Annotated in this window: 106 protein-coding genes and 2 pseudogenes (1 of these 108 cut by a window edge); 53 read left to right on the forward strand and 55 right to left on the reverse strand. The window is 64.2% G+C overall.

Annotated elements, in window-relative coordinates; translation table 11 throughout:
- From RX329_RS05255 to RX329_RS05285, 7 genes are all read right to left on the reverse strand, one after another.
- A protein-coding gene (locus RX329_RS05255) for a glycosyltransferase (RefSeq protein WP_085361226.1) crosses the window boundary here: on the reverse strand, positions 1–60 show its beginning. 1,884 nt of this gene lie to the left of the window's left edge; only the first 60 of its 1,944 coding nucleotides appear in the window; it begins with the start codon at positions 58–60; the stop codon falls past the left edge of the window.
- Entirely contained in the window at positions 57–1,439 is a 1,383-nt protein-coding gene (locus RX329_RS05260; RefSeq protein WP_143273909.1) for an HlyD family efflux transporter periplasmic adaptor subunit, read from the reverse strand. The genes RX329_RS05255 and RX329_RS05260 overlap by 4 nt, the downstream gene beginning before the upstream one ends.
- 157 nt (positions 1,440–1,596) lie before the next feature.
- The gene (locus tag RX329_RS05265; RefSeq protein ID WP_085361227.1) at positions 1,597–3,588 is read right to left on the reverse strand and encodes a putative bifunctional diguanylate cyclase/phosphodiesterase; all 1,992 of its coding nucleotides are present in this window, start codon (positions 3,586–3,588) and stop codon (positions 1,597–1,599) included.
- A 5-nt stretch (positions 3,589–3,593) separates the two neighbouring features.
- Positions 3,594–4,556 carry a TRAP transporter substrate-binding protein DctP gene (gene dctP / locus RX329_RS05270; RefSeq protein WP_018453361.1) on the reverse strand — a complete coding sequence of 321 codons (963 nt, stop codon included), beginning with the start codon at positions 4,554–4,556 and terminating at the stop codon, positions 3,594–3,596.
- A gap of 290 nt (positions 4,557–4,846) precedes the next feature.
- Complete coding sequence (locus tag RX329_RS05275; RefSeq protein WP_085361229.1) at positions 4,847–5,776, reverse strand: alpha/beta hydrolase; 930 nt, start codon at positions 5,774–5,776, stop codon at positions 4,847–4,849.
- A gap of 134 nt (positions 5,777–5,910) precedes the next feature.
- Positions 5,911–6,405: a hypothetical protein gene (locus RX329_RS05280; protein WP_085361230.1), complete on the reverse strand. Its 495-nt coding sequence runs from the start codon at positions 6,403–6,405 to the stop codon at positions 5,911–5,913.
- Positions 6,406–6,635: 230 nt separating this feature from the next.
- Complete coding sequence (locus RX329_RS05285; protein WP_085361231.1) at positions 6,636–7,205, reverse strand: alpha-ketoglutarate-dependent dioxygenase AlkB; 570 nt, start codon at positions 7,203–7,205, stop codon at positions 6,636–6,638.
- Between the two features lie 79 nt (positions 7,206–7,284).
- Between RX329_RS05285 and RX329_RS05290 the strand changes: the two genes are divergently transcribed.
- Positions 7,285–7,425: a hypothetical protein gene (locus tag RX329_RS05290; protein WP_007597071.1), complete on the forward strand. Its 141-nt coding sequence runs from the start codon at positions 7,285–7,287 to the stop codon at positions 7,423–7,425.
- 139 nt (positions 7,426–7,564) lie between these two features.
- Here RX329_RS05290 and RX329_RS05295 read toward each other — a convergent pair whose 3' ends face one another.
- From RX329_RS05295 to RX329_RS05305, 3 genes are all read right to left on the reverse strand, one after another.
- Positions 7,565–9,184 carry an ABC transporter substrate-binding protein gene (locus RX329_RS05295; RefSeq protein ID WP_085361232.1) on the reverse strand — a complete coding sequence of 540 codons (1,620 nt, stop codon included), beginning with the start codon at positions 9,182–9,184 and terminating at the stop codon, positions 7,565–7,567.
- A gap of 95 nt (positions 9,185–9,279) precedes the next feature.
- Positions 9,280–10,734 carry a dihydropyrimidinase gene (hydA, locus tag RX329_RS05300; protein ID WP_085361233.1) on the reverse strand — a complete coding sequence of 485 codons (1,455 nt, stop codon included), beginning with the start codon at positions 10,732–10,734 and terminating at the stop codon, positions 9,280–9,282.
- 112 nt (positions 10,735–10,846) lie between these two features.
- The gene (locus RX329_RS05305; RefSeq protein WP_026232519.1) at positions 10,847–11,455 is read right to left on the reverse strand and encodes a TetR/AcrR family transcriptional regulator; all 609 of its coding nucleotides are present in this window, start codon (positions 11,453–11,455) and stop codon (positions 10,847–10,849) included.
- 103 nt (positions 11,456–11,558) lie between these two features.
- Here RX329_RS05305 and RX329_RS05310 point away from each other — a divergent pair, with 103 nt between their 5' ends.
- The 6 genes from RX329_RS05310 (at position 11,559) to RX329_RS05335 (ending at position 15,694) form a co-directional block, all read left to right on the forward strand.
- Entirely contained in the window at positions 11,559–12,254 is a 696-nt protein-coding gene (locus tag RX329_RS05310; protein WP_018453369.1) for a PspA/IM30 family protein, read from the forward strand.
- A 39-nt stretch (positions 12,255–12,293) separates the two neighbouring features.
- Complete coding sequence (locus RX329_RS05315; RefSeq protein ID WP_085361234.1) at positions 12,294–12,569, forward strand: YiaA/YiaB family inner membrane protein; 276 nt, start codon at positions 12,294–12,296, stop codon at positions 12,567–12,569.
- A gap of 228 nt (positions 12,570–12,797) precedes the next feature.
- Positions 12,798–13,862 carry an amidohydrolase family protein gene (locus RX329_RS05320; protein WP_018453370.1) on the forward strand — a complete coding sequence of 355 codons (1,065 nt, stop codon included), beginning with the start codon at positions 12,798–12,800 and terminating at the stop codon, positions 13,860–13,862.
- A 13-nt stretch (positions 13,863–13,875) separates the two neighbouring features.
- Complete coding sequence (locus RX329_RS05325) at positions 13,876–14,988, forward strand: amidohydrolase family protein (RefSeq protein ID WP_085385450.1); 1,113 nt, start codon at positions 13,876–13,878, stop codon at positions 14,986–14,988.
- Between the two features lie 14 nt (positions 14,989–15,002).
- Positions 15,003–15,416: a Rieske (2Fe-2S) protein gene (locus RX329_RS05330; protein WP_027565497.1), complete on the forward strand. Its 414-nt coding sequence runs from the start codon at positions 15,003–15,005 to the stop codon at positions 15,414–15,416.
- A 71-nt stretch (positions 15,417–15,487) separates the two neighbouring features.
- On the forward strand, positions 15,488–15,694 hold the full coding sequence (locus RX329_RS05335) for a hypothetical protein (RefSeq protein WP_007615092.1): 207 nt from the start codon (positions 15,488–15,490) through the stop codon (positions 15,692–15,694).
- A gap of 164 nt (positions 15,695–15,858) precedes the next feature.
- On the opposite strand, the gene RX329_RS05340 is transcribed toward RX329_RS05335, so the two are convergent.
- Entirely contained in the window at positions 15,859–16,704 is an 846-nt protein-coding gene (locus RX329_RS05340) for an SDR family NAD(P)-dependent oxidoreductase (RefSeq protein ID WP_085361235.1), read from the reverse strand.
- A 194-nt stretch (positions 16,705–16,898) separates the two neighbouring features.
- Here RX329_RS05340 and RX329_RS05345 point away from each other — a divergent pair, with 194 nt between their 5' ends.
- The 4 genes from RX329_RS05345 (at position 16,899) to RX329_RS05360 (ending at position 22,129) form a co-directional block, all read left to right on the forward strand.
- Positions 16,899–18,395, forward strand: coding sequence for an aldehyde dehydrogenase family protein (locus tag RX329_RS05345; protein WP_085361236.1), 1,497 nt, complete (start codon positions 16,899–16,901; stop codon positions 18,393–18,395).
- A 119-nt stretch (positions 18,396–18,514) separates the two neighbouring features.
- A complete protein-coding gene (locus RX329_RS05350) occupies positions 18,515–19,642 on the forward strand; it encodes an alkene reductase (RefSeq protein WP_026232520.1) in 1,128 nt (375 codons plus the stop codon).
- Positions 19,643–19,858: 216 nt separating this feature from the next.
- Complete coding sequence (locus RX329_RS05355) at positions 19,859–20,362, forward strand: GFA family protein (protein ID WP_085361237.1); 504 nt, start codon at positions 19,859–19,861, stop codon at positions 20,360–20,362.
- A gap of 105 nt (positions 20,363–20,467) precedes the next feature.
- Positions 20,468–22,129, forward strand: coding sequence for a thiamine pyrophosphate-binding protein (locus RX329_RS05360; RefSeq protein ID WP_018453377.1), 1,662 nt, complete (start codon positions 20,468–20,470; stop codon positions 22,127–22,129).
- A 61-nt stretch (positions 22,130–22,190) separates the two neighbouring features.
- On the opposite strand, the gene RX329_RS05365 is transcribed toward RX329_RS05360, so the two are convergent.
- Together RX329_RS05365 and RX329_RS05370 are read right to left on the reverse strand one after the other, a co-directional pair.
- Positions 22,191–23,369 carry an IS481 family transposase gene (locus RX329_RS05365; RefSeq protein WP_317244478.1) on the reverse strand — a complete coding sequence of 393 codons (1,179 nt, stop codon included), beginning with the start codon at positions 23,367–23,369 and terminating at the stop codon, positions 22,191–22,193.
- A 195-nt stretch (positions 23,370–23,564) separates the two neighbouring features.
- Complete coding sequence (locus RX329_RS05370; RefSeq protein WP_085361238.1) at positions 23,565–24,944, reverse strand: LLM class flavin-dependent oxidoreductase; 1,380 nt, start codon at positions 24,942–24,944, stop codon at positions 23,565–23,567.
- A gap of 241 nt (positions 24,945–25,185) precedes the next feature.
- Here RX329_RS05370 and RX329_RS05375 point away from each other — a divergent pair, with 241 nt between their 5' ends.
- The 6 genes from RX329_RS05375 (at position 25,186) to RX329_RS05400 (ending at position 30,877) form a co-directional block, all read left to right on the forward strand.
- Positions 25,186–26,607 carry a M20 family metallopeptidase gene (locus RX329_RS05375; RefSeq protein WP_085350151.1) on the forward strand — a complete coding sequence of 474 codons (1,422 nt, stop codon included), beginning with the start codon at positions 25,186–25,188 and terminating at the stop codon, positions 26,605–26,607.
- Positions 26,608–26,698: 91 nt separating this feature from the next.
- Complete coding sequence (locus tag RX329_RS05380) at positions 26,699–27,610, forward strand: amino acid ABC transporter substrate-binding protein (RefSeq protein ID WP_026232521.1); 912 nt, start codon at positions 26,699–26,701, stop codon at positions 27,608–27,610.
- Positions 27,611–27,725: 115 nt separating this feature from the next.
- The gene (locus tag RX329_RS05385; protein WP_026232522.1) at positions 27,726–28,457 is read left to right on the forward strand and encodes an amino acid ABC transporter permease; all 732 of its coding nucleotides are present in this window, start codon (positions 27,726–27,728) and stop codon (positions 28,455–28,457) included.
- 4 nt (positions 28,458–28,461) lie between these two features.
- Positions 28,462–29,154, forward strand: coding sequence for an amino acid ABC transporter permease (locus tag RX329_RS05390; RefSeq protein WP_018453382.1), 693 nt, complete (start codon positions 28,462–28,464; stop codon positions 29,152–29,154).
- Between the two features lie 8 nt (positions 29,155–29,162).
- A complete protein-coding gene (locus RX329_RS05395; RefSeq protein WP_018453383.1) occupies positions 29,163–29,894 on the forward strand; it encodes an amino acid ABC transporter ATP-binding protein in 732 nt (243 codons plus the stop codon).
- A gap of 122 nt (positions 29,895–30,016) precedes the next feature.
- Positions 30,017–30,877, forward strand: coding sequence for a D-amino-acid transaminase (locus tag RX329_RS05400; RefSeq protein ID WP_085350150.1), 861 nt, complete (start codon positions 30,017–30,019; stop codon positions 30,875–30,877).
- Positions 30,878–31,033: 156 nt separating this feature from the next.
- Here the strand turns inward: RX329_RS05400 and RX329_RS05405 are convergent, their stop codons facing one another.
- From RX329_RS05405 to RX329_RS05415, 3 genes are all read right to left on the reverse strand, one after another.
- Complete coding sequence (locus tag RX329_RS05405) at positions 31,034–31,495, reverse strand: carboxymuconolactone decarboxylase family protein (RefSeq protein ID WP_085350148.1); 462 nt, start codon at positions 31,493–31,495, stop codon at positions 31,034–31,036.
- Positions 31,496–31,524: 29 nt separating this feature from the next.
- Positions 31,525–33,141: an MDR family MFS transporter gene (locus tag RX329_RS05410; protein ID WP_085361291.1), complete on the reverse strand. Its 1,617-nt coding sequence runs from the start codon at positions 33,139–33,141 to the stop codon at positions 31,525–31,527.
- 114 nt (positions 33,142–33,255) lie between these two features.
- On the reverse strand, positions 33,256–34,437 hold the full coding sequence (locus RX329_RS05415; protein ID WP_085350146.1) for an HlyD family secretion protein: 1,182 nt from the start codon (positions 34,435–34,437) through the stop codon (positions 33,256–33,258).
- A 275-nt stretch (positions 34,438–34,712) separates the two neighbouring features.
- On the opposite strand from RX329_RS05415, the gene RX329_RS05420 reads away from it, so the two are divergent.
- Entirely contained in the window at positions 34,713–35,624 is a 912-nt protein-coding gene (locus RX329_RS05420; protein WP_085350144.1) for a LysR family transcriptional regulator, read from the forward strand.
- On the opposite strand, the gene iaaH is transcribed toward RX329_RS05420, so the two are convergent.
- Together iaaH and RX329_RS05430 are read right to left on the reverse strand one after the other, a co-directional pair.
- Complete coding sequence (iaaH, locus tag RX329_RS05425; protein WP_085361239.1) at positions 35,619–37,043, reverse strand: indoleacetamide hydrolase; 1,425 nt, start codon at positions 37,041–37,043, stop codon at positions 35,619–35,621. The genes RX329_RS05420 and iaaH overlap by 6 nt on opposite strands.
- A 75-nt stretch (positions 37,044–37,118) precedes the next feature.
- Positions 37,119–40,568 carry an indolepyruvate ferredoxin oxidoreductase family protein gene (locus RX329_RS05430; protein ID WP_085350141.1) on the reverse strand — a complete coding sequence of 1,150 codons (3,450 nt, stop codon included), beginning with the start codon at positions 40,566–40,568 and terminating at the stop codon, positions 37,119–37,121.
- Between the two features lie 153 nt (positions 40,569–40,721).
- Here RX329_RS05430 and RX329_RS05435 point away from each other — a divergent pair, with 153 nt between their 5' ends.
- Positions 40,722–41,177: an Lrp/AsnC family transcriptional regulator gene (locus tag RX329_RS05435; protein ID WP_018453391.1), complete on the forward strand. Its 456-nt coding sequence runs from the start codon at positions 40,722–40,724 to the stop codon at positions 41,175–41,177.
- Between the two features lie 10 nt (positions 41,178–41,187).
- Here RX329_RS05435 and RX329_RS05440 read toward each other — a convergent pair whose 3' ends face one another.
- From RX329_RS05440 to RX329_RS05450, 3 genes are all read right to left on the reverse strand, one after another.
- Positions 41,188–42,027, reverse strand: a complete 840-nt coding sequence (locus RX329_RS05440) for an MFS transporter (RefSeq protein ID WP_085350176.1) — start codon at positions 42,025–42,027, stop codon at positions 41,188–41,190.
- A gap of 83 nt (positions 42,028–42,110) precedes the next feature.
- Positions 42,111–42,611, reverse strand: a complete 501-nt coding sequence (locus RX329_RS05445) for a hypothetical protein (RefSeq protein ID WP_085350140.1) — start codon at positions 42,609–42,611, stop codon at positions 42,111–42,113.
- 59 nt (positions 42,612–42,670) lie between these two features.
- Positions 42,671–43,012 (reverse strand): hypothetical protein, encoded by a 342-nt coding sequence (locus RX329_RS05450; protein WP_244561299.1) that lies wholly within the window; start codon positions 43,010–43,012, stop codon positions 42,671–42,673.
- Positions 43,013–43,157: 145 nt separating this feature from the next.
- On the opposite strand from RX329_RS05450, the gene RX329_RS05455 reads away from it, so the two are divergent.
- Positions 43,158–44,078 carry a LysR family transcriptional regulator gene (locus tag RX329_RS05455; RefSeq protein WP_085361242.1) on the forward strand — a complete coding sequence of 307 codons (921 nt, stop codon included), beginning with the start codon at positions 43,158–43,160 and terminating at the stop codon, positions 44,076–44,078.
- Here the strand turns inward: RX329_RS05455 and RX329_RS05460 are convergent, their stop codons facing one another.
- The 4 genes from RX329_RS05460 to RX329_RS05475 all read right to left on the reverse strand — a co-directional run bounded on the left by RX329_RS05460 (position 44,079) and on the right by RX329_RS05475 (position 47,585).
- Positions 44,079–44,864 carry a fumarylacetoacetate hydrolase family protein gene (locus RX329_RS05460; protein ID WP_085350137.1) on the reverse strand — a complete coding sequence of 262 codons (786 nt, stop codon included), beginning with the start codon at positions 44,862–44,864 and terminating at the stop codon, positions 44,079–44,081.
- Between the two features lie 15 nt (positions 44,865–44,879).
- Positions 44,880–46,247, reverse strand: a complete 1,368-nt coding sequence (locus RX329_RS05465) for an LLM class flavin-dependent oxidoreductase (RefSeq protein ID WP_085361243.1) — start codon at positions 46,245–46,247, stop codon at positions 44,880–44,882.
- A gap of 36 nt (positions 46,248–46,283) precedes the next feature.
- Positions 46,284–47,336, reverse strand: a complete 1,053-nt coding sequence (locus RX329_RS05470; RefSeq protein WP_085361244.1) for an Ldh family oxidoreductase — start codon at positions 47,334–47,336, stop codon at positions 46,284–46,286.
- Positions 47,337–47,408: 72 nt separating this feature from the next.
- Positions 47,409–47,585: a hypothetical protein gene (locus tag RX329_RS05475; protein WP_158091731.1), complete on the reverse strand. Its 177-nt coding sequence runs from the start codon at positions 47,583–47,585 to the stop codon at positions 47,409–47,411.
- A gap of 46 nt (positions 47,586–47,631) precedes the next feature.
- Between RX329_RS05475 and RX329_RS41840 the strand changes: the two are divergent.
- Positions 47,632–51,751, forward strand: a pseudogene (locus tag RX329_RS41840) (GAF domain-containing protein).
- On the opposite strand, the gene RX329_RS05490 reads toward RX329_RS41840, so the two are convergent.
- The 4 genes from RX329_RS05490 to RX329_RS05505 all read right to left on the reverse strand — a co-directional run bounded on the left by RX329_RS05490 (position 51,725) and on the right by RX329_RS05505 (position 56,610).
- Positions 51,725–52,066 (reverse strand): hypothetical protein, encoded by a 342-nt coding sequence (locus RX329_RS05490; protein ID WP_085361246.1) that lies wholly within the window; start codon positions 52,064–52,066, stop codon positions 51,725–51,727. The pseudogene RX329_RS41840 and the gene RX329_RS05490 sit on opposite strands and share 27 nt — an antisense overlap.
- 283 nt (positions 52,067–52,349) lie before the next feature.
- Positions 52,350–53,159 (reverse strand): WecB/TagA/CpsF family glycosyltransferase, encoded by an 810-nt coding sequence (locus tag RX329_RS05495; RefSeq protein WP_085361247.1) that lies wholly within the window; start codon positions 53,157–53,159, stop codon positions 52,350–52,352.
- Positions 53,152–55,518, reverse strand: coding sequence for an exopolysaccharide transport family protein (locus RX329_RS05500; protein ID WP_085385443.1), 2,367 nt, complete (start codon positions 55,516–55,518; stop codon positions 53,152–53,154). Before RX329_RS05500 ends, RX329_RS05495 begins: the two co-directional genes overlap by 8 nt.
- Positions 55,519–55,809: 291 nt before the next feature.
- On the reverse strand, positions 55,810–56,610 hold the full coding sequence (locus tag RX329_RS05505; protein WP_085361249.1) for a class I SAM-dependent methyltransferase: 801 nt from the start codon (positions 56,608–56,610) through the stop codon (positions 55,810–55,812).
- 394 nt (positions 56,611–57,004) lie between these two features.
- Here RX329_RS05505 and RX329_RS05510 point away from each other — a divergent pair, with 394 nt between their 5' ends.
- Positions 57,005–58,033 carry a glycosyltransferase family 2 protein gene (locus RX329_RS05510; RefSeq protein ID WP_085361250.1) on the forward strand — a complete coding sequence of 343 codons (1,029 nt, stop codon included), beginning with the start codon at positions 57,005–57,007 and terminating at the stop codon, positions 58,031–58,033.
- Positions 58,034–58,048: 15 nt separating this feature from the next.
- Here the strand turns inward: RX329_RS05510 and RX329_RS05515 are convergent, their stop codons facing one another.
- Positions 58,049–59,035, reverse strand: a complete 987-nt coding sequence (locus tag RX329_RS05515) for a glycosyltransferase (protein ID WP_085361251.1) — start codon at positions 59,033–59,035, stop codon at positions 58,049–58,051.
- Positions 59,036–59,266: 231 nt separating this feature from the next.
- On the opposite strand from RX329_RS05515, the gene RX329_RS05520 reads away from it, so the two are divergent.
- From RX329_RS05520 to RX329_RS05535, 4 genes are all read left to right on the forward strand, one after another.
- Positions 59,267–60,334 carry a glycosyltransferase gene (locus RX329_RS05520; RefSeq protein ID WP_085385442.1) on the forward strand — a complete coding sequence of 356 codons (1,068 nt, stop codon included), beginning with the start codon at positions 59,267–59,269 and terminating at the stop codon, positions 60,332–60,334.
- 41 nt (positions 60,335–60,375) lie between these two features.
- Positions 60,376–61,776 (forward strand): O-antigen ligase family protein, encoded by a 1,401-nt coding sequence (locus RX329_RS05525; protein ID WP_085361253.1) that lies wholly within the window; start codon positions 60,376–60,378, stop codon positions 61,774–61,776.
- Positions 61,777–61,841: 65 nt separating this feature from the next.
- On the forward strand, positions 61,842–62,987 hold the full coding sequence (locus tag RX329_RS05530; RefSeq protein WP_085385441.1) for a GNAT family N-acetyltransferase: 1,146 nt from the start codon (positions 61,842–61,844) through the stop codon (positions 62,985–62,987).
- A gap of 75 nt (positions 62,988–63,062) precedes the next feature.
- Positions 63,063–63,947 (forward strand): protein-L-isoaspartate O-methyltransferase family protein, encoded by an 885-nt coding sequence (locus RX329_RS05535; RefSeq protein WP_085361254.1) that lies wholly within the window; start codon positions 63,063–63,065, stop codon positions 63,945–63,947.
- Positions 63,948–63,950: 3 nt separating this feature from the next.
- Here RX329_RS05535 and RX329_RS05540 read toward each other — a convergent pair whose 3' ends face one another.
- The 4 genes and pseudogenes from RX329_RS05540 to RX329_RS05555 form a co-directional block, all read right to left on the reverse strand.
- Positions 63,951–64,178 (reverse strand): hypothetical protein, encoded by a 228-nt coding sequence (locus tag RX329_RS05540; RefSeq protein ID WP_157642889.1) that lies wholly within the window; start codon positions 64,176–64,178, stop codon positions 63,951–63,953.
- A gap of 31 nt (positions 64,179–64,209) precedes the next feature.
- Entirely contained in the window at positions 64,210–64,809 is a 600-nt protein-coding gene (wrbA, locus tag RX329_RS05545; protein ID WP_027520460.1) for an NAD(P)H:quinone oxidoreductase, read from the reverse strand.
- A gap of 136 nt (positions 64,810–64,945) precedes the next feature.
- A pseudogene (locus RX329_RS05550) lies at positions 64,946–65,643 on the reverse strand (pirin family protein).
- Between the two features lie 36 nt (positions 65,644–65,679).
- Complete coding sequence (locus RX329_RS05555) at positions 65,680–66,432, reverse strand: SDR family NAD(P)-dependent oxidoreductase (protein WP_085361256.1); 753 nt, start codon at positions 66,430–66,432, stop codon at positions 65,680–65,682.
- Positions 66,433–66,549: 117 nt separating this feature from the next.
- Here RX329_RS05555 and RX329_RS05560 point away from each other — a divergent pair, with 117 nt between their 5' ends.
- Complete coding sequence (locus RX329_RS05560; RefSeq protein ID WP_085350126.1) at positions 66,550–67,485, forward strand: LysR family transcriptional regulator; 936 nt, start codon at positions 66,550–66,552, stop codon at positions 67,483–67,485.
- A 114-nt stretch (positions 67,486–67,599) separates the two neighbouring features.
- Here the strand turns inward: RX329_RS05560 and RX329_RS05565 are convergent, their stop codons facing one another.
- Entirely contained in the window at positions 67,600–67,857 is a 258-nt protein-coding gene (locus RX329_RS05565; RefSeq protein ID WP_026232525.1) for a hypothetical protein, read from the reverse strand.
- A 154-nt stretch (positions 67,858–68,011) separates the two neighbouring features.
- Between RX329_RS05565 and RX329_RS05570 the strand changes: the two genes are divergently transcribed.
- Positions 68,012–68,995: a tripartite tricarboxylate transporter substrate binding protein gene (locus tag RX329_RS05570; RefSeq protein WP_085361257.1), complete on the forward strand. Its 984-nt coding sequence runs from the start codon at positions 68,012–68,014 to the stop codon at positions 68,993–68,995.
- 95 nt (positions 68,996–69,090) lie between these two features.
- Positions 69,091–69,447 (forward strand): hypothetical protein, encoded by a 357-nt coding sequence (locus RX329_RS05575; protein WP_085361258.1) that lies wholly within the window; start codon positions 69,091–69,093, stop codon positions 69,445–69,447.
- A gap of 68 nt (positions 69,448–69,515) precedes the next feature.
- On the opposite strand, the gene RX329_RS05580 is transcribed toward RX329_RS05575, so the two are convergent.
- From RX329_RS05580 to RX329_RS05595, 4 genes are all read right to left on the reverse strand, one after another.
- Positions 69,516–70,352, reverse strand: a complete 837-nt coding sequence (locus tag RX329_RS05580) for an adenylate/guanylate cyclase domain-containing protein (RefSeq protein ID WP_085361259.1) — start codon at positions 70,350–70,352, stop codon at positions 69,516–69,518.
- A 55-nt stretch (positions 70,353–70,407) separates the two neighbouring features.
- Entirely contained in the window at positions 70,408–70,875 is a 468-nt protein-coding gene (locus RX329_RS05585) for a YbaK/EbsC family protein (protein ID WP_018453414.1), read from the reverse strand.
- Positions 70,872–71,639 (reverse strand): haloacid dehalogenase type II, encoded by a 768-nt coding sequence (locus tag RX329_RS05590; protein WP_085361260.1) that lies wholly within the window; start codon positions 71,637–71,639, stop codon positions 70,872–70,874. Before RX329_RS05590 ends, RX329_RS05585 begins: the two co-directional genes overlap by 4 nt.
- Positions 71,640–71,733: 94 nt before the next feature.
- Entirely contained in the window at positions 71,734–72,744 is a 1,011-nt protein-coding gene (locus RX329_RS05595) for a zinc-dependent alcohol dehydrogenase family protein (RefSeq protein WP_085361261.1), read from the reverse strand.
- An 84-nt stretch (positions 72,745–72,828) separates the two neighbouring features.
- Here RX329_RS05595 and RX329_RS05600 point away from each other — a divergent pair, with 84 nt between their 5' ends.
- On the forward strand, positions 72,829–73,176 hold the full coding sequence (locus RX329_RS05600) for a MerR family transcriptional regulator (protein ID WP_085361262.1): 348 nt from the start codon (positions 72,829–72,831) through the stop codon (positions 73,174–73,176).
- A gap of 112 nt (positions 73,177–73,288) precedes the next feature.
- Here RX329_RS05600 and RX329_RS05605 read toward each other — a convergent pair whose 3' ends face one another.
- Positions 73,289–74,173, reverse strand: a complete 885-nt coding sequence (locus RX329_RS05605; RefSeq protein ID WP_027565452.1) for an amidohydrolase family protein — start codon at positions 74,171–74,173, stop codon at positions 73,289–73,291.
- A 323-nt stretch (positions 74,174–74,496) separates the two neighbouring features.
- Here RX329_RS05605 and ykgO point away from each other — a divergent pair, with 323 nt between their 5' ends.
- The 3 genes from ykgO to RX329_RS05620 all read left to right on the forward strand — a co-directional run bounded on the left by ykgO (position 74,497) and on the right by RX329_RS05620 (position 75,763).
- Positions 74,497–74,622 carry a type B 50S ribosomal protein L36 gene (gene ykgO / locus RX329_RS05610; protein WP_006611362.1) on the forward strand — a complete coding sequence of 42 codons (126 nt, stop codon included), beginning with the start codon at positions 74,497–74,499 and terminating at the stop codon, positions 74,620–74,622.
- 117 nt (positions 74,623–74,739) lie between these two features.
- Positions 74,740–75,378: a tetratricopeptide repeat protein gene (locus RX329_RS05615; protein ID WP_085361263.1), complete on the forward strand. Its 639-nt coding sequence runs from the start codon at positions 74,740–74,742 to the stop codon at positions 75,376–75,378.
- A 124-nt stretch (positions 75,379–75,502) separates the two neighbouring features.
- On the forward strand, positions 75,503–75,763 hold the full coding sequence (locus tag RX329_RS05620; protein ID WP_085361292.1) for a hypothetical protein: 261 nt from the start codon (positions 75,503–75,505) through the stop codon (positions 75,761–75,763).
- 12 nt (positions 75,764–75,775) lie between these two features.
- Here RX329_RS05620 and RX329_RS05625 read toward each other — a convergent pair whose 3' ends face one another.
- Entirely contained in the window at positions 75,776–75,958 is a 183-nt protein-coding gene (locus RX329_RS05625) for a hypothetical protein (protein ID WP_007596968.1), read from the reverse strand.
- A gap of 325 nt (positions 75,959–76,283) precedes the next feature.
- On the opposite strand from RX329_RS05625, the gene RX329_RS05630 reads away from it, so the two are divergent.
- Positions 76,284–77,240 carry an alpha/beta fold hydrolase gene (locus RX329_RS05630; RefSeq protein WP_018453421.1) on the forward strand — a complete coding sequence of 319 codons (957 nt, stop codon included), beginning with the start codon at positions 76,284–76,286 and terminating at the stop codon, positions 77,238–77,240.
- Between the two features lie 108 nt (positions 77,241–77,348).
- Here the strand turns inward: RX329_RS05630 and cycA are convergent, their stop codons facing one another.
- On the reverse strand, positions 77,349–77,744 hold the full coding sequence (gene cycA, locus RX329_RS05635) for a cytochrome c-550 CycA (RefSeq protein ID WP_018453422.1): 396 nt from the start codon (positions 77,742–77,744) through the stop codon (positions 77,349–77,351).
- 273 nt (positions 77,745–78,017) lie between these two features.
- Between cycA and RX329_RS05640 the strand changes: the two genes are divergently transcribed.
- Positions 78,018–79,511, forward strand: coding sequence for an FAD-linked oxidase C-terminal domain-containing protein (locus RX329_RS05640; RefSeq protein ID WP_085350117.1), 1,494 nt, complete (start codon positions 78,018–78,020; stop codon positions 79,509–79,511).
- 53 nt (positions 79,512–79,564) lie between these two features.
- Here the strand turns inward: RX329_RS05640 and RX329_RS05645 are convergent, their stop codons facing one another.
- Positions 79,565–79,900 carry a putative quinol monooxygenase gene (locus RX329_RS05645; RefSeq protein ID WP_026232528.1) on the reverse strand — a complete coding sequence of 112 codons (336 nt, stop codon included), beginning with the start codon at positions 79,898–79,900 and terminating at the stop codon, positions 79,565–79,567.
- A gap of 214 nt (positions 79,901–80,114) precedes the next feature.
- Here RX329_RS05645 and RX329_RS05650 point away from each other — a divergent pair, with 214 nt between their 5' ends.
- The 4 genes from RX329_RS05650 (at position 80,115) to RX329_RS05665 (ending at position 84,553) form a co-directional block, all read left to right on the forward strand.
- A complete protein-coding gene (locus RX329_RS05650; RefSeq protein ID WP_085361264.1) occupies positions 80,115–81,353 on the forward strand; it encodes an FAD-binding protein in 1,239 nt (412 codons plus the stop codon).
- Entirely contained in the window at positions 81,350–82,672 is a 1,323-nt protein-coding gene (glcF, locus tag RX329_RS05655; protein WP_018453426.1) for a glycolate oxidase subunit GlcF, read from the forward strand. The genes RX329_RS05650 and glcF overlap by 4 nt, the downstream gene beginning before the upstream one ends.
- Positions 82,673–82,771: 99 nt before the next feature.
- Positions 82,772–83,134, forward strand: coding sequence for a histone (locus RX329_RS05660; protein ID WP_085361294.1), 363 nt, complete (start codon positions 82,772–82,774; stop codon positions 83,132–83,134).
- Between the two features lie 414 nt (positions 83,135–83,548).
- A complete protein-coding gene (locus tag RX329_RS05665) occupies positions 83,549–84,553 on the forward strand; it encodes a TorF family putative porin (protein ID WP_026232529.1) in 1,005 nt (334 codons plus the stop codon).
- A gap of 243 nt (positions 84,554–84,796) precedes the next feature.
- Here the strand turns inward: RX329_RS05665 and RX329_RS05670 are convergent, their stop codons facing one another.
- A complete protein-coding gene (locus RX329_RS05670; protein ID WP_085361265.1) occupies positions 84,797–86,560 on the reverse strand; it encodes an ABC transporter ATP-binding protein/permease in 1,764 nt (587 codons plus the stop codon).
- A 313-nt stretch (positions 86,561–86,873) separates the two neighbouring features.
- Here RX329_RS05670 and RX329_RS05675 point away from each other — a divergent pair, with 313 nt between their 5' ends.
- Both RX329_RS05675 and RX329_RS05680 read left to right on the forward strand, forming a co-directional pair.
- The gene (locus tag RX329_RS05675; protein ID WP_085361266.1) at positions 86,874–88,538 is read left to right on the forward strand and encodes an L-lactate permease; all 1,665 of its coding nucleotides are present in this window, start codon (positions 86,874–86,876) and stop codon (positions 88,536–88,538) included.
- 138 nt (positions 88,539–88,676) lie between these two features.
- On the forward strand, positions 88,677–89,075 hold the full coding sequence (locus tag RX329_RS05680) for an META domain-containing protein (protein WP_085385437.1): 399 nt from the start codon (positions 88,677–88,679) through the stop codon (positions 89,073–89,075).
- Positions 89,076–89,262: 187 nt separating this feature from the next.
- Here the strand turns inward: RX329_RS05680 and RX329_RS05685 are convergent, their stop codons facing one another.
- From RX329_RS05685 to groES, 3 genes are all read right to left on the reverse strand, one after another.
- On the reverse strand, positions 89,263–90,474 hold the full coding sequence (locus tag RX329_RS05685; protein ID WP_085361268.1) for a hypothetical protein: 1,212 nt from the start codon (positions 90,472–90,474) through the stop codon (positions 89,263–89,265).
- Between the two features lie 199 nt (positions 90,475–90,673).
- A complete protein-coding gene (groL, locus tag RX329_RS05690; protein ID WP_085350111.1) occupies positions 90,674–92,305 on the reverse strand; it encodes a chaperonin GroEL in 1,632 nt (543 codons plus the stop codon).
- Positions 92,306–92,447: 142 nt separating this feature from the next.
- Positions 92,448–92,744, reverse strand: coding sequence for a co-chaperone GroES (gene groES / locus RX329_RS05695; RefSeq protein ID WP_007596954.1), 297 nt, complete (start codon positions 92,742–92,744; stop codon positions 92,448–92,450).
- A 313-nt stretch (positions 92,745–93,057) separates the two neighbouring features.
- Here groES and RX329_RS05700 point away from each other — a divergent pair, with 313 nt between their 5' ends.
- Both RX329_RS05700 and RX329_RS05705 read left to right on the forward strand, forming a co-directional pair.
- On the forward strand, positions 93,058–93,579 hold the full coding sequence (locus tag RX329_RS05700) for a hypothetical protein (RefSeq protein ID WP_085361269.1): 522 nt from the start codon (positions 93,058–93,060) through the stop codon (positions 93,577–93,579).
- Positions 93,580–93,834: 255 nt separating this feature from the next.
- On the forward strand, positions 93,835–95,013 hold the full coding sequence (locus RX329_RS05705) for an IS481 family transposase (protein ID WP_317244478.1): 1,179 nt from the start codon (positions 93,835–93,837) through the stop codon (positions 95,011–95,013).
- A 90-nt stretch (positions 95,014–95,103) separates the two neighbouring features.
- Here RX329_RS05705 and RX329_RS05710 read toward each other — a convergent pair whose 3' ends face one another.
- Positions 95,104–95,883: a protein phosphatase CheZ gene (locus tag RX329_RS05710; protein WP_018453435.1), complete on the reverse strand. Its 780-nt coding sequence runs from the start codon at positions 95,881–95,883 to the stop codon at positions 95,104–95,106.
- Between the two features lie 314 nt (positions 95,884–96,197).
- Between RX329_RS05710 and RX329_RS05715 the strand changes: the two genes are divergently transcribed.
- Positions 96,198–96,992, forward strand: a complete 795-nt coding sequence (locus tag RX329_RS05715) for a L,D-transpeptidase (RefSeq protein ID WP_085385433.1) — start codon at positions 96,198–96,200, stop codon at positions 96,990–96,992.
- A gap of 71 nt (positions 96,993–97,063) precedes the next feature.
- Here the strand turns inward: RX329_RS05715 and RX329_RS05720 are convergent, their stop codons facing one another.
- The 5 genes from RX329_RS05720 to RX329_RS05740 form a co-directional block, all read right to left on the reverse strand.
- Positions 97,064–97,876 (reverse strand): DUF2076 domain-containing protein, encoded by an 813-nt coding sequence (locus RX329_RS05720; RefSeq protein ID WP_085361270.1) that lies wholly within the window; start codon positions 97,874–97,876, stop codon positions 97,064–97,066.
- Positions 97,877–98,012: 136 nt separating this feature from the next.
- Positions 98,013–98,858: a ChbG/HpnK family deacetylase gene (locus tag RX329_RS05725; RefSeq protein ID WP_018453438.1), complete on the reverse strand. Its 846-nt coding sequence runs from the start codon at positions 98,856–98,858 to the stop codon at positions 98,013–98,015.
- Positions 98,855–99,916, reverse strand: coding sequence for a glycosyltransferase family 2 protein (locus tag RX329_RS05730; protein ID WP_085361271.1), 1,062 nt, complete (start codon positions 99,914–99,916; stop codon positions 98,855–98,857). Before RX329_RS05730 ends, RX329_RS05725 begins: the two co-directional genes overlap by 4 nt.
- Before the next feature lie 100 nt (positions 99,917–100,016).
- Complete coding sequence (gene hisG, locus RX329_RS05735; RefSeq protein WP_018453440.1) at positions 100,017–100,994, reverse strand: ATP phosphoribosyltransferase; 978 nt, start codon at positions 100,992–100,994, stop codon at positions 100,017–100,019.
- 3 nt (positions 100,995–100,997) lie between these two features.
- Positions 100,998–102,149, reverse strand: coding sequence for an ATP phosphoribosyltransferase regulatory subunit (locus RX329_RS05740; protein WP_085361272.1), 1,152 nt, complete (start codon positions 102,147–102,149; stop codon positions 100,998–101,000).
- Between the two features lie 738 nt (positions 102,150–102,887).
- On the opposite strand from RX329_RS05740, the gene RX329_RS05745 reads away from it, so the two are divergent.
- Positions 102,888–103,832, forward strand: a complete 945-nt coding sequence (locus RX329_RS05745; protein ID WP_231190239.1) for a helix-turn-helix domain-containing protein — start codon at positions 102,888–102,890, stop codon at positions 103,830–103,832.
- A 9-nt stretch (positions 103,833–103,841) separates the two neighbouring features.
- On the opposite strand, the gene RX329_RS05750 is transcribed toward RX329_RS05745, so the two are convergent.
- Positions 103,842–104,594, reverse strand: a complete 753-nt coding sequence (locus RX329_RS05750) for a 16S rRNA (uracil(1498)-N(3))-methyltransferase (RefSeq protein ID WP_085361274.1) — start codon at positions 104,592–104,594, stop codon at positions 103,842–103,844.
- Positions 104,595–104,802: 208 nt separating this feature from the next.
- On the opposite strand from RX329_RS05750, the gene RX329_RS05755 reads away from it, so the two are divergent.
- Both RX329_RS05755 and ubiA read left to right on the forward strand, forming a co-directional pair.
- Entirely contained in the window at positions 104,803–105,462 is a 660-nt protein-coding gene (locus tag RX329_RS05755) for a hypothetical protein (protein WP_085350104.1), read from the forward strand.
- A complete protein-coding gene (gene ubiA / locus RX329_RS05760; protein ID WP_085361275.1) occupies positions 105,459–106,391 on the forward strand; it encodes a 4-hydroxybenzoate octaprenyltransferase in 933 nt (310 codons plus the stop codon). The genes RX329_RS05755 and ubiA overlap by 4 nt, the downstream gene beginning before the upstream one ends.
- Here the strand turns inward: ubiA and RX329_RS05765 are convergent.
- A complete protein-coding gene (locus tag RX329_RS05765) occupies positions 106,388–106,906 on the reverse strand; it encodes a DUF6101 family protein (protein WP_085350102.1) in 519 nt (172 codons plus the stop codon). The genes ubiA and RX329_RS05765 overlap by 4 nt on opposite strands.
- A gap of 264 nt (positions 106,907–107,170) precedes the next feature.
- Here RX329_RS05765 and RX329_RS05770 point away from each other — a divergent pair, with 264 nt between their 5' ends.
- From RX329_RS05770 to lpxK, 6 genes are read left to right on the forward strand one after another with little or no spacing between them, the layout of a single operon-like run.
- On the forward strand, positions 107,171–108,574 hold the full coding sequence (locus RX329_RS05770) for a TldD/PmbA family protein (protein ID WP_085385431.1): 1,404 nt from the start codon (positions 107,171–107,173) through the stop codon (positions 108,572–108,574).
- Complete coding sequence (locus tag RX329_RS05775) at positions 108,561–109,379, forward strand: inositol monophosphatase family protein (protein WP_085361276.1); 819 nt, start codon at positions 108,561–108,563, stop codon at positions 109,377–109,379. Before RX329_RS05770 ends, RX329_RS05775 begins: the two co-directional genes overlap by 14 nt.
- A 60-nt stretch (positions 109,380–109,439) precedes the next feature.
- Entirely contained in the window at positions 109,440–109,682 is a 243-nt protein-coding gene (locus tag RX329_RS05780) for a DUF4170 domain-containing protein (RefSeq protein WP_007596929.1), read from the forward strand.
- On the forward strand, positions 109,679–110,392 hold the full coding sequence (locus tag RX329_RS05785; protein ID WP_085361277.1) for a lysophospholipid acyltransferase family protein: 714 nt from the start codon (positions 109,679–109,681) through the stop codon (positions 110,390–110,392). The genes RX329_RS05780 and RX329_RS05785 overlap by 4 nt, the downstream gene beginning before the upstream one ends.
- Positions 110,355–111,701 carry a 3-deoxy-D-manno-octulosonic acid transferase gene (locus RX329_RS05790; protein WP_085361278.1) on the forward strand — a complete coding sequence of 449 codons (1,347 nt, stop codon included), beginning with the start codon at positions 110,355–110,357 and terminating at the stop codon, positions 111,699–111,701. The genes RX329_RS05785 and RX329_RS05790 overlap by 38 nt, the downstream gene beginning before the upstream one ends.
- Complete coding sequence (gene lpxK / locus RX329_RS05795; protein WP_085361279.1) at positions 111,694–112,710, forward strand: tetraacyldisaccharide 4'-kinase; 1,017 nt, start codon at positions 111,694–111,696, stop codon at positions 112,708–112,710. Before RX329_RS05790 ends, lpxK begins: the two co-directional genes overlap by 8 nt.
- The last annotated feature ends 165 nt before the right edge of the window (positions 112,711–112,875 follow it).

Raw genomic sequence — 112,875 nt, forward strand, 5'->3', positions numbered from 1 at the left:
GGGAAGGACGGCAACGCAGAACCCGAGCGCAATAAGGCCCGGTGTCAGCGCGGCGATCATGGCTTTCTCGCAGTGTCTGGCGAGAAGATGACGCGTCCGGTTCGCCCGACTGGACAATCGTTGGAGCCATCGTTGAGGTCGGGGACCGAAATCGTCGCACGATACGGTTCCTTGCTCAGCGCATCGGGATTAATGGCGAGGTTCGCTGCGACCCCTGCGGAGCCGGTGAGATTGACGACGGTGCCAGTCAATTCGGGGCCGCCGGCGCTCGGCCGGAAATGTGCGAGAGATCCCAGTTGCAGCCCGTTATACACGCTCTCAGTGACGTTCGCCGTCACTACGGCGCCGGAACAATCGAGTAGACGAATGAGCGGTTGTCCGGCCCGGACGTCCTCTCCAGGTGCCGTCATGACCTCCCATATTCGGCCGGCGACGGGGAACTTGATGTCCGCCTCGGAGCGGCCGATGTAACGAGATCGCTCTGATTCTATCTCGCCGACGAGCCACGAGATTTGCGCATCGGCGTGCGCTACGTCCGCGGTGAGGCCTTCAGCCCGCTGCCGCATTTCCTCCTCACGCTGCACCGAGCTCGGACGATCGTTGTAGCTGTCGCCGAGGAAAGTGCCCTCGCGCGCGGCGGTGAGCTCGACCTGGGTTGCATCCAGACGGCGTCGCGCGCCGATTTCGGTCTGCTGAGCAATGGTTTGATCCCGCGTCAGGCGCCCAAGCTCGACAGACGAAACGCTGCCCGATTTGATGAGCGATGATGCTCGTTCCACCGCGGCTGCCGCCTCTTCACGACGCGCTGCGGCCGCTTCGATTGATGTTTGGATTTCTGCGATGCGCGCCTCGAGCTGACGAATGCGCCCCGCTGTGAACAGGGCCGCCTGACGCGCCAGATCCTTCTGCCCCGCCTGGGCTGAAGCTATCTTCGAAACGAGGCTCGGCCTTTCGTTTTCGAGGCGAGACATCTGACTGCGCAGGTCATCGAGCCGCACGCGGTCGCCGCGCGGATTGACGACACGGAGGATGAAAGTGCCCTCACCGACGGTGCCTAAATCGCCTGACAGACTGGCCCCGGCTGAAATCTTCCCGTCAATCGGCGACCTCAACGTCACGAGCCTCGAATTGACGACGGCTTCGACGCTTGACGTCTGGAAAAGCGCTCTGAGCGGCAGCCAGCCGAATACTGCGACGATGGCGATGCCCGCCGCGGCCTTCACAAATCGGAGAAGCGTCCGGCTCGGCTTGGATTGCGCTACATCCGCGGCGGCATCGCCGCCGGTTGCGGGGGCATCGGCATTGCCGGGACTGAGACGCGCATCCAACGCGCGTTGCAAACCGTGCGCGTCATGGTTTCCGTCCACCGCGAGAGGTTTTGCGATATCTGGACCGCCGCCGCCTTCGAATGTCGAATCGAAACGCGTTTTGTTTTGCATCATACACCTGAGAGTCAACGCGCAACCTCCGCGCGAGATACGGCCGGCCGAATCCAAATGCGATGTTGGTGTTGCAAAGGCTAACTGAAACATGAGAATTGTCTGCGATAGCGGATCGCCAAGAGTCGCATTGGGCCGATAGAGGCACGGGTCCGTGCTACCGTTCAGCCGATGTGTTGACGAGGTGCAGCTTGGTCGCGGGCGAAGCCCGCGGCATTGCTTTCTCAAACTCCGCGAGAATGCTGGCGCCGAGCTCTGAGGCGGGGATCGGCCGGCCGAAGAAGAAGCCCTGGACCTGATCACCGTTGGCCGCGTCAAGGAAAGCTGCCTGGTTGGCGGTCTCGACGCCTTCGACCGTCACCCGCATGCGCAGTTCCCGTCCGAGCGCGATGATCGCTTTTACTACTGTCCCGACCTGACAATGAGGGCCGTCGAGGCTCTGCATGAAGGCTCGATCGATCTTGATCTTGTCGAACGGAAAGCGCCACAGATAGCTGAGGCTCGAATAGCCAGCCCCGAAATCGTCCATCACGATGGCAACGCCCATCGTCTTGAGCGTCCGGAGCTGAGCCATGATCGTTTCGGTGTTGCCGAGCAGCAGGCTTTCGGTGATCTCCAGTTCGAGCCGGTGCGCCGCGAGTCCGGCGTCTTTTAGTGCGGCGGCGACGATGTCACCGATGTTGCCCGCCACGAACTGCACGGGTGACAGGTTCACTGCAACGGTCAGGTGCGCCGGCCAGGTCGCGGCCGTGCGGCATGCCTCCCGCAACACCCACGCCCCGATCTTGTCGATAAGCCGCAAGTCCTCGGCGACCGGAATGAAGGTCAATGGCGGAATGAGGGTTCCGTCCGCCGCGGGCATCCGGATCAGCGCTTCGAAGCCGGCAAGGCGGCGCTGGGATATTTCGAAGAGCGGCTGGTAATGCAATTCGAAGCGATCATTCAGTACCGCGTCGCGAATCGCCCTCTCGAGCTCGATGCGCGCTTGTAGCTCAGTGTCCATTTCAGGCAGGAAAAACCGGATGCAGTTGCGGCCGGCTGCCTTGGCCGCGTAGAGCGCGAGGTCGGCACTCTTGAGCAACCGCTCGGCGGTGGTGTCTTCCCCCGTCGCCAGCGCCACGCCGATGCTAGCGGTGGTGAGGATCTCGTGCTGCTTGAATTTCACGGTCGCATTTACCGCGGCGGCGAGATGGCTCGCAAACGACTCGGCCTGAGCTTTGCCGGCGATCCCGCTCTGCACGACCACGAATTCGTCGCCGCCGAGCCGCGCCACCACGTCGTCGATCCTGGCCGCGGCGCGAAGACGCTTGGCGATGGACTTGAGCAGAAAATCGCCACCGTCGTGACCAAGCGAATCGTTGACCTCCTTGAAACGGTCGATGTCGATGAAGTGTACGGCAAGGCTGCCGCCCCGCATCGGCAGGCGAGCGATGGCGCTCTCCAGTTTTTCGATCAGCTGCGGGCGATTGGTCAGCCCGGTCAACGCGTCATGATGGGCGAGAAACCGGATGCGCCGGTCAGCGTGCTTCACCTTTGTTTCCCGATACCAGGCAATTGCGGGAATGGAGAAGGCGAGACCTGACAGCAGGCAAAGGAACACGGCCGCGGTCAGGAACGTATTGTGGACATTCTTGCGTTGCTCGGTTTCATCCACGTAGGCCGCAACGACAGCGGTGAGGCGACCGTCGGTCTGGACCGGGACATAGGCGCGGGCGAAGAATGCCGGTCGGTCGGGCGAATTTCCCTCCCTGACGTCGACGATCGGGAGACCGTCAACCGCTGATCGCGCCGCATCGGGGCTATATTCAGACAAGTCGACGAGCGCGATCTTTTCGCGGGTCGAAACGAACTGGGAGTAGCCATTACGGTTGAATATTTCGTAGTGAAAGACCTCGCCGGAATTTCGCGCCGACAGGAAGAACGCCATGCTCGCGGCGGAAGGCTGCTCGCCGCCGGCGATCTGCTCGAGATCGGTGACACTGGCCGCCAGGAACCTCGCCCAGCTACGAGCGGTCGACGTCGCATCTTGACGGAGAAGATGATCGGTCGTGATCTTCAGGGTCGTCCCGGCGCCCAGCAACAGAATGGCAAGCGCGGCGACGATGGTGACGATGTTTCGCTGAGGCCAGATACTGGCGAGTGACGGCATCAGTGCTACCGGGTCGATCGCATTTTCGTGAGCTCGGCCCGAACCGTTTTTAGCAGTTCGGCATTGCGCTCACTTTTCGAAGCCCAATCGTCGGCAACGGCCGCGAACACGGCATTGGCCGCATCGAGGTCCGACGGCGTGGGTATGGTCACCTGGCGTTTGGGATCGGACTTCAGCTCCCCCATAATGCTGTTTTCAACGGCTTCGTAGGTATCCATGAAACGTCCGGCAGACCACGCACCGCTGTATTTGAGGATGGTCGCCTGTGCAGGTTTCGGCAGCCGGTTGAATATTTTCCGGTTCATCAAAACCATCAGCGGTGCGCCGCTGATGCCAAGAAGGTAATGATAGGTCGCAACGCGTTTGATGCCGTAATCGACCAATGGAGATGGTGGTACCAGGGCGCCATCGATGCTGCCGCTGCCGATGGCTTCGGAGATCTTGGTGACCGGCAGAAATACGGGCCGCGCTCCGAGCTTTTCGAGCGCTGCGGCTTCGCCCGGATTGTTGACGCGAATTCTCTTGTCCTTCAGATCATTCAGCGACGTGATCGGAATGTTGCTGTGGATCGTCTCGGGCTCGGTGACATAGGCGCCGATCACCACGTAGTCGTCGTATCCTTGCAGCGCGCCGGCGGCCATAAGCCGGTTGAACACCGCAACGGACTCCCGCATGTTCGTAAACAGGCCGGGCATCTCGATGATTGCATTGTCTGCGAACCGGTTGCGAGTCAGTCCCGTCACGACGTAGGCGATGTCGGCCGTACCATCGAGCACGAGCTGGGGTTGCTCAGCCGGATCCTTTCCAAGCACGCCGCTGAAATAGGTCTCGATTTCGATCTGGCCTCTTGCCTCGGCGTTGACCGCGTCGACGAATGGCTTGACCGCAGCGAGATAACTCGTCGAGCGGTCGGAACTGGGGAAGGCCAATTTGAGCTTGACCGGTTCGGCGGCGGAGGCCGAGATCAACGCAAAAGAGATCACCGCGCATCGTGCAAGCAAAGTAAGCATCGGTTTTCCGATCGTGGCGGCGGCGCGTCGAAACGCCGATTTGCTTGGTCCCTAACGAACCCCCACAGATAGAAATGCTTCAGAGAGCTCTCCTAGATAGCACGCGGCGATCCGGGCGGCGACCAGATCGCGAATCGTAGTTTGAAGCGTGCTAACGCCGGCGAGACAATTGTCTGAGAGCGCGCGGCCGCGAGAGGGGCAACCCAGCTAAAGGTGGACGTTATCAGCGCGCTGCCGGCAACACGCCGCTACGGCAGACCGCGCGCCTCGAGCTGATGCACCAGCAGCAGCGTCGGCTCGGCGAGGCTGTCGCCGGAGCCGTCGAGGCCGAAGGCGCTCGCGATGCCGTCGCGGCTGCGCAGCAGCGCGCTACGCGGGCAATGGCCGGCGCCGCAGAGCGTCTTCTTCAGGGTTTCGCCCTGCGCCGTGATGCCGGCGGAATCATCCGCGGCCCAGGCCAGCACGATCGGGACGTCGACATTGAGGATGCCGGGGAAGACCGAGCGCTTGTTGTACTGGCTGGCGTCGCTGCCGAGATAGGCCTTCTCGCTGTCGCTGGCGTCCTTGCCGGCGCGGTAGATCCCGGACACCAGCACGACCGCCGCGACATCGGCGCGGTCGGTCTGGAGTTCGGGATGGGCCAGCAGGGTGGCGACGTGGAAGGCGCCGGCGCCGTAGCCGACCGCAACGATCTCGCGGGCATCGCCGTTGAATAGGTCGATATTGCCGTGGACCCAGGACAGCGCCGCCGCCACGTCGCTCGCACCCGCCGGCCACGTCGCCGAGGGCGCCAGCCGGTAGTTGACGCGCACGCCGATCATGTCGTTGCGCGCGGCAAAGCACATGGCCTGGTCCTGGATCTGGCGCGACAGCTCCGGCGCGGCGCGGTCGCCAGTGAAAGTGTCGCCGGTCACGAACAGCAGCACCGGCCGCGGCGTATCCGCCTTGGTCGTGGCGGTGGCGACATCGAGCACATTGGCTTCGCTCTCGCCGTAGCGCAGGCCGCGCGAGAAGGTGACCTGCTCGCATAGCCGCGCGGTGCCGCCTGCGGTGGTGTCGCTATCTGTGAGGCCGACCTGGACAAGATCGGACGGCGCAGCCGGCCGCGGCGGCAAGGGGCCGTGCGCGGAGGCTGCCGTCAGGCCCAGAATCAGAAAAAATGCGAGAAAATTCTTCATGTCGGTGGTGGCCCTGCGTGCCCGATATGGGCTCGCGCGTTTGGCCCGTCTTTTCAATTCGCCTTATTAGTTAGTTGGTCATGAGGCGATTTCGCGGCACCCATGGTTCTCTCGGCTCGTCCTCCACGCGTGGTTCAATTCCCCGGCTGGAACGTGCAATCCGCCCCGCTGCCGTCCTTCCGGCGGATGGCATTGGGGTCGATCGTGCAGCTCAGCTTGGTCAGGCTCTCGAAATTCGATCCCGCGGCACCGTCGGCCGGAATGCCGGCCAGAGCTTCGGTGGCGAAGATCTCGTTGGCCGTGGAGCCATTCACCGTCCGGGTCTTCTTGCCGAAGGTGACCTCGCAGTTCCGGACGGTGATGTCGACATTGCCGGCGCGACAGACGATTCGATCGGCGGTCACCATGATCGGCTTCGTGTAGGGAATGTCGCTGTTGGCGGCGAACAGCATCGCCATTGCCTTCTTCTCGGCGCCAGACAGGACCGACGACAGCGGCGCGATCACCCCCGCGAGCGCCAGCGCCGTCGCGCCCGAGACTTTTGCGGGCGTCGCGTCGGAGGCTCCCGCGACGCCGGAGGCGGCTGCGAGGACGAGGGTGCAGGCGAAGATCAATCGACCGGCTTTCATCTTCCCTCCCTGGACCTGCAATCGCGGCTTCCCTCCGGGAAGCGCGCGGAACCAGATTAGCATGTAAATCCGAATTGGAAGGCAAGTTCGCCTCGCCTCGCGCCTTCGCGCGCTACGGCTGTTTTGCTCCGAGGTGTCAAACGGTTACGCCGCGGGGCCGAGCCCCGCGCCAAGACGGCCGTTCTACTGTGCATGGGGTTGTTTTCGCGTTTTTTTGTTTGGCCGACCTGTCAGGCCTGCTTCATCGTCCGGAAGGTGATGGAATAGCGGCGCGCCTCGACCGGCGGGATGCTGTGCTCCCATTGCGACCGCGCCTCGCCGTCCATCATGTAAAGCGAGCGCGGCCGGGCTTCGAGCGTGTGGCGCTCCCATTTGTCGCCGCTACGGCGGCGGAAACGGAATTTGCAGGACGAGCCCAGCGACATGCCGAGGATTTTGTCGAAATGCGGCTTGTCGCGATGCCAGCCGATGCCGACGCCGGCCTCGTATTCGGTGCAGAGCACCTGCCGCACGCTGCCGTCGGCAAGCCCAGCCCATGCCTCGACCTGCCGCGCGACGGGCAGGACCCAGTCCGGGATCGGCTCGACCTCGGCCAGCCGCTGCAGCGAATAGTCATAGCGATAGCCGAAGGACGCCACCCGGCGGTTGCCCTCGAAGGCGCCGAACTGGAAGCGCTGGAGCGGCAATGCTGCGATGCGGCCGATGAGCGCCTGCTCGACGGCGGTCTCGACGAAGTCATCGGCATAGCGAAGGCCGGCGGGCCCTGCGTGCGGATCGGCGAACAAGCCAAGCTGCGTCATTCCTCGCATTTCCGTGATGGAACCTAATGGTGGCTGATGCGACTTACATATGACGCGGAAAGTAACATGCGAGGCCGTCATGGCAGAGAAGCATACCGCCGATCCGGCAGAGATCATGCGGGCGACCGGTCATCCTGAGCTGGAATACGCAGCCGGCTGGACCATCGCCGGTCTGGTCACCATCGGCACCATCGTCGCCGCCTGGGTGTTCGCGATCTAGCCCATTGGAAACTGCAGCTCGAACGCCGCGCCCTGATCGGTCGGCGTGAGCCTGATCGAGCCGCCATGGCTCGCCATCACCGCGCGCGCGATCGCCAGCCCCATCCCGCAGGCGCGGGTTTGCTCACGCCTCTCCGAGCCTAACCCTTCGCGAACTGCCGGTAGTCAGGCTCGCGATGAAACCAGAATTCGTAGCCGGTGATGGCCCTCTGCATCGCGACATCGTGGATCGGCTGATTCACCGGGACGATGGGAACATCGCGCATGCAGAGCGCGATGAAATCCTTCACGGCCTTTTCGTACTCGGCAGCATCCGTGGTGTACCGCGCCTTGTCGATCAGCGCGTCCATTTCCTTGTTCTGGTACGAGGAGATGTTGAAGATCGAGTTGTTGCCGTGGAAATTCCAGTAGAAGTAGTATTCGGGATAATCGAGCCAGCCGCTGAAACGATTCAGCGCGAGCGGCAGCTCCTTCTTGTTCAGCGTAGTGCGCCAGTTCGCGCCGGGAATCTTGTCGATCGCCGCCTTGATTCCGATCTTGGCGAGGCTCTCTTGGATCAGGATCGCGGTCGGCTCGCCGACCGTGGCCGTGCCGGTATCGAGTGACAGCGTCGTCTCCAGCCCTGACTCGAAGCCAGCCTCCTTCATCAGGGCCTTGGCCTTGTCGAGATCGGTGGCGTAAGGAAACGCCTGCGGCCAGACCGGCTTTGAGACGTCTGCTGCTCCGCCATACATGGGAACGGCGCGTCCGAAGAACGCGCTGTTCTGGATCTGCTCATAGGGCATCGCCCAGGCGACGGCTTGGCGCAGCTTCACATTGTCGAACGGCGGCTTTGCCGTGTTGAGCGCCACCGACCAGAGCGCGTTCGGGATCGGCACGCCGGAGACCTTGACCTTGCCCTCCCGAATGATCTGCTCGAAGTCACGCGGCGCGAAGCCGCTGGAGATATCCGCATCGCCCCGTTCCAGCATGGCGCGGCGAGTGCCGGCGGAAGGGACGTCGCGCGCGATCACCCGCTTGAGCTTCGGGAGAGGTCCGCTCTTCCAATCGTCGAAGCGCGCCAGCACGGTCTCGCTGCCCGGCTTCCAGCTTTCGATCGTGTAAGCGCCGCCGCCGGCCTCGTTGTTCCTGAGCCACGCCAGCGCCCACGGGTCTTCCGCCGTCGCGTTCTTTTTTGCGAGCTCCGAGTTGATGATGAAAGGCACGACCACCGCGACGTTGAACAGCAGCATCTTGTCCTTGCGCACATAGTCGATGCGGAAAGTGTGGTCGTCGACCACGATGAACTGCTCGGACTTTTCCAGCGATCCCGCCGACATCTGGAAGGTCGGAAAACCGCCGACCTTCACCGCGCGATCGAACGACCATTTGACGTCTTTCGCCGTGACCGGCGTATCGTCGTGGAATTTCGCGTCCCTTCGCAGCTTGAAAATGCAGGACATGCCGTCGGCCGCAACCTCCCAGCTCTCGGCGAGTTCAGGTGCGAGCTTCTCGCGGTCATAAGACAGCGTACCGTCGGAGAGCGTCTTGGAGGCATAGCTCAGCAGGCGATCGTAGCAATTCCAGGACAGCCCGTTCACGGTCTGGTTGGAGCCGACGCCCTGCATGTCGAGCGAGTTTGGCCCGAGCTCCTGCACCACCAGCAGCGTCTCTGCGCGCCCTTGCGCCGAGGCAAAGCGCGGAGCGAGGGCGGTCATTCCGGCAAGGCCGAGGCCGCCGAGCACGCTGCGGCGGTTTAGGTCGAATGATGATGCGCTCATGGGTGCCTCACTCTTGAGAGATTCGCACCATAAAGAGGCAAGGCGCATGCCATCGGCCGCGCTTCACGGCGTCGCATGCTGCGCGGCCATCAATTCTACGGCGTCACCGCTCCGCGGGGCACGGCGCGTGGGGCGGTCAGCTCCTTCCACGTCGAATTGGCGACATGCACGGGCGAGAACGCCGGGCGCTCGACATAACGGCCGTCGCCGGCCTCGGCGCGCAGATCGCCGTCTTTCCAGACGATTCGGCCGCGCGACAGCGTCGCCGCCGGTCCGCCGGTGCAGGAAAACCCCTCGAACACGTTGTAATCGATCCGGCTCATCTGCCGCTTCGCGCTGATGGTCTTGCTCGCCTTGGGATCCCAAACCACGATATCTGCATCCGAGCCGACGGCGACCGCGCCCTTGCGCGGATAGATGTTGAGGATGCGGGCGATATTCGCCGAGGTGACTGCGACGAATTCTTCCTTCGTCAACCGTCCCGTGGCGACGCCCGCGGTCCACAGCAGGGCGAGGCGATCTTCGAGGCCGCCGGTGCCGTTCGGGATCTTTCTGAAATCGCCGAGCCCGAACCGCTTCTGCTCGGTGGTGAAGGCGCAGTGGTCGGTCGCGACCACCTGCAGCGAGCCGGCTTGCAGACCGGCCCAAAGACTATCCTGATGCGACCTGTCGCGGAACGGCGGCGACATCACGCGCTGCGCGGCATGATCCCAGTCCTTGTTCTGATATTCACCGGCGTCCAGCAACAAGTGCTGGATCAACGGCTCGCCATAGACGCGCTTGCCCGCCGCACGTGCGCGCGCGATCGCCTCATGCGCTTCGCGGCAGCTCGTGTGCACGATGTAGACCGGCGTCCCCGTCATGTCGGCGATCATGATGGCGCGGTTGGTGGCTTCACCCTCCACCTCCGGCGGCCGTGAATAAGCGTGTCCCTCGGGCCCGGTGATGCCGCGCGCGATCAGCGCCTCCTGCATCAGGGCGACGACGTCGCCGTTCTCCGCATGCACGACCGGCATGGCGCCGAGATGGGCGCAGCGGGCGAACGAGTTGTAGAGCTCGTCGTCGTTCACCATCAGCGCGCCTTTGTAGGCCATGAAGTGCTTGAAGGTGTTGATGCCGTAGGTTTTGACCACGGTCTCCATCTCGTCATGGATCTGCTTCGACCACGACGTTACCGCCATGTGGAAGCCGTAGTCGGAAGCGGCCTTCTCGGATTTGTGCCGCCACTCCTGATAGGCCGCGAGCATCGACTGGCCGGGATCGGGCAGACAGAAATCCACCACCATGGTGGTGCCGCCGGCCAGCGCCGCCTTGGTTCCCGATTCGAAATCGTCCGCGGTGACCGTGCCCATGAACGGCATTTCGAGATGGGTGTGCGGATCGATGCCGCCCGGGATGACGTAGGCGCCGCCGGCATCGATGACCTCGCTGCCGGTGGGCGCATCGAGCGATTGCCCGACCGCGACGATGGTCTCGCCGTCGATCAGCACGTCCGCGCGGCGCGAATGATCATGATTGACGACGGTGCCGCCGCGGATGAGGAGGGGCATTGGATGCTCCGGAGAGGAAAGTGGACCTCGCGAAGCTAAGCGCGCGGCACACGACGCGACAGGTGAAATTTTAGTCAGGCACGCCGACAGTTGAGCCGTGCTCTCTCGGCCCCTACGCCGCCCGCGCGATCAGCCCGTCAATCATCGCGCGCACCAGGCCCGCGATTTCCTTCCGGAGCGCCGGCAGCGGCACCGCGACCAGTTTCTGCTCCAGTCCCAGCGCCACCATGCCATGCACCGCCGAGAACAGGCTGCGCGCGGTGATGCCGAGCTCCTCCCGACTGCGTTTTGGAAATAGCGCGGCCAGCGGCTGGTAGACGTGGCGAAACAGCTGCAGCTGGTCGTCGATGGACCAGTCGGGGAGGGGCTTGTCGGCTGCCATGCGGTGCTCGAACAGAGCGCGCCACAGTTCGAGATTCTCCGCGGCGAAATCGCAATAGGCGAGAGCAATGCGGACCAGGGTCTCCTGCGGCGACGGCTCGCGCGCGCTTTCCGCCGCGCTCAGGGCCCGGTCGAGCCGAAGCAAAGTGCGCGAGCCCACGCGTAGGATCAGTTCATCGACATCGGCGACGAGATTGTAGACCGCGCCGTTGGCGCAGCCGATCTCGCGGGCGAGATCGCGGGTCTTTAAACCCGCCAATCCCCTGTCGGCGATCATTCGTTCCGCCGCCAGGATCAAATCGGATCGAAGTTTCTCTCGGCGTTCCAATGGCTTAGTCATCCGCAAACCAAATTCTTGAGCGTCGCTCAAATATTCCTTGAACGATGTTCAAGTTTCTTGCTACAAACCATCCGTGAGCAACGCTCATAACAGGGAGCTTCAGATGTTCAAGACCGTAGTGACACTTTTCCGCGGCAGCGTGGCCGCCGCCAGCGAGGAGCTGGAAGACCGGACGGCCCTTCTGATCCTCGATCAACAGATGCGCGACGCGGCCGCGGCCGTCGAGCGCGGCAAACGGACCCTTGCGCTGGCGATTGCGCAGGACCAGCAGGAAGCTCGCAAGCTCGAGGCGACCGTCGCCCGCATCGCTGATCTCGAGATGCGCGCGGTCGCGGCGCTCGACGGGGACCGCGAGGATCTCGCCAACGATGCTGCCGAAGCCATCGCGGGCCTGGAGGCCGATCGCGATGCGGCGCTGACGGCCCGCGCACTGTTCGCAACCGAAATCGCGCGGCTGAAGCGGCACGTCGCAAGCGCGCAGGCCCGCATCACCGAGCTCGACCGCGGCCGCCGCGTCGCCCGTGCCTCGGAAGCGGTGCGCTCGCTTCGCCGCAGCGGCATCGAGGCGGCACGCCCCTACGAATCCACGCTGCCGGAGGCGGAGAGCACTTTGAGGCGTCTTCGTGAGCGGCAGATGGAAGCCCAGGCCGCCGACGACGCGCTGGTCGAGCTCGATGCGGCCACCGGTCCGCTCGCCACCGCCGAAAAACTCGCCGAGCAGGGTTTTGGCCCCAGGCTCAAGACGACCGCGGACGACGTGCTGGCACGGTTGAAGTCCAAGCGCACGCCGACGGTCTGATCCCAAACCCATCATCATTCGAACCAACAGGAGACCATCATGAACCAGAATGGCCAGCCCCACAGCGGCGCCTGGGTGACTTTCACTTACGTGTCCTTCGCAGCCTCCGCCTTCCTCATCGCCATCGGCATCTTCTTCCTGCCGATCGACCTCTGGATGAAGGGTTATCTCACCATGGGCATCGTCATGTTGATCCAGACTTGCATCACCCTGACCAAGACGGTCCGGGACAACCATGAAAGTAGCCGGATGGTGAACCGCATCGAGGATGCCAGGGCGGAACGTTTACTGATGGAAGTCTCCAAGGCGGCTTGAGAGGCATGACAATACGCGAGGAAGCAGCGGAGTAATTCGCTCCGCTGCCTCGGCGCCGACCCGCATTCCGCCAAACTTCGTATTGCGCCTGCGAAATGCAACCGAGCCATGACGGATCGCGCGGGCGTGCGCTCTTGCGCACCGGCAGCGGCCGGAGCACTCTGCACGAGCGGCACACAAAGAATGCCGCCAAAAAGATGTGCTTACAAGATCTCGGCGAGGAACTTCATGGCGGTGACGCGGATCGACTGCGACATCCACCCGGCGGTTGGTGGCACGCGCACGACGCTGCTGCCCTATCTCAGCGATCACTGGAAAGAGCAGGTCGTGAGCCGCGCCATCGACGGGCTCGATCTCACCTCCTATCCGCCCAGCATGCCGCTGGCGGGCCGCGCCGACTGGCGTCCGGCGAACGGCGCAAAGCCTGGTTCCGATCTTGCGATGGTACAGAAGGGCGCATTCGAGCAGTTGGGTGCCAGCCACGCGATTCTCAACGTGCTCTACGGCGCTCAGGCCGTGTTCGATCCCTACATGGCGGCCGACTTCTGCAGGGCGATCAACGACTGGATCGCGACTGAGTGGCTGTCGCGCGATGCGCGCTTGCGTGCCTCGATCGTGGTGCCGATGCAGGATCCGGATCTGGCGGTCGAGGAGATCGAGCGCCGCGCCGGCGATCACCGCTTCGTCTCGATCCTCGTGCTGGCGCAGGGCGAGACGCTGCTGGGACGCCGGCATTTCTGGCCGGTCTATCGGCTCGCGGAAAAGTACAAGCTGCCGCTCGCGATCCACGCCGGCACGCAATATCGGCAGGCGCCGAGCTCGGCCGGATGGCCGTCGCACCGCTACGAATATTACTTCGTCGAGGCGCAGGCATTTCAGGCGCAGATCCTGAGCCTGATCTATGAGGGCGTGTTCGGCAAGTTTCCGGACCTCAAGGTCGTGCTGATGGAATCCGGCGTGAGCTGGCTCCCGGCTTTCATGTGGCGCGCCAACAAGACCTGGCGCGGCGTGCGCGTCGAGGTGCCCTGGGTCGAGCGCGAGCCGGCAGCGATCATCCGCGACAGTTTTCGTGTCACAATGCAGCCGTTCGACGCGCCGGGCGACGCCAAAAGCGTCGAGGAGATCATCGACCAGATCGGCTCGGACAAGATGTTCCTGTTCGCGTCCGACTATCCGCACTGGCAGTTCGACGGCGACGATCCGATCCCGCCGGACCTGCCGAACAGCATCATCTCGAAGATGTGCGTCGACAACCCGCTGGAGACGTTTCCGCGGCTGTCGCTCGCCAACTAGACCGGAGTTTCGCATGAGTGACGTCATCGACCGCCCACTACGAGAAGACGAAAAGCCTGCCGCTTCGCGGCTGCGCATCGTCGATTGCGACGTTCATCCGAGCCTGCATTCGTTCGACGATCTCAACGAGTTTCTGCCAAAGCGCTGGCAGCAGCATCTGAAGGAATATGGCAGCCATTTGCGCACGCCCTATCTGTTCACCACGCCCTATCCGCGCTCTTCGCCGCTGATCGCGCGGCGCGATGCCTGGCCGCCGACCGGCGGGCCGCCCGGTTCGGATCTCGCCTTCATGCAGAAGCAGCATCTCGATCCGCTCGATGTCGAGTTCGGGATTTTGCAGGTGCTCGATCTCTTCATCTTCTCGCAGCAGAACCTCGAATTCGGCGCCGCGATCCAGCGTGCCATCAACGACTGGCAACTGGCGTTCTGGTCGCATCGCGACCCGCGCCTGAAGGCTTCGATCCTGGTCGGGCAGGACGGCGTCGATCTCGCCATTGCCGAGATCGAACGCTGCGCGAAAATCGGCGAATACGTCCAGATCAACGTCTCGCCGCGCGCCAACGAGCCGTTGGGCCGCCGCCGCTACTGGCCGATCTACGAGCGTGCCCAAGAACTGGACCTGCCGCTCGGCATCCATGTCGGCGGCTATGGCGGGCATGCGCCGACCGGTGGCGGCTGGCCGTCCTATTATGTCGAGGAGCACCAGTCCAACGCGCACACCATTGCGGCGCAGCTTGCCAGCCTCGTGATCGAGGGTGTGCCGGAGCGTTTTCCGAAATTGAAGTTTGTCTTTATCGAGGGCGGCTTCGGCTGGATCCCGTCCGCGGTGTGGCGAATGGACCAGCATTTTGAGCGGTTTCGCAGCGAGGTGCCGCATCTCAAGCGCAAGCCGTCGGAATATGTCCGCGAGCATTTCTGGTTCACGACGCAACCGATCGACGAACCTGACGAAGCCCGGCACCTGCGCTCGTTGATCGAATGGGTCGGCATCGACCGTCTCCTGTTCTCGTCGGACTATCCGCACTGGGATTTCGACGATCCGCGCTTTGCGTTCAAGACGCCACTGACGGAGGCCGAGCGAAGGAAGATCTTCAGCACCAATGCCCGCGCGGTCTACAAGTTCTGAGAAGGTCTGCACGGATGGCCCGTCACATCGTCGCGTCCACCTCGGAGATCCCACCCGGTGGCAACAAGGTCGTCGATGTCGCCGGCCGCGACATTGTCGTGTTCCACGTCAATGGCGAGTTCTTCGCTTTGCTGAACCGCTGCCCGCACGAAGGCGCGCCGCTGGAGAAAGCGGCCTGTGTCGCGCGACTGACCTCGCCCGAGCCCGGCATCTATCAGCGCTCGCGCGTCGGCGAGATGCTGCGCTGTCCCTGGCATGGCTGGGAGTTCGACATGCGCAACGGCCAATCCTGGTTCGACCCGAAGCGCGTCAAGATTAGGTCATATCCGGTCGCGGTGGAGCGAGGCGAGGAACTCCAGAAAGGCCCGTATGTTGCCGAGACCTTTCCGGTGCATGTCGAGGACAGCTACGTGATTGTCGAGGTCTGAGCAGCCGTTTCGGATTGTGATTTCGCCGCAGGTGGGATAAGCCTCGCCCGCATTTATGGCGGAGACGAGCTTTGTCGAAACAATCACTGCGTGAGGAGGCCGAGCGCCTGATCCGCGAATCGATGGAAAAGAAAACCGTCGTCGTCAAGCAGGGCGATACTCGCATCGAGGCCGTCTGTGGTAAATGCGGCGCCCCGAACCGTGTGCAGGCGCCAAAGGGCCAGACCCGCATCAAGTTCGCCTGCAAGAATTGCGGGCATCAGCAAGAGACGCTGTAGGTTTCTTCGCCCTCTCCCTCTGTGGGAGAGGGTGGCTCGCCGCATAGCGGCGAGACGGGCGAGGGGTTTCTCTCTGCGAGAGACACTGCTCCTGAATTTGCGGATGCAACCCCTCATCCGGCGCTTCGCGCCACCTTCTCCCACAAGGGGAGAAGGAAAAACGCCTAATCCCCCTTCACGAATTTCGCGAATGCATCCGCATGGTCCGGGTGCCAGCGTGACAACGGCGGGCGGTTCTCCACGATGTCGCCGGCGGCCCACAGCATGCGCTTTTCATCGAGCGCGCGCGGGACGTCGTTGTCCGGGCACAGAATGTAGAAATCCCCGGCCTCCAGCCGCGCCAACATGAAATTCACGGTCTGCTCGGCCGTCCAGGCGCCGGCCGGCTTCTCTGTGCGGCCCTTCGCGGTAAGGCCCGTAAAGACGAAGCCGGGAATCAGCAGATGCGCGGTGATGCGGCAACCCGCAGTGTTGCGCAGGTCGTGCTGGAGCGCTTCCGTAAAAGCTTTCACGCCTGCCTTGGAGACGTTGTAGGCGGGATCGCCGGGCGGGGTGGTGATGCCCTGCTTCGACCCGGTGTTGATGATGAGCCCCGCCCTGCCGCGCGCGATCATGTTGGGCGCGAAGATGCGCGAGCCGTTGATGATGCCCCACATGTTGACGCCGATGATGCGCTGCCAGTTGTCGGGTTCGCCGAACAGCGTGCTGCCGGGCTGGATGCCCGCATTGTTCATGAGGATGTCGGTGCCGCCGAAGCGCTCGTGGACGGCGCGCTCCAGTTCCATCACGCTCTCGGCCTTGCTGACGTCAATCGCGAAGGTCATCACATGTGCGGCGGACGTGAGGGATGAGAGTCTTGTCGCGGCGTCCGCCAGCCGCGCCTGATCCACATCGGCGATACACACCTTCACGCCGTTTCGCGCGAAGGCTGCGGCGGCGGCGAATCCGATGCCGGACGCGCCACCGGTGATCACGGCAACATTGTCTTTGATGATCGCGGGATGTGGCATGGATCGGTCTCCGGGGAGGGGCTCGGTCGTGCTATAACATGGCACTCGCGCGACCCCGCACAAGTCGGCATGGGAGGTGTTCGTTCCGCGCCGACTCTACGCCTCTACTTTACGCCTGTCCGGCATCGCAGTAGTCTATCGACCAACGATCCCACCCAGATCGAACCAATCAATCATTGACAGGGAGTTCAGCCATGGCTGTGTCGCAGGCTATTCCGATCACGCGCCATCCATTCGCCAACGGATCCTACAAGCAGATGCTGATCGACGGGAAGTGGGTCGATGCTGCCTCAGGCAAGCGCTTCGAGACCCACAACCCCGCGACCGGCGAACTGCTCGCAACAGTGGCCGAGGGCGACAAGGAAGATATCGATCGCGCAGTTGCTGCCGCTCGCCGCGCCTTCGAAGGGCCCTGGAGCAAGGTCAAGCCGTTCGAGCGGCAGAATCTGCTCCTGAAGCTTGCCGACCTCGTCGAGAAGAATTTCGACGAATTGTCGCAGCTCGACACGCTCGACATGGGCGCGCCGCTCAGCCGTACCCGTGCCTATCGCCTGCGCGCCGTCGGCATGCTGCGCTATTATGCCGGCCAGTCCACCGCGATCCATGGCGAGACCATCGAGAACTCGCTGCCCGGCGAAATCTTCTCCTACACGCTGAAGGAGCCGATCGGCGTCGTCGGCGCCATCATTCCCTGGAACGGTCCCTTGACTGCGACGATCTGGAAGATCGGTCCGGCGATCGCGACCGGCTGCACCGTCGTGCTCAAACCGGCCGAAGAAGCGCCGCTGACCTCGCTGCGCATCGCCGAGCTCGCGATGGAAGCGGGCGTTCCGCCCGGCGTCATCAACGTCGTGCCTGGCTATGGCGAGACTGCGGGCGCGGCGCTTGCCGCACACCACGACGTCGACAAGGTTGCCTTCACCGGCTCGCATGTCACGGGCCAGTCGATCATCCGCGCCTCGGCCGGCAACCTCAAGCGCGTCTCGCTCGAGCTCGGCGGCAAGTCGCCGGACATCGTGTTCGCGGATGCCGATCTCGATGCGGCCGTGCCGGGCGCTGCGATGGCGGTGTTCGCCAATTCGGGACAGATCTGCAGCGCCGGCACCCGGCTTTTCGTCGAGCAGTCGATCTATGAGGAGTTCGTCGGCCGCGTGGCCGAGTTCGGCAAGAAACTGCAGGTCGGCAACGGCCTCGATCCCAACACCCAGATCGGACCGCTGGTGTCCGAGCAACAGCTCGAGCGCGTCACCAGCTATCTCGACATCGGCCAAAAGGAAGGCGCGCGGGCGCTTGCCGGCGGTGGCCGCGTCACCGAAGGCGCGCTTGCAAAAGGCTTCTTCGTCTCGCCGACAGTGTTCGCGGGCGTCCAGGACAATATGCGCATCGCGCAGGAGGAGATCTTTGGTCCCGTCATTTCGGCGATCGCGTTCAAGGACATGGACGAGCTGGTCAAGCGCGCCAACGCCACCACGTTCGGTCTCGGCTCGGGCCTGTGGACGCGGGACGTCAGCAAGGCGCATGCGGTCGCGAAGAGGCTCCGTGCCGGTTCGGTGTGGGTGAACTGCTACCAGGCGATGGACCCGGCCGTGCCCTTCGGCGGCTACAAGATGAGCGGCTACGGCCGCGAATCCGGCAAGCAGCACGTCGAGGAATATCTCAACGTGAAGGCGGTGTGGATCAAGACGGCGTAACACTGGTCTTTCCCGCGTTCCGCGGGAGGGAATATCTGCTTTTGCAGGGGCGGCGCCTTCTCTCGGTAGCCGCCCCTCGCTAAATGATGCGCATCCTTCCTTCGCCATTCGAGGCCAGCATGAAATTCGAGGCGTTGTTTCAACCGTTGCAGGTCGGTCCGTACACGCTCGCGCATCGCGTCGCGATGGCGCCGTTGACGCGCATGAGGGCCGAGCGCGAGAGCTTTTCGCCGCGGCCGCTCAACGCCGAATATTACGGCCAGCGCGCCACCCAAGGCGGCCTGCTCATCGCCGAGGCCTCGCCCGTGCTCTCGCACGGCCGCGGTAATCCAGCGACGCCCGGCATCTATTCGGAGACGCAGATCGCGGGCTGGCGCAAGGTGGTCGACGCCGTGCACGCCAAGGGCGGCATCATCTTTCTCCAGCTCTGGCACGTCGGCCGCGTCTCGCATTCCTCCTTCCACGGCGGGGAGCTGCCGGTCTCGGCCTCCGCGATCCCGATCAAGGCCGAAGGCATGAAGGCGATGACTGCCGACGGCAAGATCTCCAACTATGAGACGCCGCGCGCGCTGGACACGGATGAAGTCAAGGGCATCGTCGAAGCCTTCAGGCAGGGTGCGAAGAACGCGCTGGCCGCCGGCTTCGACGGGGTCGAGATCCACGGCGCCAACGGCTATCTGCTCGAGCAATTCCTGCAATCACGCAGCAACCAGCGCACCGATCAATATGGCGGTTCGATCGAGAACCGCGCGCGGCTTCTGCTCGAAGTGACCGAGGCCGCGATCGACGTCTGGGGCGCGGGCCGCGTCGGCGTGCGGCTGTCGCCCCACGGCATCGCCAATGATTCCGGCGAGCCCGATCCGATGCCGCTCTACACGCACGTGGTCAACGCGCTCGACAAGCTCGGTCTTGCCTATCTGCATTTCATCGAACCGCGCTCCAGCGGCTCGGGGCGCGCCGAAGTCAACTGGCAGAACGTGCCGTCGGCGATGCTGCTGTTCCGCCCGCTCTACAGCGGCGTGCTGATGACCGCCGGCGGATTTACCGGCGAGACCGCGAACGCCGCCATTGCGGAGGGGCATGCTGACATCATCGCCTTCGGCCGCATCTTCATCTCCAACCCCGATCTGCCGCTCCGCCTGCAGCACGATTACCCTCTCACGCCGTATAACCGTGCGACGTTTTACGGTGGCGAGGAGAAGGGTTATACGGATTATCCCGCGTACGACGAACTGACGCCGGTCTGACACTGCTGTAGCCCGGATGAGCAAAGCGATATCCGGGGTTCACTCAAGCTCTGGTCTCCCCGGATGTCGCTTCGCTCATCCGGGCTACAGAGTTATTGTGTTGCCCCGACTGACACCACGACTCCGCCATTGCGAGCGCAGCGAAGCAATCCAGACTGCCTCGGCGGAAAGACTCTGAATTGCTTCGCTGCGCTCGCAATGACGAGAGGAGAGACAATGGCCAAAGCCGCAGCCGCCGCAGGTATAGCCACCGGCCAGTGCCTCTGCGGCAGGGTTACCTTCGAGATCGACGTTCCCGCACGCTGGGCCTGGCACGATCACTCCGCCGCCAGCCGTCGCGCCCACGGCGCCGCCTATGCAACCTATGTCGGAAGCTGGAAGAAGCGGTTTCGCATCACCGCAGGTAAGACGGCGCTGACGCGCTACGAGGACAAGGCAACGAAGACCGCGCGCAGCTTCTGCGCGCATTGCGGCACGCCGATCGCATATGAGCGCCCGCGCGGGCCGCATATGGTCAACATCCCCCGTGCGCTGTTTAGGGAACGCACCGGCCGCCAGCCGCTCTATCACGTCGCGATCGAAGAGCTGCAGGAATGGACCTATACCGGCGAGCCGCTGGTGCCGCTGAAAGGCTTTCCCGGTGTGGTCTGGCAGCGCTCGAAAAAAAAGAAGCGGGCGAGCGGCGAGGATCCGTTCGAGTTGGGGCGCGAGGAGATGTAGCGCTGTCCCACGCAACGCAGCCATGACCGCGCTTCCTTGCGCGCCTCCCGCGATTTCGGCCATCATGCTTTTTGCCTTGCGGCAACGTCCGCCTCTGGAGGAAACATGAAGAACAAGATCACCGGCCGCTCCGCCTTTCTCGCGTTGCTCAAGGACGAGGGCATCACGCATCTGTTCGGCAATCCCGGCACCACCGAGCTGCCGATCATGCATGCGCTGAAGGATCACCCTGACCTCGCCTATGTGATGGCGATGCAGGAGAGCCTGGTGGTGGCGATCGCGGATGGCTATAGCCGCGCCTCCGGAAAGCTGGTCGCCTGCAACGTCCATGTCGCGCCCGGCCTCGGCAACGCGATGGGCTCGCTCTACAACGCCCAGTTCACGGGCACGCCGATGATCCTGACCGCGGGCCAGCAGGAGCAGGGCCACGGACTGATGGAGCCGGTGCTGTATGGGCCGCTGGTGCGCATGGCCGAGCCGCTGGTGAAATGGGCGGTCGAGGTGACGCGGCTCGAGGATCTGCCGCGCATCGTGCGCCGCGCCGCAAAAGTCGCAACCACCCCGCCGACCGGGCCGGTGTTCATTTCATTGCCCGGCGATATCCTCAACAGCGAGGCAGGGATCGATCTCGGTCGCTCCACCCGCATTGACGCTCGCACAAGGCCATCGGATGAGGCACTGAAGGCGTTCGCCGCCCGACTGCTCAGGGCCGAGCGTCCCGTGATCGTCACCATGGACGAAGTGGTCAAGAGCGATGCGCTGATGGAGGCCGCCGAACTCGCAGAACTACTCGGCGCGGCTGCCTACCAATCCTCGACGCCCTATGGCTCGCACTTCCTCTCGGAGAGCCCGAGCTTCGTCGGCACGCTGGCACGTGTCCAGAAAGTCGCGCGCGACACGCTTGCGCCCTTCGACCTCTTGATCGCGCTCGGCGGCGATCCCTTGCGGATGTCGGTCTACAGCGAGGTCGACGCGCTGCCGGAGGGCCTTGGCATCGTGCAGATCGGCCTCGGCGATTGGGAGATCGCCAAGAACTACGGGGCTGAGATCGCGCTGAAGGCGGATTTGAAGGAAACGCTGCGCGCGCTGATCCCGGTGTTGAAGGAGATGGGCGGCGCTGCCCTGGCGAGCCGCGCGAAGCAACGGCTGACCGAACTCGCGCCGAGGAACTGGACCGCGCGGCGCACCGCGCTGGTCGAGCAGATCGGCAAGGCCGCGGACCGCAGCCCCATCGATCCGGACTGGCTGGTGCTGCAAATGGTCGAGGCCATGCCCGCTAATGCCATCCTCGTGGACGAAGGCCTCACCTCGAGCCGCCAGATCACGGCCTTGCGTGCGCACCGCGATCGCTTCGGCTATCACGGCCTTGCCTCCGGCGGCATCGGCTGGGGCCTGCCGGCCTCCGTCGGCGCCAGCATCGCCAATCCCGATCGCCCGGTGGTCTGCTTCTCCGGCGACGGCAGCGCGATGTATTCGATCCAGTCGCTGTGGACAGCGGCGCATCACAAGCTGCCGCTCAATGTGGTCATTGCCAACAATGGCGGCTACCGCATCATCAAGCAGCGCCTGCTCGCCTTCCACGGCGACGACAATTACGTCGGCATGGATTTTGTCGATCCGCCGGTGGATTTCGCGGGCGTGGCTAAGGCGCTGGGATGTGAGGCAATCAAAGTCAGCGATCCCCGAGAGTTGAAGGCGACGCTGGCGTCGGCGTTTGGCCGGCCGGGGACGAAACTGATCGAGGTGATGGTGGACGGGAAGCTGTAGGGCAGCGTCACCTGCGGCATTGGTGCCGCCACATTATCAGTCGTGATCACCCGCGAAGTGTTTAGACCGGAGACATAGCTGACGCCTGTTCGGACACATCACTGACAGTTTGGCTGCGCGTCAAGTCGATTGATCCGACCTGCCAACTGGCAAAGAAGATTCCGTAGCGGCCGTCGCGGTCGAGCGGCCTCACGGCCAGCTGCTCGCCGCAGAAGGCTTGAGGGACTTTCCACATTTGCCCTTTGAAGGCGATGTAGCTCCGCGTCGAGGAGACGGTGCGAACGATCTCCCCGGCGTCGTATTGGATCTTCGGCACACGATCCGGCATGGCGCGTAAACTGGGCCGGTAGCGATCGGCGGGAATGCCCATGCCCAAGCTCTCGTGGGGCCGCTCCAGATTGTAGACCGTTCGCCAGCTATCGAGGGCACGCTGGACTTCCGCCAAAGTGCGGAACGTGCGCAGAGCGAACACTTCTGCTTTCAAGCTGCGATGGAAGCGTTCGTTCTTGCCTCGGCCCTGAGGATGACGTGGCCTGGCATGGACCACCCTGACGCCGAGCTTGAGCAGCCATACCTTCAGCGCAGTCCAGCGAACGCCCGAGGTGTCGCCCCAGGGAGAACCGTTGTCGAGGTAGAAGGCCTCCGGCAGCCCATAGCGTCGGAAGGTGTCGGTCAGATGCCTCTGCACATCAGGTCGCTGCTCGTTGGCGCACGCCTTCAAACACAGCGCATAGCGGGAGTGGTCATCGACCATGGTTAGCGGATGGCAACGCCTTCCGTCGGCAAGCGGCATGTGGCCCTTGAAGTCCATCTGCCAGAGTTGATTGGGCGCGTCCCTCTCGAACCGGTGGCCTGAAGGGCTCGGCGCGGCTTTCTCGCTCGGCTTGATCCGTTCGTTCCGGCACAGGATCCGATGCACTGTGGAGGGCACCGGTACGGTCTGGCCGCCGCGCTTCAGGCAATGGGCAATCTTGCGCGCTCCCCAAGCCGGATGCTTGTCACGCACAGCCAGAACCCGCGCCTCGACCTCAGGCACGCTCCGCTTGGGCATGCTCTTGGGCCGGCGCAACTGATCCGCCAGTTCATGATCTCCAGCCTGCCAACGCCGCAGCCATTTGTAGCCCACATCAGGACTGATCCCGAACCGCCGGCACAACTCCCGCCGGTTCGCCCCTTCCTGCAACGCAAGCCGCACAAACTCCCGTCGCTGATCCATCACCGACACCTCGTTCCAGGGCATGGAAGGCCTCCCGAATCGACCATTCCAGCCCAGTTTGAAGTGTCAGCTATGTCTCCGAACACCTGTCAGTGATCTGTCCGGTCTAAACAGAAGGCGGGTGATCCAGTATTCCAGAGGCGGCGGTGATTGAGTCGAGACGTTGCGGCGTACTGGATGCCCCGGTCAAGCCGGGGCATGACAGCGTACCTAGCGGCGCTACCCCTTTCTCCCCACTCTGAACCCTGCCGCCGGATGCGGCGCACCTAGCCGCGCCCGCCCCTCGCCGAACAGCTTCTCGCGTAGCGTGCCCTGCGCGTACTCCGCCTTGTACCGCCCGCGTCGCGTCAGCTCCGGCACCAGCATGTCGGCGATGTCCTCGAAATCGCCGGGCGAGATCGCGAAGGCGACGTTGAGGCCGTCGACATCGGTCGCCTCGAACCACGCCTCGATCTTGTCCGCGACCATTTCCGGCGTGCCGACCACGACGGGACCTGCGCCGCCGACGCCGACATGCTCGATGACGTCGCGCACGGTCCAGACGCGATCGGGATCGGCGCGGGTGACGTTATCGAGTGCGCTGCGGCCGGCATCGTTCTGAACATGGCGCACCTGCTGATCGAGCTCGTAGCCGGAGAAGTCGATTCCGGTCCATCCCGACATCAGCGCCAGCGCGCCTTCCGGGCTGATGTGGCGGCGATAGTCGGCATATTTTTCGTTCGCTTCGGCTTCCGTCCGCCCGAGGATGATCGTCATCATCGAGAACATCAGGATTTCCGCCGGATTGCGGCCGAACGCGGCGGCCTCCTGACGGATCGCCGATACGCGCGGCGCGATCACCTTGGCTGACGGCCCCGACATGAACACGCATTCGGCGTGCCGTGCCGCGAACTGCCGTCCGCGCGGCGAGGTGCCGGCCTGATACAGCACGGGCGTCCGCTGCGGCGACGGTTCGCTCAGGTGGATGGTGTTGTTGATGCGGTAGTTCGCGCCCTCGTGGTTGACGCGACGGACCTTTGTGGGATCGGTGAAGATGCCGCGCGTGCGGTCGCGCAGCACGGCGTCGTCCTCCCAACTCCCTTCCCAGAGCTTGTAGACGACCTCCATATATTCGTCCGCGATCTCGTAGCGGTCGTCGTGCCCGATCTGCTTGTCCTTGCCGGCGCCGCGCGCGGCGCTGTCGAGATAGCCGGTGACGACGTTCCAGCCGATACGCCCCTCGGTGAGATGATCGAGCGTCGACATCCGCCGCGCGAACGGATAGGGCGGCTCGAAGGAGAGATTGCTGGTGACGCCGAAGCCGAGATTCTGCGTCACGGCGGCCATTGCCGACAGCAGCAGCAGCGGATCGTTCGAGGGCGACTGGGCTGCGTTGCGCAAGGCTGCGTCAGGACTGTTGCCGTAGACGTCATAGACGCCGAGCACGTCGGCCAGGAACAGTCCGTCGAAACGGCCGCGCTCCAGCGTTCTGGCAAGATCGATCCAATAGGGCAGGCGGTTATATTCGGCAGTGCGGTCGCGCGGATGGGTCCACAAGCCCGGTGATTGGTGCGCGACGCAATTCATCGCAAATGCATTGAGCCTGATCTGCTTGGCCATGATGGTCCCCCGGCGCCCTGTACCGGGCGCTCTTCGAATGATAGAGCTGCGCCCGAACTTGGCGAAGTTCTTGCATATAGCGCGACGTTGGCAAGGCCAAAATCAGCGGCGCTGCCGCGCTTGGCAAGCCAATCTCAAGAGAGCAAGAACGAAATCCCAAGACTATCGAAGTCCCCGCCACTTTCGGAGGCCTGCCCGTATCGGGTATGCTCCTTCGCCTCGCAACCTAAAAAAGAAAATAATGACCAGAGCCGATGCCATCGCCCGCGCCCGTGACGATTTTCAATCGGGCGCGTTCCTCGCCGAACTCGACCGCCGCGTCGCCTACCAGACCGAGAGCCAGAATCCGAACCGGAGCGTCGAGCTGCGCGCCTATCTGGAACAGGAGATGGTGCCCGCTTTTGCCGCGCTCGATTTCGAAAGCCGGATGATCGAATCTCCCAGCGGCAAGGCGCCGTTCCTGTTCGCCGAACATCACGAAAGTGAGGCGGCGCCGACCGTGCTGATCTACGGCCATGGCGACGTCGTCGACGGGATGGAAGGCGAGTGGCGCGACGGCCGCGATCCCTGGCGCACCACGGTTTCGGGCACGCGTCTCTACGGTCGCGGCACCGCCGACAACAAGGGCCAGCACAGCATCAACATGGCGGCACTCCGCGCGGTGCGCGAGGCCCGCGGCGGCAAGCTCGGCTTCAACGCCAAGTTCATCCTCGAGATGGGCGAGGAGATCGGCTCGCCGGATCTCGGCAAGGTCTGCGATCTCAATCGCGATGCACTCAAGGCCGATCTGTTCGTGGCCTCCGACGGGCCGCGCCTGTCCGCCGACCGTCCGACCCTATTCCTCGGCTGCCGTGGCGGCATCCGCATTCATCTCGATGTGAACGTTCGCGACGGCGGTCATCACTCCGGCAATTGGGGCGGTGTGCTCGCCAACCCCGCGACCATTCTGGTCAACGCGATCTCGACGCTGGTCGACGGCCACGGTCGCCTTCAGCTGGACGCGCTGAAGCCGCCGCGCCTCACCAACCAGATCCGAAGCTATCTTGCGGACGTGCAGGTGGTGCCGACCGAGGACGAGCCGGCGTTGGCCGAGAACTGGGGCGAGGAGGGTCTTTCGGCGGCCGAGCGGCTCTATGCCTGGAACACGCTCGAAGTGCTGGCGATGTCGTCGGGAAACATCGAGAAGCCGGCCAACGCCATTCCCGGCCACGCCAATGCCGTGCTGCAACTGCGCTTCGTGGTCGGCACCAAGGTCGACGGCCTGATCGAAGCCGTCCGTGCGCATCTGGTCGAAAGGGGTTTTCCGATGGTCGAAGTGCGGGCCGCACAGAGCTTCGCGGCATCGCGCACCGATTTCGACAGCCCCTGGATCGCATGGGCGGCGAATTCGGTGAAGGAGACCACCGGCAAAGTGCCGGCGGTGCTGCCGAATTTCGGCGGCTCGCTGCCCAATGACGTGTTTTCCGAGATATTGGGCCTGCCGACGATCTGGGTGCCGCACTCCTATCCCGGCTGCTCCCAGCATGCGCCCAATGAGCACATCCTGCTGCCATTGACCGAAGAGGCCTTGACGGTGATGGCCGGCCTGTTCTGGGATCTCGGGGAATTGCCAAGCCCGCTAACAAGCCCGCTAACGCGCCCGCCCGCCGGCCTGAGCCGTTAACCGGAGCCGCGATCCAGCCAAAAGTCACATTCTATTCCAACCCAATTTGTGCTTGCATCCCGCCGGCATCATCCTGAAAGGGGACCAAAACGTGAAACATTTCCGTAGCATCGGCCTCGCGCTCGCCGCGACCTTCGCCGTCGGCCAGGCCGGGGCCGAGGAGCTGACCGGCACGCTCAAGAACATCAAGGACACCGGCGCCATTACGCTCGGCTTCCGCGACTCCTCGATCCCGTTCTCTTATCTCGACGACAACCAGAAGCCCATCGGCTACGCGATGGACATCTGCTACAAGATCGTCGACGCCGTGAAGAAGGAGCTCAAGCTCGACAAGCTCGAGGTCAAGCTCAATCCGGTGACCTCGGCGACCCGGATCCCGCTGATGGCGAACGGCACCATCGATCTCGAATGCGGCTCGACCACCAACAATGCCGAGCGCCAGAAGCAGGTTGCCTTCACCAACACCCATTATTTGACGGCCAGCCGCTACGTCTTCAAGAAGTCGAGTGGCCTGAAGGCGATTGACGACCTCAAGGGAAAATCGGTGGTTTCCACTGCCGGCACCACCAACATCAAACAGCTCACCGAGGCCAATGTTGCAAAAAGCCTCGGCGCAAACATCATTCCGGCCAAGGACCACGCCGAGGCCTTCCTGATGGTCGAGACCGACCGTGCGGTCGCCTTCGTGATGGATGATATCCTGCTCGCGAGCCTCGTTGCCGGCTCGAAGTCGCCCGATGACTACGTCATCTCCAAGGACGCGTTCTCCAAGCCTGAGCCCTACGGCATCATGCTGCGCAAGGACGACGCGGCCTTCAAGAAGGTCGTCGACGCGGCGACCGCTGCGCTCTACACCTCCGGCGAGGGCCAGAAGATCTACGACAAGTGGTTCACGCAGAAGATCCCGCCGAAGGGCCTCAATCTCAACACGCCGATCTCGGCCGAGCTGAAGAACGAGTTTGCCAAGCCGACGGACTCGCCAAACCCGGACGATTATAAGTAAGCTATAACCTCGATCTTTCGATCGGGATCGTGTCCGGCCATCTTGACTCCAGGATGGCCGGACATTTGCATAGGCGCCAGGACATCGATGACTGGCGCGTTCGCGCGGGGGACACGTGAACTACAACTGGAACTGGGGAATCTTTTTCCAGCCGAACCCGATGGGGACCGGCACCTATCTCGACATGCTGTTGTCGGGCCTGGTGCTGACCCTCAAGACGGGTGCGCTCGCCTGGATCATCGCGCTGATCACCGGATCGATCGTCGGCGTGATGCGCACACTGCCGTCGAAGGGAGCGTACTGGTTCGGCTTTGCCTATGTTGAATTCTTCCGCAACATGCCGCTGCTGGTGCAGCTCTTCCTGTGGTTTTTCGTGCTGCCGGAAGTGTTGCCAAGGTCCGCGGGATTGTGGCTGAAACAACTGCCGAACGCGCCGTTCTGGACGGCCGCGATTGGCATCGGGTTCTTCATGTCGGCGCGCGTCGCCGTGCAGTTGCAGGCCGGCATCGGATCGCTGCCGCGCGGGCAGAAGATGGCGGCGACCGCACTCGGCCTGACGACCCTGCAGGCTTATCGCTACATCCTGCTGCCGATGGCTTTTCGCATCATCCTGCCGCCGCTGACGTCCGAGTTCCTCAACACCATCAAGAACACGGCTGTGGCCATCACCATTGGTTTGCTCGAACTGACCGGCCAGGCGCGCTCGATGCAGGAATTCTCGTTCCAGGTGTTCGAGGCCTTCACCGCTGCGACCATCCTCTATCTCCTCGTCAACGCCGTCGTCGTGACCGCGATGCGCTTCCTCGAGCGCTGGGTCGCGATCCCCGGCTACATCACGGGGAAGTAGCGCCATGTTCAGCAATTTTGATTTCGGGGTCATCATCCGCACGCTGCCCTATCTATTCTATGAGGGCATGACGTTCACGCTGATGCTGACCGGGCTTGCTGCACTCGGCGGCCTCGTCTTCGGCACAGCGATCGCGCTGATGCGGCTGTCCGGCTACAAGGTGCTGGGCCGCATCGCGGGCGTCTATGTCGACTTCATGCGCTCGCTGCCGCTGGTGCTGGTGATCTTCTGGTTCTACTTCCTGGTGCCCTATATCGGGCAATGGGTAACTGGCGCGTCGCGTCCGATCAGTGTCGGCGCGTTCGCGTCCTCGCTCATCACCTTCATCATGTTCGAGGCCGCGTACTTCTCCGAGATCATGCGTGCCGGCATCCAGTCGATCTCGCGCGGCCAGCCGGCCGCAGCCAACGCGCTCGGCCTGACCTACGCCCAGACCATGCGCTACGTCGTGCTGCCGCAGGCCTTCCGCAACATGCTGCCGGTCCTGATCACGCAGACCATCGTGCTGTTCCAGGACACCTCACTGGTCTATGTGCTGTCGATCACCGATTTCCTCGGTGCGGCAAGCAAGGTCGCGCAGCGCGACGGCCGTCTGGTCGAAATGTATCTATTCGCAGCGATCGTCTACTTCACCATCTCCTGTATCGCGTCCTTCGGCGTTCGCCGCCTGCAGGCGCGCATCGCCATCATTCGATAGAGTTTGCCATGATCGAGATCAGCCACGTCGACAAATGGTACAGCCCGGCCTTCCAGGTGCTGACCGACTGCACCACCAGCGTCGCCAAGGGCGAGGTGGTCGTGGTCTGCGGTCCGTCGGGATCAGGCAAGTCGACGCTGATCAAATGCGTCAACGCGCTGGAGCCGTTCCAGAAAGGCGACATCAGCGTCGATGGCACCAAGGTCAACGACCCCAGGACCAATCTGCCCAAGCTGCGCGCGCGGGTCGGCATGGTGTTCCAGCACTTCGAGCTGTTCCCGCATCTGAAGATCATCGACAATCTCTGCCTCGCGCAGCAGAAGGTGCTCGACCGGTCGCGCGACAAGGCGGTGGCGAAAGGCATGCAGCTGCTGGAGCGGGTCGGCCTGAAGGAACAGGCGCAAAAATTTCCCGCGAACCTGTCCGGCGGCCAGCAGCAGCGCGTGGCGATCGCCCGCGCGCTCGCGATGGATCCCATCGTCATGCTGTTCGACGAGCCGACCTCGGCGCTCGACCCCGAAATGGTGAGCGAGGTGCTCGACGTCATGGTAGACCTCGCCCATGAGGGCATGACCATGATGGTCGTGACGCACGAGATGGGCTTTGCCCGCAAGGTCGCCAACCGCGTGATCTTCATGGACCGCGGCGAGATCGTCGAGGACGCCCCGAAGGACGATTTCTTCGGCAAGCCCCGCAGCGACCGCGCGCAGAAGTTCTTGTCGAAGATTCTGTCGCATTGATCCCACTGTCATTCCGCGACGTGCCTCCTGGCGCTGGTCGGGAATGACGGGTTGAGGGTTTCGTGGCACCGACAAATCCCTTATACCAGCGGGTAATCCCTATTCCCGCCAGGAGACCTGCCTTGGATCCGATCGCCTATGTCAACGGCTCATTCGTCCCGCTTTCGGACGCCAAAATTTCGGTCCTCGATCGCGGCTTCCTGTTCGCCGACGGCATCTATGAGGTCTCGGCCGTGCTCGACGGCAAGTTGGTCGACAATGCCTCGCATCTGGCGCGGCTGGAGCGCTCGGTCGGCGAGATCAAGCTGAGGCTCCCGGAGACGGTCGAGCGCATCACCGAGATCCAGCAGGAGCTGATTGCACGCAACAAGGTCGAGAACGGCCTCGTCTATCTCCAGGTCACCCGCGGCGCCGACAAGGGCCGCGACTTCGCCTTCCCCAAGGGCGACGTCAAGTCGAGCCTGGTGATGTTCACGTCGGAGAAGGACATCATCAACGCCGCCTCGGCCAAGACCGGCATCAATGTGATCACCGTGCCCGACATCCGCTGGGAGCGGCGTGACATCAAGAGCGTAGCATTGCTGGCGCAAGTGCTGGCAAAGCAGGCCGCGGCCGAAGCCGGTGCGGGCGAAGCCTGGATGCTGGAAGACGGTTACGTCACCGAAGGCGGTTCGTCTTCAGCGTTCATCCTGACCCAGGACGACGTCATCGTGACCCGCAAGAACTCCAACGCGATCCTGCCGGGCTGCACCCGCAAGGCGGTGGTGGCGCTGGCGGAAGAGCGTCAGCTCCGCGTCGAAGAGCGTTCCTTCACGGTCGCCGAGGCGCTCGCCGCCAAGGAAGCCTTCGCCACCTCGGCGTCGCTGTTCGTCCAGCCGGTGGTTGCGATCGACGGCAAGAAGGTCGGCGACGGCAAGCCCGGCCCGATGGCCATGCGGCTGCGCGAGATCTACGTGGAGTTCGCGAAGGCGACGGCGGTTTAAGCTACCCACCGCCGTCATCGCCCGGCTTGACCGGGCGATCCAGTAGTCCGTGACGGAGTGCTGGACTCGAGAAGCCGCGGCGTACTGGATGCCCCGGTTAAGCCGGGGCGTGACAGGCGAATGTATTGAGGCAGTTTGGCCTCATGCGTCAGCACCTCACGCCACCGACGCCTTCACCTTCACCGGATGAACCGCACGGAACGCGATCGCTAGCCTGTTCCAGGCATTGATGGCGCCGATCAGCATGGTCAGGTTCACCGTCTCCGCATCGGAGAATTGCGCGCGGACCTGCTCGTAGACGTCATCAGGCACGTGCGTCTCGGCGATCAGCGTCACTGATTCCGTCCAGGCCAGCGCGGCGCGCTCGCGGTCGGTGTAGAGCGGCGATTCGCGCCAGGCGTTGAGCAGATAGATGCGCTGCTCGGTCTCGCCGCGCTTGCGGGCGTCCTCGGTGTGCATGTTGATGCAGAAGGCGCAGCCGTTGATCTGCGACGCGCGGATCTTGACGAGCTCGATCAGCGATTTCTCGAGGCCCGTCGACTGGATCTGCTCTTCCAGTGCCATCAGCGCCTTCATCGTGTCGGGTGCGGCCTGGTAGAAATTCATGCGGGGTTTCATGGTCGTTCTCCTTGCTTGCTGGGTCGATGTCAGTGGGCGCCGCCGGCCGAGGCGTGGCCGGCCTTCTTCAGGAAGAGGGTGGCGATCAGCGCGACGATCAGTGCCACGCCGAGCAGATAGAAGGTGTCGCTGAAGGCGAGGATATAGGCCTGCTTCTGCACGATATGGCCGATCGCAACATAGGCGCGATGCAACGCGTCCGCCCGGTCGAGAATGCCGTGATTGACGAAGTATTGGGTGAGCTGTTCCAGCCGCGTCCGCGTCGCCTGCTCGAACAGCGAGACTGACTGCATCAGCACGTTGGAGTGATACTGCTCGCGCTTGGTCAGCAGCGTCTGCAACAGCGCGATGCCGACGGCGCCGCCGAGGTTGCGCATCATGTTGAACAGGCCGGAGGCCGAGCCCGCGTTCTCCGGTTCGATGCCTGAGGTCGCCACCGCAGACAGCGGCGCCATCACCAGCGCCTGGCCGATCGCACGAACCACATTGGGCCAGAGCAATTGATCGGCGGCATAGTTGCCGGTCATGTAGATGTTCATGAAGTTGGAGGCCGCGAACAGGACGAAGCCGGCGCCGATGATGAGCCGCGCATCGAGCTTCTGCATCAAACGCGGCACCAGCGGGATCAGCAAGAGCTGCGGCAGGCCGGTCCAGGCCAGCACCATGCCGATCTGCTCGGCATTATAGCCTTGGATGCGGGCCAGATATTGCGGCAGGATGAACACAGAACCGTAGAGCGCGATTCCCAGCAGGAAATTCGCAAGCATGCCGAAGCCGAAATTGCGGCGGACCAGCAGGCGCAGGTTGAGGAGGGGCTTCGTCACGGTCAGCTCGATGATCAGGAAGGCGGTCAGCGCCACGGCCGCGATGACGGACAGCTTGACGATGAAGGGCGAGCCGAACCAGTCGTCCTTATTGCCTTCCTCGAGCACGGTCTGCAGCGCCGACAGTCCGATCGCCATGGCGATGATGCCGGCCCAGTCGCCGTCGCGCAGTAGTGCCAGCTTCATCGGCTTTGCATCGAGGGCGTACCAGAGCATGCCGACCATGATCCCGCCCGGGATGACATTGACGTAGAAGATGTACTGCCAGCCAAAATTTTCGGTGAGATAGCCGCCGATGGTCGGGCCGATCGCGGGCGCGAACGTCGCCGACAGCGCGAACAGCGCAAGGCCGACCGGCTGCTTTCCGCGCGGCAGCAATGTGATGATGAGCGTGAACGCCATCGGAATCAGCACGCCGCCGGTAAACCCTTGCACCGCCCGCAGCACGATCATCTGCGGCAGGTCTTGCGCCAACGCACAGGCGGCCGACAGAACCAGGAACAGGACCGCGTTGGTGAGCAGATAGATGCGGATCGAGAACACCTGCGCCAGCCAGCCCGACAGCGGGATCACCACGATCTCCGCGATCAGATAAGAGGTCGAGATCCAGCCGCCATCGTCGATGCCGGCGCCGATCGCGCCCTGGATGTCGGCGAGCGAAGCATTGACGATCTGGATGTTCAGCACCGCCATGAAGGCGCCGAGTGTCGCGCCGATCACGGCAATCCAGGTTTTGGTCGAAACCACCGGCGTGGCGGCCGCGGCCGGAGCAGGAATGCTGGTGGCGGAAGTGGCGTTCAGGGCGGGTTGGAGCGTGCTCATGAAGGGCCTCGTCTCGGGTACGGAGACAGGATGCATCAGGCGGATGGCTTCGATCATCGGGAAGCGTGGGAAGGATCATCCGGCAGGACTTGATATTGCTGCCGGAGCCGGCCTTTAGCCTCCGTTGGGTCGCGTCGCATTGTCGGCGAGGCGCTTGGCCGTCTCGCGCTCGGCCATGACGGCCTGTTTGGTGTCGATAGTCGGCGCCGCGGACATGCCGGGGCGCAGCAGCCCGGTCAGGCTGTGGTCGTCGAGCACGATCTTCACCGGCACCCGTTGCACGATCTTGGTGAAATTGCCGGTGGCGTTGTCGGGCGGCAGCAGCGCGAACTCAAGTCCGCTGGCCGGCGACAGGCTGTCGACATGGCCGCGCAGGGTCTGGTTACGGAAACTGTCGACGTGCAGCTCGACCGGCTGGCCGGCGCGGACATGAGTGAGCTGCGTCTCCTTGAAATTCGCCACGACATAGACTGCATCGAGCGGCACCACCGCCATCAATTGCGTGCCGGCTTGCACGAACTGTCCCACGCGCAGTGAGCGGGCGCCGACCGTGCCGTCGACCGGCGCGGCAATCTCGGTGTAGGAGAGATTCAGGGTCGCCTGCTCCGCGACCGCGCGCGCGTGCTCGAGTTGGGCCATGGCCTGCGCGCGCTGGGTGGTGAGCACGTCGATCTTGCGTTGCGCGGCCACGAGCCCCGACCTGGCATGTTGCAGTTGCGCGTTGCTGGCGCGCAACGCGGCGTCCGTCTGTTGTGCGCGCTGAATCGTGCCTGAGCCCGATTTCATCAAATCGTCGTAGCGGGCGCGCTCCTCCTGCGCAAATTTCAGATTCGCGTCCGCAGCAGCAACATCGGCCGTGCTCTGCTCGATGATCGGCTGCTGGAGTTCGAGCTGGGCGTCGAGGTTGCGCACCGACGCTTCCGCCGCGGCGACATCGGCGCGGGCCTGGTCGAGCGCCGCCTTGAAGTCGCGGTCGTCGATCTTCGCCAGCAGCTGGCCCGCTTTGACCTTTTCGTTGTCACTGACCAGCACCTTGGCGATGTAGCCCGAGACTTTTGGCGCGACGATCGTGGAGTCGGCCTTCACATAGGCGTCGTCGGTTGTCTCGAGATAACGGCCATTGACCCAGTAGTCGTGTCCGTAATGGACAATCGCTGCTGTGCCCGCGAGGAACGCGAGCGCCAACGCCGCCCGCCGAACCATATTCCGGGTCGGACCACGCACCGGCGCCGGCTGAGAAGCTTGCAGTATCTCAGTCGCTTGCTGGAAGTTTTCGGTGCGGGGCATCTCGGACATGGCAGTCTCCTATCGGGTCGTTGGGACTATCGGTCTTCTTCGCTCGATCGATAATCGACGAAATACCGGAAGGATTATCCGCTGAGAGTGGATAGTCCGGGAATCCCGCCTTCGCGTATGGTCTACCGAGCCGAAGGTGCGACTGCCCCAGAGCGATTGCCGCCTCTGTCGAGGGATTGCGGCCAACCCATCCGCCATCCGCGCGCGAGCCGATCCGACGGATAATCGGACAGAATTCCTTGCGATTATCGACCAAGAGCGGATAATCAGTCGGCATGGACCGATTGACGAGCCTCGAAGTCTTTAGCCGGGTGGTCGAGACCGGCGGCTTCTCTGCAGCAGCCCGCAAGCTCAACATGTCGACCACCATGGTGAGCAATCACGTCCAGGCGCTGGAAGACCGGCTCGGGGTGAGGCTGCTTCAGCGCACCACGCGTAAGGTCAATCTCACCGAGATCGGCAAGGCCTACTACGACCGCTGCATCCAGATCCTCGCCGATATCGAACAGGCCGACGATATCGCGAGCGAATTGCAGTCGGTGCCCCGCGGCACGCTACGGATCCACGTCGCCACGCACATGGTGCCGTTCGTCGCGCCCGTGGTGGCGAAGCTCCTGTCGGCGTATCCAGAGCTCAAGATCGATCTGCGCATGGGCGAAGCCGACATCGACCTCATCGAAGAAGGCTACGATGTTGCCCTGCGCATGACCGCGCCGCCGGATTCGAGCCTGATCGTCCGCAGCCTTGCCACCTGGCGTCACGTGCTGTGCTGCTCGCACGACTATCTCGACAAGCACGGTCGCGTGCAGAAGCTCGATGAGCTCACCACGCACAATTGCGGGCGCCATTTGAACTATCCGTTCGGCGACGATTGGCGCTTTTTCGATCGCAAGGGCGCGCCGGCATCGGTACGCATCTCCGGCAGCTTCGTCACCAACAGCGGTGAGGCCTTGCGGAAGGTGGCGCTGGAAGGCGCTGCCGTCTGCCTGATGGCCGGCTTTCTCGTTCGGGACGATCTCGAAGCCGGTCGGCTCGTTCGCCTGCTGCCCGAGTACCGGCCGGTCGAGATGTCGATGAACGCCGTCTATCCGCACCGGCATCATCTGTCGGCGAAGGTCAGGACCTTCATCGACATGCTCGTGCATCACAGCGCCGAGCAGCAGAAGCTGATCAATCCGTATTCATGAGTGGCGCGGCGGCGGCAATCGCCCGAACACGGCGTCGAGTGCCATGCCGATCGCAAGCAGGCGGCGATCGCTGCCCGCGGGGCCGTCCAATTCAAGCCCGATCGGCAGTTTGCTCCGGGTGCCGAGCGCGATTGGAATCTGGATGCCGGGAATGCCGGCATTGCTGCCGGGATCGGTGTTCTGGATGAACAGGGCGAAATTCTCCAGGCTGCTGGAATCGGGATTGGAGGCAATGGCCACGCGCAGCGTGGTCGGGAAGGCGATGGCATCGAGCCGGTTGTCGGCGAAAGTCCTGCTGTAGAGCGCCTGAAGCGCGGGGCGCGCTGTGTTGATCGCGGCGTCGTAGATCGGCTTGGCGTCAACCAGCGTGCCATCGGGGGCGGGCAGTTTGCGCGGGATCACCAGCCCATCATAGGTGCCCTTCACGTCTGCGCTGGATATCTCCGCTGCCAGCGCCACGATGCTGAGGCCGGTACCGGTGTGTCTAAGATAGGCGACCATGTCGTCATAGGCCTCATACAGCACGACGGGAAAGCTTACCTGGCCGTTGAGTTCGGCGAGCAGAGGCATCTCGATTTCGATGACGGTGACGCCCTGCGCCTTCATTTTCGAGACGGCCGCCTGGAATGCGGCGTCCGTGTCGGCGTCGAGATTGGTCAGTGTGGCTTTCACGATGCCGATCCGTACCTGGTTCAGATCGGCCGGCGCGATAGTATCGCCGCCCGTAATGACGCGGTCGAGCAGTGCGACATCCGCTATGGTCGCGGCCATGGGACCCGCGGTGTCGCGGGTGTGCGAGAGCGGTGCGATGCCGTCTTGCGGATAGCGGCCGATCGTCGGACGCAGCGAGGCGCAGCCGTTCAGCGCAGCCGGCACCCGGACCGATCCGCCGGTATCGGTGCCGAGCCCGCCTGCCACGATGCGCGCGCCAATCGCGGTACCGGTCCCGGAGGAGGAGCCGCCCGCGATCAGGGCGCGGTCATAGGCGTTGCGCACGCCGAACTCCGCGCCGGTCTTGAATGCGGTGTTGTAGCCGGAGATGCCGAAGGCGAGCTCGTGCATGCTGGTCTTGCCGATGATGACCGCGCCCGCCGCACGCAGCTTTGCGACCACCGGCGCGTCGCCCCTCGGAACGTAATGTTTCAGCGCTGGCGTTCCCGCGCTGCACGGGAGCCCCGCGACCTCGATATTGTCCTTGATCACGATGGGAACGCCGCCGAGCGGCTTGTCCTTGTTGTCGTTCGCGTCGAATGCGGCCGCAGCCTTCAGGGCGCCGGCCTCGTCCAGGGTGACGAAGGCATTCAGATCGGCATTGGCCGTGGCGCGGGCGAGAGCTTCCGTCGTGAGCGCGGTGCTCGTGATTTTTCCGGCGCGGAGGTCGGCCACAGCCTGGGTCAGGGTCAACTGGTCGAAATCCATGAGGCGTCACCTCGTTGCAGGAGCGCCATCAGGGCGCGCCTCGGCTCCAGAGGCTGAAGCCTCGTCGGCGCCCCGTCAACCGTAGGCGCGCATCTTTGCAGGTGATGGGGCGTCGAGCTCGGCGAACAGCCGCTCGACCTCGGCCTTCACCTTCCCGATCGCGGCGTCCTTAACCGGCCCGTAGCCCCGGATATCCATCGGCGCTTTTGCAATGGCGACCAGACTTGGCAGATGCGCCGCCTCGAGCCCGCCGAGCAGCCGTTTGATGGTGCCGTCGTACCAGGTGATCAGTTCCCGCTCGGCGCGCCGTTCCGCCGTGTAGCCGAACGGGTCGAACGGCGTCCCGCGCAATCCCTTCAATCGCGCCAGCATGGCGAGCGGCATCTGGATCCACTGTCCGAAGGCGCGCTTGCGCGGACGTCCGCGGGCGTCGCGCTTCGACGGCAGGAACGGCGGGGCGAGGTGATATTGGATGCTGAAGTCGCCGTCGAATTCGCCTTTCAACTCGTCGAGGAAGCCGCTCTGCATGTGCAGGCGCGCCACCTCGTACTCATCCTTGTACGCCATCAGCTTGAACAGGGCGTGCGCGACCGCCTGGGTCAATGCCTCGCTATTCAGGCTGGCTTCGGCATGGCGAACACTTGCAACGCGCTCTCGATAGCGCGCTGCGTAGGCATCGTTCTGATAAGCCGTGAGGAAGTCGGCGCGGCGGTCGATCAGCTGGTCGAGCGTCTCGGCCTTCGGCGCTTCGTCCACCTTCGGCAAGAAGTCGGGATCGGCGGCTGCAATCCGGCCCCAGGCGAAAGCCTGCTTGTTGCTTTCGACCCCGACGCCGTTGAGCTCGATCGCGCGCAACAGCGCCGACAGCGAGACCGGCAGCAGCCCGCGCTGCCAGGCAAAGCCCAGCATGACGATATTGGCATAGACGGCATCGCCGAGCAGGCGCTCGGCCAGCGCATTGGCGTTGATGGTGTCGAGATTGCCGTCGCCGATCACCTGGCCGATCGCACGCAGGCGGGCGGGTGAGGCGAGATCGGCGTCACGGAAGCGGACGACGTCGCCGGTCGGCATCTCCGCGGTGTTGACCGCGGCGCGCGTACCTTTTCGATAGGTGCCGGACGCCTTCGGCGAGGAGCTGACGACGAGGTCGCAGCCGATCAGCGCATCGGCCGCGCCCTGGTCGATACGGACCTGGTGCAATGCGTCGGGGGATGCGGCCAACCGGATGTAGCTCAGCACCGGCCCGAATTTCTGCGCAAAGCCGGTAAAATCCAGCACCGAGACACCGTTTCCTTCGAGGTGGGCCGCCATGCCGATCAGCGCGCCGACCGTGATCACGCCGGTGCCGCCGACGCCGGTGACGAGCAGATCATAGGGACGGTCGAGCGTTGCGGGCCCGGGCAGGGGAAGCGTGGCCGCGTGGCCGACCGCGTCGATCCGGCTCGCGCCCTTCTTCCGGCGCCTCGCGCCCTCGACGGTGACGAAGCTCGGGCAGAACCCGTTGAGGCAGGAAAAGTCCTTGTTGCAGGATGAGAGGTTGATCCGGCGCTTCCGGCCGAACGGCGTCTCCTTGGGCTCGACGCTGAGGCAGTTGGATTCGACCGAGCAGTCGCCGCAGCCTTCGCAGACGAGATCGTTGATATAGGCGAAGCGTTTGGGATCGATCATCTGTCCACGCTTGCGGCGACGCCGTTTCTCTGTCGCGCAGGTCTGCTGATAGATCAGCACCGAGACGCCGGGAATATCGCGCAGCTCGCGCTGCACGCTGTCCATCTTCTCGCGCGGATGGAGGGACACGCCGACCGGAAGATCGCCTGGCGGAAATTGCGCCGGATCGTCCGACACCAGCGCGATGCGCGCAACGCCCTCGGCGCGGACGCTGTGCGCGATAGCGTGGACGCTGATTGGGCCGTCGACGGGTTGGCCGCCGGTCATCGCCACGGCATCGTTGAACAGGATCTTGTAGGTGATGTTGGCCTTGGCGGCGATCGCCTGCCGGATCGCCATCGAACCCGAATGATAATAGGTGCCTTCGCCCAGATTCTGGAACACGTGCTTGTTGCCGGTGAAGCGTGACGAGGCGGCCCAATTCACGCCTTCGCCTCCCATCTGGATCAGGGACGATGTCTCGCGGTCCATCCAGCTGGCCATGAAATGACAGCCGATGCCGGCCAGCGCCTTCGAACCCTCGGGCACTTTCGTCGATGTATTGTGCGGGCAGCCCGAGCAGAAATAGGGCGTACGCGTCGCACCGCTGACGTTGATCGTGCGCGAGGCCTCAGGCATCAAGCCGGCTGCGCGTGCGGCGAGATTGAGGCCTGGGAACATCGGATCGAGACGGCGTGCGAGCACCCCAGCGAGCGCACGCGGTGACAATTCGCCGATCCAGGAGATCAGCCGCGCCCCTTGCTCGTCATGCTTACCGACCATGCGCTCGGGTTTTTCGCCCGGATAATCGTAAAAATATTCCTTGAACTGGCTTTCGATGATGCCGCGCTTCTCCTCGACGACAAGGATCTCGCGCTTGCCCCTCACGAACGCCATCGCGTCATGCAGCGCCAGCGGCCAGACCATGCCGACCTTGTAGATGTCGATGCCGATGCTGCGGCAGTCCGCTTCGTCGAGACCCATCAGCCGCAGCGCTTCCATCAGATCGAGATGGGCCTTGCCCGTGGTGACGATGCCGTAGGTGGCGTCCGGGATGTCGTAGATGTGACGATCGATCGGATTAGCCTTTGCGAAGGCGTAGACCGCGTGCTTCTTCGCCTCCAGCCGCTCCTCGATCTGCGGGCCGGGCAGATCGGGCCAGCGATAGTGCAGGCCGCCGGGTGGCGGCGTGAAGTCTGGCGGGTGGAAGGCCCGCGGTGGGCGCAGCGCGACGGACGCGCCGGATTCCACGATCTCAGAGATCGCCTTGAAGCCGACCCACATGCCGGTGAAGCGGCTCAGCGCGTAGCCATATTCACCGAATTCGAGATATTCGCTGACGCTTGCGGGGTGGAGCGTCGGCATGAACCAGCTCATGAAGGCGACGTCGGACTGGTGCGGCATCGAGGACGAGACGCAGCCATGGTCGTCGCCGGCGACCACCAGAACGCCGCCATGCGGTGAGGAGCCGTAGGCGTTGCCGTGTTTCAGCGCATCGCCGGAGCGATCGACGCCGGGGCCCTTGCCGTACCAGAGACCGAACACGCCATCGACCTCGCGGTCGGCTTGCGTCTCGACCTGTTGTGAGCCGAGCACGGCGGTCGCGGCAAGATCTTCGTTCACTGCGGGGAGGAATTCGATGCGGTCCCGCTTCAGTCGCTCGTGGATGCGCCACAGCTCGAGGTCGATCCCGCCGAGTGGCGAGCCGCGATAGCCTGAGATGAAGCCCGCCGTGTTCAGCCCCGCGGCACGGTCGCGCCGCACCTGGTCGAGCGCGATGCGGACGATGGCCTGCGTGCCGGTGAGGAAGACGCGGCCCCGTTCGCGATCGTAGCGGTCGGAAAGCTCGTAAGGATCGAGAGACGAAATGGCGTCCATGCGGACCTCCCCACGGCATCCTTGCCGGATGGGAGAAGAGTAAGCCTGGGCAACTGGTAGGTCTTACCTTTCTTTCCGAATAGCGTACCTATTATGGTGGAGTTATCCAAAACGATCTACGGGAAGGTAGATTAATCCATTTTGGTGGTTTCCATGATCGAAGACCAGGACGCGCGGATTCTCGCCTATCTTCAGAAGGACGGCCGCGCCACCAACCAGCAGCTCGCCGACGCAGTCGGCATGTCGACTTCGGCATGCTGGCGCCGGGTGCGCGCGCTGGAGGAGAGCGGTGCCATCCGGGGCTATGCGGCCCTGGTCGCGCGCGAGCAGGCCGGCTTTGCGATGTCCGCGATCCTCCACGTCTCGCTGGAACGGCACGACGCAAAATTCGTCGACGAGTTCGTCGCGCGGGTGACCACGCGGCGTGAGGTGCTGGAGTGCTTTGCGACCACGGGCGATGCCGATTACCATTTGCGTGTCGTCGTGCAGGATATGGCGGCGTACAACAGATTCCTCGACGACTTCATGTTCCGCATTCCCGGCATCCGCTATGTCAGAAGCAACGTGGTGCTGAAGGAGATCAAGACGGGCGTCGCGCTGCCGTTTTGAGAGGCAGCGCTTACGCCGCCTCTTCCTGCCTGCGCCGAAACAGTTGGCGCAGCGACAGCGCGTGCAGCAGGATCGAGCTTGGCACGACGAAGGCGGGCGTCAGCACATTCGGAAAGGTGTCTAAGGCCATGCTCGGGCCGTTCGAAATGATCAGCTGCAATGCGCCGGGCGACATCATCATCCCCAAGCCGATCGCGACGGCGAAATCGGCGAGGCCGAACAGGTTCCAGAGGATGGCTGCCTTTCGCCCCTCAGCCGTTCCGGTCGCGAGCGCGAGCGCTGCCGGCACGGCGAAAAGGCCGGTCAGCACATCGCCAGTTCCTGCCGGCAATGCAAACAAGCCCGGCAGCACCCCACGCATCCAGTAGGCGAGCCATTGGCTGCCAAAGATGCGATAGAGCTGAAGCGCGATCAACCACGTCGGCGGCGTTGCATCGAGCAATTGTCCCACTCGCTTTGACAGCAGCAGCACCGGAGCGCCGAGGATGACCGGCAACAGGATCGCGGCTGGAAGCAACGGCAAGGCGGAGGCGCCCGCGCGAAATGCACCGTTGATGGCCGCGGTCCAGGCGACTGTGGCCCACAGCGTCAAAGGCACCATGAGGACGAGCCAGGTTGCCTGGCGCTGTCCTGGTGTCAGGTCAGTGTTTCCAAGGCCGAGCCACAGACCAAGTGCGATGAGCCCATGCGTCATCAGCCGAACGCCCAGGGCCGGAATGCCGCTCTCCGGAAGTGCCGGCACCGCGTAGATCAACCAGGTCCAGAGTATCGTGAACAGGACGGCCGACATTAGGCTGAGCCGCACGGGACGCGGAGCAATTTCGGCGGCGGAAACGGCATCGCTGTTCATCGGCATTCCTTCCTCAGAGGCTATCCCGCGCATCGACGCAAGCCATCTCGGCTGGCATGTCGGATTGCGGCCCGGGCGCAGTATCATGCTGCCTGCTTGTCCGATCCGGGCCTCAGCAGGATCGTGAAGACGAGGACGTGGCTGACCAGCAGCAGAGGTACATAAAGGGCGGGGATATAGATGCCGGCGCCGAACAGGCCGGGATTCTGGATCCTCACGCCCATGTAGTACGCATTCAGGAGATCCAGCGTACCCCAGACGTTGAATGTCCAGACGATCGGGATGGCGATCGACCATCGCCAGGACAGCGCCGCCATTGAAATGAGTGCGAGAGTGGCGGCGACGAGATCTCCCCATCCAACTTCGCTGGCGAAGTCCGGGCTCAATTCCGAGGACACGAACCCGGCAACCATGAAGTTCATCCCTAGGAACCTGAACGCATGGAAAGCCGCGAGAAGCCGCAAGGCGTCGTGACGCGGCATGGCGCCGACCGCCGGCCAAACGTAGGTGATGGCCACCACCGCGCTTGTCAGGAAGGCGCCGGCGACGCTGAGGACGAACGGAAGGTTGAAGCTCGATGGCACGTCGGATGTCCTTATGAATGTCAGGATAGTCGAGGTCGAAGCTCGGCATCGATGGACGCTTAGGGCTTGGCCATGAGCAGGCGAAGCGGCATGAGCGGGCCGACCGCGATGTATTCATGCTCGATGAGGTCCTGCCTGGCGAGCGGCAAGCCATCCATGATCGCATGCGCTTCGGCATCATTCTTGGCATCCAGCACGAACACGGCGCCGCGCCCGTCGGAACGCGAATACCATTCGCGGACCTTTCCGTTGAGATAGAGCTGCACGGTCTGCCTGATTTCATCGGGCATGACGGCCATGATTTGCTCGCGCGTGATGCCCGCTTTCACGGTCAGGATGACCATGACCCCGGTGGTCGCGGGTGACGGCGCTTGTGCTTGCGCAAGGGATGGATCGGTCATGGCGGTAATACCTGTCAGTGTGAGGGCGTGCCAGGGCGGCGTTGCGGATTGCCTTCATCGGTTTCGGTCTCCGGTGCGGCTCATTTGCAATCCGGATGTATGGCCGCTTTCCGCGGGCGACTATTCGCGATAATGTTGATGGGCTATGAAGCAGAACTTCACAGTCAGGCAGGGAGCGCTCGACGGCGTGGAGGCGTTCCTCAGCGTTGCCCAGCACCGCAGTTTCCGCCGGGCGGCCGCTGAACTCGGGGTAACGCCTTCGGCTATCAGTCAGGCGGTTCGCGCGCTCGAGGCGCGCGTCGGCGCCGCGCTCTTCATCCGTACGACCCGCAGCGTCGGTCTGACCGAAGCCGGCGAAAGATTTTTCGCGCGCGCAAGACCGGCGTTCGAAGAACTCATCGCGGCAAGCGGGGCGGCGCGTGAGCTCGGACGGCGACCGGCCGGGCTCCTGCGCCTCACCGTACCGCGCTCGGTCGTGCCGATCCTGCTCGAGCCGCTGATCGCCTCGTTCTGCCAGACCTATCCAGAGATCGAGGTGGAGCTTGCCGCGAGCGAAGAGATGATCGATCTAGCGGCCGGAGGCTTTGATGCCGGCATCAGGATGGGGCAGTTCATCGCCCCAGACATGATCGCCGTGCGGCTGACCAAGCCGCTCCCGCTCATCGTCGTCGGCAGCCCCACTTACCTCGCGCGTGCCGGTCGGCCCGAGCATCCGGACGACCTGCGTACGCACGCTTGTTTGCGATTGCGGCGGTCGAGCGGCGCGCTCGCATCATGGTCGCTCGACGACGGCGGCCGTTCGATCGAGATTGCGGTATCAGGACCTTTCATCGCCTACGATTTCCCCACGATGCTGGGGGCAGCAATCGAAGGTGTGGGTCTTGCGCAAGTGCCCGCACCATTGGCCACAGGCGCCATAGCGACGGGAAAACTCGCCCGCGTGCTGGAGCAATTCGCGCCGATGACACCGGGGGTCTTCCTCTACTATCCCGGCCACCGGCAAATCATGCCGAAACTGCGGGCGTTTATCGACCATGTGAAGGGCCACTCAGGCGCCACGAGTTGATCACCGCTCTTCCCGCACGAACCTGTTCCGCAGCGTGCCGACACCGGTGATGTCGATCTCCACGACGTCGCCGTGCTTGATATCAGGCGAGGCACCATCCGTGCCCATCCAGATCACATCGCCCGGCCATAGCGTAAAATACTTGGTCAGCTCGACTAGGAACGGCACCACGCCAAAGATCATGTCGTTGGTGTGGAAGCGGTTGGTCTCCTTGCCGTTGACCCGGACGATCGTTTCCATCTTGTCGAGGTCGGCCTCGGTCTCGATCCACGGGCCCATCGGCTTGAACGTGTCGGCGTTCTTCGACCGCCACAGGCTGCGGTCGGCCTTCTGCCAGCTTCGTTCGCTGACGTCGTTGCCGATGGTGTAGCCGAAGACGCAATCCATCGCATTCTGATTGGTGAGATGCTTCACCTTCTTGCCGATGACGACAACGAGTTCGCCTTCGTAGTGGATCTTGTCCGTCGCAAAGGACGGGATCGCGACGTCCTCGTCATGCGCAATCAGCGCGTTTTGCGCGCGATAGCCGATCTCGGGGCGGTCGGGGACAGCAGGCACTTCGCCGCGCTTGTCGGCGGCTTCCTTCAGATGCTTGAGGTAATTCAAGCCGACGCAGTAGAAGGTGCGCGGAATCAGCGGCAGTTCGATCTTGACCTGCGAGAGCTGATACGTGCGCGAGGTGCGTTGCCATTCTCCGAAGGGATCGCCCTCGATCGCGATGACCTGGTCACCCTCGACGATCCCCCAGGACGTCTTGTTCGCAGCGGTGAATTTCAGCCAGCGCATGCCGTGTCTCCGTTGTTATTCCGCGGCATCGCGCGGCTGCACTTTCCAGTCGCCGGCTGCCGGGCGCTTGAGCCCGAGATTTTCCCGCAGCGTCTTGCCGCGATACTCCTTCTGGAACAATCCGCGCCGCTGCAATTCCGGGACGATATGTTGCACGAAATCGGCATAGGAGCCGGGCACATAGGTCGCGGCGATGACAAAACCGTCGCAGCCGCGCTCGACGAACATTTCTTCGAGCTTGTCCGCGATCTCCTTGGGACCGCCGACCATCGCATCCTGGACCTGACCGCGGCCGGAGAAGGTGACGAAGTCGCGCGCGCTCGGATTGCTTTTGCCGGAGTTCTTGAGCACGCCGTCGCGGATGCCCAGAATGCCCTGCATGCTCTTCAACTCCTCAGTCGTCAGCGGCTCGTCGAGATCCTTGGAGGCGAAGTCGTAGTTGAGCGCTTCGGCCAGCAGCGACAGCGCATCGATCTGCAGCGGCAGCTTGTTGATCAACGCCATCTTGTCTTCGGCCTCAGCTTTGGTCGCGGCGCAGACTGGTGTCGTCAGGTTGCAGAGGAACATCGCCTCCGGATCCCGACCGGCTTTCGCGGCCTCGTTACGCACCGCCGCATAGCCTTCCTTGGCGGCGGCGAGGTTGCGCGCGGCGGTGAAGATCACCTCACCCCATCGTCCTGCAAAGCGCTGGCCGCGGCCGGACGCGCCGGCCTGGATGATCACGGGATGGCCCTGGTCGGAGCGGGGCACCGTGAAGGGACCGCGGGACTTGTAGAATGGGCCCTTGTGATCGAGCCGCTTCACCTTGGCCGGATCGGCAAAGCGGCCGCTCGTCTTGTCCATGATGAGCGCGCCGTCTTCCCAGGTGTCCCAATGGCCGAGAACGATCTCCATGAATTCGTCGGCGCGGTCATAGCGGGCGTCGTGCTCGGGATGAGAATCCCGGCCCATGTTGAAGGCCTCGCCGTCATTGAGCGAGGTCACGACGTTCCATCCGGCGCGTCCGCCCGACATCAGGTCGAGCGTTGCGAAGCGGCGGGCGATGTCGAAGGGCTCGAAATAAGTCGTCGAGCCGGTCGCACCCAACCCGAGCTTCTCCGTCACCATGCCCATCGTCGTCAGCACGATCAGGGGATCCATCTTCACGCAGCGGATGCCGTATTCGACGGTGTGGGCGTGATCGTTGCCGTAGCGGTCCGGCATCGCCAGCCGGTCGTCGAAGAAGGCCATGTGGAACTTGCCGGCTTCGAGGATTTTGGCGATCTCCTGATAATAGTCCGCCGACATCGAATCGTCGCGCGAGTCCGGATGTCGCCACGAGCTCGGCAAATTCGTGCAGTTCTGGGCCTGAAGGAAGCCGACCAGTACCATCTGCCGCGTCATGCTGCTGTTCTCCGAATTGCGTCAGGCCGAAATCCGTCAGGCCAGGTCGAGGACCGTGTCGAGCCTGTACTCGCGCGCCAGCGCGCGCAGTTTTTCCCAGGTCGCATCCTCGATCTCGATGCCGTCGCGCAGGCGCTGCTGCTCACGCAAGCCCTCGATCTCACCGGGATAGAACACGCCCTTGCTGCCCTCGGAGGGCGGGGTCGATTTGAGATAGTGTGCGAACTCGGCGACCTCGCGCTTGAAATCCTGCAGCGGGCGAAACGCGGCGACGTTGAACACGGCCATGAAGCAGCCGTCATTGTGCCGGCCCGTGGGCTCGACGCCGAAACCGAGGCCGGTGAGCAGGCCGCACAGGACCTCGACCATTGCGGCGAGGCCGCTGCCCTTGTAGCCCTCGGTGCCGCCGAGCGGCAGCAGCGCGCCGCCCTTGCGATACTGGGTTGGATCGGTAGTGTGCCGTCCCTCGGCATCGATGATCCACCCCGGCGGGATTTCCTCGCCGCGGGCGACCGCGAGCTGGATCTTGCCGGCCGCGACCGCAGAGGTCGCCATGTCCAGGTAGAACGGCGCATCGAGGTCGGACGGCACCGCGATCGAGATCGGATTGGTGCCGAGCCGTGCCTCCTTGCCGCCGAATGGCGCCACATGCTTCGGCGAACGGCCGGAATCCGCCGTTGCGATCCCGATCATGCCTTCGCGCATTGCCATCAGCGGATAGGCGGCGAGGCGGCCGACATGGCTTTGCCGGAACACGGTGCAGGCGGCGACATTCGCCGTCTTCGCTTTCTCGATCGTCAGCGCCATCGCCTTGGCGTTGACGTGGAAGCCAAAACCCCACTGGCCGTCGATCACGGTCGTCGTCGGCGATTCCCGGACGATGGTCCATCTGGCGCCGGGCACGATGTGGCCGGCCTTGATCCGGTCAACATAGGTGGGAATGGCGATCACGCCGTGGGAATCGTGGCCGGCGAGATTGGCGTTGACGCAGCCGTTTGCGACCGCGTCGGCCTCTTCCTCGGAAGCCCCGGCAACCCGAAGCAGCGCTGCGCTGATGCGCGTGAGGCGGTCGGCATGGACGATCGGCATGGCGCTTCCCCGGCATGGTGCCCTTAACAGGCTGCTTGTTGGGAGCCATGGTCTCAAAGCGCGGCTGCGATATCAATCTCCTGTAAACCAATACAGGGCTGCAAATTCGCAGCGAGCAGGGCCGTCGGGCGAAGATTCGTCCCGCGCGGTGGCATTTTCGACAGATTGGCGCAGGTCGTTCGCAGCTCGTTCACTTTGATCGACGGTTTGCAGCGCGCAATAACGACCACTTAGGCGATCGCCGGTCATAACGTCATCCGGGAAAAAAAGGCAGAAATGCCCGGGAGCTGAGATCGTGCCGACGACACTCGCGCGCACCTTTGCGGCGTTGAGCGCCATCAACGAAGCGATCCTCTACGCGAAATCGCCGGATGAGCTGTACCAGAAGGTCTGCGACGCCGGGTTTGCGAGTGGAGACTTCATGGCCGTGGCCGTGTTCCTTGTGGAGCCGGATGGCCATAAGCTTCGCTTTGCCGCTGGTCGCGGCGATGACGTGGCGCGGCTGAGCGCGATCGAGATCACCACGCAGGCTGGCACGCCGGAAGGCTTGGGCGTGGGCGGCGAGGCGTTCCGCAGCCAGAAGCTCTGCATCAGCAACGATTTCCTGAACGATCCGCGTTCGCTGGCATGGCGCAACGGCGCGGTGGCGGCGAGTGTCGGCGCGGCCGCGGCGCTACCCCTGGTCTGCATGGGACGCAGTATTGGGGTGTTGTATGTTACGCGGTCGGGCGCCGGCTCGCTCGACGAGGCGATGGTCTCGTTGTTCGAGCGGATGTCGGCCAATATCTCTCACGCGCTGGAGAGCTTCGCGACCGAGGGAGCCCGCCTGGATGGCGAGCGGGCAGTGCGGCGGCTCAACCGCATGTTCGGCGCGCTCAGTGCGACGAACGAAGCAATTCTGCAAGCCAGCACTGAGCTGGACTTGTACCAGCGGGTCTGCGACGCCGCTGTTTATAGCGGCAAATCGCTTGCCACTTTCGTTCTGCTGCACGAGCCGGATTCCGAATGGCTGACGCCGGTGGCAGCGACCGGACATAATCTGGATCTGATCAGACAGTCGCGCTACTCGATTGATCCGGAGAGTCCCTACGGCAAGGGCATCTCCGGCGAGGTGTTCCGGACCCAGCAAGCGATCGTCGAGGACGACCTCGTCAATCGCACCAAGGGGACCACCTGGGAGCAGGCCAACGTCAATGCCGGCGCCGTCGCCTGCGTGGCTGCTCCCTTGATCAAGCGTGGCACCAGCATCGGCGTGCTGTTTTTCTTCGTGAGCAAAGCCTGGGCGAAAGACGAAGGCATCGTCGCATTGTTGCTGCGCATGACCGAAAACGTGTGCTTTGCGCTCGAGAACTTCGACCGCGACAAGGAGAAGGCCCAGATCGCCTTGGAGGAGGATCGGCTGGCGCGTATGTACGCAGCGCTAAGCGCGACGAACGAAGCCATTCTGCGGGCAAGGTCGCGCAGCGAACTGTTGGATCTGGTTTGCGAAGCCACGGTGCACGGCGCCAAGTTCGCCTCGACCTCCATTGCATTGCTTGACCGCGATGCGGGACTGCTTCGTGTTGTTGCGTCCTTCGGACCGAACGCCGAGGAAGTGCGATCCTTCAGGCTGTCGGTCAGCGACAAGGAGCCGGAAGGACGAGGGCTGACCGGCACCGCGTTCCGGACGCGGCGGCCCTGTATCAGCAACGACGTCCTGGCAGACGCCCGCCTCAAGCCTTGGCACGCCAGCGCGCGTCGCAATGGCATTAGGTCCTCAACCGCGATGCCGCTATTCAACGGCGACAGCGTCGAAGGCGTATTCCTGTTCAATTCGCCCGAGTGCGGCACTTTCACGGACGAATTCGTCGAGCTATTGCGCAAGCTCCAGGCCAATGTCGCCTTCGCGTTGGAGAACTTCGACCGTGCCGACGAGAAGGCGAAGGCCGACAGGCAGCGTGACAGGTTGAGCGGCATGTTCGAGGCGCTGAGCGCGACGAACGAGGCAATCATGCGCGCCAAGACGCGCGAGGAGCTGTTCGAAGGGGCGTGCCAGGCAGCCGTGCTCGGCGGCGTATTCGCCTCGGCGACAATCGGCATTATGGACGACCAGCGTGAACTCGTTCGCGTGGTTGCCGTGAAGGGGCGCCTCCAGGAGCGGATGGTGGGACGCACCTGCTTTCTTTGTTTCCGCCGACCATCCTGAGGGTCGCGGAATCATAGGGATGTCGCTGCGGACCCGCGGGCCCAGCGTCATCAACGACTATCTCCACGACCTCCGAGCGGCGCATTGGCACTCTAAGGCGATCGAAGATGGAACGCGAGCGGCTGCCAGCTTCCCGCTGCTGCGCGCCGGCCAGGAGCCGATCGGCATTCTGCTTTTCCTCGCGCCGGAAGAGAATACGTTCACACCCGATATGGTCGAGTTGCTCGGGCGCCTCGCCGAGAACGTGTCATTTGCACTCGATAATTTCGATCGCGCCGAGGAAAAGGCCCGCAACGAGGCGCGGACGGAGCGTTTGGCTCGCATGTTCGCGGCGCTGAGCGCGACCAACGAGGCGATCATGCGGGCGAAGTCGCGCGCCGAACTGTTCGACCTCGTCTGTCTCGCCGCATCGAACGGCGCCAAGTTCACCTCGACCACCATTGCGCTGGCGAGGGTCGATAGCGATCAGCTGGAGATCGTGTCGAGCGCCGGACCGTCGTCTGACACCACGCGCAATGTCCGCCTATCAATCGACCCCGAGCGCCCCGAGGGGCGCGGAATGAGCGGCACGGCGTTCCGCACCCGCCAGCCCTGCATCAGCAACGACTATCTCAATGACGATCGCGTTCGCGCCTTTCATTCCATTGTCCGCAACGACGGCGCGCGGTCGGGCGCGGCTTTTCCCCTCGTCGCACACGATCGGGCCGTCGGCGTCATGATCTACATGTCGACCGAGCCCGGCACCTTCACGGCCGAGTTCGTCGAGCTGTTGCAGCGCCTCGCCGACAACGTCTCCTTCGCGATGGAGAATTTCGACCGGGCCGACGAGAAAAACCAGGCCGACGAGCGAATCGAATACCTCGCTTCGCACGACAGCCTGACCGACCTGCCGAACCGCGAGACCTTCAACGGGTTGCTGCATGAGGCGATCGACGAGGCGCAGCGCCACGATCAGCGCTTTGCGGTGCTGTTCATCGACCTCGATCGTTTCAAGGTCATCAATGATTCGCTGGGCCACGAGGCCGGCGATCTGCTCCTGCTCGAAGTGGCCAACCGGCTGCGTGGTGCGCTGCGCGCAACCGACGTCGTGGCGCGGCTCGGCGGCGACGAGTTCGTGGTGATCCTCGATCAATGCGGCGAGATCGATGACGTCCAGCGCATCGCGACCGGGCTGTTGACGGCGCTTGCGGAGCCCATGGAGCTAGCGGGGCACGAGTGCCACACCACGGCCTCGATCGGTATCGCGATGTATCCGACCAACGGCTCCGACGTGCAGACGCTGACCAAGAACGCCGACATGGCGATGTATCTCGCCAAGGAAGACGGCAAGAACGGCTATCGCTTCTTCTCCAAGGAAGTGAAGACGCAGTCGATCGAGCGGCTGTCGTTGGAGAGTGCGCTGCGCCGGGCGCTGGAGCGGAATCAGTTCACTTTGAACTACCAGCCCAAGCTGGACATGGAGACCGGCCAGATCACGGGCGTGGAAGCCCTGCTGCGCTGGACGCACCCCGATCTGGGCAGCATCTCGCCGGCGCAGTTCATTCCGCTCGCGGAGGAGACCGGATTGATCGTGCCGATCGGCCGCTGGGTGGTAAAGGAGGCCTGCGCGCAGGCCATGGCCTGGCAGCGCCGCGGCCTGTTGCCGGTGTCGATGGCGGTCAACCTGTCACCGCGGCAGTTTGTCGACGAGCATCTGTTGCAGGACGTCGACGAGGCGCTGGCCGCCAGCGGCATGTCGCCCGTGCTGCTCCAGTTGGAGGTCACTGAGAGCATGATGATGCGCAACGTCGGGCGTGCGCTCAAGGTGCTCGACGCGATCCAGAGCCGCGGCATCCGCCTTGCCATCGACGACTTCGGCACCGGCTATTCGTCGATGTCGCTGATGAAGCATTTTCCGATCGACACCATCAAGATCGACCGCTCCTTCGTGCGCGATTTGCCACAGGATCTGGAAGACCAGGCGATCGCGCAGGCGATCATCAGCATGGGCAAGGCGCTCGGCATGACCGTGGTGGCGGAAGGCGTCGAGAATGCCGAACAGGAGGCATTCCTGCGCGCCCATGGCTGCGACGAGATGCAGGGCTTCCTGATCTCCAAGCCGCTGCCGGCGCGGCAGATGGCCGAGCTGCTGCAGCCCATGGAGCTGCCCTACGCGCCGCCGCTCCAGCCGGAGCCGGACCATGCCGCCACCGCGGCCGCGGCGCTACGGTTGAAAAGCGCTGTCGTCTGACGGCTGCGGGTGCAGCTCGCGGGCGTCGTCTTCCTTGATTTCCGCCTTGCGCGGAAAATCATCCGGCCAGGTCGGCGAGGTTTGCTTGGCGAACAGGGCGAGCAGGGCGTGCGCGCCTTCGGCAAAGCTCGAGTCGTGGCTCAGACCGAGTTCAGAACACCACGCGTGTGGCATCGGCTCGTGCGTGTCGAGCACGGCCATCGCCGGACCCCACCACCAGGCCGGCGCCGGCGATCGTTCGTGCTCCGGCACGGCATGCCAGAGGACGAGCTCGCCCATCATGCGCTCGAATTGCAGGCTTGCGGCCTGATGCATTCGTTCCGTGCTCCCTTGGGTCGCGCCTGAAAGCAGGCCGATGCGCGGACTCGATCGTGGCCTTCGCTGTGAAAAGCTGGCTCGCACTATTGGCTGAGCCGACTGTGCCGCTTGTGTCGGCGGCCATACAAAACACGCGGCGGCCGGGAAAGTTGCCGACACCGACTGTGACAGTCTCTTTAGCGGCTTATGAGCCCGGCCCGCAAGGCGCAATACCGGCGCCGCTGGCGTTGAAATAGCGCAGGCGGGGCTGGCAACCGGCGGCGATCATGTCGTCGTCTACTCAGCGATTATTAAAGGGCCGATTGCGGCTGAACAGCAGATAGATTGCGCGTGGGTTGGTGGTTAAATAGCGCCAGAACAGGCGGCGGGGCTCGAGCAAGGTGCGCCAGGCCCATTCCAGCCCGATCTTCTGCATCCATCGCGGCGCGCGGGCGCGGCTTCCCGACAAGAAGTTGAACAGGCCGCCGGATGTCTTGATGACGCCGACATTGGTGAGATGCGGGGTGAATTCCTCGACGAACGCCTGCTCGTTTGGCACGCCCAGCGCAACCCAGAGATAATCCGGCGCTAGCGCGTTGATCTCGTCGACCTTCGCGCGCAGCGCGTCGCCACGGAGATAACCGTGGCTGTAGCCAACGATCTTGAGGTTTGGATACATCTTTCGGACGTTCTCGACCGCAAGGGCGTTCTCGTCCTCGCTGGCGCCGAACATGTAGAAGGTGCGGCCGACCGCTTCAGCCTTGCGCGCGACGACGTGAAACAGGTCCGTCGTGGCGACCCGCTCGGGCAACGGAAACCAGGATTGTAGCCTGGACGCCGCCACCAGCGGCTGGCCATCGGCGTTGATCAGGTCAGCGCTGCGGAACAGGCGCTCGGTCTCGGGTTCGGTCGAGCACCGCGCCAGCACCTCGCCATTGGCCGAGGTCAGGTGCAGCGGACGGCCGATGCGATGGCGCGGATCGGTCGCCTCGATCATGAAATTTGCGGTCGCTTCCAGATCGAGTGCGGCCATGCGAAGGCCGCCGATGGTGATCCGCGGCACGTCGGCGGTTGCGGCCCGGCCATCGAGATTGATGCGGCGCTCAAGCATATTGTCTGCCTCGTTGGCGAGCTTGGGCCATAGGGGTGAGTTCGTCGAGCACGACGCCGACGAGCTTGCGCTCCGCGCGGCCGAGTGTGCTCAAGATCTCCTCCAGGCCGTCGTTGATGTCGAGGCTGGTCGGCAGCACCGCCACCAGCGCGTCGGCATCATCGAGCAGCTTACGGCTGCCGGCCGTGAGTGGCGCCGCGGGGCCGTCAAGGATCACAAGGTCATAGCCGCCGGCGGAGCGCGCCTGCTCGATGGCCTTGCGGATGGCGTCAGTGGCCTTGCCGGCGTCGCGTTCGGCGGCCGGCAATATCGAGATGCCGTTGAGTGTCTTGATCTCGCGCGCGGCCTTGCTGCCGATCGAAAGCCATCCGACCTTGCTCGGCTCGCTCTTGACGGGACGGCTGACCTTGTTCGAGAGCGGGTGCGCCTGATGGTCGGCATCGATCATCAGGACCCGGGCGCCGTCGCGCGCGGCCGCGAGCGCGAAATTCAGCGCGGTCACGCTGCGCCCGGTGGTCTCACCGGCACCGACGAGCGCGATGACCGGCATTGTCTTTCCGCCGGCGCGCCGGGCCGCCGTAGCGCGCATGTCGCGCCAGGCGTTGAGCAGCGTCGTCAGTGGAAAGCCGGGGCGCAGCGTTGGCCAGCCGAGCCGGGTGAGGTCGATGCCGCCGCCGGTGGCGAGAATGGCACCGAGCGTGTGGATGACGTCGGCCTCCTGGAGGCGCGCGATCAGCGGCTTTTCGATCAGGGGCTTCTCGACCATCGAAGGTTGCAGCGGCGGGGCGGCGAGTTCCGGCAGTGCCTCCGCGACTTCCGGGGCTCGCGAGACCGGCTGGGACCGGGCAGTCTCCGGCGCCCGCGAAGGCTCCGGAGCTCGCGGCAACGGAATGCGATTGGACCGGGCCGGCGCCGGTGCCGGCGCGAACGCACCGGCGAACAGCAGCTCGGCCGCGACGAACCAGCTCGATGCAGCGATTGCGCCGAAGATGAAGCCGATCATGGCGAACAAGCTCATCGCCGGCGGGAACGAGCGCCGCTGCGGCACCGTCGCTTCGCCGATGATTCGGGCCGCCGAGGTGTTCAGCGTCTCCTGCTCCTCGGTCTCGCGCGAGCGCTTGAGGAAGGATTGATAGACGTCACGGCTGGCATCGGCTTCGCGCTCGAGCTCGCGCAAGCGCACGGCGGCCTGGCTGAGCTGGACGCTCTGCCGCTTCTGTGCCTCCAGCGCCCGGCTGAGCGAGGCTTCAAAGTCGCGGGCGCGCGTCAAATCGTTCTTGGCGGACTGGGCGAAGCGGTCGATCTCTTCGTTGATGGTGCGCTTGAGATCCTCGACCTGCTTTTCGGTCTGGCGCAGCGCTGGATGACGCGGGCCGAGCTCGCCGGCCTGCTCCGCATATTTCTTGCGCGCGTCGGCATATTGCGCGCGCAGGTTGGCGATGGTTGGCGATTGCAGCGCCTCGGAGTTCGCGCCTGCATCTGCCGTCGTGCGCCGGCTCGCCTCGATCTGGTCGAGGCGCGCCTGCGCGTCCATCGTCGCGGCGCGGGCGGCGGAAAGCCGCTGGTTGCTGGCGGAAAGCTGCTGGTCGCTGATCAGCGCGTCCTGGGTGCCGACGAAATTGTTCTGGGCCTTGTAGGTCGCGAGCACGGTCTCGGCGTTGCGCAGCCGCTCGCGCAGTTCCTTCAGGCGGCCGGAGAGATCGTTGGTGGCGCGCCGCGCGGCTGACGCCTGCGAGTTGCGGGACTCCGCGAGGTAGGCGCTGGTCAGCGTGTTGGCGAGCATTGCCGCTTTCGCCGGATCGGTCGACCAGACTTCGATGTCGACGATGAAGCTCTTCTCGGTCTTGCGGATCGTGATGTGCCGGTTCAGCGCCTCGAGGGCGGCGAGCTGCACTTCCTTTTTCTCCGCGGCGGAGGGCGCGTGGGGCTGAAGGCCGATCAGGCCGAGCAGCGACGACATCACGCCTTTGCCGTCGGCGCCGCCGCCGAATTCGGGATCCTTGTCCAGATCAGCCTGCTGGATCACCTGGAGCAGCACGCTGTTGGAGGTGATCAGGCGCGCCTGGCTCTCGACCACCATCGACATGCCGGAGACGTCCTGCGCGCGGGGCGTTAGCTCGCGGTCGACGAGCTGAAGCTCGCGCGGGTCGACATAGAGCTGGGCGGTGGCGGTGTAGCGGGGCGTCAGGCTCTTGCCCACGGTGACGGCAAGCGTCGCACCGAGCAGCGCGGCAACGGCAATCGCGATCTTCCGCCGCCAGAGCAGATTGACCAGCTCCAGCACGTTGAAGCCGGCCTGAGGCCGGTGCTGCGGGGCCTCCGGTCTGGCCCGATCTATCGGCTGGTTATAGTCAAGCATGATCCCCAGCTTTCATTCCAAGTGCCGCGAGCTGAGGGGGTACTCTTCGCTCTACGCCATGCACCTCAGATATAGGTGCCCACTCAACGCAACAGGGAAAATTAACCATACTCATTGAGGGACTATTCACCGAAATGGCAAACAAAGCGTTTAAGCGCGTGCCTCTCTTCGACGCGTCGTCGTGACGCGTGCGATGGCGCGGTCCTTCAGAGATTAACGGTTCGTTACCCCGTGCGGCGTGGCCGCGAGGCTTCGCTGGTCTTGCGATCGGCCGCGCGCGCACCATGGCCGTCAGCTTTTCCGCAGGATGACGTGATAATCGCCGCGGCGGACGTCGGTCCCGCGCGGGAGCACGGCGTTGAGAACGGCGGCGCCGGCGTCGACCAGGGCTGCGAACAGCGGCTTGCGCCGGCGCATCTCGGGATAGCGCGGGCTCTCGACCTCACGGCGGTAGATCATCTCGAGGCCATTGGCGGCGGCGAACGCTTCGAGCCTCGGCAGCGACACCAGGGGATGGAAGAAGGTCGGGAACGGCGGCTCGCCCGGCAGGCCGGCATCCTTGATGCCTCGAATGTGCCGGTAGAACCAGACGTGGAACCAGTGCGGCGAGTATTTGGTGACGACCCCGGACAACGAGCGCGGATTGGGCGCGCCGATCAGGATCATCCCGCCGCGCTTGAGCGCATCGCGGAAATTCAGGAGTGCGGCGTCGACGTTGGGAAGATGTTCGATCACGTTGTAGCAGATCACCAGATCGAAGGTCTCGCGCCCGAAGCGGTAGGTCTGGACGTCGCCGAGGATCGCTTCGTCCGCGTAGCTGTTGTTGCGAACCTGGTCCTCGTCGATGTCGACGACGGTGACCTTGCTGCGGCTCAGCAATTCCGGTGGCAGGACACTGCACGAGCCCCCTCCGGCTTCATAGATAGCGAGCTGGCCCTGCGGCAGTTCGCGGCGCAGTAGGTCGTGGACGGCGAGCAGGCTGTCGCGGGCTTCACCGGGGACGAGATCGTGCAGCGCTTGAGTGTGTCCGATGGCCGCGGGATTTGGGATCGCCGTGGCTGTCGCGAAATCGATCGTGGCTGGCTTGTTCATATTTTTCTGACCGCGCTTGTTCGACTTAAATTTACAGGAAAAATCTCGTGTGCCCGTAGAGCAAATCCGATGCCGCGACGCTTCACCCGCCGCGGTGCTTACGATCGGGTTAATGAGCATGTGCGTTAACTACGGTATCGTCCGCACCAGCCGCCGTCGGCACGGTGGACCGCGAATTGCAGTATCACGCGCGCAAGGTTTCGCAGCAGAAACACCCGAAAGCAGTTAAGTGCATGCATGGCGGAAAATCGGCGGCCTGGCGCCGTCGCGAGGCTCTAGCCGGCCGTTCATTTTGGGACGTACCTGTCCCGCGGCGATGTGCCGTCGCGGGACGGCGCTGATCCCCGGGATCGAAGCAGGGCTTTTTCAATCTATCTCGGACATCTAGAACGTCATGACATTGATCCCGACAGACCTGTCCGCCACGCGCATCTCGGATGCCGAGCGCGATCCCAACCGGGAGATCGCGGCCAGCTCCCGGATTATCGACCTGTCGGTTGGTATCGTCGTCTGCATCCCCTGCTTCCGCCGTCCGCAGCATCTGCGGCTGACGCTGGACTCGCTCGCCGGCCAGCGCACCCCGCGCTCCTTCGCCGTCGTCATGGTCGAGAACGATGCGGTCCGGCGCGAAAGCGCGCCGGTGGCCGAGGAATATCTCGCCGATGGCAGGCTCCAGGGTGTCTGCCTGGTCGAGAAACGGCAAGGCAACGTCCAGGCGATCAACGCTGCGTTCGAGACGGCGCTGGCGCTGTTTCCCGCCGCGACCCGGTTCCTGATGATCGACGACGACGAGATCGCCTCGCCGGATTGGCTCGAGTTGATGGTCCGCTCCGCGGAGGCGACCGGCGCCGATGTGGTCGGCGGGCCGGTGCTGCCGGTCTTCGATGACCACAGCATGCTTTGGCTTTCCCGCCACCCCGTTTTCTGTCCCGCCTATGATTACAGCGGCGCTGTGCCCCTGATCTACGGCTGCGGCAATTGCCTGATCACGCGTGCGGCGTTCGAGAGCTTCGCCCGTCCCGCCTTCGACCCCCGCTTCAACTTCCTCGGGGGCGGCGACTGCGATTTCTTCGTGCGCTGCCGCGATGCCGGCATGACCTTCCACTGGACGGCGGAAGCAGTCATCACCGAGACCGTGCCGCAAAGCCGCACCAGTTTCGGCTGGATCGTGAAGCGAGGCCTGCGCATCGGCGCGATCAATTATCGTGTGCAGTCCAAGGCCGCGCAGGGCGCCGCGGCGCGAGTGTGGGTGTTTGCGCAGATGCTCGGGAGGTTGCCGCTGTCGCTGTTGCGCGCGGCCGCTCTGCTGAAATCGTCGAAAGCCGTCGTCGCGATGCATCCCGTGATGGTCGCGCTCGGCTCGGCGCTCGCCGCGTTCGGCATCGAGCCGAAGCCCTATGAGGCCTCGAAGATCGTGTCCTGACGCCGAGGCGGCGGGCTAAATACCAAAGCAGGCGAGGGCGACCCTGACCGCAGAACGCGGCAGCGATTTGAGCGAGCGGCGTCCGACTATCCCGAGATAGGCGAAGGCTTGGCGATATCTACCGAAGCGGACCGCTTGCATTGCCGAATACGTGACGAGATGAACCTCGGCGGCCTGGCGCAGCCCGGCCGCCATGCCCGCGGGCAATCGCGCCATGATCAGCCCGTCGTCGAACACCCGCGCGATCGCCGGAAAGAAATCCTGTGGCGTCCGCACCGCCGCGTTCATGGTGTTGGCCGTGTGAAGGCGGTAGTCGAGCAGAAGGTTCGGCGCAAATTCGAATTCGCCGATCGCGGCAAGGCGGCACCAACAGTGCCAGTCCTCGCAATATCTGAGCGAGACGTCGAACCCGCCGATGGCGCGGAAGGCCTCTGCACGTGCGAGCGCAATGCCGCCATTGACGATGAAGTTGCCGGCGGCGAGCCGCGCCAGCACGTCGCCGGACGGTTTGCGGCGGCCCTTGAGCAGATCCCGACGGCCGATCTGCCGTCCCTCGCTGTCGATCGTATTGTAGTCGCCGTAGACCAGAACCGCTCGCGGCGCGCCACGCGCAGCCGCCAGCAGCGCCGCGACCGCGCCGGGCCGCAGGCGATCGTCGGCATCGAGGAAGAGCAGCCATTGGCCGCTCGCATGCTGCGCGCCGAGATTGCGCGCTGCCGATACGCCGGCGGCGCCGTTGGTCATCAGGCGCAGTCGAGGGTCACGAATGGCGCGGACGATGGCGGGGGTGTCGTCGGTCGAGCCGTCGTCCACGACGATCACTTCGGTGACCTCGGTTTGTGCCAGTGCGCTGGCGAGGGTTTCGCCGACATAAGCCGCAACATTCTTGGCCGGAATGACGACGGACACCGACGTGGTTGAGCCGACCTGCAGCGGGACGCGCGCCGCTGGAACGACGCGCGATGTGGCAGGCAATTCGAGAATGTCTTCCGCGGTGATCAAGATACGGCTCGCCTTTAACGGTCTGTTAACCAGGGCGCATCTGCGCGTCGCAACCCTGGCCACCCTCGATGATACTCGCATCGGGAAAAAAGCGTCGCCACGAAGGCTGCCGCAGCGTTGGTTTCGTCAATTAGCGTTAAGCCGCCGGCATTAAGCCTGTGGCAAATTAGGAAGAGTGCGACAGCCGGTCCCATGCGAGAATGCGCATCAGGCCGCCGCGGATGGACACCAGTGCCCGCAAAGACATTCGACTACGATCCCGACGATATGGTCCTCAACCTGTTCTACGAGGACAAGGACGATCGCTGGTTTCCCGGCGACCGGCATCTGCGGCGCATGGCGCGTCGCATGCTGCTTGGCGAGCCGCGCATGAGCGGGCAGCTGCGCGTGTTCCTCAATCTCTGTGCGGGGCTCGATCGGCTCGGTATCCGCTATCGCGTCAACGACTATGGCTACATCGCGCGGCATCCGGGCGAACTCGCCTGCATCATCGGCCGCACCTTCTTGCTCGACAAGTTCGCCTGGAAAAATCCGATCCTGCTTGGCGTCGCCGCCCACAATCATCCGCTCGACGATCCCGACCTGTTCAAGCGCCTGCCGGTGAAGAAGGTCGTGGTGCCCGGCCCGTGGTACGCCGACATGTATCGGCCGCATTGGCCCGACACGGAGGCCTGGCCGATCGGCATCGACACGGATCTCTGGGCACCGCTGGCGACGTCGCAGAAGAGCGTCGACGTCCTGATCTACGACAAGGTGCACTGGGACCGCGATCGCTACGCGGCGGAGCTGATCGAGCCCGTCCGCGCCCGGCTCACGAGGGAAGGCCGCTCGTTCGCCGAGCTGCGTTACGGCAGCTACAAGGAAGAAGACTATCGGGCCGCGCTCGCGCAATCGCGTGCGATGATCTTCCTCTGCCAGAACGAGAGCCAGGGCATCGCCTATCAGCAGGCATTGTCTTGCGGCGTGCCGGTGCTGGCCTGGGATCCAGGCGGGCCGTGGCGAGACCCCGACTACTATCCGCATCGGGTCCAGTTCGCGCCGGTGTCGTCGGTGCCGTACTGGGACGATCGTTGCGGCGCCAAGTTCGTCGACATCGCCGGGTTTGAGGCGGGCTGGGATGATTTCTGGGCCGGGTGCGCCGCCGATACGTTCGATCCCCGCGGTTTCGTGCTGGACAACCTGACGCTGGAACAGCGCGCGCTTCAATATTACGAGATCGCGCGGAGCATCGTGCGGCAGCAAGCGGTGCCGCAGCGCCCCGCTGGACTGGTTGACGGATGCTTAACAGGGATCGGCTAAGACTTCGAGCTTCCCCCGGGCTTCACCACCAGCCTTGAGCCATGGATCGCAGCGCCACTGACATGACCGACGTCGAGGCCCGATCGTTCGGCGGCGTCCTGCGCGATGGGCTTGCAGGGGTCGACGCCGTGCGGGCGGCGCGCTGCCTCGTCGCAGTCGCAGCGCTGCTCCTCGTGCTGGTGACGCTCGATCCGTTTCCCGACCTGCGCAGCGAGGATGTCACCACCGTCATCGGCGGACGAATGGCGCTCACTTATGTCGCCTGGGGCCTGCTGGCCGCGCTCGCAGTCCTGTTGGTCGCCGCAACGGATGCGCCCGCGCTGAAGACGCTGGTGACGCCGCTGCATCTCTGCCTGGTCGGCTGGCTGTTGATCAGCATCGTCTTCTCCGAGAATCGCGGAGTCTCGATGCAGCGCTTCGTGCTCGCAGCCAGCGTGATGTCGCTCGCGGTGCTGTTGCCGTTGCTGCCGCCGACGCAGCGCAGCTTCAACCTGTGCCTCGGCGGCGCCGCCCTCGTACTGCTTGCGCTCTGCTATCTCGGCGTCTTCGTGGCGCCGCAATACTCGATCCACACCGCACTCGACGTCACCGAGCCGCAGTTGGCCGGCGACTGGCGCGGCAGCTTTGGTCACAAGAACATCGCTTCGCCGGTGATGACCATCCTGATTTATGTCGGCATTTACCTGTCTGCCATTGGTTCGTTCTTGATGGGGCCGGCCATCGCCGCGCTGGCTGGAATCTTCCTGATCTTCACCGGCGGCAAGACGTCGTCGGTACTGTGCCTTGCGATTTATGCGCTCGCCTCGCTGGTCTGCGTGACGCCGGGCCTTTGGCTGAAGCGGATCATCTGCTTCGTGCCGCTGATCGTGATGAACCTGCTGACGGTCGGTAGCGTCATGAGCCCGGCGCTCGGAGCGATGACGCGGCTGCTTCCGCTCGATCCCACCTTCACCGGCCGTTCCGCCATCTGGGAGTTCGCGCTCGCAGCTGTCGCGGAGAAGCCGATCATCGGTCACGGCTACGCCGCGTTCTGGGACGACGTGACCGCGCGGCAGACCGCCCAGGGCGCCGAATGGGCGACGAGCGCGGCGCACAGCCACAACAGCTATCTCGACCTCGCGGTCACCATCGGCCTGCCGGGGCTGTTGCTGGTGATCCTCGTCTTCGTGCTCGCGCCGCTCGGCAATTTCCAGACGGCCCGAACTCACAACCGCAGCGGTGCGTTGGCAAAGCTGTTCCTGACCGTATGGCTGTTCGGCCTGTATTACGGGGCCACCGAGACCTTCTTGCTCGAACGGCAAAATCCGATCTGGTTCATGTTCACTGTTGCCGTGGCCGGCCTGCACTTCCTGGCCAGGTTCCAATGCGTCGCGGAAATGGAACCGGACGACTTGTCGCAGCCGGTGCCGCCGCAATGGCATCGGCTTAACGATAAGCTGTGAGCTCACTTGTGGCCGCGACAAAACATAATCTATCTGGAAACGCCCAGTAATCGTATGTCCCGCGGATGACGATCCTCAGCGTCGAGCGACCAGATGGTCTTGTGTCCAGCGCGTCGGCAATCGCGGTCGATTTCGTGCGTGATTGGCCGCGGGCCGCATCGCGCCTGAACGCAGGCCATCGCACTGCATTCCAGCATGGCTACTGGCTCGGCGCCTGGTACGAGGCGTTCCACGATCTCTCGCCGCTGATTGCATTGATCTCCGATGCCACGACCGGCGGGGACATCGCAATCGTGCCGATGATCAGCCACCTCAGGCGCGGCATCCGCATCGTCGAATTCGCCGATCTCGGCGTTTCCGACAACAACGCGCCGATCCTGGCGCTCGATGCCGCGTTGGACGCGGCGGCGGCGGATGCGATCGGCACGGCGCTGATCGACGCATTGCGCGCATTGCCGGACCGCTTCGATTTGCTGCGCCTGAAGAAGATGCCGGCCCAGATCGGCGGCAACCCGAACCCGCTGGTGTCGCTCGGCCGGATCGGGTCCTGCTCGCTCAACGGCAACCTCGTGCTGACCGGCGACGACTATGAAGATTACCAGGCCTCGATCAAGCGCATGCAGATGCCACGCTGCTGGCGCGTCTTCAACCGTCACGCCGGCGCGCGATTCGAGATCGCCACCGATGTCGCGCGTGCGCGCGAGCTGCTGGACGTGATGGATGCCCAGCAGCAGGCGCGCATGCGAAAGCTCGGCTCGCGCTTCGTCCTCAACGACGAAACCCATGCGCAGTTTTATCGCGAGGTCGCGCGTCGGGGCGTCGCGAACGGTTATGCCGTCATCTCGGCGCTGGTTTGCGACGAGGCCATTGTCGCCACCGCGCTCGGCGTCAGGTTCGGTGAGACCTATTTCCTGCTGCGCATCAGCCACACCGGCGATTCCTGGTCGAACTGCTCGCCGGGGCTGCTCGTGACCGAGCGCACTATGGCGGCGCTGCATGCGGAAGGCGTGCGCCGTTTCGACCTCAGCATCGGCAACCAGGATTACAAGCGCCGCTTCGGCGCCGAGCCGGTGCCGCTGACGGATGTCAGCGTCGCGCTGTCCTGGCGCGGCATGCCCTTCGCGTGGCGCGACCACGCCGCGCAGGGCCTGCGTCGTCACCCCAGGCTTGCCGCCTTTGCGGCGCAGGCGATGGGCAAGAGGACGCGCTGACGCGCCGCCCTGGATTGTAGGGTCACTCGATTATCGCAATCGTTGTGTTATCGTCGCCTGTTTCCCGGAGGCGACATGGAAGATCGTTCGGCAAAATATCGCGCATTCTATGCACAGTTGATCAGCGCCGCGGCGAGGGCCGCGGACCCCCGTATCGAAGAAGCGTTTCGCACCGTCGGGCGCGAGAGGTTCGCCGGACCCGGGCCGTGGTCGATCTCGGTTGGCGGCCACCCCTATGTTGTCACACCCGATGATGATCCCGCTTTCCTCTATCAGAACACGCTGCTCGCGCTCGACAGCGCGCGGGGTCTCAATATCGGGATGCCCGGCGCGCACGCCTATTGGCTCAGCGGTTGCGCGGTGAAGGAAGGCGAGACTGTGATCCAGATCGGCGCGGGGAGCGGCTATTACACCGCAATCCTCGCGCATCTCGTCGGCCCCGGCGGCCGCGTCCATGCCTACGAGATCGACGAACGTCTGGCAGGCCTCGCGCGCGAGAATCTGAAGGACATCGCCCATACGGACGTGCGGGATCGATCGGGCATCGCGTCCGATCTTCCCAAAGCCGACGTGATCTATGTCTGCGCGGGTGCGGCGCAGCCGGCCACCGAATGGCTCGATGCCTTGCTGCGCGGTGGGCGGCTGGTGTTTCCACTCGCGCCCGAAGGCATGATCGGCGGCATGTTGATGATCACGCGCCCCGACGAGGGGGCGGTCTGGCCCGCCAAATTCCTCGGGCGTGCCCAATTCATCGGCTGCGCGGGATTGCAGAACGCGGATGCCGCCCGGCGACTGGCCGAGGCGTTCGCAAGGGGGTGGGAGGGCGTGCAGTCGTTGCGGAGAGAGGGCGCTCCCGACGAGACCTGCTGGTTCGCCGGTGAGGGCTGGTGGCTGTCGACAGCGCCGGCGCCTGTCGCGACTGCGCCCATTAAGCCCAACGCGGACATCACGCAGGCCTAGTGGCTAGAGCATCATGACTTCGCGCAGCCGGCACAGTGAAAGCGGCCGCGTGAGGCCTTGAACAGGCTCCGGCAATACCAGCGCCGCGCCAGCGCCTGAGCGGGCCTGCGGATCATCTGCGCGATCAACAAGAGTTCGAAAGCCATTCGTATCGCTTTTGGTGAAATATCCTGGCCACAGAGATGGGGCGGCATCTCCAGAAGAGAATGCCGCCCAGATCGCACCTGCCATGCAGTGGTTCGGACGTAAAGCTTAACCGCGCTCAGCCGTGCAGCTTCCTGGCTGTCTCCGCGATCTGGCGGCCCTGATAGCGTGCGCCGGCGAGCTCGTTGGCGCTGGGCTGCCGGCTGCCGTCGCCGCCGGTGATCGTGGTGGCGCCGTAAGGTGCGCCGCCGGTGACCTCGTCGAGCTTCATCTGGCCGGCAAAGCCGTAGTTCAGGCCGACCACGACCATGCCGAAATGCAACAGGTTGGTGATGATCGAGAACAGCGTCGTCTCCTGGCCGCCATGCTGGGTCGCGGTCGCCGTGAAGGCGCCGCCGACCTTGCCGTGCAGCGCGCCCTTGGCCCAGAGACCGCCGGCCTGGTCGAGGAAGTTCGCCATCTGCGAGGCCATGCGGCCGAAGCGGGTGCCGGTGCCGACGATGATCGCGTCGTAGTTTGCGAGATCCTCGATCGTCGCGACGGGGGCGGCCTGGTCGAGCTTGTAATAGGACGCCTTGGCGACCTCGGCCGGCACCAGCTCGGGTACGCGCTTGATGTCGACGGTGGCACCGGCTTCGCGCGCGCCTTCGGCAACGGCATTGGCCATCGCTTCGATGTGGCCATAGGCGGAATAATACAGGACGAGAACTTTGGTCATGATGGTCTCCGTTGGGATTGAGTGAGTGCTTTTTTTGGGTCGTCATGCCCGGGCTCGTCTCTGGCATCCACGTTCTTGTTCGCTCGTCGCGGGGCGTGGATGGCCGGGACAAGCCCGGCCATGACAGAGAGAGCCGTTACGCCGCGTCGACGAGCACGATCTCGGAATCTTCCAGTGCCGTGATCTTCAGCCTGTCCTCGTCGCGGATCGCGGCGCCGTCGCGGGCGTTGACGCGCACGCCGTTAATTTCGACCGACCCCGCCGCGGGCACCAAATAAAGGTGCCGCGACTTGTGCGGCACGTACTCGGCGCTCTCACCGGCCTTCAGCGTGGTGGCGAGCACCCGCGCATCGGCGCGGATCGGCAGCGCGTCCGTGTCATGCTCGAAGCCGCTCGCGATGGTGACGAGCTTGCCCGAGCGGTCTCCTTTCGGAAACGGCTTCGAGCCCCAGGTCGGCTGCCCGCCGCGCGCCGTCGGCTCGATCCAGATCTGGAAGATGCGTGTACTGGTCGACTCGAGATTGTACTCGGAGTGGCGGATGCCGCTGCCGGCGCTCATCACCTGCACGTCGCCCGCTTCGGTGCGGCCTTCGTTGCCGAGGCTGTCCTGATGGGTGATCGCGCCCTCGCGCACATAGGTGATGATTTCCATGTTGGCGTGGGATGGGCGGGAAAGCCGGTGTTCGGCGCGATCTCGTCGTCGTTCCACACCCGCAAGGCGCCGTGACCCATGTTGTCGGGGTCATAGTGGCTTGCGAAGGAGAAATGATGCTTGGCGTTGAGCCAACCGTGATCGGCGCCGCCGAGCTTTGCGAAGGGTCTGAGTTCGATCATCTGCGTAATTCCTTGTTTTGGCGGATGGCGCCTTGATCAGGCGCCAAAACCGCCGTCGACGTTGAGCACCGTGCCGGTGACGAAGGAGGCTTCCGGACTTGCGAGGAACACGACGCCAGCCGCGACTTCCTCGGGGCGGCCGAAGCGCTGCAACGCGTGCTGCTTGCGCTGGGTCTCGGCGAACTCGCCGCCGTCCTTCGGGTTCATGTCAGTGTCGATCGAGCCGGGCTGCACCACATTCACGGTGATGCCGCGTGGGCCGAGGTCGCGCGCTGCGCCCTTGGTGTAGCCGACCACGGCGGCCTTGGTGGCGACGTAGTCCGCAAGACCCGGGAACGAGGCGCGATCGGCGAGCATCGAGCCGACGGTGACGATGCGGCCGCCTTCGCCCATCAATTGCGAAGCGGCGCGGATCGCAGCGATCACGCCATGCACGTTGATGGCATCCTGGCGGGCGAGCGCTTCGGTGTCGGCATTGGCGTTATCGATCGCACCGCCGCTCGCGACGCCGGCATTGTTGACGAGGATGTCGAGATGGCCGAACTCCTTCGCGACGTCGTTGACGAGCTGCGTCACGTCCTTGGCCGAGGCCTGGTCCGCCTTGAAGGCGCGGGCATTGAGGCCTCGGGCCTTCAACTCGGTGACGACGGCTTCCGCCTTTTCGGGAGAGGCAACGTAGCTGATCGCGACATCCGCGCCTTCATCGGCGAGGGCGCGAGCAGAGGCCGCGCCGATACCGCGCGAGCCACCAGTGACGAGGGCAACCTTGCCTGAGAGCTTCTTGGTCATTGGATTTCTCCATTCCTGAATTTCTGATGACCCTTGGATAAGCCTCTGTTTGTGGTATAGAAATAGAAACTGTCGAAACACATTGTTTCCTTAAACATCCCAATTGGATCCGCTTTCATGGCCAAACTCCCCGATTTCGAGGCGCTCGCGATTTTCGCAAAAGTCGTGGAATTACGGTCGTTTGCGGGGGCCGCTGGTGAGCTCGCGATGTCCAAGGCGACGGTGTCCAAGGCGGTCACGCGCCTCGAAGAGCGGCTCGGCGCCCGGCTGTTCAACCGCACCTCACGCCGGCTCGCGCTGACCGATGCCGGGCATAAGCTCGCCGAGCGTGCGACGCGCCTGCTGTCCGACGGCGAGGCGGCGGAGAACGAGGCGCTGGCGCAATCGGTCGCACCGCGCGGCCTCGTGCGGCTCGCCGTGCCCATGACATTCGGGATCAAGGCGGTGGCGCCGCTGCTGCCGGAGTTCTTCGAGGCGTATCCGGAGGTCTCGGTCGATCTGCACTTGAGCGATGCGACCATCGATTTGATTGGCGAGGGCTTTGACATGGCGGTGCGGATCGCGCGGCTGCCGGATTCCTCGCTGATCGCCCGCCGGCTCTTCACCATGCCGCGTTTCACGGTGGCCGCGCCGTCATATCTCGAGCAACACGGGCGGCCGACGCATCCGATGCATCTGGCCGAGCACAAATGCTTCAGCTACGCCTATCTCTCCACGCCCAACGTCTGGCACTACACCAACTCGGCCGGCGAGCAGGCCAGCGTACGTCCGGGCGGACAGCTCCGCGTCAACAACGGCGAAGCGGTGATGCCGGCGCTGATCGCCGGCCTCGGCATCGCCGACCTTCCGGAATTCATCGTCGGTGACGCCATCTCCTCCGGCGAGGTCGAAGTGATCCTGAAGGACTGGAAGCAGGTCGAAGGCGCCGTGCATCTGGTGACGCCACCTGGCGGCCCGCGCCCCGCGCGCGTCGAGGCGCTCGGTGATTTTCTCGCGGCGAAGCTGCCGGGGACGTGCAAGCGGCGAGTGCGCGGAAAGGCAAAGCCGTCTTAGAGCGAGCGGCTTCATCGACCTCCGTCATTGCGAGGAGTGAAGCGACGAAGCAATCCAGAATGTCCCGCGGAGGTATTCTGGATTGCTTCGCTGCGCTCGCAATGAGGGGTTGGACTAAGACACCTTCTCACCATTACGCACCACAATTCGCAAGCTCGGCTTCAACGTCTCCTCCAGTTGCGACTTCAAATCATGAACACGCGGATCGCGCGAACGCTTCGCGCAGACCGCGTATTGGTGCACGGATTGCGCCAAGGCGCGTCGCGCTTCCGGCGTTCGCGTCACGTCCGGCTTTGAAAGCCGCAAGACGATGGCGGCGAGATTCACCAGCATCTCGTCCAGCGCCACGTCAATGGTCTGAAGTCTATTCATCGCTCCACTCCCTGGGAGGCAACGGTGAGCCCAGGGGGGCGTTCCTGACCGGGCGGAACATGGATAATGCTTCGTTAATCCCGCCGCGCGGCTTGTTCTTGCGGACGGTCACGCTAGGCTGGCAGCGAAATAAGAAAACAGGGGGAAATCTGCCATGGATCGACGCGATGTCCTGCGCGCGGCTGCCGCATTGCCGTTGTTGCCTGTGTTGTCGAGCGCGGCTTTCGCGCAAGCCTATCCCTCTCGCAACGTCACCATGATCGTGCCGTTTCCGGCCGGCGGCCAGGCGGATCTTGCGGCGCGCCCCGTCGCACAGGCGCTGGAGCGAATCCTCGGCAAGGCGGTCATCGTCGACAACCGCGCCGGCGGTGGCGGTGGATCCGTCGGCAATGCCGCGGCGGCGCGCGCCGAGCCCGACGGCTACACGCTGCTGATGACGCTGTCCTCTCTCGCGGTGCTGCCCGAGGCCGACCGGCTGTTCGACCGTCCGGTCGCCTACGAGCTCTCGCAGTTCATGCCGATCGCGCGGGTGCTGGCCGATCCCACGCTGCTCGCGGTGCCCGCCTCGGCGCCATGGAAGACCGCGCAGGATTTCGTCGAGGATGCCAGGAAGCGTCCCGGCCAGATCACCTACGGCTCATCGGGGCCTTACGGCACGCTGCACGTGGCGATGGAGATGTTTGCGAGCAGCGCCGACATCAAGCTGCTGCATGTGCCGTTTCGCGGCGCCGGACCGGCGCTCACCGCGCTGCTCAGCGGCACCGTGCAGGCGATCGCCGCCGCACCGGGAACGCTGAAGCCGCAAGTGGAGGACGGCAAGCTGCGCGTGCTCGGCAATTGCGGCGCCAAGCGCGTCGCAAGCTTCCCCGATGTGCCGACCTTCCAGGAGCTCGGTTACAAGGACGTCGAGATGTACATCTGGGCCGGACTCTTTGCACAGAGTGCTCTTCCCGCGCCGATCGCGACTCGCCTGCGCGAGGCGATGGCGCAGGTGATGACGAGCCCCGACGTGCTCAAGGCCTTCGAAACGTCGGGCAGTTTCGTTGCCTATCAGGACGCGCCGGCGTTTGCCGAGTTCGTGGCGGTCGACAGCGCGCGGCTGATTGCTGCGGTGAAGAAGATCGGCAAGGTCGAATAGGTTCCTGGCCCATTTTCACAATTTTTTGTTGGTCCAGAACCTCTCCGCGTCTCATTGATTGAACAGAATTCGAGAGACTCGCGAAGGAATCGGACATGCGAACAGAGCGGATCGCGCTGGGTGTGGCGCTTGCAATCGGCGGCATCGTCGCGCAAGGCGCTGCATCCGCTGAAGAGTATCGCGGAACCATGGAGCAGCAGATGGCCTGCACGCCGGATGTGTGGCGGCTGTGTAGCGATCAGATCCCTGATGTGAGCCGCATTACGGCCTGCTTGCGGCAGAATACGCCCCAGCTCTCCAGCGGCTGTCGCGCGGTGTTCCAGTCCAACAACCAGATGCCGCCGCAGCAGCAGGTTCCGGGCAATCGCGCCGCGCCGGCGCCGCGATACAACAATGTGCCGCCACCACCTCCGCAGGCGCAGCCGCGGCCTTATGACGATAGCGACGATTAGTGCTGCCCAAGCATGATCGGGGCGCGCGCGCGCAGCAGTGGGCGCGAAGCGCGGTTGTGCCGCCTCGTTCAGCGCTCGCTCTTGCCGCCCGACTCGGGTCGATCCCGGAGCGCCGTCCGCATGATGGCGCCGAAGAGCAAAGCTGCCACCGGCCAATGGAACCAGATCTTGTGCATGCCGGTGAAAATATTGATCAGAATCAGAAAGGCCGACACGGTGAGGGCCGCCGCAACCGGGCGGGGCAGCTTCGCCAGTCCGTCTGAAACGAAGCCCATCCAATTGGATGACTCGGATCTGTCGCGGTGCGCGGCGTCAGTTTGCGAGCCCGCACTTGCGGTCTGAGATGTCAGGCGTTCGCCAGGCGGAAAGCTCCGTGCTTGAGCGGTTTGGCCGCTCATGGTCACACGATAGCTGGTCACGGGAGCAATGTTTTTCATTGGACGCTGGCCGAGGCAGTCGAAGCCAACAGATAATTTGTTGTGCACCTGATCATAGGCGGAGCTGGAGATCACGATACCACCGGGTTCGGCAAGTTCTTGCAGACGCGCCGCGATATTGACCCCGTCTCCATAGAGGTCGGAACCATCCACCATCACATCGCCGAGATTGATGCCGATGCGAAACCGCATCGGGGGAGGTGGGCCCGAATCCTGGTTGGAAATTTCCTGCTGAATCTCGACCGCACACTGCACGGCTTCGACGACGCTGGCGAATTCGGCGATGACGGCATCGCCCCAGGTATTCACGATCCGGCCGTCATGGCGCTCCACCAATCGCGCGATGGCCGTGCGATAGCGGCGGAGTGTCTCCAGCGTTCCCGCCTCGTCTGCTTCCATGAGACGAGAATAGCCGTGCACATCAGCGCATAGCACGGTGGTCAGCCGCCGTTTGACCTTGTCGGGCATGGTCCGTACATTAGCCTCCCTGACCGGCAAATGCATCAGGCATCCCCCAGCTGCCTTACGGCCTGACTTCGCAGACATCGACCCATTCAGCCCGGGTCAGCTCCGCCATCCGCTCCGGCGTGATGCGCACGGCGCTGTGGGTCGAGCCGGCGGCCGGCACCACCACGTCGAACGCTTTCAGCGAGACGTCGCAATAGACCGGCAGCGGCGCCTTTAATCCGAACGGGCAGACGCCGCCGACCTCGTGGCCGGTGATCTCGGCGACCTCTTCCAGTCCCAGCATTTTCGGCTTGCCGCCGAACGCCGCCTTCACCTTCTTGTTGTCCATGCGCGAAGTGCCGGCCGCGACGATCAGGATCACGCGCTCGCCGATCCGCAACGACAGCGTCTTGGCAATCCGTCCGGGCTCGACGCCATAAGCCTCGGCGGCCAGCGGCACTGTCGCGGAGCTGATCGGGGATTCGATAACTGATATGTCGGGGGCTTTCTCGGCGAAGAAGGCGCGAACGGATTCCAGGCTCATTCAGGTCGGCTCATTCCAGACTTACCGTTGGGGGGCGAACAACTTGGCAGTTCCGAGAGCGCCCGGACGCGATGATCCGGCGCAAAGCCGAGCTCGTCCATCTGGGTGCGGATCGCCTTGAACATCGTCAGCGGTGCCACGAGTTCGTTCTCGACGCAAGCCAGCGCCATCGCTTCCGGCGTCACCCGTTCGATCCAGGCAACGTTCAGTCCGAATGCTTTCGCGCCCGCGACATCCCAGGGATTGGAGGAGACGAACAGCACCTCGTCAGGCGCGGTGCCGAGCACCTCGCCGATCAGCTCATAGGCCTCCGGGCTCGGCTTGAAGATCTTCTTCGCGTCGACGCTGATCGTGGCGTCGAGCAGGGCGTCGAGGCCGGAGTTGCGCACGAGCGCATTCAGCATGTCCGGACTGCCGTTGGAGAGGATGGCGAGCTTTCGCGGTTTCAGAGCCGTGAGCGCCGCCGTCGCATCCGGATAGAGATCGAGATGAAGGTACTTCTCGACGACGCGCTCGAATGCCTCATTCTCGTAAGCGAGCCCGAGCACGCGCAGCGTATAGGCAAGCGAGTCGCGCGTGATGGCTGCAAAGTCCTGGTAGCGCCGCATCAGCGAGCGCAACCAGGTGTATTCGAGCTGCTTGATTCGCCAGATCTGCGTGATGATCTCACCGTAGCCCGGAAACGCATCCTCGGTGGTCTCGGCGACCGACTGGATATCGTAAAGCGTTCCGTAGGCATCGAAGACAACGGCTTTGAGACTCAATTGACCTGTCCTCCGGGATCGTTGCGGTCCCCCGGACTATACAAGGCGCCGCGGTATCGATCCAACACGGAAACGCGAACTGAGCCCCTCGCTTCTAAAGCCTGATCACGATCTTGCCGAAGTGTGAGCCGGTCCGCAGGTGCGCATACGCTTCGGGAACGTCGTCGAAGTCGTAGACCCGATCCACGATCGGGTGGATCGCGTGTTCGGTCAGGAAGCGATTCATCGCGGCAAAGTGTTCGACCGATCCGACGGTGACACCGATGATGTCGGCATTCTCCCACTGAAGGCGCGCGAGGTCCGGCTTGGGACCGAACCCCGTCAAGACACCGATCTGGACGATCTTGCCACCCGAAGCGACCGATCGCAGCGATCGGTCGTAGGTGCCGGGACCGCCGAGTTCGAGGATGTGACTGGCACCTCTGCCATCCGTTGCGTTCATCAGCGCGACATCCCAGTCGGGCGTGTCGCGGTAGTTGATAAGAATCGAGCCGCCCAGCGCCTTGGCGCGGGCGAGTTTTTCGTCGGAGGAGGATATCACGATCGCACGCGCCCCCAGCGCCACTGCGAATTGAAGCCCGAACAGCGCGACGCCGCCTGTTCCCTGGACCAGCAGCGTGTCGCCTTTGCGCATCCCGCCGCGTGCGATGAGGCCATGGAAAGCCGTGACGCCGGCACAGGGCAGGGTCGCTGCCTCCACCGCGGACAGATGGGCCGGCACTGAGACCAGCGCGGTCGCCGGCAGCACGACATACTCAGCCAGCATTCCATCCATCGTGTTGCCACCGAGGGATGACGGAATATAGCTGGACTTGAACGGCCCCGAGATCCAATTGCGGAAGAACGACGCAGCGACGCGGTCTCCGAGTCGCCATTGCGCGACGCCGGCGCCGATGGCGTCAACGACACCCGCACCGTCGGAGAGTGGCACGCGGCCGTTGATCTCGCCTTGGCCTGCACGGTCGAGGATCAGGAGGTCGCGGTAATTCAGACTTGCCGCTTCGACCCGAATGCGGACCTCGCCATCGGAGGGTTCGGGTTTGCCGACGTCGACGCACGCAAGGCGGCCAGCACCAGCATGGCCATTCAAATGGTAGGCTTTCATCGTTGCTCCCTTCACGAGTGGCGTTCACTTGGACGAGCAAAGTCTGTAAGGTCTGACAGTGCTGTCAGGGTCAAGGGGCTTCAGATGAAAATCGGCGAACTCTCCCGGCGGACGGGGGTCAGCGTCCGAATGCTGCGCTACTACGAAGGCGAAGGACTGCTCACGCCGCTGCGGACGAACTCCGGCTATCGCGACTATGGCTTGGCCGAAGAGGAAACCGTACGGCGCATCAAGATGCTCGGCGGCGCGGGAATGACGCTCGAAACCATCAAGCGGTTGCTCCCATGCGTGAGGAACAACGATCCAGCTTTCACGCCGTGCAACGAGCTGCGAAAAATACTCACTCAGCAGGTCGGCCTGATCGACGAACGTATCGAGACGCTCAGCCAAAGCCGGACAATCCTGGCCGGCTTCCTCGCAGGCGTGAACTGATCGCATAACATAGCCATCAGATTCACCGCGCCAAAGTCTTAGGCCCTCAGGGCCGGAGCATGAGGGCTTCGATAGCAGCGTCGAAGCCCTCGATGCGCTGACGAGTACGCGCCTAGATCCCCAGCAGCTTGCGCGCGTTGGCCTTCAGCACCTTCGGCCGGATCTCGTCGCGGATCTCGATCTTGGCGAAATCCGACAGCCAGCGGTCGGGCGTGATCACCGGCCAGTCCGAACCGAACAGCATCTTGTCCTGCAGGATCGAGTTGATGTAGCGCACCAGGATCGGCGGGAAATATTTCGGCGACCAGCCCGAGAGGTCGATGTAGACGTTGGGCTTGTGGGTCGCGACCGACAGCGCCTCTTCCTGCCAGGGGAAGGAGGGATGGGCGAGAATGATCTTGAGGTCGGGGAAATCGGCCGCGACGTCGTCCATGTACATCGGGTTGGAATATTTCAGCCGCATGCCCATGCCACCGGGCATGCCCGAGCCGACGCCGGTCTGGCCGGTGTGGAACAGCGCGATCGCGCCGCCATTGTTGATCTCTTCATAGAGCGGATAGGCCATGCGGTCGTTGGCGTAGAAGCCCTGCATGGTTGGGTGGAATTTGAAGCCGCGCACCCCGTATTCCTCGATCAGCTTGCGCGCCTCGCGCACACCGAGCTTGCCCTTGTGCGGGTCGATCGAGACGAAGGGGATGAGAACGTCGAGATGGTCGGAGGCGATCTCCAGCATCTCCTCATTCTTGTAGCGGCGGAAGCCGGTCTCGCGCTCGGCGTCGACCGGGAAGATCACCGCGGCGATGTTCTTGGACCGATAGTAGGCGGCGGTCTCCGGCACGGTCGGCGGATGCTTGTGCGGCGACTTGAAATAGTCCGCCATCTGCGCCTGGAAGTCGTCATAGCCGTCGTCGGGATGGGTGCCGCAGGGCTCCTCGGCGTGCGTGTGGATGTCGATGGCAACGACGTCGTCGATGTTCGGCAGCTTCAGCTTCGGCATGGGTTTCCTCCCGACGGGTTGCCGAATTGATTATATGATATAACGAACTTGGCAAGGCATTGTGGGACAAGGCGTTGTGGGGCGGGCTTCGTCCGAGATGCTGATTGGGCCGATCCGGCCGCTTCTACTTTGCATGGGGTTGTTTTCCTGAATTTGCTGGGTGGGATCGGGCCAGTTAACATTGACATCCGGTCCTCCCATGCCTTAAGAACCGCCCCGTCCCGGGCGGTCGGTCCGCCAGCGGGAAAATCTCATTTTGCCTCATTCGCGCGTGCCGAAACGGTAGTGCCGAACACGGCCTTTCGAACGTTCAGGATTCTGCCATGAAGGTCCGTAACTCGCTGAAATCGCTGCGCGGTCGCCATCGCGCCAACCGTCTGGTCCGCCGCAAGGGCCGGGTCTATGTGATCAACAAGGTGCAGCGCCGCTTCAAGGCTCGCCAGGGCTGATCTGGGCGGCTGATTTCGCCCTGCCTGACGCTCGCGCGCCCGCAAGACCACGGTCTCACACGAGTTTGACGCCGCCCCAGCTTTGCAAGGGCGGCTTTGCGCGTTTAGACTTCGACCATGGCAGTGAGATTCCTCTTCGCGCGCACCCTGTGTCTGGCTCTTGTGCTGGGAGCCGCCGGCCTCGCTCAGGCGCTGGCGCAGGCTGATCCGCCGGCTCCGCCCGGCAAGCAGAAGAAACTTCCGGAAGCGCCGGCCAAGCTGCCCAAGGTCGACCGCACCAAGAATCTCGATTTCCTGTTCGGCGCGCTGAAAGCTGCGCCCGACGAAGCCAGCGCCAAGCATGTCGAGGCGCGGATCTGGGCGATCTGGATCCAGACCCCGAGCGACACCGCGGCGCTGCTGATGGCGCGGGCCAAGACCGCGGTCGACGCAAAGAAGATCGAGGTTGCGATCAAGCTGCTGGATTCGGTGGTCAAGCTCAGGCCCGACTACATCGAGGCCTGGAATCGTCGCGCGACGCTCTACTACATGCAGAACGATTATGGCCGTTCGCTCGCCGACATTCGCGAGGTGTTGATCCGCGAGCCCCGCCATTTCGGCGCGCTCGCAGGCCTCGGCATGATCATGCAGGAGGTCGGCGACGAAAAGCGCGCGCTCGAAGCCTACCGCAAGGCGCTCGCCGTCAATCCGCACCTCGAGAAGATCCCCGACCAGGTCAAGGCGCTGACCGAGAAGGTCGAAGGCCGCGATATTTAGCGGACAAGTCGATCATCGCTCGAGCGAATGCGGCGCAGGGGGATTAACCACGATGACACGCGCCGCGTTACAAGGGGTGTGGCTGGCACCGCCGCAGGCCTACCTTCATGGCGGGAGCACAGCCATGAAGCGTTTGATCTTTGCAGGTACGTTGCTGTTGGCGTCGGGCACGGCGAGCCTCGCCGACGGACTGTTCTGGGTAGTCGGCAATCGCGCCACCGGAAAATGCAACATCGTGACCAGCAATCCCGTGATCTTCGGCGACGTCTGGTTCGGTGACGGTCCTTACAAATCGAAGGCCGACGCCAAGCTTGCCCGTTCGACCATCCGCGCCTGTCCCGCACCCACGCCTGATGAGGAAAAGGACGAGGACAGCACGAACTAGGTCGACAGCAATCTAGTGCAAAACGCTGCCTTCGCGCTCGGCGAGGCCGCGATCGACCGCTGCGGCGTAGGCCTTTGCAAGCTCCGTCTCGAGGTGCTCGTTGATCAGCAGCAGCGCGCGCACGGCACCGCGCAGGTCACCGTGGCAGCTTGCCACGATCTCGTCGATCGCAGTATCTTTGGATCTCAGGCTCATCGAAATTCTCCGGTTCAAATCAGGATAAATCCTGCCGGTCTTCCCGCATCCCTGAGGGTTGCGAGCACGATCGGCGCCCACCTGCGTCTAAATGGCGGAACCGACCATGGCGATTATAAGGAAGCCGCGATGACGAGTGCATGAAGCTGTTTCGAAGCCTGCGTGCTCCGGGGAGCGGTATTGATTTCATTGCGTTTTTCTCGCTTGAATTATGCACATATCCACAGCCCCGGCATTTCAAGTGGAGCGCGGGGGCTCCCCGGGCGAAACTGCCGGCCGCAAGCCACGTAACTGCCCTGTGCCTTGGTTCGCCCGGATTCCGTCCATGATCGTGATGTCAGTCGTGACCGCGCTGGTTGTGCTGGCGCTGGTCACGCAGGCCGGCGTCCTCGCCGTGCAACGCGCCTTTCCACCGCAGGGCCGGATGATCGAGGTCGAGGGTGCCGTGCTTCACCTCGTCGATATCGGCCCGCGCGATTCGGGCCTGCCGATCGTGATGCTGCACGGCGCGAGCTCCAACCTCGAGGCAATGCGGCGGCCGCTCGGCGATCTCCTCGCCAGGAACCATCGCGTCATCCTGATCGACCGTCCCGGCCACGGCTGGAGCACGCGGGCGCGGCGGCAGGATTCGACGCCGGAGGTCCAGGCGCGAATGATCGATGAGGCGCTCGGCAAGCTCGGGATCGATCGCGCGGTGTTCGTGGTGCATTCCTGGAGCGGCGCGCTCGGCGCGCGGCTGGCGCTCGATCATCCCGGCCGCGTCGCGGGCCTTGTGATGCTCGCGCCCGTCACCCATCCTTGGCGCGGCGGCGTCGGCCGCTACAACGAGATCATCGCAACGCCCGTAATCGGCCCGCTGCTCGCCTACACCATAACCCTCCCGCTGGGCTATTTCCTGAGCGAGTCCGGCGCGCGCAACGTCTTCCTGCCGCAAACGATGCCGGACGGTTTCGTGCAGGACTCCGCGACGCCGTTGCTGCTGCGCCCGCGCGAGTTCATCGCCAATGCCTATGATCTGGTGTCGCTGAAGCAGGCGGTGGCTGCGCAAGCTCCGCGCTACGGCGAGATAACGGCGCCGGTCACGATCATCGCCGGCGAACCCGACAAGACGGTAAAGACCGCCATTCACGCCCGCCCGTTCGCCGCCACCGTGCAGAATGCCAAGCTGATCGTGCTGCCTGATCTCGGCCACATGGTGCAGAACGCGGTGCCCGATCTCGTGAAGACAGAGATCGAGACGATGATCGGGAAAATCGTCCCGGCGCAGGCGACCGCCGATTAGAGCGTTTTCGAGCGAAGTGGATGCCGGTTCGCGTGAAGAAAACGCGTCAAAACGAGAAGCTGGAGCTTCGGTTCAGAACCGAAGCTCCAGCGGCCGCCGTTCGCGCGCTTACTGCTTGATCTTTCCGTCTTTGTCGAACTGCGACACGTAGGCCCAGAGATTGTTGATCTCGGTCTCGTTCTTGATGCCGGCGAACGCCATCTTGGTGCCGGGGATCTTGGCCTTGGGGTCCTTGATGTATTCCTTGAACACGGCCTCGTTCCAGGTGATGCCGGAATTCTTGTTGGCGTCGGAGTAATTGTAGTCCGGCGCGGTGCCGGACTTGCGGCCGTCGAGGCCGTTGAGCTCGGGGCCGACCTTGTTCTTGGCGCCTTCGCCGATCGCGTGACAGGCCAGGCATTTGTTGAACGACGACTTGCCGGCCGCGACGTCCTGCGCCATCGCGGCGGGTGCGGTGGCAATCGCGGTGAGGATGGTCAATGCGCCAAAAATCAGTTTTGTCATCGGGTGCTCTTCGTCTCTTCCCTGGGGGCTGGTCAGTTGCATGCCTGATCGGCAACGGTCGGACCTGCCGGTTTTGGCAGGCCTGCTCGGATTGGACAAGCCGCCAAACCATGGCAGGTTTCACGATTTCCTACTTGTCCCAGAGCGAACTCGCGCAGGATCGTCGATCCGACTTTCGGACGGCCTACCCAAACCACCGCGGACGTGGTTGATTTACCGCGACAAATCGATCATGCGGCCTTGGCCGGAAGGATATGCCATGAAGGAAATGTTATGGCCATCATGATGCCCGCGAGCGACCAGGCCGTGCTCGCGCGCCGCGCCGAGATCGTGGCTGCATTGCGCGCAATCGTGCCGGGCGAAGGCGTGATCGACAGCGCCGCCGAGATGCGGGCCTATGAATCCGATGGGTTGACGGCCTATCGGCAGCCGCCGATGGTCGTTGTGCTGCCCGACACGACCGAGCAGGTTTCGCTGGTCCTGAAATATTGTGCAGGGCAGGGCATCAAGGTGGTGCCCCGCGGCTCCGGCACCTCGCTGTCCGGCGGCGCGCTGCCGCTGGAAGACGGCGTGCTTCTGGGCCTCGGCAAGTTCAAGCGCATCCGCGAGATCGATTTCGACAACCGCGCCGTCGTCACCGAACCCGGCGTCACCAACCTCGCGATCAGCCAGGCCGTCGCCCATGCTGGGTTCTACTACGCGCCGGATCCGTCCTCGCAGATCGCCTGCTCGATCGGCGGCAATGTCGCGGAGAATTCGGGCGGCGTGCACTGCCTGAAATACGGCATGACCACCAACAACGTGCTCGGCTGCGAGATCGTGCTGATGAGCGGCGAGATCCTGCGCATCGGCGGCAAGTCGGCGGAGAACTCCGGCTACGATTTGATGGGCGTCATCACCGGCTCGGAAGGCCTGCTCGGCGTCATCACCGAGATCACGGTGCGCATCCTGCAAAAGCCGGAGACGGCGCGCGCGCTGATGGTCGGCTTCGCGCAAGTCGAGGCGGCCGGCGAATGCGTGGCGCGCATCATCGGCGCCGGCATCATTCCCGGCGGCATGGAGATGATGGACAAGCCCGCGATCCACGCCGCGGAGGCCTTCGTCCATGCCGGCTATCCGCTCGATGTCGAGGCCCTCCTTATCATCGAGCTCGACGGTCCCAAGATCGAGGTCGACGAGCTGATCACGCGGGTCGAGACGATTGCGAACGCTTGCGGCTCGACCACCTGCCAGATCTCGACCTCGGAAGCCGAGCGCAATCTGTTCTGGGCCGGCCGGAAAGCCGCCTTCCCCGCCGTCGGCCGCATTTCGCCCGACTATCTCTGCATGGACGGCACCATCCCCCGCGGTGCGCTGCCGAAGGCGCTGGCGCGCATCCGCGAGCTCTCGGAAAAGTACCAGCTCGGTTGCGCCAACGTGTTCCATGCCGGCGACGGCAATCTGCATCCGCTGATCCTCTACGACGCCAACAAGCCCGGCGAGATCGAGCGCGCCGAAGCCTTCGGCGCCGACATCCTGCGCGCCTGCGTCGAGTTCGGCGGCGTGCTCACCGGCGAGCACGGCGTCGGCATCGAGAAGCGCGATCTGATGCCGGAAATGTTCAGCGAGATCGACCTCAACCAGCAGCAGCGTCTGAAATGCGCCTTCGACGCGCAGGGCCTGCTCAATCCCGGAAAGGTGTTTCCGACCCTGCACCGCTGCGCCGAGCTCGGCCGCATGCACGTCCATGCCGGGAAGCTGGCATTCCCGGACATCCCCCGGTTCTAGGCGCTTGCGCCGATGGAAGGGCTTGCGATGCACGCCTCTTTCCTCGGCAATGCCTACAGCAGTCCGTATTGCGCCCGCTCGCGCTTCGCCAGCAGCGGCAGGGCTTCGCCAGCGATCCAGGTCTTGAAATGCGCGCTCTCCTGGTGCGCCTTGAATGCCGCCTCGTCGCGGAACAGTTCGTAGAACAGGAACTGGGCCGGATTGTCCTTTGCGCGCGAGATCAAGAACAGCTTGACGCCGTCCTCGCGCTGGGCCTCCGGCAGGAAGCGGTCGAGGATCGCGGCGATCTTGTCGGCCTCGCCCGGCTTCGCTTCCCATTGCGCGACGACGAGCAGGCCGCCGCCGTCGACGGCGTCGCTGAGCGATTTCTGCGTGGCATAGTGGTTCATGATGTCGTCTCCGTCGGTTGGTCTCTCGGTGCAGATTTGTAGCGATCGGCTGTCGGCTTTGGTTCGCCGGTGATCGAAGTGTCGATGTCGTGAATGCTTCGATGAGGATCGAATCTTGGCCGTGGCTCCGAGGTCGAGCCGGATCGCGCGGCAATGGCCGCTGTCGTCACGCTGCATTTGATTTTGGCGGCGAATTTCGCTACCGCCTTTGCCCGTGGATACGCTCAAGGTACGAGACGCCAAAGACGTCGAAGAGGTGGTGCGCGCGGCGATTGCCAATGAGCAGCCGCTCGAGATCATCGGCCATGGCTCCAAGCGCGGCATCGGCCACGCGATGGCGACCAACGCCGTGCTCGACGTCTCCGCGCTGAATGCCATCACCGGCTACGAGCCCAACGAACTCATTGTCACGCTCCAGGCCGGGGCGCCGCTGGCCGACGTGCTGTCGCTGATCGATGCCAAGAACCAGCAATTCGCCTTCGAGCCGATGAACACCGCGCCGCTGCTCGGCACGCCCGCGCTCGGCACCATCGGCGGCATGATCGCGGCTGGCCTGGCCGGTCCGCGCCGGATCAAGGCGGGCGGGGCGCGCGACCATCTGCTCGGGGCGCATGCCGTCTCCGGTTTCGGCGACAGCTTCAAGACCGGCGGCAAGGTGGTGAAGAACGTCACCGGCTACGACCTCTGCAAGCTTCTCGCCGGTTCCTGGGGCACGCTGTCGGTCATGACCGAGGTCACGCTGAAAGTGATGCCCAAGCCGGAGGCCGAGCGGACGCTGTTGCTGCGCGGGCTCGACGATGCCGCCGCCAACAAGGCAATGACGGCGGCGCTCGGCTCGCCCTTCGACGTCTCCGGGGCCGCGCATCTGCCGACATCGGCGTTCCGGACCGAGATCGAAGGTCTCGGCGATATCGCAGGCCAGGGCGAGGCGCTGACCGTGCTGCGGCTCGAGGGCATTGCCGCCTCGGCCGCCCACCGTGCCGGCTCGCTGCGCGAATTGCTGGCGCCGTTCGGAACCGCAATTCTCGTCGAGGACACGGCGTCAGCGGCGCTGTGGACCACGATCCGCGACGTCCTGCCGTTCGCGGCCAGTGGCGCGCTGGGGGCCTGGCCGGTCTGGCGGATCGTCTGCCCGCCGGCGTCGGGCGCGGCGCTCGGGACCCTGCTGGCGCGCGAGACCGGTGGCGACGTGATCTACGATTGGGGTGGTGGACTGATCTGGGCGGCGGTGCCACCGAAGCCGGACGCGCATGCTCGGGCCGTGCGCGAACGTACGAATGCCGCCGGCGGGCACGCCACGCTGATCCGGGCGGCCGAGGACATCAGGCGCGCGATCGATGTATTCCACCCGCAAGCCCCTGGCCTTGCCGCGTTGAGCGAGCGGGTCCGCGCCAGTTTCGATCCGAAGATCATCCTCAACCGGGGGCGGCTGACGCGAGGCACTGCCGCATGAAGACCGAATTCTCACTCGCGCAGCTCGCCGATCCCGACATCGCGGAAGCCGACAAGATCCTGCGCGCCTGCGTCCATTGCGGCTTCTGCACCGCAACCTGTCCGACCTATGTGCTGCTTGGCGACGAGCTCGATAGCCCGCGCGGCCGCATCTATCTGATCAAGGAGATGCTGGAGAAGGACCAGACGCCGACGGCCGAAGTGGTCAAACATGTCGACCGCTGCCTGTCGTGCCTGGCCTGCATGACGACCTGCCCCTCGGGCGTGAATTACATGCATCTGGTCGATCAGGCCCGGGTCAGGATCGAGCAGCGTTACGAGCGGCCGCTCGCCGAGCGGCTGCTGCGCCGAGTGCTGGCATTCGTCCTGCCGCACCCGCAGCGTTTCCGCGCCAGCATGTGGCTGGCGCGGCTGGCCCGCCCGCTGGCCGCGTTCCTGCCGACGCCGCGGCCTTCGGCGACGCCCGGCCTGGTTCTGCGCCTCAAGGCGATGCTGGCGCTGGCGCCGGACCGGCTGCCGCCGCCCGGGCCCGCCGCCGGCAGTGTGTTCGCGGCACTCGGCAAGAAGCGCGGCCGGGTCGCGCTGCTCCAGGGCTGCGCCCAGCAGGTGCTGGCGCCGCGCATCAACCAGGCCGCCATCAGTCTCCTCACGCGCCACGGCATCGAGGTCGTCCTTGTCAGGGACGAGCAGTGCTGCGGCGCCCTGACCCATCACCTCGGCGACGATCAGGACGCATTGGCACGGGCTCGCGCCAATGTCGCGGCGTGGCGCGCGGAAGCGGCCGGCGAGGGGCTCGACGCCATCCTGGTGACGGCGTCAGGCTGCGGCACCGTGATCAAGGACTACGGCTATCTTCTGCGCGAAGACGCTGCGTTTGCCGCCGATGCGGCGAAGGTCTCTGCGCTCGCCAAGGACATCACTGAATACGTCGCCGGCCTTGGACTCGCGGCCACGACGCGACAGGACAACATCGTCGTCGCTTATCACTCTGCGTGTTCGTTGCAGCACGGGCAGAAAATCACGGGCCTTCCGAAAGAATTGCTTTCCAATAACGGATTCGTGGTGAAAGATGTGCCGGAGAGCCATTTGTGTTGCGGTTCGGCGGGGACTTACAACATTCTCCAGCCCGAGCTTGCGGGCCGGTTGCGCGATCGCAAGGTCGCCAACATCGCGAGCGTCAAGCCGGACATGATTGCCGCAGGCAATATCGGCTGCATGGTGCAGATTGCCAGTGGCACGTCAGTTCCGGTCGTACACACGATTGAGCTTCTCGATTGGGCTACGGGCGGGTCGCAGCCGGCATTGAACGCGCAAGACTGAGCTTTCGAAGACTAAGCTTTCGAGGGCTGAGCTTTCGTCCGGAGGTAACGGCTGAAGACACCCGATCGACCATTGTTCGGCGGCAACAGGAGGATCACGATGGCGAAAGCGAAGAAGAAAAAAAGCAAGAAGGCCAAAAAGGCCAAGAAGGCCAAGAAGGCAGTAGCGGCGAAGAAGACCTCAAAGAAGGCAGCCAAGAAGTCCGCGAAGAAATCCGCGAAGAAGTCTGCCAAGAAGGCTCCAAAGAAATCTGCGAAGAAGGCCGCGCCAAAGAAGGCCGCTAAGAAGGCTGCGCCAAAGAAGGCCGCCAAGAAGGCTGCGAAGAAAGCGGCGCCGAAGAAGGCGAAGGCAGCTCCGAAGCCGTCAACGCCGGCAGCTCCGGCTCCCGAGCCTGCCGCCGAGACAAGCTGGGCGATGCCTTCGTCTTCTGCGGACACGACACCGGCCGAAGGACAAGGTTAGGCCCAAGGTCAGGCCAAAGGCTGGATCCAATCCGACGACCATGATCGGCAACAGGAAGGCCGCAGCGGCGATGCTGCGGCCTTTTTGCATCGGCGCGCCGGCGCGCGGGGATGATCTCGTCGGGAAGCAGCCTGATTCGTGGCACGGGCAGCACGGTACCGCCGGACCCGTACTAACGCGGGCCTCGCAGTGCACTTTGGAATGCAAATAATGTGATCGAGAAGACACACGGGCTGACAACCTTTCGTGGAATCGTCAGAACGCCCAAAAAGTCGGCAGATGCCCGCGTTTTTTGCTTCACGGTTTGCCTCACCCCATCCAGATTGCCGCAGTTACGAAATTTGCAATCAGGTCGAGCGTTCCGGGGGCTTCCGGGATCCGGCTGGGGTCTTAGAACTGGTGATGGGGATCGAAATGAAAAAAGTGGCTTTGTTGGCAACGGCGCTGGCAATGGTGACGGGCTCGGCTTTCGCGGCAGACATGCGAGTGAAGGCACTGAAGGCCCCGCCGGTGGTCGCGTTTGATCCCTGGGATATCGCCTTCGGCGGCGCCATCATGAGCGACTACATCTTCCGCGGCGTCACGCAGTCGAACCACAAGCCGTCGGTCGCGGCCTATTTCGAGCCGCGCTACAACGTCAACAAGGACCTCCAGCTCTACGTCGGCGTGTCCGCCGAGAGCATCTCCTTCGCCAATCGCGCTGCTGCTGAAGTCGACATCTACGGCGGTATCCGCCCGACCTTCGGCGCCTTCGCCTTCGATATCGGTGTCTGGGGCTACCTGTATCCGGGCGGCAGCTGCGCCGACAACGTGCTCACCGGCGGCATTCCGGGCGGCAACGTCTGCGGCGTCAGCACGACCACTATCTTCCTCGCCGACGGCAACGTCATGAAGAAGGACGTCAGCTTCGTCGAAGTCTACGGCAAGGTGAACTACACCATCAACGACAGCTTCACGGTCGGCGCGACCGAGTACTACTCGCCGAACTTCCTGAACTCGGGTGCCTGGGGCAACTACGCTTCGTTGACTGCCAAGTACACGGCGCCCAGCACGGCCTTCGGTGCTTCCGGCATGGGCATGTACGTCTCGGGTGAGTTCGGCCGGCAGTGGTTTGGTACTTCGGACGCCTTCTACGGCACCGGCGTCGGCACCGTTTTCGCCAACGGTATCCCCTACAAGGACTACAACACCTGGAACATCGGCATCGGCTTCACCTACAAAGTGTTCACGCTGGACCTGCGTTACTCCGACACCGACCTGAACAAGGGTGATTGCAACGCCTTCACCAGCGCCTTCAACGCCACCGGCACCACCAACGTCACCGCGATCAATCCGGGCGGCGCTGGCTCCAACTGGTGCGGCGCGGCCGGCATTGCCAAGCTGTCGTTCGACCTGACGGCCATGAGCAACCTGAAGTAAGCTTCTTCCCGAAGCGACTTGATGAGGGCGGCAGGGCAACCTGCCGCCCTTTTGCTTTGGGGCTTTGGGGCGTAGGCCAGGGGCCCGCATGGTTCGAAACGGCCGCCTCCGGCGGGCTCCTCACCATGAGGGGTCACAGATCTCACCGCGAGGACAGACCTCATCCTGAAGGCCGAAAAAGGCGGGCATCTCGAAGCACGGCCGCAACCAAGGGCCATAGCCTCAGAGCTTCGTCGGGCCGTCTCAGCGTGCCGCGCTCGGCTCCTTCTCGACCGGCACACCACCGTCACCGAGGACGTGGATCGCGCCGTGCTTCACCATCGTCACCTTGCGGGTATGGAAGGCTTCCAGCGTCGAGCGGTGGCCGATCGAGACGAGGGTGGCCTGTGGCAGCTTCTCCGCCAGCAGCCGGTACAGGCGGGCCTCGGACGGCTCGTCCAGCGAGGCCGTGGCCTCGTCCAGGAACAGATAGTCCGGCGCGTGCAGCAGCGCGCGGGCGAGCCCGAGGCGCTGCTGCTCGCCCAGCGACAGCATCCGGTTCCAATGACCGTCCTCCTCAAGCCGCTCGGCGAGGTCGGGCAGGCCGACCGCGATCAGCGCGTCCCTGACGCGTGCAGTTTCAAATGCGCCCGGCGCGGCCGGATAGACCACCGCGTCGCGCAACACGCCGACCGGGAAATAGGGGCGCTGGGGCAGCATCATCAGCTTCGCTTTTTCCGGGACGAAGATGGTGCCGGTGCCGAACGGCCAGATGCCGGCGATGGCGCGGAACAGCGTCGACTTGCCGGAGCCCGACGGTCCGGTCACCAGCACGCGCTCCGGCGTCTGGACGGAGAAGGCGTCGGTGGCGACCAGCGGCGTGCCGCTCGGCAGGTTCACGCAGAGCTGTTCGAGGGTGATATTGCGATTGCCGCCGGCGGCCTTGAGGGCGATCGCAGGCTCGTGCGGCGGCAGGTGCGCGGCCGCATCGACCGACATCTCGAAGCCGTCGAGGCGGGCGACGATCGAGCGCCATTCCGCCAGCGATCGGTACGCCGTGACGAAGAACGACAATGCGCCCTGTACGCTCGAGAAGGCCGACGCGGTTTGCATCATGTCGCCAAGCTGGATCTTCTTGGCGAAGAAGGCCGGCGCCACCAGCACGTAGGGAAAGATCACGGCGGCCTGCTGATAGCTCGCGGTGAACGCGGTGAGGCGCTTGGTACGGCTCATGATGGCGTACCAATTGCCGATCACGAAGCCGAAGCGCTCCAGCAGCCGGCCGCGCTCGGCGCCTTCGCCCTTGAGCAGCGCGATCTGCTCGGAATTCTCGCGGACGCGGACGAGGTTGAAGCGGAAGTCGGCCTCGAAGCGCTGCTGCTCGAAATTAAGGTTGACCAGCGGGGCACCGATCCAGTGCGTCAGCGCCGTACCGAAGATCGCGTAGACCAGCGCGCCCCAGCACAGATAGCCGGGGATCATCAGATCGGCGCGGAACAGGTGCAACGGCGCAGCATTGGAAAGCCCCCAGAGGATGATCACGAATGAGAACAGCGTCACGATTGACGAGAGCAGGCCGAGCCCGATGGTCAGGGTCTGCTCGACGAAGTTCTTGACGTCCTCGGTGATGCGCTGGTCCGGGTTGTCGGCCGCATCGCCCTTGAGCTGCATGCGATAGTGCGTGGCGCCTTGCAGCCATTCGCCGAGGTAGTGCCGGGTCAGCCATTGCCGCCAGCGGATCTGGAGCCACTGGTTCAGGTACAGCTTGTAGACCGCTAGCGCGATGAAGGCGGAGGCGAGGCCGATGAAGATCCAGATCTCCCTGACGAAGCTATCCCAGTCACTTGCCTGCAGCGAGCTGTAGAACCGGTTCTGCCATTGATTGACCAGGACGTCGATCGCGACCAGCGCCAGCTCCATTGCGATGACAGCGGCGAGCAGGCCTCGGCCGGCCCATTTGTCCTCCGACCGGAAATACGGGGCGGCGATTCGCCAGACGATCGCGAGCGTGGCGCTGATGTTCTTCACAGAGCTCTGTCTCCTGAGGGGATGTGCACAACTGCCCGGGGGCCAAAGACTTGGGACGACGGCGGAAATCGGCGCACTTAGACTAAAGTCGCAAGTCCTGCAATTTGCGTTGGCTTGTCGCAGCTTGCAACCCTAGCATGGGGCCGACGGCGCAGGGTGGGGGCCTTCGGGATTTCGCGAGCTTGTGAGCGGACGGGAACCGCTGCATTCGCGAGGAATTCGCGTCCAGCTCGGGGGTTATCGCTTCAGCGTCAAGCAGGATCGGTTGTCCACGCGGGCCGCCTGCAGCACACATGCGTGGGGGAGGAAGATCATGTGGAATCAAGTTTATGACCCGTTGCACAGCCCTGTGCTGTCGACGATCGCGGCGGCGGTCCCTGTCGTCACATTGCTGGTCCTGATCGCGAGCGGACGGGTCCAGGCTCATATCGCGGCGATCATCGCCGTGATCGTGGCAAATTTGATCACGATCTTCGTCTTCACCATGCCGGCAAACATGTCGATCCGCGCCTCGGTGCTGGGCATCGTCACCGGCTTCTTCCCGATCGGCTGGATCGTTCTCAACGTCATCTTCCTCTACCAGGTGACGGTGAGCACCGGACGCTTCGAATTGCTCAAGCGCGCGGTCGGCGGCGTCACCGAGGACCGGCGGCTGCAATTGCTGCTGATCGCGTTCTCGTTCGGCGCCTTCTTCGAAGGCGCCTCGGGCTTCGGCACGCCGGTCGCGATCACGGGCGCGGTCCTGATCGGCCTCGGCTTCTCGCCGCTTGCAGCAAGCGGCCTGTCGCTGATCGCCAACACAGCGCCGGTCGCCTTTGGCGCGCTGGGCACGCCGATCCAGGGCCTTTCCTCGGTCACCGGGCTCGATCCCTACATCCTCGGCGCGATGGTCGGACGGCAGTTGCCGATCTTCTCGCTGATCGTGCCGTTCTGGGTGGTGTGGGCGTTCGCGGGCTGGAAGGGCATGAAGGACGTGTGGCCGGCAATCCTGGTCACCGGCGTGTCGTTCGCGGTCCCGCAATTCGTGATCTCCAACTTCATCAATCCCTGGATCGTCGACATCGGTGCATCGCTGATCTCGATGGGCGCGCTGATCCTGTTCCTCAAGGTCTGGCAGCCCAGGCAGCTCTGGCTGTCCCCGGCGCTGCGCGGCCGCGATGAATCGGCGACCACCATGGCCGCGGCGAAACCGATGGATAAGACGCCGCTGACACAGAGCGAGCTGTTCAGCGCGCTGCTGCCGTGGATCATCGTCTGCATCGTGATGCTGATCTGGGGCAATGGTGGATTCAAGACCTGGGCGAACTCGATCTTTACCTGGAACTATCCCGTTCCCGAGCTGCATCAGATGATCAACAAGATGCCGCCGGTCGCGCCGGGGCCGACGAAAGAGAGCGCGGTGTTCGGCTTCACCTATCTCTCGTTCACCGGCACCGGCATGCTGATTGCGGCGATCATCTCAGGCTTCCTGATGGGCGTCGGTCCTGGCCGGCTCTTGACGGAATACGGGCGCACCATCCGGCTTTGCGCGATCTCGCTGATCACGATCTCGGCGATGCTCGCGATCGGCACGCTGACGCGGCTCTCCGGCGTGGACGCGACGCTCGGTCTCGCCTTTGCTGCAACCGGCGTGCTCTATCCCTTCTTCGGCACGCTGCTCGGCTGGTTGGGCGTGGCGCTAACGGGATCGGATACCGCTTCCAACGTTCTGTTCGGAAATCTTCAGAAGATCACCTCCGAGCAGCTTGGTCTGTCGCCGATCCTGATGGCTGCGGCGAACTCGTCCGGCGGCGTGATGGGCAAGATGATCGACGCCCAGTCGATCGTGGTCGCGTCCACCGCGACGAATTGGTACGGGCACGAGGGCACGATCCTGCGCTTCGTGTTCTGGCACTCGATCGTGCTGGCCTCGTTGGTCGGCGTGTTCGTGACGCTGCAGGCCTATGTCTGGCCGTTCACGGCGATGGTCCTGAAGTAGCAGGCCACGCCCGGCTTCAAGCCAAATCCCCGCGAGGTTGCTCCTCGCGGGGATTTTTGCGTGGCCCATGGGCGAACCTTCTCAACGGCGCCGCCGTCTTATAGAAGGTGCCGCAAATCACGTCGGTCGAGAGGTCTCATGGTTTCGTTCAGGCAGATGGTGTGTGGGGCGGTTGCAACGCTCGCGATGTCCACGCTCGCGCGTGCGGAGGACGGTTTTCCGTTCGGCACCGAGATGACGCTGGAGGCGCTGCCGCAGCCGGGCTCGAAGCGGATTCCGAACATCGAGATCGGCGACAATGGCGAAGTCGTGCTGGAGCTCTGGTGCAAGGGCGGCAAGGGCCAGTTCTCGGTTGCCGGCAACACCGTGATCTTCGTCCCCGGCCAGATCCAGGACCGCTCCTGCCCGCCGGCAAGGGCCCAGGCCGACGACGATCTCGTTGCAGCCCTGGGCAGTGTCGAGACCTGGAAGCGCCAGGGTGACGTGCTCACGCTCGTCGGCCCCAAGCCGCTGCGCTTTCGCCTCAACGGCAATTAGCCCCTGCTGTCATTCCCCGCGACCCGGCTACGCCAAGGCTTCGCCGGGGTCGAGGTCCAGAGGCGCCGAAGCTTTAGCACAGGCGGCAAGCGGGGAATCCAGTACGCCGCGGCTTCTCGATTCATCAAAACCTTCTCGGAGTACTGGATCGCCCGATCAAGCCGGGCGATGACCTGTGCGGGCTACATCACTTCCACACAGACTTGTCGGCGTCCCAGCGCTGGCCTTTCAGCTCCTTGGCGAGCGCCTCGACCGAACCGTTGTCGTCGGGCTGATCGCCTTCCTCGTCCGCGGTCGCTTCGTCCGAGAGATTGAGCTTGGCGCCGCTGCTCTCGTCAGTGGTCGTGGTCGCGGGACTCCCGATCCAGAGCATGAGCTTGTCGGTCGTGCCGGGCTTGTCGGGCGAGACGAGGCCCGCGACCTCGATCGTGTCGGTGAGCTCGAGCGCGGGAAAGTCCTGGTTCGGCCGCTTGAACACCAGCTTGAGCTTGCCGGTCGCCGGGTTGAAGCTTTGCGAGACCGGCTTTGCCGCGAGCGTCCTGCTCAGCACGCCAGCCACCGCGGCCGCGAGCTTGTCGCGGTTGATCTTGTCGCCGTCGCGCCAATCGGCGGCGGGAATGCGGATGGTGCGGTCCATCTCGGCCATGCCCGCGGTCCAGCCCGCGGCGGTGACGCCGGGCGTCGCCTTGAATTTCGCCAGCAGCGCGCCGGCGCGCTCCGGATCGACCGACATGTTGATGGTCTGCTCGCCTGCGCGTAGCGCCTCGCAGCCGACGGTGAGACTCGCCAGCGTCACCTCGACGTCCTGGCCCTTCAGGCTCTTCAGGAACTCGGTCGCGGCATCCAGCTTGACCTTGACCGCGATCGCTTCCGGCGAGACGTCGGTGAAATCCTTTGGTTGGGGCGTGATGCCGTCGTCGGAGGTCTGGTTGTCGAGGAATTCCTTCTCGCTGAGATCGGAATTGTCGGGCGAGGTGACCTCGGTCACGGTCTGGCCAATGCTGATCTGGCCGCGGAATTCAAACGTGTCTCCGGCCTGTTTGCGCAGCAGCTTGACGGTGACCGGCGCCTTCGCGCCGAGGCTCTGCGTCGTACCCGTCAGGTTCTGGCCCGCGACCTGGAGATTGACGACGAAGCGGTCCTTGCGGTCGGAATTCTTCGCGACGGGATAGCAGACGTCGAGCACGGCTGCGGTGACGGTCTTGCCCTGGCGTGTCTCCTTCAGGATCACGTCGGCATTGCCGTCCATCAACCCGTCGATCGAGGTGAAATAGCGCGTCTCGACGCCGCCGGGCGCCGTGGCCTTCGGCGCCAGCTTCATCTGGGCGGATGCGACCTCAGGCGAACCTGCAAGCAGAGCCGCCAGAACGGCCGTGGAGCAAAACACAAGCGCGCGCATCGACGAAATCCCTGAGGCAATGGGGCATGACCCGGAAAGTGTGAAGCGGTTTTCCGTTGAGATCAGGCCCAAACAATTCGAATCGGCGTCACCGTAGTGGGTTTTGGCTGCCGGTTGAATTGGAAAGCACGGGTCATGATCGGCAAAAAAGAAGGCCGCCCGGAGGCGGCCTTCGCAACACTGCAATGGAACGGACGGCTTAGAAGCCGCCCATACCGCCACCGGCCGGCATGCCGGAAGCGGCTTCCTTCTTCGGCGACTCCGCGACCATGGCCTCGGTGGTCACCAGCAGGCCGGCGATCGAGGCGGCGTCCTGGAGTGCGGTGCGCACCACCTTGGCGGGGTCGATGATGCCCTTCTCGACCATGTCGACATACTCCTCGGTCTGGGCGTCGAAGCCGAAGGTCTCGGACCTGTTCTCCAGGATCTTGCCGACGACGATCGAGCCTTCCACGCCCGCGTTCTCGGAGATTTGGCGGATCGGGGCTTCCAGTGCCTTCAGCACGATGTTGATGCCGGCCTGGACGTCGGCATTGGCGTTGGTCAGACGGCCGACCGCCTTCTTGGCGCGGAGCAGCGCGACGCCGCCGCCGGGGACGATGCCTTCCTGCACCGCGGCGCGAGTGGCGTTGAGCGCATCCTCGACGCGGTCCTTCTTCTCCTTGACCTCGATCTCGGTGGCACCGCCGACGCGGATCACCGCGACGCCGCCTGCGAGCTTGGCGAGGCGCTCCTGGAGCTTCTCACGGTCGTAATCCGAGGTGGTTTCCTCGATCTGGGCCTTGATCTGGCCGACGCGGGCCTCGATCTCGGGCTTCTTGCCGGCGCCCTTGACGATCGTGGTGTTCTCCTTGTCGATCACAACCTTGCCCGCGCGCCCAAGCATCTTCACCGTCACGCTCTCGAGCTTCATGCCGAGGTCTTCGGAGATCAGCTGGCCGCCGGTGAGGATCGCGAGGTCCTCGAGCATGGCCTTGCGGCGGTCGCCGAAGCCCGGCGCCTTGACGGCGGCGACCTTCAGGCCGCCACGGAGGCGGTTGACGACCAGGGTGGCCAGCGCCTCGCCCTCGACGTCCTCGGCGATGATGACGAGCGGCTTGCCCGACTGCACCACGGCTTCCAGCACGGGCAGCATGGCCTGCAGGCCGGACAGCTTCTTCTCGTGCAGGAGGATGTAAGCGTCCTCGAGTTCGGCCGTCATCTTCTCGGGGTTGGTGACGAAGTAGGGGCTGAGATAGCCGCGGTCGAACTTCATGCCCTCGACGATGTCCACCTCGGTATCGAGTGACTTGTTCTCCTCGACGGTGATGACGCCCTCGTTGCCGACCTTCTGCATCGCCTGCGCGATCATCTTGCCGATGGCGGCATCGCCGTTGGCCGAGATGGTGCCGACCTGGGCGACCTCGGAGGAGGCGGCGACCGGCTTGGCGCGCTTCTCGATGTCCTTGACGACGGCCGCGACCGCGATGTCGATGCCGCGCTTGAGGTCCATCGGGTTCATGCCGGCGGCAACCGACTTGGCGCCTTCGCGGACGATGGACTGGGCCAGCACGGTCGCGGTGGTGGTGCCGTCGCCGGCGAGGTCGTTGGTCTTGGAGGCGACCTCACGCACCATCTGGGCGCCCATGTTCTCGAACTTGTCCTCTAGCTCGATCTCCTTGGCGACGGTGACGCCGTCCTTGGTGATGCGGGGCGCGCCGAACGACTTCTCGATGAGCACGTTGCGGCCTTTCGGGCCGAGCGTCACCTTGACGGCGTTGGCGAGAATATCGACGCCGCGCAGCATGCGTTCGCGCGCGTCTCCGGAAAACTTGACGTCTTTGGCAGCCATGGTCTGCAATTCCTCTTCTTCGTGATGTGTCTTGCTTATTGGGTCGCCTCATTCCGGGGTCCGCGATCGAACCCGGCGGAATGATGCATGCCCGGATCGAGTGACCCGGGCATGCATTCAGCGGCCGTTCAGGCGTCTGGCCTTAGGCCATCACGCCCATAATGTCCGACTCCTTCATGATCAGGAGCTCATCGTTGTCGATCTTGACCTCGGTGCCCGACCACTTGCCAAACAGCACACGGTCGCCGACCTTGAGGTCGATCGGGATCAGCTTGCCGGCCTCGTCGCGGCCACCGGGGCCGACGGCGACGACTTCGCCCTGGGACGGCTTTTCCTTGGCCGTGTCCGGAATGATGATGCCGCCCTTGGTCTTTGACTCGGCGTCGATACGTTTGACCACGACACGGTCATGCAGCGGACGAAATTTGGATTTAGTCATGACGTTTCCCTTTGGAGGCTCGCTTCGGAAGGAGAGGAAGTGGGCGGGCGGCGCTTCCGTCCACCCTTCCCGAGGATCGATCGGCGCGCGTTAGCAATCCATCTTTCAGAGTGCTAATGGTGCGCCCGGGAATATGGCTTGGCCGCGATCCTGTCAAGCAAAGGTGGTTAAGCGATTGGTGAGACGGATATAGGATGGTGACATTGGAAACTTGTTCGGGGTGCCGGCGTATTAAAGGACGTCATTGCTCCGGCAGCGGTTTTGCGCTTGGCTGCGTAAGGGGTGCGGCCATGGTTTTGTCCGGGGGAATGCCATGATCAGTTCAGCTCACGCGCGCACGATCGCCAATCTGGCGGCGGCTTCTTGCCTGGCGCTGCTGCTTGGTGCCTGCGGCGGCGGCATGAGCCTGCCGTCCTTTTCTTCGTCCTCACCGCCCCCCGAGGCCGAGCCCGGCACCGGTCCGGAAATGCCCGCGTCGATCCGCGCCGACGAGATCGTCGGGCGCTGGGGCCTCGCCTCATTCCAGAACCCGGCCGACCGCGCCCGCACCGAGGCTGCCGCCCGGGCCCAATGCAAAAATCCTTACGTGATCACCGCCGGCTCCTCCGGCGGCGTGATCATGCATCTGGCGGACCAGGCAACACCGCAGGAACTGCGGCTGAAGGGTTCGCCCAGCGGCAAGAATTATATTGGGCCGGCGGGTCCGACGCCCGGCGAGCAGGACCGCGAAATCGTCTCCTTCGACGGCCGCGTCCTCATCACCCGCTTCATCGACAAGGACGCCGCCACCCGCTACGGCAACATGGTCTACGTCCGCTGCGCGCCGAGGGCGTAGTCTCTATCCTTCGTCATGCCCCGCGACCCGGCTACGCCAAGGCTTCGCCGGGGTTGAGGTCCAGGGGCGCCGAAGCTTTAGCGTAGGCGGCAGGCGGGGCATCCAGTACGCCGCAGCTTCTCGGCTCAATCATTGCCGTCTCTGGAATACTGGATCGTCCGCCTGCTGTTTAGACCGGACAGATCACTGACAGGTGTTCGGAGACATAGCTGACACTTCAAACTGGGCTGGAATGGTCGATTCGGGAGGCCTTCCATGCCCTGGAACGAGGTGTCGGTGATGGATCAGCGACGGGAGTTTGTGCGGCTTGCGTTGCAGGAAGGGGCGAACCGGCGGGAGTTGTGCCGGCGGTTCGGGATCAGTCCTGATGTGGGCTACAAATGGCTGCGGCGTTGGCAGGCTGGAGATCATGAACTGGCGGATCAGTTGCGCCGGCCCAAGAGCATGCCCAAGCGGAGCGTGCCTGAGGTCGAGGCGCGGGTTCTGGCTGTGCGTGACAAGCATCCGGCTTGGGGAGCGCGCAAGATTGCCCATTGCCTGAAGCGCGGCGGCCAGACCGTACCGGTGCCCTCCACAGTGCATCGGATCCTGTGCCGGAACGAACGGATCAAGCCGAGCGAGAAAGCCGCGCCGAGCCCTTCAGGCCACCGGTTCGAGAGGGACGCGCCCAATCAACTCTGGCAGATGGACTTCAAGGGCCACATGCCGCTTGCCGACGGAAGGCGTTGCCATCCGCTAACCATGGTCGATGACCACTCCCGCTATGCGCTGTGTTTGAAGGCGTGCGCCAACGAGCAGCGACCTGATGTGCAGAGGCATCTGACCGACACCTTCCGACGCTATGGGCTGCCGGAGGCCTTCTACCTCGACAACGGTTCTCCCTGGGGCGACACCTCGGGCGTTCGCTGGACTGCGCTGAAGGTATGGCTGCTCAAGCTCGGCGTCAGGGTGGTCCATGCCAGGCCACGTCATCCTCAGGGCCGAGGCAAGAACGAACGCTTCCATCGCAGCTTGAAAGCAGAAGTGTTCGCTCTGCGCACGTTCCGCACTTTGGCGGAAGTCCAGCGTGCCCTCGATAGCTGGCGAACGGTCTACAATCTGGAGCGGCCCCACGAGAGCTTGGGCATGGGCATTCCCGCCGATCGCTACCGGCCCAGTTTACGCGCCATGCCGGATCGTGTGCCGAAGATCCAATACGACGCCGGGGAGATCGTTCGCACCGTCTCCTCGACGCGGAGCTACATCGCCTTCAAAGGGCAAATGTGGAAAGTCCCTCAAGCCTTCTGCGGCGAGCAGCTGGCCGTGAGGCCGCTCGACCGCGACGGCCGCTACGGAATCTTCTTTGCCAGTTGGCAGGTCGGATCAATCGACTTGACGCGCAGCCAAACTGTCAGTGATGTGTCCGAACAGGCGTCAGCTATGTCTCCGGTCTAAACACTGCGCGGACGATGACAGCAGGGGACGATAGACAACAAAAAAACGCCGGCTTGCGCCGGCGTTCGTTATTCAGAGCGTCGCGTCCGTTCAGTCGAACAGCGCGTCGATGTCGTCCTGCGAGGCGTGGCCGACGTCGCCGGCGAGCTTCGGGCCGTTGAGAAGCTTGTCGTCATCGCTGCGAGTGTCGACCTGCGGCACGACGTGAGACTTGATCGCGTCGACACCGCCCCAGATTTCCATCATGGAATTGATGTGCTGCTCGATGAACTTCATCGTGCTCATGACCTTGCTGATGCGCTGGCCGGTCAGGTCCTGGAAGTTGCAGGCTTCGAAGATCGAGATGACGCGTTCCTGGATATCGTCGGCGAGCCGCTTCTGCTGATCGGCCGATTGCACCTTGGCCATCGCGCTGGCCGCCTGGTCGATCGACTCGGCGGCTTCGAGGATCTGCTGGGTCGCCTGTTCGGTGCCGCCGACGACCGCGCCGAGCTCGCCATTGACCTTGGCCATTTCGCCGCCGTCGAAGCTCTTGCCATGCAGTGTCGCGATCTCGCGCTTGGTGCGGTCGATGGCGTCGTGGATGAGGTCGAGCTCGACCTTCAGCTTCTCGCACTGCTCGATCTGCGCCCGGTAAGTATCGAGCATGGTACGGGCTTCGGAGAGCTCGTGGGCGGTGGAGGCGTCGATCGCCGCCATGGCGGCGCTGCCGGACAACGGCGCGGTGCCCTTCGCCATCTGCGTGCGGATCGCACGCAGCTCGGCCATGATCTCGCTATGCATCGGCGCAGCCTCCTCAATCATTTCGGGGCTGGGCATCTCGCCGACAATAGCCTCCTCGACACGAAAACGTTTGCGGTGAATAGCCATCAAGAACTCCCCCCACCTCACTCACGCGTCTTTGTAGGCAGAAGCGATTTAACACGAAGTTCACAGCCGGAACTGTCGTGCGGCTGCGCGCGACGGCTTGCAAACGGGCGATTAACCATGCGTGCACGGCGTTCATCGAAAATAAACGCTGATCGCCAAATTGCGCCGTTGCCGACGATGTGGTGAATCGAAATGGCGTTTCCGTTTACCAAACAAAACGGCTTTTGCTCTTTATTGACCACGTCGCGGATGCGGATCAGCCATCACCTCGCCACGACGCATGTGATCTAGACGAAACAGTACAGAGTACGTCGATGTTCAAGAAAATGTCTGTTGCGCTGCTTGGCAGCGCTTGCACCTTCATTGCCGGCGTCAACAGCGCCAGCGCCTTCGACAATAGCGTGCCGAACGATCCGCCCGCGGTGCTGTACCAGCCGCAGGTGCCGCCTGCGCCCGTGCGCGTCGCCTCCAACATGGGCGGTGGCTTCATCGAGTTCATATTTGGCGACGGGCCCGGTCGCGGTCCGGCCTACGCTCCGCAGCAGCCGGTGTATCAGCAGCAGCCAGGTTATTATGACCAGCGCCGCCTGCCGCCGATGGGCGAGCCGCAGATGCAGGGCGCAAGTCTCCAGCAGGAGGCGGTCGATCCGCGGCAGCGTCAGTTTGACCCGAGATTCGAGAAACAACTCGTTGACTATAGCGGCAACGAAAGCGCCGGCACGATCGTGGTCGATACGCCGAACAAATTCCTCTACCTCGTCGAGGGCAACGGCCGCGCGATGCGCTACGGCATCGGCGTCGGCCGCCCCGGCTTCACCTGGTCCGGCGTGAAGTCGATCACGGCCAAGCGCGAATGGCCGGCCTGGACGCCGCCGGCGGAAATGATCGCGCGCCGCCCCGACCTGCCGAGGCACATGGAAGGCGGCCCGGAAAATCCGCTCGGTGCGCGCGCGATGTATCTCGGCTCGACGCTCTACCGTATCCACGGCTCCAACGAGCCCTGGACCATCGGCACCAACGTCTCCTCGGGCTGCATTCGCATGCGCAACGAGGACGTCATCGATCTCTATGGCCGCGTCAACGTGGGCACCAAGGTCGTGGTGATGTAGGCGCATAGTGCTCGGAACCAAAACGGCCGCCTCATCGGCGGCCGTTCTCGTTGGAGCAAGGACAAGAAGCGTCAGGCGTAATCGCTGCCGCCATCGTCGCCGCCGCCGAAATCGCTGTCCTCGGCGAGGTCGACATTATCGATGCCATTGTCGTTCTGATCGTTGTAATTCTGGTCGTCGTTCGAAGCGTGGTCGGCGAAGCCCTGCCGGGAAGCATCACCGCGGTTCGAGCCGATGTCATCGAGGCCGGCATCGCGCGCGAGCGAGCCGCCGGACTGATCGCTGCCGGTCCAGGGGCTGCGATCGCCCAGAGCATTGGTGTCGCCGAAGGCCTGCTGATGCGATCCGCCCATCATGCCGCGGATGCTGGAGAGCAGCAGCGAGCCGCCGACGACGCCGGCCGCGGCGGCCGCCGCCGTGCCGAGGAACGAGCCACCGCCACCGCCGATCGGCGGCGCACCATAGCCCTGACCCGGTCCTTGGCCGTAGGCCTGTCCGTACGGTGGTTGGCCATAGCCCGGCTGTGGCTGCTGCATCGCCTGGCCGCTGTTCCAGACCGGCCGCGAGTCACGCGGCGGTACGTTCGGAACCGAGCCGCGCGACGGACCCCCGCCGAATAGCGTGTCGCGCATGGTGTCCAGGAAACCGCCGGACTGCGCCTGCTCGGGCGCCTGCGCCGCCTCCAGCTCCTGGATGCGATTGTGAGCACGCTTCAGCGCCTCATCCTGCAACAGCACGGTCTGCACCAGCGCATAGATCGCGCCGGGCGCCTTGCGCAGGCCGTCGGAGATCGCGGCGATCGCGTCGGGATCGCGCGGTGCATTTTCCAGTTTCGAAAGCCGGTCGAAAAGCTCGTCGACGAGCTGGCGTTCCTGCGGCGTCATGGTCAGTCTCCCTCGCGCAAAACAAGCGCGAGGCAGATGTAGGGTTCCATTGTGGCCCCAACAGTGCCGGCTGGATTAAATTTCGGTATGCGACAAGCTGCCCCGCGGGGCGGCTTTCTCGCAAACTTCGCCGGTTTTACCCCAGCGTGACGCCGCTGTCCGTCAGCAGGCGCGCAAAGGCATCGCCGGCGAGATAGGAGTGCTCGCGTTCGCGGACATCCGTCATCGGGTCGAGCCCGGTGAGAATTTCGTCGACGAAGCCGGGATGACACATCACGAGGCCGCCATCCGGCAGGCCTTCGAGAAATTGCCGCATCAGCTCGCCGAAATCGGCCGCCCGCGTGAAATCATAGGCGCCGGCGAAGCCGGGATTGAAGCTGAGGCCCGCGCTGACGGCACGGCGGCGGAATTGCGCGCTGAGAATGTCGAGCACCATGGCTTTCGGTGAGGCCAGCCGCTGCATCAGCGGCAGGTCGCGGCCGCCCTGGCGTACCCAGGCTTTTGGCGCGACTTCGCTCACCGCATCGACAAAGCCGTCGCGCACCTGCGGGTAGAGCTGCACATGCTGATGGCCGTCGACGAAGTCAGGCGCGCGTCCGAACGCTTTCGCGAAGGCTGCCAGCTGCGCCTTGACCTCGTTGCGAAAGAACTCGCGGTCGAGCCTTCGCGCAAGACCCGCGCGCAGCAGCTTCGGAAACGGGAGAAACATGTCGCCGTCGAGCGGACGGAAATGCATGGTGAGCGGCCGGAACGGTGCCGACAACGTCACGTGCAATCCGATCGCGCAGCGTGGGCTCGCTTGCGCTGCCGCCTGGAGCGCTTCGATCTCGCTGCGCTCGACCGCAGGTCCCACCATCATCACCGAGGTAGCGTTGAGACGGCCGCGTTCGATCAGGTCGCGGATGGCGCGATTGACGCCCGGGCTGATGCCGTAATCGTCGGCGCAGAGCCAGATCCGCCGCAGCGGCGCGGCCGCGCTCATTCGGCCGCCGTCCTCTTCGAGGCGTCCAGGCTTGAAGCGTCCTGGGCCTTCTCGGTTTCGAAATGCTTTTCACTGTGCTCGGCGACGAAGTAGATCGGGCGCGCCTTCAGCTCGGAGAGGATCTTGCCGATATATTCGCCGACGATGCCGATCATGATGAGCTGCACGCCGCCGATCGTCATCAGGCCGATCACGAGTGAGGGATAGCCGGGCACCTGCTTGCCGGTGGTCAAGACCTCCCAGAGGATCGACAGACCGAACAGGAACGCTCCGCCGGCGAGGATCACGCCGAGCAGGCTGGCGAAGCGCAGCGGCGCCACCGAGAACGAGGTGACGCCTTCGATCGAAAGACCAAGCAGGCGTGCGGCGCTGAAGGTCGTCACGCCATGGGTGCGCGGCGCGGGCTCGTAATCGACGCGGATCTGGCGGAAGCCGATCCAGCTCGCGAGGCCCTTGAAGAAGCGGTTGCGCTCGGGCAGCTGCCTCAGTGCTGCGACCGCGCGCGGCGACAGCAGGCGGAAGTCGCCGGCGTCTTCGGGAATCTTCTGGCGCGCGCCCCAATTGATCAGCGCATAGAAGCCGCGCCCGGCGAGCCGCCGCAGGAAGGGCTCGTTGTCGCGATGCGCCTTGGCGGTATAGACGACGTCGTAGCCGTCCTCGATCCAGTGCCGCACCAGTCGCTCGACCAGCGACGGCGGATGCTGGCCGTCGCCGTCCATGAACAGCACCGCGCCGAGCCGGGCATGGTCGAGGCCAGCCATCAGCGCGGCCTCCTTGCCGAAATTGCGCGACAGCGACACCACCTGGACGTCGACCGCGTCGGCCGGCAGCGAGCGGGCGATCGACAGCGTCGCGTCCGCGCTACCGTCGTCGACATAGACGACCTCGCAAGCCAAGCGATAGCGCTCCCGCAAGGTCTTTGCGAGATCGCAGATGCGCTGGTGCAGGGCGGCGAGGCCGGCGGCTTCGTTGTAGAGCGGGACGACAATCGACAGCCCCTTCGCGGCGGCGCTTGCCGCGGTGGTCGTCATGCCGGAAACGTCAGAGCCCAGCGTCATCGATCAAGGTTCCAGAGGCGTTCAAGGTCATCTCAACAGCATATGGTAGCTGCCGTTTGCTGTCGCTACGCTGAACGGAATTGCTCAACAAACTTTGGGCTCACTGCCGCAGGAACGCCTCGAGCCTGGCGAACAGCGGGTTCTCCCGGTCGAACACGTAATCCAGCGAAACCACCGAGACGGTCTCGGCGCCATGCCCGCGCAGGAAGCTCGCGAGTGCATAGAGCTGGCCCGGCGGGCAGTGCAGCGTGAGCATGCCTGACGAGGTCGGTCCGCCGAACGGGGCTTCGACGCCGAAGCGCTCGTGGGCCTCGGTGAGCATGGCCGCGTCGCACTGGCGGAAGCGGGTGCGGACTTCGCGGTATTTGTTGGCCCGCGCCCGCGCCGCGATGTGATCGAGGATGATTCGCGCGGTCTCCCGCGCTTGCGGCGACCAATCGGCGTCCCTTGAGGCGACCAGATTGGCCTGGCTGCGCAGGATCACGCCGTCGTCGAGCACCCGCAATCCGTTGGCGGCGAGCGTCGCGCCGGTCGTGGTGATATCGACGATCAACTCGGCGCTGCCGGCGGCCGGTGCGCCTTCGGTCGCGCCCGTGCTTTCGACGATGCGGTAATCGGTGATGCCTTGGCTCTGGAAGAAGGCGCGGGTGAGATTGATGAACTTGGTTGCGACCCGCATCCGCATGTGATGCTGCTCGCGGAAGCCGGTGGTGACGTCGTCGAGGTCGGCCATGGTGCGGACGTCGATCCACGCCTGCGGCACCGCGACGACGACGTCGGCATAACCGAAGCCGAGGCCTTCGATCAGGGAGACGCGCTTGTCGGCGTCCGCGATGGTCTCGCGCACCAGATCCTCGCCGGTGACGCCGAGATGCGCCGAGCCGCGGGACAGTTGCGAGGCGATCTCGCTCGCCGAGAGATAGGCGACTTCGACATTGTCGAGGCCCGCGAGCGTGCCGCGATAGTCGCGGGCGCCGCCCGCCTTCGACAGCTTGAGCCCGGCGCGGGCGAAGAAGGCCTCGGTGTTTTCCTGAAGGCGACCCTTGGAGGGAACGGCCAGAACGAATGGCGCGCTCATGACTTAAGCTCCCACCTTGCGGCCGATCCGGGTCAGCGCATCCACCCAGACCGAGAAACCGACCGCGGGGATCGGCTCGGCCGATCCAAGCTGGGTCATCAGCCCGTCATAGCGGCCGCCGGCAACCAGCGGCTCGGCGCCGTTGCCGCGGTGATGCAGCTCGAATTCGAAGCCGGTGTAGTAGTCGAGCCCGCGCCCGAACGCGGTCGAAAACCGCGTCCCCTTCACATCGATGCCGCGCGCCGCCATGAAGCCGACCCGGCTTTCAAACTGGTCGATCGCAGCACTGAGGTCGAGCTTCGCATCATTGGTGAGCGCGCGCAGCTCGGCCACGGCGTCATCGGGGTTACCCGATATCGACAGGAAACGCTTGAGCACGGCGATGGCTTCGCGCGGCAGCGCGCCGCCCTTCAGCGTCGACTGCTCGAGGAAGCGGTCGGCAATCTCGGCCGTGGTGCGGCCGCCGACATTGGTGGTGCCGGCGATCGACATCAGATCGGTGACGAAAGCGAGTGCTGCCTTGCGGTCGGAGCCGGTGAGCGCCGCGAGCACGCCCTCATATTCGCTGCGGGTCGCTGTGGTCGCGGCTGCCAGCCGTTCCAGATCCTGCTCCAGGCTGATCTTGCGGTTGAAATCCTTGACCAAGCGGCGGCGCCAGACCGGATAGAGGTCGAGCGCGTCGAGCAGCGCGTTGAACAGCGCCACGTCGCCGGTGCGGATCTCGACGTCGCGAACGCCGAAGGCGGCGGTCGCCTCCAGCGCCAGCGCCAGCATCTCGGCATCGGCCGCGGCGCGGTCCTGGCGGCCGAACGACTCGATGCCGGCCTGCAGGAATTCGCTGCTCTGGCCGTTGCGGTAGCGGAACACCGGGCCGAGATAACTGAACCCGGCCGGCTGGCCGGCACGGCCAGAGCTGAGGTAATCGCGGGCCACCGGTATGGTCAGGTCCGGGCGCAGGCAGAGCTCATCGCCGGAGAGGTCCGTGGTCAGGTACAGGCTCTTGCGGATGTCCTCGCCGGAGAGATCCAGGAACGGTTCGGCCGGCTGCAGGATGGCGGGCTCGGCCCTGACATAGCCGGCCTGGCCGAACGACAGCAGCAGCGTGTCCGCCCAGGCGGCGGAGCCGGCAGCGTTTGAGGTGGCAGTCGCGGTCATCTCGGGGTCCATCGTCCCGGTGGAACCGGGCAGGGCAAGCAGGGAACGAATTGCCGCAGGCCTTAGCATGGCCCGAAAGCGGTTTCGACCTCCAAAGGATCAATCGCTTAACAGCGCCGGAGCGACGCGCCGTCAGCAGAGGATGCGAAGCCCAAATCAGGTATCGTCGCCAAGCTAGGTAATATAATACCGATCGATCGCGCTGCGGCCGACCCAGTTAGGTTGGACGCCTCACCCTCATTCATTTCGGCCAGGCAGGTCTCCGGGCCGCTTTCACGAAGGAATGGGCCGCCTGGGCGGAAAGCTCGGCCCTCGCATGTAACCTCATCCGCGAACTGCTTGGCCCGGTTGAGGATGTCCACTGGTCTCATGCTCAATTTGGGTAGGGCGGACGATCCGTTCGCAGAGCCTTGGTTTACCATGCGAAAGTTGGTTTCCGATTCATGCGACAACGCACAGATGTAATCCGAACGGTCGCGCGACACACGCTGGCCTATATGCTGTTTTGATTAGCGAGATGTTCCGGCACTACGACTTAGATCCACTCGACCTTCTGATCGTTCGTGCCATTCTCAATGCCCCGCGACCTGCGGCGCGCCGGGGCCAGAGGGCCGGGTGGTTTGCGTCGCGCTAAAGTCGCCGTCTCTACGAAGAAGGTCAGGTAAGCAGCAGAACATGGATCAAAGCCGTCTAGTCCCTGCTCGCGAGGCAATGCAAAAGATAGCGGCGGATCGCTTGATGTCGTTCCAGGATCTCAAGCCATCCTCGGCGCTCGAGCTCAAATCGTATGACATCGATCATTTCGGTGAGACCGAGAAATACGCCGGCGCATCGAGCATGCCGTTGTCTGTCGGGACGACCGCGATCATGCGTGCCCGGCTCACCTTGCCGACCCTGACCCTGTCGCTGTTGAAAACCTTCCCCCGGATCATTCGCGGCTATCAGCTCACCAATGCTGCCGCAGTGGTGGTACCGATGGATCACGTGACCTCTGCCCGCATCAACGGGCAATCGATCGGCGGTTCTGTTGTCATTCTAAAAGGCGGTTCAGATTGCTTGGTGCATGAGCCGGAGGGGCGTCTGCTGGCGGTGGTCTACTTCAGTCCATCCGGGCGGGAGCCATTGCCTGAATTGAGCGATGGATGCCATTTGCTGAATCCGGCGCCGGACGTGCTTGCCTCGCTGCGCCGTCTGATCTCGATCTCGCTTGAAACCGCGGCAAATGACCCGGACTTCCTGAACGAGCCGGCTTCGCAAACGATTGTCGAACGATCACTGCTCAGCACGATGGATGCGGCGATCTGGTCCAGTGTCGCAAGCGCACCTGCGTCGTCCACCACCGAGCATTATCGGCGGATCGTGGCTGATATGGAAAAACTGATTCGGCGCGATCTGATGATCTGGCACAAGACCACCGAACTGGCGGAACAGGCGGGCGTGTCGGTCCGGACTCTCCAGAGTGCGACACGGGCCATCTGCGGCATGAGCCCACATCGCTATAGCCGGGTCTTGCGCCTCTGGTCGGTACGCAAGCAACTGCGCACCGGCCGAGCAGGCCGGAGTGTGAAGTCCTGCGCGCTTGCGCATGGTTTCTGGCATCTCAGCGAATTCGCAGCGAGCTACAGAGAGGCTTTCGGAGAGTTGCCTTCGGAGACCCTGAACCGATCGCTACGAGGCGAATAGCAACGTGCCTTAGCCGCGTTCGCCACCCCAGTCGCCCAGCACCGCCTGCACCAGCGCCAGCGCGGCCACCGCGGCGGTGTCGGCCCGCATGATGCGGGGTCCGAGCGCCAGCCGCAGGATTTTCGGCTGCCGCAGCAGCAGGACCCGCTCTTCCTCGGCAAAGCCGCCTTCGGGTCCGATCAGCACGTCGATTCCCTCCCCGGCGCGTGTGGCTTGCAAGCTCCGAATGGGGTTTTCGAGCTCCGCCGCCTCGTCGCAGAAGATCAGCAGTCTGCCAGCGGCGCGCAGGGTCAAGAAGCGCTCCAGCGGCACCGGCTCGGCAACGGTGGCGATGCTGAGAATGCCGCATTGCTCGGCCGCCTCGACGACATTGGCGCGCATCCGCTCGGTATTGACGCGTGAGGCCTGGGTGAATCGGGTCAGAACCGGCTGCAGGCTGGCGGCGCCCATCTCGATGGCCTTCTGCACCATGTAGTCGAGCCGGGCATGCTTGAGCGGGGCGAAGATGTAGGCGAGGTCGGGCAGCCGGTCCTGCGGCCGGGTCTGCTGGAGGATGACGAGACCGTCCGGCCGCTTGCGGCCTTCAATGGCGGCCTGCCACTCGCCGTCGCGGCCGTTGAACGCCAAAACCTCGGCCCCGGCGGCAAGCCGCAGCACATTGCCGAGATAATTGCTCTGGTCGCGGTCGAGCTCGACCCTGCCGTCCTGGGCAAGCGGGGCGTCGACGAACAGGCGGGGGCCGCGGAAATCGTGGGAAGGCATCGTCAAAGGTCCGATTTGCCGCCGTTCTTAACCGAAAGCAGTCCTTTCGGGGTAAATTTTGCCAAAATGGTGCGTCGGCGCGCCGCGCTCCCGCCCTATTCAACGGGTTGTTAAGGGCCGGCGGGAATCGTAAAATCGCGAGCACGCTGGTTGCGCTTCAATTGGGAAGACGCCGAACCCGCATGCTCCTGCCGGAGAGACTGCCTTGATGATCCGTCATTTGATGGTTCCGATCACTGCCGCCATGGTCACGATGGGCGCCGTTGGTGCCTATGCGCAGGGTTTTCCCGCGCCGCTGCCGGGCCAGGCCCCAACCAGTTCCGCCTTCCCGCCCGTCAATGGCTCGGCGCCCGTCGCCTCCGTCGGCGGCGCGCCGCAATCGTCCTTCCCCGTGAATGGGGCCGCTCCTGTCGGTGGCGCCGGCGCCTTCAGCGCGGCCCCGCCGACGCAAGCCGGTCCCGGCGAGGACTGCATGAAGGCGTTCATGCCTCTGCGCGAAGATGCCGAAAAACGCGGCAAGCTGATCAAGGCCGCGAGCGACCGTCACGCCCCGCCTGACGAGGCCTGCAAGCTGATCCGCAACTTCAGCCAGGCTGAGACCAAGATGATCAAGTACATCGAGGCCAACGCCTCGAAGTGCGGGATTCCGGCGCAGGTCGGCGCGCAGATGAAGGACGGCCACAAGAACACCGAGGCCATGGCGGCGAAGGTCTGCAATGTCGCGCAGCAGATGCAGAACCAGCCGCGCGGACCGGCCGGTCCGTCGCTGAGCGAAGTGCTGGGTTCGGGCTCGCCGCCCGAGGCCAATGCCGGCAAGAAGGGCGGCAGCACCTTCGACACACTCAACGGCAACGTCCTGACGCGATGAGCGACACGTCAGCCCGAGTTGCCGATTCCACTGGCAACTGGGTCGATACGCGTGCGCCGCAATGGGCGCGGCCTTATCTGCGCTTGTCCCGCTTCGATCGTCCGATCGGCTCCTGGCTCCTGTTGATGCCGTGCTGGTGGTCGGCGGCGCTCGCCGCCGGCATGGCCCATGACGTCCGCGGCCTGCCGCTCACCATCGTCCTGTTCTTCATCGGCGCCTTCGTCATGCGGGGGGCAGGCTGTACCTGGAACGACATCACCGACCGTGACCTCGACGACAAGGTCGAGCGCACCCGCTCGCGGCCGCTGCCCTCGGGCCAGGTGAGCGCGAAGCAGGCGCTGGCGTTCATGGTCGCGCAGGCGCTGATCGGGCTCGTGGTGTTGCTGCAGTTCAACCGCTTCGCGATCCTGACCGGCATTGCCTCGCTGCTGATCGTCGCGATCTACCCGTTCATGAAGCGCATCACCTGGTGGCCGCAGATCGTGCTCGGGCTCGCGTTCTCCTGGGGCGCCCTGATGGGATTTGCCGTCACCTTCGGGCGGATCGATGTCACCGCGCTCGTGCTCTATGCCGGCGCGATCTCCTGGGTGATCGGCTACGACACGATCTACGCGCATCAGGACGCCGAGGACGATGCGCTGATCGGCATCAAGTCCACCGCGCGCCTGTTCGGCGCGCATACGCACCAGGCGCTGATACTGTTCTACGGCCTCGCGGTGCTGCTGATCGGCGTGGCGCTGGCGTCGGGCGATGCGCGCTGGCCGGCCTGGCTCGGACTTGGGGCCTTCGCCGTGCATCTGGCCTCGCAGATCGGGCGGCTGAATATCAGCGACGGCGATCTCTGCAAGCGCCTGTTCTACTCGAACCGCGACGCGGGGGTGTTGTTGTTTGCGGGTTTGCTGGCCGACGCGGTGATGCGGACGGCTTAACTCCGGGCGATGATCTCGCGCTCATCGCGATGCACCGACAACTCCCGTGCAACACCGGTGCGGCGGCGCATCAGAAATTTCGGACGGCGGTCGCGAATCGCGTTGGCGCGGCGGCGGCGCGGCGTGGGCTTGCGTGCGCCTTCGTCGAGCTGCGGAAGCGCGAACAGCTCGCTCCAGATCGCCCAGGCCTCAACGAGTTCGTCGCCATCGGCGCTGACCAGCAGCGGAATGGAGAGCGAGGGATCGCGATGCACGAGGACGAGGGTCTGGGCCTCGTCGTTGCCGCGCAGCGCGACGCCGATGAAGTCGCTGACGCGGACGTTGATCGCCATCCGCATGCCGCGGACGGCACGGTGCAGCACGACACGTTCGCGATGAAGCTCGATCTGCCGGACATATCCGTCGGCACGCGGATCATGCGCATCGAAGCGGACCGGAAGGGAAAGGGGGTCGAGCCGCAGGGAGCGGCTCGACCCGGCGGGAGCGATCCCGCTTGTTGCTGTTTGACGCCTCACGGCTTTAGTTCTCCCCGCCGGGATTATGTTCCCGGTCGATGCGAGGACCTTAGCGCGTGCCTTTCCGAAACCGCTTAAAAAGGCTGGTTAATCCAACCTCACCGCCGCGCATGATTGACAAGACCTTGGCGCGCATGATTGACGAGACGTTGCGCACAAGCTGCGAATCTGAGCTTTTGGTGGGCTGAAAATGCTTGAAGTCCGCGCGATCAGGGCACATCTGTGGGTTCCGGTCCCGCAGCCCGACCCAACAGGATTTCGTTTGTGAACCCTTCACCAAGCTCGACGCTTTCGCCCAAGGATTCGTCCACAGCCAGCCGCGACCTGTTCGACCAGTCTGCGCTCTCCGATCTCGCGCAGCGGCTGGTAGAGGCTGCCAGGCGCGCCGGCGCGGATGCGGCCGATGCGGTCGCCGTCCGTGGCGTCTCGCAAGGCGTCGAGGTGCGCGACGGCCGGGTCGAGGAATCCGAACGTTCCGAGGGCGACGATGTCGGCTTGCGCGTGCTGGTCGGCCGACGCCAGGCGGTGGTCTCGACCAACGACGCCAGCGGCGATGCCGTGACCAAGCTTGCCGAGCGAGCGGTTGCGATGGCGCGCGTCGCGCCCGACGACAAATATGTCGGCCTTGCCGATCCCGCACTGCTCGCGCGCGACTTCCCCGATCTCGATCTGCTCGACCCTGACGTGCCCGCGACCTCGGAGCTCGAGCGCCGCGCGCTCGAAGCCGAGGCTGCGGCGCTCGCTGTGAAGGGCGTGACCAAATCCGGCGGCGCCTCGGCCTCCGCCGGCATGGGCGGCATGGTGCTCGTCACCAGCACCGGCTTCCACGGCTCTTATCTGCGGTCCAGCCAGGGCATCTCCGCCACCGCCATTGTCGGTGACGGCACCGGCATGGAGCGCGACTACGACTTCACCTCGGCGCCGCATGGTGTAGACCTCTTGTCACCGGAGATCGTCGGCCGTTCCGCGGGCGAGCGCACCGTGGCGCGCTTCAATCCGCGCAAGGTCGAGACCTGCAAGGTGCCTGTGGTGTTCGATCCGCGCGTCGCGGGCTCGCTGGTCGGTCACGTCGTCGGCGCCATCAATGGTGCTTCGATCGCGCGCAAGACCAGTTTCCTGAAGGACAAGCTCGGCCAGCAGCTGTTCGCCAAGAACATCCGCATCATCGACGATCCCCTGCGCAAACGCGGCCTGCGCTCGCAGACGTTCGACGCCGAAGGCGTTGCCGTGAAGAAGATCGCGCTGATCGAAGAAGGCGTGCTGACGACCTGGCTGCTCGATTGCGCCACCGCGCGTGAGCTCGGTCTCACCACCACCGGCCATGCCCATCGCGGCGTCTCCTCCTCGCCGTCGCCCGGGCCGTATAATCTGCATCTCGAACCCGGCACTCCCACGCCGGCCGAGCTGATCTCCGACATCAAGCAGGGGTTCTACGTCACCGATTTGATTGGCTCGGGGGTCAACGGCGTGACCGGCGATTACAGCCGCGGCGCCTCCGGCTTCTGGATCGAGAACGGCGAACTCACTTATCCCGTGAGCGAGGTGACGATCGCCGGCCATCTGTTCGAGATCTTCAAGTCGATGCAGCCGGCGAACGATCTCGAGTTCCGCTACGGCGTCAATGCGCCGACGGTGCGCATCGAGGGTTTGACGCTTGGCGGACGTTGACGCGAACGCAACCGGTGAAGCCATCCTGACGCGCGACGCGGCGCTGCTGCAAGAGACGGTGCGGGAGGCGGGCGCACTCGCGCAGTCGATGTTCCGCACCGAGCTGAAGAAGTGGACCAAGGGCGCGTCCTCGCCGGTCTCGGAAGCCGACATTGCCGTCAACGATCTCCTGGAAGCGCGCCTGCGCGCGGCGACGCCCGACTATGGCTGGCTGTCGGAGGAGAGCGCCGACGACGAGGTGCGGCTGTCGCGGCGGATGACCTGGATCGTCGATCCCATCGACGGCACCCGCAACTATCTCAATGGCCATGACGAATGGTGCGTCAGCGTGGCGCTGGTCGAGGATGCCTCGCCAGTGCTGGCCGCGGTGTTCGCGCCGACGAGCGAAGAGTTCTTTTTCGCCGCCCGCGGCCACGGCACGACCCTCAACGAGGTGCCGGTGCGGGCGACGTCGGGATCCGAGCTTGGCTTCTCGCGGGTCGCGGGTCCGAAGCCCCTGGTCGAGCGCCTGAAGCCGTCACTGGGCGAGATCAAGCTGCATCCGCGAATCGGTTCGCTCGCGCTGCGTCTGTGCCGGGTCGCTCATGGCGCGCTGGATGCGGCTTTTGCGGGCGGCAACAGTCATGATTGGGACCTTGCGGCGGCGGATTTGATCGTGCAGGAAGCCGATGGTAGGATGAGCGATCTCTCCGGAGATCCCATCCTCTATAACCGCCGGCAAGTCACGCATGGGGTGCTGGTGGCAGCGGGTCGCGATCGTCATGCGAACATTGTCTCGCATTTTCGAAACCGCCCCTTGCCGTGAAGCGCTTTCTCGTGCTTGTCGAACACTGCTTTGCCGGGCAGCCCGTTAGGAACAGAACCGATGCCAGATAGTGCCCCGCAACAACTGCTCCACCTCGTCGTCGGCGGCGAGCTCGTCGATCTCGAGCACAACACCTTCAAGAACCTCGACGACGTCGAGATCGTCGGCCTCTATCCGAACTATGCGACCGCGCACGCCGCCTGGCGTGCCAAGGCGCAGAGCACGGTCGACAACGCGCAGATGCGCTATTTCATCGTCCATCTCCACCGGCTGCTCGACCCGAATCAAGAACCGGCGCGTTGAAAAAGCTGCTTCGCAATACGCTGAGGAGCAGTTTCGTCCAGCGTGCCGTCGGAATCCTGGCGGCGGAATATCTGCGTCTGGTGTGGCGGACGAACAAATTCACGTTCGATCCGCCCGACGTCTATGACCGCGTCGAACCGCAGATCCCGGCGATCTTCGCGTTTTGGCACGGCCAGCATTTCCTCACCCCCTTCATCAAGAACAAGGACTGGTACAAGGCCAGGGTCCTGATCTCCCGTCACCGCGACGGCGAGTTCAACGCGATTGCCGCCGAGCGGCTCGGCATCGGCACCATCCGCGGGTCCGGCGACCATGGCGGCGCGTTTCACCGCAAAGGCGGGGTCGGTGCCTTCAAGGAAATGGTGCGGACGCTCCAGGACGGTTGTAATGTCGCGCTGACCGCCGACGTCCCCAAGCGCTCGCGCGTGGCCGGGCTCGGCATCATCATGCTGGCACGGGAATCGGGGCGGCCGATCATGCCTTTTGCGATGGCGACCAGCCGCTTCGTCCGGCTCAAGAACTGGGACCGCACCACCATCAACCTGCCGTTCGGGCGGGGCGCATTGGTCGGCATCAAGGAAATCCACGTTCCACCGGATGCGGACGCCGCCACCATGGAAGCGCTGCGGCTCGAGCTGGAGGAGACCTTGAACGAGGCGACCCGCCGCGCCTATGCGCAACTCGGCCGGCCGGGACCTGCAGATGCCTAAATCGCTGCCCGGCTCGCTGCCTTTGACGCTGCGGATGTACCGGCGCCTGGCGCGCGGCCTGGTGCCGCTCGCGCCTGTGCTGATCAAGCGGCGCCTGAAGCAGGGCAAGGAAGATCCCGCGCGCGTCGGCGAACGGCGCGGCCTGTCCCGGGACGTGCGGCCGCACGGCCCGCTGGTCTGGATTCATGGCGCCAGCGTCGGCGAGGTCCTCGCCGCGGCGGCATTGATCGAGCGCTTGCGCGATCTGAACCTGCGCATTTTGCTCACCTCGGGCACCGTCACGTCGGCTGCCATTGTCGCAAAGCGCTTTCCGCCCGACGTCATCCATCAATACGTGCCGTATGATTCCCCGCGTTATGTCGCGCGCTTCCTCGACCATTGGAAGCCGTCGCTGGCGCTGTTCATCGAATCCGATCTGTGGCCGAACCTGATCCTGGCAGGCGCCGCGCGCCGCGTGCCGATGGTGCTGATCAACGGGCGAATGTCGCCGCGCTCGTTCCCGCGCTGGCGCCGCATGCAGGGCACCATCTCGGCGCTGCTGTCGCGTTTCGACATTTGTCTGGCGCAGTCGAAGACCGATGCCGAGCGCTTCTCGGCGCTCGGCGGCCGGGACGTCGTCACCACGGGCAATCTCAAGCTCGACGTGCCGGCGCCGCCGGCCGATCCTGCCAAGCTCGAACGGCTGATGGCGATGACGCGCGGGCGTCCGATCATCGTCGCGGCCTCGACCCATCCGGGCGAGGAGGAGATGCTGGTGGCGGCGCATCGCAGCCTCAGCGGATTCTTCCCGCAGCTCCTGACCGTGATCGTGCCGCGCCATCCGGATCGCGGCTCCTCGATCACGGGCCTGATCACGGCGTCCGGCCTGAAGCCGGCCCTGCGCTCGCGCGACGAGCTGCCGACGGCGACCACCGACGTTTATGTCGCCGACACCATGGGCGAGCTCGGCCTGTTCTATCGCCTCTCGGACATCGTGTTCATGGGCGGATCGCTGATCCACCATGGCGGCCAGAATCCGATCGAAGCGATCAAGCTCGGCGCGGCCATCGTCCATGGTCCGCACGTCTTCAATTTCGCCGACGTCTACGAGGCGCTCGATCACAGCGGCGGTGCGCGCCAGGCCGACACGCAGGAGCTGCTGATCAAGCAGCTCGGCCAGCTGCTCGCCGATCCTGCCGTGCGTCACAAGATCCAGCAATCGGGCGCCGGCGTGGTCGAGGATCTCGGCGGCGCGCTCAACCGCACCATGACCGCGCTCGAGCCTTATCTTCTGCAGTTGCGGATCGAGATGGGGGCCGCCAATGCGTGAGCCGGCCTTCTGGTACCGGCCACGTTCGCTCGAATCGTACGCATTGGGGCCGCTGGGTGCGCTCTACGGCGCGATCACCGAACGGCGGATGCTGCGCGCGGGCGTCGACGCCGGCATCCCCGTGATCTGCGTCGGCAACTACCATGTCGGCGGCGCCGGCAAGACGCCGACCGTGCTGGCACTGACGAAGCTCCTGCGCGAGCTCGGCGAGACGCCGGTGGTGCTCAGCCGCGGCTATGGCGGTAGCCTCAGGGGCCCGGTAATGGTCGACCGCATGCGTCACACCGCGTCCGACGTCGGCGACGAGCCGCTGATGATGGCGCGCGACGTTCCCGTCACGGTCGCGCGCGACCGCCTCGACGGCGTCGTGCTGGCGAAGTCGCAAGGCGCCACCGTGATCCTGATGGACGACGGTTTCCAGAACCCGCGTCTTCTCAAGGACACCTCGCTGATCGTGATCGACAGCGAGCGCGGCCTCGGCAATGGCAAGGTGTTTCCGGCCGGTCCGCTGCGTGCGCCGCTGGAGGCGCAGCTCGCGCGCACCGACGCGCTGGTCGTGATCGGCGGCGGCCGCGCCGCCGATGGTGTCGCCGCCGAGCTAGCCAGGCGCAACAAGCCGGAACTGCGCGCGCGGCTGAAACCCGACGCCGAGGCGGTCGCAAGACTGTTGGGCAAGCCGGTGTTCGCGTTCGCCGGCATCGGCGATCCCGAACGGTTCTTCCGTACGTTGCGCGCCAGCGGCATCGAGCTCGCGCGCACGCGCGCCTTCGCCGATCACCACATGTTTTCGAACGAGGAGATCGCAGCCGTCGCTGCGGAGGCGCGGCGCGCGCAGCAAACGCTGGTGACGACGGAAAAGGATTTCGCACGTCTGCACGGCCGCGAAGGCGTGCCGGATGACATCGTGCCTTTCGCGGTGCAGCTCGAGTTCGATGACCCGGTTGCGCTTCGGCAATTGATCAGCGATCATCTCTACAAGGCGCGCGAGCGGCGGTTTTCCAGGCGATGATCTCGTAAGGTGGGCGAGATCTGATCGGGACGACATGTCGCACTGATGAATTTCCTTCCGCACGTTCGGGAGTTGATGTAGCCTCGCATGAGAGCCGTCACCGGGACGTGCCGAACTCCCGGAAATCATCGACGGCGTTTATGCCCACGGCGGGCAGTACCTTCA

Source organism: Bradyrhizobium sp. BWC-3-1, assembly GCF_032917965.1.
GTDB lineage: Bacteria > Pseudomonadota > Alphaproteobacteria > Rhizobiales > Xanthobacteraceae > Bradyrhizobium > Bradyrhizobium canariense_D.

Excerpts from the sequence above, each read along its gene's own strand:
- RX329_RS05570 (WP_085361257.1), top strand. The coding sequence starts at position 68,012 with ATGGATCGACGCGATGTCCTGCGCGCGGCTGCCGCATTGCCGTTGTTG.
- RX329_RS05280 (WP_085361230.1), bottom strand. The coding sequence starts at position 6,405 with ATGAAAGCCGGTCGATTGATCTTCGCCTGCACCCTCGTCCTCGCAGCC.
- RX329_RS05310 (WP_018453369.1), top strand. The coding sequence starts at position 11,559 with ATGTTCAAGACCGTAGTGACACTTTTCCGCGGCAGCGTGGCCGCCGCC.
- RX329_RS05555 (WP_085361256.1), bottom strand. The coding sequence starts at position 66,432 with ATGACCAAGAAGCTCTCAGGCAAGGTTGCCCTCGTCACTGGTGGCTCG.
- RX329_RS05615 (WP_085361263.1), top strand. The coding sequence starts at position 74,740 with ATGGCAGTGAGATTCCTCTTCGCGCGCACCCTGTGTCTGGCTCTTGTG.
- RX329_RS05420 (WP_085350144.1), top strand. The coding sequence starts at position 34,713 with ATGGACCGATTGACGAGCCTCGAAGTCTTTAGCCGGGTGGTCGAGACC.
- RX329_RS05365 (WP_317244478.1), bottom strand. The coding sequence starts at position 23,369 with ATGCCCTGGAACGAGGTGTCGGTGATGGATCAGCGACGGGAGTTTGTG.
- RX329_RS05535 (WP_085361254.1), top strand. The coding sequence starts at position 63,063 with ATGGAAGATCGTTCGGCAAAATATCGCGCATTCTATGCACAGTTGATC.
- RX329_RS05295 (WP_085361232.1), bottom strand. The coding sequence starts at position 9,184 with ATGAGCGCATCATCATTCGACCTAAACCGCCGCAGCGTGCTCGGCGGC.
- RX329_RS05605 (WP_027565452.1), bottom strand. The coding sequence starts at position 74,173 with ATGCCGAAGCTGAAGCTGCCGAACATCGACGACGTCGTTGCCATCGAC.
- RX329_RS05315 (WP_085361234.1), top strand. The coding sequence starts at position 12,294 with ATGAACCAGAATGGCCAGCCCCACAGCGGCGCCTGGGTGACTTTCACT.
- RX329_RS05430 (WP_085350141.1), bottom strand. The coding sequence starts at position 40,568 with ATGGACGCCATTTCGTCTCTCGATCCTTACGAGCTTTCCGACCGCTAC.
- ubiA (WP_085361275.1), top strand. The coding sequence starts at position 105,459 with ATGAGCGACACGTCAGCCCGAGTTGCCGATTCCACTGGCAACTGGGTC.
- RX329_RS05600 (WP_085361262.1), top strand. The coding sequence starts at position 72,829 with ATGAAAATCGGCGAACTCTCCCGGCGGACGGGGGTCAGCGTCCGAATG.
- RX329_RS05455 (WP_085361242.1), top strand. The coding sequence starts at position 43,158 with ATGAAGCAGAACTTCACAGTCAGGCAGGGAGCGCTCGACGGCGTGGAG.
- RX329_RS05565 (WP_026232525.1), bottom strand. The coding sequence starts at position 67,857 with ATGAATAGACTTCAGACCATTGACGTGGCGCTGGACGAGATGCTGGTG.
- RX329_RS05275 (WP_085361229.1), bottom strand. The coding sequence starts at position 5,776 with ATGAAGAATTTTCTCGCATTTTTTCTGATTCTGGGCCTGACGGCAGCC.
- RX329_RS05660 (WP_085361294.1), top strand. The coding sequence starts at position 82,772 with ATGGCGAAAGCGAAGAAGAAAAAAAGCAAGAAGGCCAAAAAGGCCAAG.
- glcF (WP_018453426.1), top strand. The coding sequence starts at position 81,350 with ATGAAGACCGAATTCTCACTCGCGCAGCTCGCCGATCCCGACATCGCG.
- RX329_RS05645 (WP_026232528.1), bottom strand. The coding sequence starts at position 79,900 with ATGAACCACTATGCCACGCAGAAATCGCTCAGCGACGCCGTCGACGGC.
- RX329_RS05530 (WP_085385441.1), top strand. The coding sequence starts at position 61,842 with ATGACGATCCTCAGCGTCGAGCGACCAGATGGTCTTGTGTCCAGCGCG.
- RX329_RS05450 (WP_244561299.1), bottom strand. The coding sequence starts at position 43,012 with ATGACCGATCCATCCCTTGCGCAAGCACAAGCGCCGTCACCCGCGACC.
- RX329_RS05375 (WP_085350151.1), top strand. The coding sequence starts at position 25,186 with ATGACCAGAGCCGATGCCATCGCCCGCGCCCGTGACGATTTTCAATCG.
- RX329_RS05460 (WP_085350137.1), bottom strand. The coding sequence starts at position 44,864 with ATGCGCTGGCTGAAATTCACCGCTGCGAACAAGACGTCCTGGGGGATC.
- RX329_RS05510 (WP_085361250.1), top strand. The coding sequence starts at position 57,005 with ATGACATTGATCCCGACAGACCTGTCCGCCACGCGCATCTCGGATGCC.
- RX329_RS05720 (WP_085361270.1), bottom strand. The coding sequence starts at position 97,876 with ATGACGCCGCAGGAACGCCAGCTCGTCGACGAGCTTTTCGACCGGCTT.
- lpxK (WP_085361279.1), top strand. The coding sequence starts at position 111,694 with ATGCGTGAGCCGGCCTTCTGGTACCGGCCACGTTCGCTCGAATCGTAC.
- RX329_RS05715 (WP_085385433.1), top strand. The coding sequence starts at position 96,198 with ATGTTCAAGAAAATGTCTGTTGCGCTGCTTGGCAGCGCTTGCACCTTC.
- hydA (WP_085361233.1), bottom strand. The coding sequence starts at position 10,734 with ATGCCCCTCCTCATCCGCGGCGGCACCGTCGTCAATCATGATCATTCG.
- RX329_RS05325 (WP_085385450.1), top strand. The coding sequence starts at position 13,876 with ATGAGTGACGTCATCGACCGCCCACTACGAGAAGACGAAAAGCCTGCC.
- RX329_RS05340 (WP_085361235.1), bottom strand. The coding sequence starts at position 16,704 with ATGCCACATCCCGCGATCATCAAAGACAATGTTGCCGTGATCACCGGT.
- RX329_RS05630 (WP_018453421.1), top strand. The coding sequence starts at position 76,284 with ATGATCGTGATGTCAGTCGTGACCGCGCTGGTTGTGCTGGCGCTGGTC.
- cycA (WP_018453422.1), bottom strand. The coding sequence starts at position 77,744 with ATGACAAAACTGATTTTTGGCGCATTGACCATCCTCACCGCGATTGCC.
- RX329_RS05435 (WP_018453391.1), top strand. The coding sequence starts at position 40,722 with ATGATCGAAGACCAGGACGCGCGGATTCTCGCCTATCTTCAGAAGGAC.
- RX329_RS05465 (WP_085361243.1), bottom strand. The coding sequence starts at position 46,247 with ATGACGCGGCAGATGGTACTGGTCGGCTTCCTTCAGGCCCAGAACTGC.
- RX329_RS05585 (WP_018453414.1), bottom strand. The coding sequence starts at position 70,875 with ATGAGCCTGGAATCCGTTCGCGCCTTCTTCGCCGAGAAAGCCCCCGAC.
- RX329_RS05675 (WP_085361266.1), top strand. The coding sequence starts at position 86,874 with ATGTGGAATCAAGTTTATGACCCGTTGCACAGCCCTGTGCTGTCGACG.
- wrbA (WP_027520460.1), bottom strand. The coding sequence starts at position 64,809 with ATGACCAAAGTTCTCGTCCTGTATTATTCCGCCTATGGCCACATCGAA.
- RX329_RS05745 (WP_231190239.1), top strand. The coding sequence starts at position 102,888 with ATGTCGTTCCAGGATCTCAAGCCATCCTCGGCGCTCGAGCTCAAATCG.
- RX329_RS05540 (WP_157642889.1), bottom strand. The coding sequence starts at position 64,178 with ATGGCAGGTGCGATCTGGGCGGCATTCTCTTCTGGAGATGCCGCCCCA.
- RX329_RS05475 (WP_158091731.1), bottom strand. The coding sequence starts at position 47,585 with ATGACCGGCGATCGCCTAAGTGGTCGTTATTGCGCGCTGCAAACCGTC.
- RX329_RS05525 (WP_085361253.1), top strand. The coding sequence starts at position 60,376 with ATGGATCGCAGCGCCACTGACATGACCGACGTCGAGGCCCGATCGTTC.
- RX329_RS05575 (WP_085361258.1), top strand. The coding sequence starts at position 69,091 with ATGCGAACAGAGCGGATCGCGCTGGGTGTGGCGCTTGCAATCGGCGGC.
- RX329_RS05285 (WP_085361231.1), bottom strand. The coding sequence starts at position 7,205 with ATGACGCAGCTTGGCTTGTTCGCCGATCCGCACGCAGGGCCCGCCGGC.
- RX329_RS05290 (WP_007597071.1), top strand. The coding sequence starts at position 7,285 with ATGGCAGAGAAGCATACCGCCGATCCGGCAGAGATCATGCGGGCGACC.
- RX329_RS05345 (WP_085361236.1), top strand. The coding sequence starts at position 16,899 with ATGGCTGTGTCGCAGGCTATTCCGATCACGCGCCATCCATTCGCCAAC.
- RX329_RS05620 (WP_085361292.1), top strand. The coding sequence starts at position 75,503 with ATGAAGCGTTTGATCTTTGCAGGTACGTTGCTGTTGGCGTCGGGCACG.
- RX329_RS05750 (WP_085361274.1), bottom strand. The coding sequence starts at position 104,594 with ATGCCTTCCCACGATTTCCGCGGCCCCCGCCTGTTCGTCGACGCCCCG.
- RX329_RS05320 (WP_018453370.1), top strand. The coding sequence starts at position 12,798 with ATGGCGGTGACGCGGATCGACTGCGACATCCACCCGGCGGTTGGTGGC.
- RX329_RS05640 (WP_085350117.1), top strand. The coding sequence starts at position 78,018 with ATGGCCATCATGATGCCCGCGAGCGACCAGGCCGTGCTCGCGCGCCGC.
- RX329_RS05415 (WP_085350146.1), bottom strand. The coding sequence starts at position 34,437 with ATGTCCGAGATGCCCCGCACCGAAAACTTCCAGCAAGCGACTGAGATA.
- RX329_RS05495 (WP_085361247.1), bottom strand. The coding sequence starts at position 53,159 with ATGCTTGAGCGCCGCATCAATCTCGATGGCCGGGCCGCAACCGCCGAC.
- RX329_RS05360 (WP_018453377.1), top strand. The coding sequence starts at position 20,468 with ATGAAGAACAAGATCACCGGCCGCTCCGCCTTTCTCGCGTTGCTCAAG.
- RX329_RS05410 (WP_085361291.1), bottom strand. The coding sequence starts at position 33,141 with ATGAGCACGCTCCAACCCGCCCTGAACGCCACTTCCGCCACCAGCATT.
- RX329_RS05390 (WP_018453382.1), top strand. The coding sequence starts at position 28,462 with ATGTTCAGCAATTTTGATTTCGGGGTCATCATCCGCACGCTGCCCTAT.
- RX329_RS05710 (WP_018453435.1), bottom strand. The coding sequence starts at position 95,883 with ATGGCTATTCACCGCAAACGTTTTCGTGTCGAGGAGGCTATTGTCGGC.
- ykgO (WP_006611362.1), top strand. The coding sequence starts at position 74,497 with ATGAAGGTCCGTAACTCGCTGAAATCGCTGCGCGGTCGCCATCGCGCC.
- RX329_RS05730 (WP_085361271.1), bottom strand. The coding sequence starts at position 99,916 with ATGACGCTGGGCTCTGACGTTTCCGGCATGACGACCACCGCGGCAAGC.
- RX329_RS05395 (WP_018453383.1), top strand. The coding sequence starts at position 29,163 with ATGATCGAGATCAGCCACGTCGACAAATGGTACAGCCCGGCCTTCCAG.
- RX329_RS05370 (WP_085361238.1), bottom strand. The coding sequence starts at position 24,944 with ATGGCCAAGCAGATCAGGCTCAATGCATTTGCGATGAATTGCGTCGCG.
- hisG (WP_018453440.1), bottom strand. The coding sequence starts at position 100,994 with ATGAGCGCGCCATTCGTTCTGGCCGTTCCCTCCAAGGGTCGCCTTCAG.
- RX329_RS05705 (WP_317244478.1), top strand. The coding sequence starts at position 93,835 with ATGCCCTGGAACGAGGTGTCGGTGATGGATCAGCGACGGGAGTTTGTG.
- groL (WP_085350111.1), bottom strand. The coding sequence starts at position 92,305 with ATGGCTGCCAAAGACGTCAAGTTTTCCGGAGACGCGCGCGAACGCATG.
- RX329_RS05490 (WP_085361246.1), bottom strand. The coding sequence starts at position 52,066 with ATGCATCAGGCCGCAAGCCTGCAATTCGAGCGCATGATGGGCGAGCTC.
- RX329_RS05305 (WP_026232519.1), bottom strand. The coding sequence starts at position 11,455 with ATGACTAAGCCATTGGAACGCCGAGAGAAACTTCGATCCGATTTGATC.
- RX329_RS05740 (WP_085361272.1), bottom strand. The coding sequence starts at position 102,149 with ATGACCGCGACTGCCACCTCAAACGCTGCCGGCTCCGCCGCCTGGGCG.
- RX329_RS05595 (WP_085361261.1), bottom strand. The coding sequence starts at position 72,744 with ATGAAAGCCTACCATTTGAATGGCCATGCTGGTGCTGGCCGCCTTGCG.
- iaaH (WP_085361239.1), bottom strand. The coding sequence starts at position 37,043 with ATGGATTTCGACCAGTTGACCCTGACCCAGGCTGTGGCCGACCTCCGC.
- RX329_RS05265 (WP_085361227.1), bottom strand. The coding sequence starts at position 3,588 with ATGCCGTCACTCGCCAGTATCTGGCCTCAGCGAAACATCGTCACCATC.
- RX329_RS05440 (WP_085350176.1), bottom strand. The coding sequence starts at position 42,027 with ATGAACAGCGATGCCGTTTCCGCCGCCGAAATTGCTCCGCGTCCCGTG.
- RX329_RS05665 (WP_026232529.1), top strand. The coding sequence starts at position 83,549 with ATGAAAAAAGTGGCTTTGTTGGCAACGGCGCTGGCAATGGTGACGGGC.
- RX329_RS05470 (WP_085361244.1), bottom strand. The coding sequence starts at position 47,336 with ATGCCGATCGTCCATGCCGACCGCCTCACGCGCATCAGCGCAGCGCTG.
- RX329_RS05685 (WP_085361268.1), bottom strand. The coding sequence starts at position 90,474 with ATGCGCGCGCTTGTGTTTTGCTCCACGGCCGTTCTGGCGGCTCTGCTT.
- RX329_RS05350 (WP_026232520.1), top strand. The coding sequence starts at position 18,515 with ATGAAATTCGAGGCGTTGTTTCAACCGTTGCAGGTCGGTCCGTACACG.
- RX329_RS05790 (WP_085361278.1), top strand. The coding sequence starts at position 110,355 with ATGCGCAACTCGGCCGGCCGGGACCTGCAGATGCCTAAATCGCTGCCC.
- RX329_RS05500 (WP_085385443.1), bottom strand. The coding sequence starts at position 55,518 with ATGCTTGACTATAACCAGCCGATAGATCGGGCCAGACCGGAGGCCCCG.
- RX329_RS05505 (WP_085361249.1), bottom strand. The coding sequence starts at position 56,610 with ATGAACAAGCCAGCCACGATCGATTTCGCGACAGCCACGGCGATCCCA.
- RX329_RS05405 (WP_085350148.1), bottom strand. The coding sequence starts at position 31,495 with ATGAAACCCCGCATGAATTTCTACCAGGCCGCACCCGACACGATGAAG.
- RX329_RS05260 (WP_143273909.1), bottom strand. The coding sequence starts at position 1,439 with ATGCAAAACAAAACGCGTTTCGATTCGACATTCGAAGGCGGCGGCGGT.
- RX329_RS05625 (WP_007596968.1), bottom strand. The coding sequence starts at position 75,958 with ATGAGCCTGAGATCCAAAGATACTGCGATCGACGAGATCGTGGCAAGC.
- groES (WP_007596954.1), bottom strand. The coding sequence starts at position 92,744 with ATGACTAAATCCAAATTTCGTCCGCTGCATGACCGTGTCGTGGTCAAA.
- RX329_RS05780 (WP_007596929.1), top strand. The coding sequence starts at position 109,440 with ATGCCAGATAGTGCCCCGCAACAACTGCTCCACCTCGTCGTCGGCGGC.
- RX329_RS05560 (WP_085350126.1), top strand. The coding sequence starts at position 66,550 with ATGGCCAAACTCCCCGATTTCGAGGCGCTCGCGATTTTCGCAAAAGTC.
- RX329_RS05725 (WP_018453438.1), bottom strand. The coding sequence starts at position 98,858 with ATGAGCGCGGCCGCGCCGCTGCGGCGGATCTGGCTCTGCGCCGACGAT.
- RX329_RS05330 (WP_027565497.1), top strand. The coding sequence starts at position 15,003 with ATGGCCCGTCACATCGTCGCGTCCACCTCGGAGATCCCACCCGGTGGC.
- RX329_RS05580 (WP_085361259.1), bottom strand. The coding sequence starts at position 70,352 with ATGCCCGACAAGGTCAAACGGCGGCTGACCACCGTGCTATGCGCTGAT.
- RX329_RS05755 (WP_085350104.1), top strand. The coding sequence starts at position 104,803 with ATGATCCGTCATTTGATGGTTCCGATCACTGCCGCCATGGTCACGATG.
- RX329_RS05680 (WP_085385437.1), top strand. The coding sequence starts at position 88,677 with ATGGTTTCGTTCAGGCAGATGGTGTGTGGGGCGGTTGCAACGCTCGCG.
- RX329_RS05700 (WP_085361269.1), top strand. The coding sequence starts at position 93,058 with ATGATCAGTTCAGCTCACGCGCGCACGATCGCCAATCTGGCGGCGGCT.
- RX329_RS05355 (WP_085361237.1), top strand. The coding sequence starts at position 19,859 with ATGGCCAAAGCCGCAGCCGCCGCAGGTATAGCCACCGGCCAGTGCCTC.